107 protein-coding genes and 2 pseudogenes (2 of these 109 cut by a window edge) are annotated in these 114,776 nt (G+C 67.2%); 55 read left to right on the forward strand and 54 right to left on the reverse strand.

Going from position 1 to position 114,776, the window contains the following annotated elements; translation table 11 throughout:
- A protein-coding gene (locus SLQ33_RS23560; RefSeq protein ID WP_319456304.1) for an O-antigen ligase family protein crosses the window boundary here: on the forward strand, window positions 1-580 show its end. 857 nt of this gene lie to the left of the window's left edge; the window shows 580 of its 1,437 coding nt (coding positions 858-1,437); its start codon lies off the left edge, out of view; its stop codon occupies window positions 578-580.
- A 211-nt stretch (window positions 581-791) separates the two neighbouring features.
- On the opposite strand, the gene SLQ33_RS23565 is transcribed toward SLQ33_RS23560, so the two are convergent.
- From SLQ33_RS23565 to SLQ33_RS23590, 6 genes are all read right to left on the reverse strand, one after another.
- Window positions 792-2,276: a sugar transferase gene (locus tag SLQ33_RS23565; protein ID WP_319456305.1), complete on the reverse strand. Its 1,485-nt coding sequence runs from the start codon at window positions 2,274-2,276 to the stop codon at window positions 792-794.
- Between the two features lie 120 nt (window positions 2,277-2,396).
- The gene (locus tag SLQ33_RS23570; RefSeq protein ID WP_319456306.1) at window positions 2,397-2,924 is read right to left on the reverse strand and encodes a YdcF family protein; all 528 of its coding nucleotides are present in this window, start codon (window positions 2,922-2,924) and stop codon (window positions 2,397-2,399) included.
- Window positions 2,925-2,958: 34 nt separating this feature from the next.
- A complete protein-coding gene (locus tag SLQ33_RS23575) occupies window positions 2,959-3,843 on the reverse strand; it encodes a sialate O-acetylesterase (protein ID WP_319456307.1) in 885 nt (294 codons plus the stop codon).
- Window positions 3,830-5,068, reverse strand: a complete 1,239-nt coding sequence (locus SLQ33_RS23580; protein ID WP_319456308.1) for a lipase family protein — start codon at window positions 5,066-5,068, stop codon at window positions 3,830-3,832. The genes SLQ33_RS23575 and SLQ33_RS23580 overlap by 14 nt, the downstream gene beginning before the upstream one ends.
- Window positions 5,068-6,327: an acyltransferase gene (locus SLQ33_RS23585; RefSeq protein ID WP_319456309.1), complete on the reverse strand. Its 1,260-nt coding sequence runs from the start codon at window positions 6,325-6,327 to the stop codon at window positions 5,068-5,070. Before SLQ33_RS23585 ends, SLQ33_RS23580 begins: the two co-directional genes overlap by 1 nt.
- A complete protein-coding gene (locus SLQ33_RS23590) occupies window positions 6,324-7,604 on the reverse strand; it encodes a lipase family protein (protein WP_319456310.1) in 1,281 nt (426 codons plus the stop codon). The genes SLQ33_RS23585 and SLQ33_RS23590 overlap by 4 nt, the downstream gene beginning before the upstream one ends.
- Before the next feature lie 514 nt (window positions 7,605-8,118).
- Here SLQ33_RS23590 and SLQ33_RS33645 point away from each other — a divergent pair.
- Window positions 8,119-8,853: pseudogene (locus tag SLQ33_RS33645) on the forward strand (beta-galactosidase); the annotation flags it as partial.
- A 643-nt stretch (window positions 8,854-9,496) separates the two neighbouring features.
- On the opposite strand, the gene SLQ33_RS23595 reads toward SLQ33_RS33645, so the two are convergent.
- The 6 genes from SLQ33_RS23595 to SLQ33_RS23620 form a co-directional block, all read right to left on the reverse strand.
- Window positions 9,497-10,681: a glycosyltransferase family 4 protein gene (locus SLQ33_RS23595; RefSeq protein WP_319456311.1), complete on the reverse strand. Its 1,185-nt coding sequence runs from the start codon at window positions 10,679-10,681 to the stop codon at window positions 9,497-9,499.
- On the reverse strand, window positions 10,678-11,889 hold the full coding sequence (locus tag SLQ33_RS23600; RefSeq protein ID WP_319456312.1) for a hypothetical protein: 1,212 nt from the start codon (window positions 11,887-11,889) through the stop codon (window positions 10,678-10,680). Before SLQ33_RS23600 ends, SLQ33_RS23595 begins: the two co-directional genes overlap by 4 nt.
- The gene (locus tag SLQ33_RS23605; RefSeq protein ID WP_319456313.1) at window positions 11,882-13,015 is read right to left on the reverse strand and encodes a glycosyltransferase; all 1,134 of its coding nucleotides are present in this window, start codon (window positions 13,013-13,015) and stop codon (window positions 11,882-11,884) included. Before SLQ33_RS23605 ends, SLQ33_RS23600 begins: the two co-directional genes overlap by 8 nt.
- A complete protein-coding gene (locus tag SLQ33_RS23610) occupies window positions 13,015-13,692 on the reverse strand; it encodes an acyltransferase (protein ID WP_319456314.1) in 678 nt (225 codons plus the stop codon). Before SLQ33_RS23610 ends, SLQ33_RS23605 begins: the two co-directional genes overlap by 1 nt.
- Before the next feature lie 84 nt (window positions 13,693-13,776).
- Window positions 13,777-14,937 carry a glycosyltransferase gene (locus SLQ33_RS23615; RefSeq protein WP_319456315.1) on the reverse strand — a complete coding sequence of 387 codons (1,161 nt, stop codon included), beginning with the start codon at window positions 14,935-14,937 and terminating at the stop codon, window positions 13,777-13,779.
- A gap of 160 nt (window positions 14,938-15,097) precedes the next feature.
- Window positions 15,098-15,784 (reverse strand): acyltransferase, encoded by a 687-nt coding sequence (locus SLQ33_RS23620; RefSeq protein ID WP_319456316.1) that lies wholly within the window; start codon window positions 15,782-15,784, stop codon window positions 15,098-15,100.
- Between the two features lie 175 nt (window positions 15,785-15,959).
- Here SLQ33_RS23620 and SLQ33_RS23625 point away from each other — a divergent pair, with 175 nt between their 5' ends.
- From SLQ33_RS23625 to SLQ33_RS23660, 8 genes are all read left to right on the forward strand, one after another.
- The gene (locus SLQ33_RS23625) at window positions 15,960-17,597 is read left to right on the forward strand and encodes an acyl-CoA carboxylase subunit beta (RefSeq protein WP_319456317.1); all 1,638 of its coding nucleotides are present in this window, start codon (window positions 15,960-15,962) and stop codon (window positions 17,595-17,597) included.
- A 76-nt stretch (window positions 17,598-17,673) separates the two neighbouring features.
- The gene (locus tag SLQ33_RS23630; protein ID WP_319456318.1) at window positions 17,674-17,955 is read left to right on the forward strand and encodes an acyl-CoA carboxylase epsilon subunit; all 282 of its coding nucleotides are present in this window, start codon (window positions 17,674-17,676) and stop codon (window positions 17,953-17,955) included.
- 28 nt (window positions 17,956-17,983) lie between these two features.
- Complete coding sequence (locus tag SLQ33_RS23635; protein WP_319456319.1) at window positions 17,984-18,622, forward strand: Maf family nucleotide pyrophosphatase; 639 nt, start codon at window positions 17,984-17,986, stop codon at window positions 18,620-18,622.
- A gap of 233 nt (window positions 18,623-18,855) precedes the next feature.
- Complete coding sequence (gene gmd / locus SLQ33_RS23640) at window positions 18,856-19,878, forward strand: GDP-mannose 4,6-dehydratase (protein ID WP_319456320.1); 1,023 nt, start codon at window positions 18,856-18,858, stop codon at window positions 19,876-19,878.
- A gap of 5 nt (window positions 19,879-19,883) precedes the next feature.
- Window positions 19,884-20,855: a GDP-L-fucose synthase gene (locus tag SLQ33_RS23645; RefSeq protein ID WP_319456568.1), complete on the forward strand. Its 972-nt coding sequence runs from the start codon at window positions 19,884-19,886 to the stop codon at window positions 20,853-20,855.
- Between the two features lie 31 nt (window positions 20,856-20,886).
- Window positions 20,887-21,774 (forward strand): sulfurtransferase, encoded by an 888-nt coding sequence (locus SLQ33_RS23650; protein WP_319456321.1) that lies wholly within the window; start codon window positions 20,887-20,889, stop codon window positions 21,772-21,774.
- Window positions 21,771-22,181, forward strand: a complete 411-nt coding sequence (locus SLQ33_RS23655) for a SufE family protein (RefSeq protein ID WP_319456322.1) — start codon at window positions 21,771-21,773, stop codon at window positions 22,179-22,181. Before SLQ33_RS23650 ends, SLQ33_RS23655 begins: the two co-directional genes overlap by 4 nt.
- Window positions 22,182-22,299: 118 nt before the next feature.
- Entirely contained in the window at window positions 22,300-24,096 is a 1,797-nt protein-coding gene (locus SLQ33_RS23660) for an acetyl/propionyl/methylcrotonyl-CoA carboxylase subunit alpha (RefSeq protein ID WP_319456323.1), read from the forward strand.
- Window positions 24,097-24,188: 92 nt separating this feature from the next.
- Here the strand turns inward: SLQ33_RS23660 and SLQ33_RS23665 are convergent, their stop codons facing one another.
- Window positions 24,189-24,872: an SDR family oxidoreductase gene (locus tag SLQ33_RS23665; protein WP_319456324.1), complete on the reverse strand. Its 684-nt coding sequence runs from the start codon at window positions 24,870-24,872 to the stop codon at window positions 24,189-24,191.
- A 30-nt stretch (window positions 24,873-24,902) separates the two neighbouring features.
- Here SLQ33_RS23665 and SLQ33_RS23670 point away from each other — a divergent pair, with 30 nt between their 5' ends.
- Together SLQ33_RS23670 and SLQ33_RS23675 are read left to right on the forward strand one after the other, a co-directional pair.
- Window positions 24,903-25,235 (forward strand): hypothetical protein, encoded by a 333-nt coding sequence (locus tag SLQ33_RS23670; RefSeq protein ID WP_319456325.1) that lies wholly within the window; start codon window positions 24,903-24,905, stop codon window positions 25,233-25,235.
- Entirely contained in the window at window positions 25,232-26,218 is a 987-nt protein-coding gene (locus tag SLQ33_RS23675) for a malate dehydrogenase (RefSeq protein ID WP_319456326.1), read from the forward strand. The genes SLQ33_RS23670 and SLQ33_RS23675 overlap by 4 nt, the downstream gene beginning before the upstream one ends.
- A gap of 42 nt (window positions 26,219-26,260) precedes the next feature.
- On the opposite strand, the gene SLQ33_RS23680 is transcribed toward SLQ33_RS23675, so the two are convergent.
- Together SLQ33_RS23680 and SLQ33_RS23685 are read right to left on the reverse strand one after the other, a co-directional pair.
- Entirely contained in the window at window positions 26,261-26,566 is a 306-nt protein-coding gene (locus SLQ33_RS23680; RefSeq protein ID WP_319456327.1) for a hypothetical protein, read from the reverse strand.
- 90 nt (window positions 26,567-26,656) lie between these two features.
- A complete protein-coding gene (locus SLQ33_RS23685; protein WP_319456328.1) occupies window positions 26,657-27,193 on the reverse strand; it encodes an NTP transferase domain-containing protein in 537 nt (178 codons plus the stop codon).
- A gap of 33 nt (window positions 27,194-27,226) precedes the next feature.
- Here SLQ33_RS23685 and SLQ33_RS23690 point away from each other — a divergent pair, with 33 nt between their 5' ends.
- The 5 genes from SLQ33_RS23690 (at window position 27,227) to SLQ33_RS23710 (ending at window position 31,461) form a co-directional block, all read left to right on the forward strand.
- Window positions 27,227-29,140: a solute carrier family 23 protein gene (locus tag SLQ33_RS23690; RefSeq protein WP_319456329.1), complete on the forward strand. Its 1,914-nt coding sequence runs from the start codon at window positions 27,227-27,229 to the stop codon at window positions 29,138-29,140.
- Entirely contained in the window at window positions 29,141-29,665 is a 525-nt protein-coding gene (gene uraD, locus SLQ33_RS23695; protein ID WP_319456330.1) for a 2-oxo-4-hydroxy-4-carboxy-5-ureidoimidazoline decarboxylase, read from the forward strand.
- Entirely contained in the window at window positions 29,662-29,982 is a 321-nt protein-coding gene (gene uraH, locus SLQ33_RS23700; RefSeq protein WP_319456331.1) for a hydroxyisourate hydrolase, read from the forward strand. The genes uraD and uraH overlap by 4 nt, the downstream gene beginning before the upstream one ends.
- A gap of 3 nt (window positions 29,983-29,985) precedes the next feature.
- The gene (pucL, locus tag SLQ33_RS23705) at window positions 29,986-30,885 is read left to right on the forward strand and encodes a factor-independent urate hydroxylase (protein ID WP_319456332.1); all 900 of its coding nucleotides are present in this window, start codon (window positions 29,986-29,988) and stop codon (window positions 30,883-30,885) included.
- A 168-nt stretch (window positions 30,886-31,053) separates the two neighbouring features.
- On the forward strand, window positions 31,054-31,461 hold the full coding sequence (locus tag SLQ33_RS23710) for an STAS domain-containing protein (RefSeq protein WP_319456333.1): 408 nt from the start codon (window positions 31,054-31,056) through the stop codon (window positions 31,459-31,461).
- On the opposite strand, the gene SLQ33_RS23715 is transcribed toward SLQ33_RS23710, so the two are convergent.
- Both SLQ33_RS23715 and SLQ33_RS23720 read right to left on the reverse strand, forming a co-directional pair.
- The gene (locus tag SLQ33_RS23715) at window positions 31,432-32,157 is read right to left on the reverse strand and encodes an RNA polymerase sigma factor SigF (protein WP_413467757.1); all 726 of its coding nucleotides are present in this window, start codon (window positions 32,155-32,157) and stop codon (window positions 31,432-31,434) included. The genes SLQ33_RS23710 and SLQ33_RS23715 overlap by 30 nt on opposite strands.
- A 62-nt stretch (window positions 32,158-32,219) precedes the next feature.
- Window positions 32,220-32,678, reverse strand: coding sequence for an ATP-binding protein (locus SLQ33_RS23720; RefSeq protein ID WP_413467752.1), 459 nt, complete (start codon window positions 32,676-32,678; stop codon window positions 32,220-32,222).
- A gap of 412 nt (window positions 32,679-33,090) precedes the next feature.
- Here SLQ33_RS23720 and SLQ33_RS23725 point away from each other — a divergent pair, with 412 nt between their 5' ends.
- Complete coding sequence (locus SLQ33_RS23725) at window positions 33,091-33,333, forward strand: CsbD family protein (RefSeq protein WP_319456336.1); 243 nt, start codon at window positions 33,091-33,093, stop codon at window positions 33,331-33,333.
- A 57-nt stretch (window positions 33,334-33,390) separates the two neighbouring features.
- On the opposite strand, the gene SLQ33_RS23730 is transcribed toward SLQ33_RS23725, so the two are convergent.
- The 4 genes from SLQ33_RS23730 to SLQ33_RS23745 form a co-directional block, all read right to left on the reverse strand.
- Window positions 33,391-33,771 (reverse strand): hypothetical protein, encoded by a 381-nt coding sequence (locus SLQ33_RS23730; RefSeq protein ID WP_319456337.1) that lies wholly within the window; start codon window positions 33,769-33,771, stop codon window positions 33,391-33,393.
- A 64-nt stretch (window positions 33,772-33,835) separates the two neighbouring features.
- Window positions 33,836-34,537, reverse strand: a complete 702-nt coding sequence (locus tag SLQ33_RS23735) for a PAS and ANTAR domain-containing protein (RefSeq protein ID WP_319456338.1) — start codon at window positions 34,535-34,537, stop codon at window positions 33,836-33,838.
- 17 nt (window positions 34,538-34,554) lie between these two features.
- Entirely contained in the window at window positions 34,555-34,866 is a 312-nt protein-coding gene (locus tag SLQ33_RS23740) for a metalloregulator ArsR/SmtB family transcription factor (RefSeq protein ID WP_319456569.1), read from the reverse strand.
- Between the two features lie 11 nt (window positions 34,867-34,877).
- Window positions 34,878-35,303, reverse strand: coding sequence for an SRPBCC domain-containing protein (locus tag SLQ33_RS23745; RefSeq protein ID WP_319456339.1), 426 nt, complete (start codon window positions 35,301-35,303; stop codon window positions 34,878-34,880).
- Window positions 35,304-35,448: 145 nt separating this feature from the next.
- Here SLQ33_RS23745 and SLQ33_RS23750 point away from each other — a divergent pair, with 145 nt between their 5' ends.
- Both SLQ33_RS23750 and SLQ33_RS23755 read left to right on the forward strand, forming a co-directional pair.
- Window positions 35,449-36,282, forward strand: coding sequence for an FAD binding domain-containing protein (locus SLQ33_RS23750; RefSeq protein WP_319456340.1), 834 nt, complete (start codon window positions 35,449-35,451; stop codon window positions 36,280-36,282).
- Complete coding sequence (locus tag SLQ33_RS23755; RefSeq protein WP_319456341.1) at window positions 36,279-38,873, forward strand: molybdopterin-dependent oxidoreductase; 2,595 nt, start codon at window positions 36,279-36,281, stop codon at window positions 38,871-38,873. Before SLQ33_RS23750 ends, SLQ33_RS23755 begins: the two co-directional genes overlap by 4 nt.
- Window positions 38,874-38,949: 76 nt before the next feature.
- Here the strand turns inward: SLQ33_RS23755 and SLQ33_RS23760 are convergent, their stop codons facing one another.
- Complete coding sequence (locus SLQ33_RS23760) at window positions 38,950-39,819, reverse strand: endonuclease domain-containing protein (protein WP_319456342.1); 870 nt, start codon at window positions 39,817-39,819, stop codon at window positions 38,950-38,952.
- A 146-nt stretch (window positions 39,820-39,965) separates the two neighbouring features.
- On the opposite strand from SLQ33_RS23760, the gene SLQ33_RS23765 reads away from it, so the two are divergent.
- A complete protein-coding gene (locus SLQ33_RS23765; RefSeq protein ID WP_413467756.1) occupies window positions 39,966-40,514 on the forward strand; it encodes a restriction endonuclease in 549 nt (182 codons plus the stop codon).
- Here the strand turns inward: SLQ33_RS23765 and lat are convergent.
- Window positions 40,507-41,835: an L-lysine 6-transaminase gene (gene lat, locus SLQ33_RS23770; RefSeq protein ID WP_319456344.1), complete on the reverse strand. Its 1,329-nt coding sequence runs from the start codon at window positions 41,833-41,835 to the stop codon at window positions 40,507-40,509. The two genes, SLQ33_RS23765 and lat, sit on opposite strands and share 8 nt — an antisense overlap.
- A gap of 52 nt (window positions 41,836-41,887) precedes the next feature.
- A complete protein-coding gene (locus SLQ33_RS23775; RefSeq protein ID WP_319456345.1) occupies window positions 41,888-42,346 on the reverse strand; it encodes an Lrp/AsnC family transcriptional regulator in 459 nt (152 codons plus the stop codon).
- Between the two features lie 30 nt (window positions 42,347-42,376).
- Between SLQ33_RS23775 and SLQ33_RS23780 the strand changes: the two genes are divergently transcribed.
- Both SLQ33_RS23780 and SLQ33_RS23785 read left to right on the forward strand, forming a co-directional pair.
- Complete coding sequence (locus tag SLQ33_RS23780) at window positions 42,377-43,594, forward strand: VOC family protein (RefSeq protein WP_319456346.1); 1,218 nt, start codon at window positions 42,377-42,379, stop codon at window positions 43,592-43,594.
- Window positions 43,591-45,132: an aldehyde dehydrogenase family protein gene (locus tag SLQ33_RS23785; protein ID WP_413467751.1), complete on the forward strand. Its 1,542-nt coding sequence runs from the start codon at window positions 43,591-43,593 to the stop codon at window positions 45,130-45,132. The genes SLQ33_RS23780 and SLQ33_RS23785 overlap by 4 nt, the downstream gene beginning before the upstream one ends.
- On the opposite strand, the gene SLQ33_RS23790 is transcribed toward SLQ33_RS23785, so the two are convergent.
- Genes SLQ33_RS23790 through SLQ33_RS23825 form a run of 8 tightly spaced genes read right to left on the reverse strand, consistent with a single transcriptional unit; the run spans window position 45,034 to window position 55,247 of the window.
- Complete coding sequence (locus SLQ33_RS23790; RefSeq protein WP_319456347.1) at window positions 45,034-46,254, reverse strand: CoA transferase; 1,221 nt, start codon at window positions 46,252-46,254, stop codon at window positions 45,034-45,036. The two genes, SLQ33_RS23785 and SLQ33_RS23790, sit on opposite strands and share 99 nt — an antisense overlap.
- Window positions 46,247-47,167 carry an SDR family NAD(P)-dependent oxidoreductase gene (locus SLQ33_RS23795; protein WP_319456348.1) on the reverse strand — a complete coding sequence of 307 codons (921 nt, stop codon included), beginning with the start codon at window positions 47,165-47,167 and terminating at the stop codon, window positions 46,247-46,249. Before SLQ33_RS23795 ends, SLQ33_RS23790 begins: the two co-directional genes overlap by 8 nt.
- 1 nt (window position 47,168) lies before the next feature.
- Window positions 47,169-47,999: a TauD/TfdA family dioxygenase gene (locus tag SLQ33_RS23800; RefSeq protein ID WP_319456349.1), complete on the reverse strand. Its 831-nt coding sequence runs from the start codon at window positions 47,997-47,999 to the stop codon at window positions 47,169-47,171.
- Window positions 47,996-49,843: an NAD(P)/FAD-dependent oxidoreductase gene (locus SLQ33_RS23805; RefSeq protein WP_319456350.1), complete on the reverse strand. Its 1,848-nt coding sequence runs from the start codon at window positions 49,841-49,843 to the stop codon at window positions 47,996-47,998. Before SLQ33_RS23805 ends, SLQ33_RS23800 begins: the two co-directional genes overlap by 4 nt.
- 8 nt (window positions 49,844-49,851) lie before the next feature.
- Window positions 49,852-51,225: an aromatic ring-hydroxylating dioxygenase subunit alpha gene (locus tag SLQ33_RS23810; protein WP_319456351.1), complete on the reverse strand. Its 1,374-nt coding sequence runs from the start codon at window positions 51,223-51,225 to the stop codon at window positions 49,852-49,854.
- Window positions 51,226-51,239: 14 nt separating this feature from the next.
- Window positions 51,240-52,097: an SDR family NAD(P)-dependent oxidoreductase gene (locus SLQ33_RS23815; protein WP_319456352.1), complete on the reverse strand. Its 858-nt coding sequence runs from the start codon at window positions 52,095-52,097 to the stop codon at window positions 51,240-51,242.
- Entirely contained in the window at window positions 52,098-53,519 is a 1,422-nt protein-coding gene (locus tag SLQ33_RS23820; protein ID WP_319456353.1) for an aldehyde dehydrogenase family protein, read from the reverse strand.
- A 24-nt stretch (window positions 53,520-53,543) separates the two neighbouring features.
- Window positions 53,544-55,247 carry a thiamine pyrophosphate-binding protein gene (locus tag SLQ33_RS23825; RefSeq protein ID WP_319456354.1) on the reverse strand — a complete coding sequence of 568 codons (1,704 nt, stop codon included), beginning with the start codon at window positions 55,245-55,247 and terminating at the stop codon, window positions 53,544-53,546.
- Between the two features lie 195 nt (window positions 55,248-55,442).
- On the opposite strand from SLQ33_RS23825, the gene SLQ33_RS23830 reads away from it, so the two are divergent.
- Genes SLQ33_RS23830 through SLQ33_RS23850 form a run of 5 tightly spaced genes read left to right on the forward strand, consistent with a single transcriptional unit; the run spans window position 55,443 to window position 61,700 of the window.
- Window positions 55,443-57,050, forward strand: a complete 1,608-nt coding sequence (locus SLQ33_RS23830; protein WP_319456355.1) for an SMP-30/gluconolactonase/LRE family protein — start codon at window positions 55,443-55,445, stop codon at window positions 57,048-57,050.
- Window positions 57,047-57,793: a GntR family transcriptional regulator gene (locus tag SLQ33_RS23835; protein WP_319456356.1), complete on the forward strand. Its 747-nt coding sequence runs from the start codon at window positions 57,047-57,049 to the stop codon at window positions 57,791-57,793. Before SLQ33_RS23830 ends, SLQ33_RS23835 begins: the two co-directional genes overlap by 4 nt.
- 15 nt (window positions 57,794-57,808) lie before the next feature.
- Window positions 57,809-59,437: an AMP-binding protein gene (locus tag SLQ33_RS23840; RefSeq protein ID WP_319456571.1), complete on the forward strand. Its 1,629-nt coding sequence runs from the start codon at window positions 57,809-57,811 to the stop codon at window positions 59,435-59,437.
- 5 nt (window positions 59,438-59,442) lie between these two features.
- Complete coding sequence (locus tag SLQ33_RS23845) at window positions 59,443-60,228, forward strand: SDR family oxidoreductase (protein ID WP_319456572.1); 786 nt, start codon at window positions 59,443-59,445, stop codon at window positions 60,226-60,228.
- On the forward strand, window positions 60,225-61,700 hold the full coding sequence (locus SLQ33_RS23850; RefSeq protein ID WP_319456357.1) for a long-chain fatty acid--CoA ligase: 1,476 nt from the start codon (window positions 60,225-60,227) through the stop codon (window positions 61,698-61,700). The genes SLQ33_RS23845 and SLQ33_RS23850 overlap by 4 nt, the downstream gene beginning before the upstream one ends.
- A 3-nt stretch (window positions 61,701-61,703) precedes the next feature.
- Here the strand turns inward: SLQ33_RS23850 and SLQ33_RS23855 are convergent, their stop codons facing one another.
- Complete coding sequence (locus SLQ33_RS23855; RefSeq protein WP_319456358.1) at window positions 61,704-62,003, reverse strand: DUF732 domain-containing protein; 300 nt, start codon at window positions 62,001-62,003, stop codon at window positions 61,704-61,706.
- Between the two features lie 128 nt (window positions 62,004-62,131).
- Entirely contained in the window at window positions 62,132-62,722 is a 591-nt protein-coding gene (locus tag SLQ33_RS23860) for a TetR/AcrR family transcriptional regulator (RefSeq protein WP_319456359.1), read from the reverse strand.
- Window positions 62,723-62,821: 99 nt separating this feature from the next.
- Between SLQ33_RS23860 and SLQ33_RS23865 the strand changes: the two genes are divergently transcribed.
- From SLQ33_RS23865 to SLQ33_RS23890, 6 genes are all read left to right on the forward strand, one after another.
- Window positions 62,822-64,084: a sulfotransferase gene (locus tag SLQ33_RS23865; RefSeq protein ID WP_319456360.1), complete on the forward strand. Its 1,263-nt coding sequence runs from the start codon at window positions 62,822-62,824 to the stop codon at window positions 64,082-64,084.
- Window positions 64,081-65,247 carry a DUF1214 domain-containing protein gene (locus tag SLQ33_RS23870; RefSeq protein ID WP_319456361.1) on the forward strand — a complete coding sequence of 389 codons (1,167 nt, stop codon included), beginning with the start codon at window positions 64,081-64,083 and terminating at the stop codon, window positions 65,245-65,247. Before SLQ33_RS23865 ends, SLQ33_RS23870 begins: the two co-directional genes overlap by 4 nt.
- A gap of 72 nt (window positions 65,248-65,319) precedes the next feature.
- The gene (locus tag SLQ33_RS23875; protein ID WP_319456362.1) at window positions 65,320-66,123 is read left to right on the forward strand and encodes an SDR family NAD(P)-dependent oxidoreductase; all 804 of its coding nucleotides are present in this window, start codon (window positions 65,320-65,322) and stop codon (window positions 66,121-66,123) included.
- A gap of 142 nt (window positions 66,124-66,265) precedes the next feature.
- Window positions 66,266-67,006 (forward strand): SDR family oxidoreductase, encoded by a 741-nt coding sequence (locus SLQ33_RS23880; protein ID WP_319456363.1) that lies wholly within the window; start codon window positions 66,266-66,268, stop codon window positions 67,004-67,006.
- Window positions 67,007-67,189: 183 nt separating this feature from the next.
- Window positions 67,190-68,110, forward strand: a complete 921-nt coding sequence (locus SLQ33_RS23885; protein WP_413467750.1) for an AraC family transcriptional regulator — start codon at window positions 67,190-67,192, stop codon at window positions 68,108-68,110.
- Between the two features lie 129 nt (window positions 68,111-68,239).
- Window positions 68,240-69,163 carry a serine hydrolase gene (locus SLQ33_RS23890; RefSeq protein WP_319456364.1) on the forward strand — a complete coding sequence of 308 codons (924 nt, stop codon included), beginning with the start codon at window positions 68,240-68,242 and terminating at the stop codon, window positions 69,161-69,163.
- A gap of 282 nt (window positions 69,164-69,445) precedes the next feature.
- On the opposite strand, the gene SLQ33_RS23895 is transcribed toward SLQ33_RS23890, so the two are convergent.
- Complete coding sequence (locus SLQ33_RS23895; RefSeq protein WP_319456365.1) at window positions 69,446-70,222, reverse strand: hypothetical protein; 777 nt, start codon at window positions 70,220-70,222, stop codon at window positions 69,446-69,448.
- Between the two features lie 340 nt (window positions 70,223-70,562).
- Between SLQ33_RS23895 and SLQ33_RS23900 the strand changes: the two genes are divergently transcribed.
- The 6 genes from SLQ33_RS23900 to nei2 all read left to right on the forward strand — a co-directional run bounded on the left by SLQ33_RS23900 (window position 70,563) and on the right by nei2 (window position 79,067).
- Entirely contained in the window at window positions 70,563-71,186 is a 624-nt protein-coding gene (locus tag SLQ33_RS23900) for a TetR/AcrR family transcriptional regulator (protein ID WP_319456366.1), read from the forward strand.
- Window positions 71,187-71,292: 106 nt separating this feature from the next.
- The gene (locus tag SLQ33_RS23905) at window positions 71,293-75,789 is read left to right on the forward strand and encodes an ATP-dependent helicase (RefSeq protein ID WP_319456574.1); all 4,497 of its coding nucleotides are present in this window, start codon (window positions 71,293-71,295) and stop codon (window positions 75,787-75,789) included.
- 49 nt (window positions 75,790-75,838) lie between these two features.
- Window positions 75,839-76,330: a DUF2834 domain-containing protein gene (locus tag SLQ33_RS23910; RefSeq protein ID WP_319456367.1), complete on the forward strand. Its 492-nt coding sequence runs from the start codon at window positions 75,839-75,841 to the stop codon at window positions 76,328-76,330.
- A 9-nt stretch (window positions 76,331-76,339) separates the two neighbouring features.
- The gene (locus SLQ33_RS23915) at window positions 76,340-77,320 is read left to right on the forward strand and encodes a nitronate monooxygenase (RefSeq protein ID WP_319456368.1); all 981 of its coding nucleotides are present in this window, start codon (window positions 76,340-76,342) and stop codon (window positions 77,318-77,320) included.
- 18 nt (window positions 77,321-77,338) lie between these two features.
- On the forward strand, window positions 77,339-78,274 hold the full coding sequence (locus SLQ33_RS23920) for an SDR family NAD(P)-dependent oxidoreductase (protein ID WP_319456369.1): 936 nt from the start codon (window positions 77,339-77,341) through the stop codon (window positions 78,272-78,274).
- A 34-nt stretch (window positions 78,275-78,308) separates the two neighbouring features.
- Window positions 78,309-79,067 (forward strand): endonuclease VIII Nei2, encoded by a 759-nt coding sequence (gene nei2 / locus SLQ33_RS23925; protein WP_319456370.1) that lies wholly within the window; start codon window positions 78,309-78,311, stop codon window positions 79,065-79,067.
- Here nei2 and SLQ33_RS23930 read toward each other — a convergent pair.
- Window positions 79,064-80,218 carry a fatty acid desaturase family protein gene (locus SLQ33_RS23930; protein ID WP_413467749.1) on the reverse strand — a complete coding sequence of 385 codons (1,155 nt, stop codon included), beginning with the start codon at window positions 80,216-80,218 and terminating at the stop codon, window positions 79,064-79,066. The two genes, nei2 and SLQ33_RS23930, sit on opposite strands and share 4 nt — an antisense overlap.
- Window positions 80,219-80,244: 26 nt before the next feature.
- Window positions 80,245-81,318 (reverse strand): ferredoxin reductase, encoded by a 1,074-nt coding sequence (locus SLQ33_RS23935; protein ID WP_319456371.1) that lies wholly within the window; start codon window positions 81,316-81,318, stop codon window positions 80,245-80,247.
- A 70-nt stretch (window positions 81,319-81,388) separates the two neighbouring features.
- Here SLQ33_RS23935 and SLQ33_RS23940 point away from each other — a divergent pair, with 70 nt between their 5' ends.
- Together SLQ33_RS23940 and SLQ33_RS23945 are read left to right on the forward strand one after the other, a co-directional pair.
- Window positions 81,389-82,072: a TetR family transcriptional regulator gene (locus SLQ33_RS23940; protein ID WP_319456372.1), complete on the forward strand. Its 684-nt coding sequence runs from the start codon at window positions 81,389-81,391 to the stop codon at window positions 82,070-82,072.
- Window positions 82,073-82,097: 25 nt separating this feature from the next.
- Window positions 82,098-82,880 (forward strand): enoyl-CoA hydratase/isomerase family protein, encoded by a 783-nt coding sequence (locus SLQ33_RS23945; RefSeq protein ID WP_319456373.1) that lies wholly within the window; start codon window positions 82,098-82,100, stop codon window positions 82,878-82,880.
- On the opposite strand, the gene SLQ33_RS23950 is transcribed toward SLQ33_RS23945, so the two are convergent.
- Complete coding sequence (locus tag SLQ33_RS23950) at window positions 82,877-83,647, reverse strand: SDR family oxidoreductase (RefSeq protein ID WP_319456374.1); 771 nt, start codon at window positions 83,645-83,647, stop codon at window positions 82,877-82,879. The two genes, SLQ33_RS23945 and SLQ33_RS23950, sit on opposite strands and share 4 nt — an antisense overlap.
- A 48-nt stretch (window positions 83,648-83,695) precedes the next feature.
- On the opposite strand from SLQ33_RS23950, the gene SLQ33_RS23955 reads away from it, so the two are divergent.
- Window positions 83,696-84,061: a hypothetical protein gene (locus SLQ33_RS23955; RefSeq protein WP_319456375.1), complete on the forward strand. Its 366-nt coding sequence runs from the start codon at window positions 83,696-83,698 to the stop codon at window positions 84,059-84,061.
- On the opposite strand, the gene SLQ33_RS23960 is transcribed toward SLQ33_RS23955, so the two are convergent.
- Genes SLQ33_RS23960 through SLQ33_RS23970 form a run of 3 tightly spaced genes read right to left on the reverse strand, consistent with a single transcriptional unit; the run spans window position 84,058 to window position 85,557 of the window.
- Window positions 84,058-84,954, reverse strand: coding sequence for an NAD(P)H-binding protein (locus tag SLQ33_RS23960; RefSeq protein ID WP_319456376.1), 897 nt, complete (start codon window positions 84,952-84,954; stop codon window positions 84,058-84,060). The two genes, SLQ33_RS23955 and SLQ33_RS23960, sit on opposite strands and share 4 nt — an antisense overlap.
- Window positions 84,955-84,956: 2 nt before the next feature.
- A complete protein-coding gene (locus SLQ33_RS23965; protein WP_319456377.1) occupies window positions 84,957-85,337 on the reverse strand; it encodes a DUF1330 domain-containing protein in 381 nt (126 codons plus the stop codon).
- Between the two features lie 55 nt (window positions 85,338-85,392).
- Complete coding sequence (locus tag SLQ33_RS23970) at window positions 85,393-85,557, reverse strand: hypothetical protein (RefSeq protein ID WP_319456378.1); 165 nt, start codon at window positions 85,555-85,557, stop codon at window positions 85,393-85,395.
- 471 nt (window positions 85,558-86,028) lie between these two features.
- Between SLQ33_RS23970 and SLQ33_RS23975 the strand changes: the two genes are divergently transcribed.
- Complete coding sequence (locus SLQ33_RS23975; RefSeq protein ID WP_319456379.1) at window positions 86,029-93,690, forward strand: cadherin-like domain-containing protein; 7,662 nt, start codon at window positions 86,029-86,031, stop codon at window positions 93,688-93,690.
- A gap of 38 nt (window positions 93,691-93,728) precedes the next feature.
- Here the strand turns inward: SLQ33_RS23975 and SLQ33_RS23980 are convergent, their stop codons facing one another.
- From SLQ33_RS23980 to SLQ33_RS23990, 3 genes are read right to left on the reverse strand one after another with little or no spacing between them, the layout of a single operon-like run.
- Window positions 93,729-94,601 carry a pseudouridine synthase gene (locus tag SLQ33_RS23980; protein WP_319456380.1) on the reverse strand — a complete coding sequence of 291 codons (873 nt, stop codon included), beginning with the start codon at window positions 94,599-94,601 and terminating at the stop codon, window positions 93,729-93,731.
- Window positions 94,598-96,343, reverse strand: a complete 1,746-nt coding sequence (locus SLQ33_RS23985) for a glycerol-3-phosphate dehydrogenase/oxidase (RefSeq protein ID WP_319456381.1) — start codon at window positions 96,341-96,343, stop codon at window positions 94,598-94,600. Before SLQ33_RS23985 ends, SLQ33_RS23980 begins: the two co-directional genes overlap by 4 nt.
- Window positions 96,344-96,401: 58 nt before the next feature.
- Entirely contained in the window at window positions 96,402-97,817 is a 1,416-nt protein-coding gene (locus SLQ33_RS23990; RefSeq protein ID WP_319456382.1) for an NAD(P)H-quinone dehydrogenase, read from the reverse strand.
- Window positions 97,818-97,927: 110 nt separating this feature from the next.
- Between SLQ33_RS23990 and SLQ33_RS23995 the strand changes: the two genes are divergently transcribed.
- Window positions 97,928-98,401 carry a gamma-glutamylcyclotransferase gene (locus SLQ33_RS23995; RefSeq protein ID WP_319456383.1) on the forward strand — a complete coding sequence of 158 codons (474 nt, stop codon included), beginning with the start codon at window positions 97,928-97,930 and terminating at the stop codon, window positions 98,399-98,401.
- Between the two features lie 56 nt (window positions 98,402-98,457).
- Here SLQ33_RS23995 and SLQ33_RS24000 read toward each other — a convergent pair whose 3' ends face one another.
- Both SLQ33_RS24000 and SLQ33_RS24005 read right to left on the reverse strand, forming a co-directional pair.
- Window positions 98,458-99,627, reverse strand: coding sequence for an amidohydrolase (locus tag SLQ33_RS24000; RefSeq protein ID WP_319456384.1), 1,170 nt, complete (start codon window positions 99,625-99,627; stop codon window positions 98,458-98,460).
- Window positions 99,624-100,805, reverse strand: coding sequence for a M20 family metallopeptidase (locus tag SLQ33_RS24005; RefSeq protein WP_319456385.1), 1,182 nt, complete (start codon window positions 100,803-100,805; stop codon window positions 99,624-99,626). Before SLQ33_RS24005 ends, SLQ33_RS24000 begins: the two co-directional genes overlap by 4 nt.
- Before the next feature lie 114 nt (window positions 100,806-100,919).
- Between SLQ33_RS24005 and SLQ33_RS24010 the strand changes: the two genes are divergently transcribed.
- On the forward strand, window positions 100,920-101,714 hold the full coding sequence (locus SLQ33_RS24010) for a purine-nucleoside phosphorylase (RefSeq protein WP_319456386.1): 795 nt from the start codon (window positions 100,920-100,922) through the stop codon (window positions 101,712-101,714).
- Here SLQ33_RS24010 and SLQ33_RS24015 read toward each other — a convergent pair.
- Window positions 101,660-102,772 (reverse strand): AbrB family transcriptional regulator, encoded by a 1,113-nt coding sequence (locus SLQ33_RS24015; RefSeq protein WP_319456387.1) that lies wholly within the window; start codon window positions 102,770-102,772, stop codon window positions 101,660-101,662. The genes SLQ33_RS24010 and SLQ33_RS24015 overlap by 55 nt on opposite strands.
- Window positions 102,773-102,848: 76 nt before the next feature.
- Between SLQ33_RS24015 and SLQ33_RS24020 the strand changes: the two genes are divergently transcribed.
- Entirely contained in the window at window positions 102,849-103,310 is a 462-nt protein-coding gene (locus SLQ33_RS24020) for a MarR family winged helix-turn-helix transcriptional regulator (protein WP_319456388.1), read from the forward strand.
- A 4-nt stretch (window positions 103,311-103,314) separates the two neighbouring features.
- Window positions 103,315-104,835 carry a phospho-sugar mutase gene (locus tag SLQ33_RS24025; RefSeq protein WP_319456389.1) on the forward strand — a complete coding sequence of 507 codons (1,521 nt, stop codon included), beginning with the start codon at window positions 103,315-103,317 and terminating at the stop codon, window positions 104,833-104,835.
- 21 nt (window positions 104,836-104,856) lie between these two features.
- Here the strand turns inward: SLQ33_RS24025 and SLQ33_RS24030 are convergent, their stop codons facing one another.
- Both SLQ33_RS24030 and upp read right to left on the reverse strand, forming a co-directional pair.
- Window positions 104,857-105,297 carry a hypothetical protein gene (locus SLQ33_RS24030; RefSeq protein ID WP_319456390.1) on the reverse strand — a complete coding sequence of 147 codons (441 nt, stop codon included), beginning with the start codon at window positions 105,295-105,297 and terminating at the stop codon, window positions 104,857-104,859.
- A gap of 105 nt (window positions 105,298-105,402) precedes the next feature.
- A complete protein-coding gene (gene upp / locus SLQ33_RS24035; RefSeq protein WP_319456391.1) occupies window positions 105,403-106,026 on the reverse strand; it encodes a uracil phosphoribosyltransferase in 624 nt (207 codons plus the stop codon).
- Window positions 106,027-106,075: 49 nt separating this feature from the next.
- On the opposite strand from upp, the gene SLQ33_RS24040 reads away from it, so the two are divergent.
- Both SLQ33_RS24040 and SLQ33_RS24045 read left to right on the forward strand, forming a co-directional pair.
- Entirely contained in the window at window positions 106,076-106,378 is a 303-nt protein-coding gene (locus SLQ33_RS24040; protein WP_319456392.1) for a hypothetical protein, read from the forward strand.
- A 1-nt stretch (window position 106,379) separates the two neighbouring features.
- Window positions 106,380-107,459: a C40 family peptidase gene (locus SLQ33_RS24045; protein WP_319456393.1), complete on the forward strand. Its 1,080-nt coding sequence runs from the start codon at window positions 106,380-106,382 to the stop codon at window positions 107,457-107,459.
- 19 nt (window positions 107,460-107,478) lie between these two features.
- Here SLQ33_RS24045 and SLQ33_RS24050 read toward each other — a convergent pair whose 3' ends face one another.
- From SLQ33_RS24050 to SLQ33_RS24065, 4 genes are all read right to left on the reverse strand, one after another.
- Window positions 107,479-108,312 (reverse strand): CHAP domain-containing protein, encoded by an 834-nt coding sequence (locus tag SLQ33_RS24050; RefSeq protein WP_319456394.1) that lies wholly within the window; start codon window positions 108,310-108,312, stop codon window positions 107,479-107,481.
- A gap of 204 nt (window positions 108,313-108,516) precedes the next feature.
- The gene (locus SLQ33_RS24055) at window positions 108,517-108,720 is read right to left on the reverse strand and encodes a hypothetical protein (protein WP_319456395.1); all 204 of its coding nucleotides are present in this window, start codon (window positions 108,718-108,720) and stop codon (window positions 108,517-108,519) included.
- Window positions 108,721-108,726: 6 nt separating this feature from the next.
- A complete protein-coding gene (locus tag SLQ33_RS24060; RefSeq protein WP_319456396.1) occupies window positions 108,727-108,888 on the reverse strand; it encodes a DUF6307 family protein in 162 nt (53 codons plus the stop codon).
- A 67-nt stretch (window positions 108,889-108,955) separates the two neighbouring features.
- Window positions 108,956-110,086, reverse strand: coding sequence for a N(5)-(carboxyethyl)ornithine synthase (locus tag SLQ33_RS24065; protein WP_319456397.1), 1,131 nt, complete (start codon window positions 110,084-110,086; stop codon window positions 108,956-108,958).
- A 404-nt stretch (window positions 110,087-110,490) separates the two neighbouring features.
- Between SLQ33_RS24065 and SLQ33_RS24070 the strand changes: the two genes are divergently transcribed.
- From SLQ33_RS24070 to SLQ33_RS24085, 4 genes and pseudogenes are all read left to right on the forward strand, one after another.
- Window positions 110,491-110,625 (forward strand): hypothetical protein, encoded by a 135-nt coding sequence (locus SLQ33_RS24070; protein ID WP_319456398.1) that lies wholly within the window; start codon window positions 110,491-110,493, stop codon window positions 110,623-110,625.
- Between the two features lie 358 nt (window positions 110,626-110,983).
- A pseudogene (locus SLQ33_RS24075) lies at window positions 110,984-111,163 on the forward strand (hypothetical protein); the annotation flags it as partial.
- A gap of 68 nt (window positions 111,164-111,231) precedes the next feature.
- The gene (locus SLQ33_RS24080) at window positions 111,232-112,722 is read left to right on the forward strand and encodes an amino acid permease (protein WP_319456400.1); all 1,491 of its coding nucleotides are present in this window, start codon (window positions 111,232-111,234) and stop codon (window positions 112,720-112,722) included.
- Window positions 112,723-112,782: 60 nt separating this feature from the next.
- Window positions 112,783-114,054, forward strand: a complete 1,272-nt coding sequence (locus SLQ33_RS24085) for a primosomal protein (RefSeq protein ID WP_319456401.1) — start codon at window positions 112,783-112,785, stop codon at window positions 114,052-114,054.
- A gap of 30 nt (window positions 114,055-114,084) precedes the next feature.
- Here SLQ33_RS24085 and SLQ33_RS24090 read toward each other — a convergent pair whose 3' ends face one another.
- Window positions 114,085-114,432: an extradiol dioxygenase gene (locus SLQ33_RS24090; RefSeq protein WP_319456402.1), complete on the reverse strand. Its 348-nt coding sequence runs from the start codon at window positions 114,430-114,432 to the stop codon at window positions 114,085-114,087.
- Window positions 114,433-114,486: 54 nt separating this feature from the next.
- Between SLQ33_RS24090 and SLQ33_RS24095 the strand changes: the two genes are divergently transcribed.
- Window positions 114,487-114,776 carry the start of an alpha/beta hydrolase gene (locus tag SLQ33_RS24095; protein ID WP_319456403.1) on the forward strand. 547 nt of this gene lie beyond the right edge of the window, so only the first 290 of its 837 coding nucleotides appear in the window; the start codon lies at window positions 114,487-114,489; the stop codon falls past the right edge of the window.

Below are 114,776 nucleotides of genomic sequence, written 5' to 3' on the forward strand. Positions count from 1 at the left end.
GCGGGGGCGCGATCGTGCGGCGACGATCGGCGTCAGCGTGGTCATCGCGACGGCGGCCTTGCTGGCCGATCCCATCCGTGAGCGGCTGGCCACGGCCTTCGCGGGCCGAGACGTCGGTTCGATCGCACGCGCCGACGCCTTACGGGCCTTTCCCGGTCAAATGGCGAGCCATTGGCCATTCGGTTGGGGTTGGGGTCGACCAGAGTTCCTCGATCCACAGTATTCGTACGTCTTCAATCTTCCTTCCAATGCGCCATTGATCACGTTCTATCGTGGCGGCATCCTGCCCTTCATCGCCTTCATGGCGGTCGTACTCATCAGTATCGTCCTTTCCTACCGAGCGATGCGCTCCGATTCACTGCCGCTCGCCATGTATGGGGGAATATTCATCGGGCTCAATGTGATCCAATTCAACCTGGATCACAACGTCTCTGACGTGCCGCAGAATGTGCTTCTGTGGTCGATATTCCTAGCGTTCATCTTGTACGTGGATGACGTACGAAAGGAACGGGCGCGAGATAAGGCGGCGCAGCGCGAGTCACCATCGGAACTCGAGGTGCTCCCGGCACCAACCGGCTAGTCGATTCGCAACGCTTTGCCGCGCTAGCGGGCTGTCAGTGCGACGGGACGTTAAACATTCCCGAGAAATGTCCGATCCCGGTGGCCCCGCATTTGCTGTGTCCCTCGTTGCGACGATGACAATGGCGAATGGGTATCGAACCGAGTGGCACCGGATAGCAGACCGCAATTTGCGGCGCCCGACTGAACTTCCGAAACGCGACCGAAGTCGCTCAGTAAGCCCCGGTACCGGTCGCGACGGTGCGAATGGTCTTGGCGGCGATCAGCAGATCGTTGGTGATCGACCAGTTCTCTACGTACGAGAGGTCGAGCCGCACCGAGTCCTCCCACGACAGGTCGGAGCGTCCGCTGACCTGCCAGAGCCCAGTGATACCCGGAAGCACCAACAGCCGGCGGCGGACCTGATCGTTGTAGGTGTCGACCTCGCGTCGCAGCGGGGGCCGAGGGCCGACGACGCTCATGTCGCGCCGCAACACGTTGAAGAACTGCGGGAGCTCGTCGACGCTGTACTTGCGCAGAAGCTTTCCGACCGCCGTGATCCGCGGGTCTGCCTTGATCTTGAAGAGCACGCCGCCGACGGCCTCGTTGACGTGCACCAGGCTGTCGACCTGCTTGTCCGCGCCATCGACCATGGTGCGGAACTTGATCATCTGGAACGGCTCGCCGTCGAGTCCGATGCGCTCGGAGCGGTAGAACACCGGGCCCTTGCTGGTCAGCTTGATGGCGATGGCGGCCACGATCATCACCGGAAGCGCACCCAGCAGCACGGAGATCGACACGAAGTAGTCGAACGCCAGCTTCTGTATCTTCTTGGTACCGCTGTACTGAGGCTTCTCGACGTGGATGAGGGGCAGCCCTGCGACGGGGCGCATGGTCAGGCGTGGTCCGGCGACGTCTACGACGCCTGGCGTGACCACTAGGTCCACCCCCAGTTTGTGCAAGTCCCACGACAGTTCGCGGACGCCTTCGGGCCCGAGGTGGTCCGTGGTGGTCAACGCGACGGTGTCGGCATTGGTCTTGAGGATGGCGTCGTGGACCTTGCCCTCGTCACCGAGCACCGGAAGCGTGCCGACGCCAGGAATGTCGATGGTGCCACCGGAACTGCGGCCGGTCAGACACACGCCGACCACCGAGTACCCGTAGCCCCAACCCCGCGTCAGGGACTGAACCAGGCTGCGCACCGCACGCGCGTCGCCGACGGCGAGCACCGATACCACGCAGCGCCCACGGCGACGCTGACGCACCAGTGAGTACCGCGCGAGGTTGCGGCCAATGAGGAGGAAGGCCAGGCCCAGTGGGAACGCGACGGCGAGGTAGCCACGCGCGTACTCGGGCCGGAAGATCATCAGGAGGACGGCGACCACGCCGATGCAGGCCAGTGTCGAGGACACCACCCGCCGGTATTCCTCGACGCCCGCTCCCACGATGCGGGGTGACCGGGTACGGTACGCGGCGAGCAAAGCCAGCCAGATCGCCGCGACGAACACCGACAGAATCGAGAAGTAGATCGATGCTGGATCGAGCGCGGTGATGGGCCTGCCGAGGCGAACCATCTGTGCACACGCAAGCGCAGCGAACACGACGATGATGTCTGTGACGATGAGAGCTCGAATGTACCTGCGTTGCCACCGGGGGCCGTCAGTCGCGTGGACCGCACTCAACGGCGTCTTCGCGGGAGCGAAAACTTCTTCTGCCACCGACACTAGTCGCCACACCTCCTGTTTGCTGGCAGCTTACGTTCATTAGCCCGCCCCCGTGCTGCGTAACACTATGACACTGTTTGCCAGCGGACGCCACACATTCAGGAGACACGCAGGTCACGAACATTCGCCCAGAGCTAACGCTTTCGCGAGTCCCCCCCATTGGTATGCGTAAATGAACTCCCAACCGAGGAGTGAATATTGATAGCGCCGTGGCACTGCGGCCATCACGGTCGCGCCAGGTTCATCGGAGAAACATTGACGAAATATTAGGCGCGCCCTTGGTAAGTGGTAGCGCCAGCTGACCACGATGATCTTGTTCCAGGATCGCTGGTCGGCGAGCTGGCGCATCAGGGCCGCCTCGCCGCGGGTGGTCATGGGTTCGGGCCTGCGACATATGACTTCGACGTGTGCCGTCGGTGCACATACCCGTTTCATGACGGGATCGCCATCCCAGTAGGGATTCGAGATCACGACGGTGGGCGCCCAACCCTGCTGCGCCAAGCTAATTCCATAGTCTTCACGACCATCGTGTTCACCACCCAAGACGATGATTGCGTCCGCCTTCTGCAACGGATCCTGTGTTGCGTTGGTGAACATCAGGTAGCCACCGATGCCCATGTCGACGAGCAGGATCGTCACCACGGCGACGAGTGCTTCGAACGCCGTCAGGATGCGTCTAACCGGTCGCATACTCCGCCAGTTCGCGTCCACACATGGCGTGGAAGGCTGCCCACATGGCGCTGCCCATCGCACGCTGGCCGGCGGCGTTGTAGTGCCGGTCGGCTCCGCCGTTGATACAGCCCCGCTCCCCCGGCACGAACGCGGTTCGCGCACGGCGATTCGGAGTATCGACGTGAATGGCGTCGACGACCGAATAATCCTTGCGACTGAGTTCGATCTCCTCGGGAACCATTTGACCGAGTAGGAACGGAACCCGGGCGCCATATCGCGCGCGCAAATCGTCAATGACGAAATCCAGCTTGGTCTGATACACCGAACCGGACGTCAGCGGAACGTCACTTTCGCCCTGGTGCCACAGCACCGCAGCCACTTTGCTGTCAGGGTGCTGGGAGAGGGCGTCGTCGATGGCGCGCACGCCGTTCCGGTAGAGGTTGATCTTGGTCTTGGTGTCGGCGGGATCCCAGGTGTGGCCGTTCTTGGGCGCGAATGCCGTGTCCCCGCGCGCGCCGGGGATCAGCAGGACGCACCGCCCCGTCTCCTCGGCCAGAAACTTCGCGAACGTCATCCCGAACCCCACGCCTTTTCCGGGGAGCTCGTGTAGCAGTGGGTCGACGGCGGCGATGACCGTGCCCTTGGATCGTCCGCACATCGCGTACTGGTGTACTCGCGGGTGCGGCTCGTCGAGCCCGTCGGGGTCGAGGCCGATTCCCATGCCGAAGGCATTCGATTGGCCAAGGATCGGCACCACCAGATAACCGGCTTCCGGCGGCGTCACGGCCGTACCCCGAGGGGCGAGCGCACGCTTCACCACGCCCTTCGCCACGAAGGCCGTTCTGCGCCACAACGGTGCGTCGCCGTCGGGATCCCTACGGGCAATCATTGGTAGCCGGCTTTCCCGCGAATCGGTCTGCCACCCACTGGAATTGGTGGGTGACGTCGACGTCACCGTGTCCACTGTGCGGCTGCAGATCCCAATCCACGGTCCCGCCGAGCGCGCACGCCCGAGCGATCGCATCCGTCGTCCACTGCGCATCGATGTAGGTGTCCTCGCCACCGTAGACCACCGAGAGCGGAGCCGACAGTCGACGTTGCGGGACCGCCCACTTGGCCAACAGTTGGCGCAGTCGGGCAGCAGCGGCGGGGTTGGCCGGTTCGATGTCCTGTGCGGTCACCAGCTTGAGCGCGTTATCCCTGTCGTGGGCGTCGTTGCCCGCGCAAGACAACATCATGTCCCAGTATTTGGCCGCCGGGCCGCGCCGGAAGTCGTCGCGGTCGAGGTCTGGATGAAGGCGCGCCAGGGACTCCACGATTGCCAGGAAGGCCGGCCGCTGCTCCTCGGTGAGCGTGTCCGCCTGCGCCTTGTCCACGATGCGAGTCACATCGGCCGCGGGCGAATAAGCCACGGCGCCAACCAGATCCAGCTCCGGGGCGTACGGCGTGGCTTGTTCGTCGGCCGCCCAGGCCGCACCGCCGCCCTGCGATCCGCCGAAGGCGAGCCAGCGCGTCGACGTGCCGCCGAACGTATGCCGAAGCGCTCGAACGGCGTCGATCATGTTGAGCCCGGCGGTCTTGGCGTCGGTGTAGGGATGGATCCCGCCCTCACCGAGGCCCTGGTAGTCGGTCAACGCAACGGCGTATCCACTCTTGACGAGGCCGACCACGGGCTCCGAAAGGCCGAGCAACGAGTCGGAGCGGGACGGACCGCACTCCTCGTCGATGCCGGTGGTGCCATGGCCGAAGGAGACGATCGGCCACCCACCCGACGGAGGTTGCCCGACCGGCGTGAAGACGGAGCCGGACACCACCGTCTCCGCTCCGGAGTCACCGTTGGTGGAGCGGTACACCACCCGCGCCGCCTGCAGCTCGTGGGCGTTGATCGTCGTGCGGAGCGCGGGCATCGTCGTCGCGCTGACCAAGGTGCCCGGGCCGGAGCCACTGAGGTCCGCGGTCTCGATCGGGACGGGTTGCGCGGTCTGCACGTCGCCCCGCAACAACTCGATCACCTTGTTCGCGATGCGCTCTCCAACCGGTAGCGACAGCGCGATCGCCGCGACGGCGACCACGGTGACGACGGCAATCGCCAGCGCAGGCAAGCCCTTTCGCATCAGGCCCACCGATGGCGGTACCGCCTCGCGACGTTCATCACCGGTTTCTCCACGCCGTAATAGGTGACCGTCGAGATGAGCATCGTGACAACAAGCACGACGACGACGTTATACAACATTCCCGTCAACGTGTCGCCGGCCAGCACGCCCCAGCGTGCCAGCAGGAGCATCACCGGGAAGTGCCACAGGTAGGCCGACAGCGACACCTTGCCGACATACAGCATCGGCGGCAGGTCCAACCAGCGCGCAATCGCCGAATCCGCTCCCCGGGCCAGGGGCGCGACGAGGACGAGGATCAGCAGCGCACACAGCACCCCCAACGCGCTCGTCGCGTAGGCGCTGTGCAACGCGGTCAGCCCGGCGGCCACCACCATCACCGGCAGCAACGCGAGCACGCTGTACAACCGCACGCGACCGCTCAGCCGCTCCTTCACGGCGTTCTGCTCCATGGCGACGATGACGACCGCGGCGAGCATACCCACGGCGAAGTTGTCGGCATTGGTCAGGAAGCTGCGCGAGAACACGGCCGCCCAGTTGTCGCCCCACTCGAGCAGGGTGGGGTCGGTGATGCCGGTCGCGGCGTTCACCAGCGGAACGAACGCGCGGCCGACTAGGGCGAGCACCACGAGGGCCATCGCACCGAGGACGGCGATGTTGAACGGACGCAGCCCAGTTCGGCGGCGCACCACGAACAGCAGCGCCGCGAGCATCGGCAGCACCGCGTAGAACGCGTACTCCAGTGTCAGGGACCACGACGGGTTCAGCCCGGTCTGGATGTACTGAGGTAGGTAGGTCTGCACCAACGTGAGGTTGGCAAGCAGCTGCCAGGGGTCGGTGATCATGCCGGTGCCGTCTTCGGTGCCCAGCGGCTGGTACGCGGGATTCTGGATGTATGCGACCTGGAACACGAAGTTGACCAGTAGGAAGATGACGAGGTAACCGGGCAGGATCCGCGCGATTCGATGCAATGCGAAGTTCTTCGTGCTTGGCAGCGTCGCCGTCGAGCGGGCTTCGGTGAGGTTGCGCACGTAGGGGAGGAACAGCAGGAAGCCGCTGAGCACGTAGAAGAAGACGAGCGAGAGGCCGACCAGACCGACCTTGGTGGCAGCTGCCGTATGCGGGGAGTAGTGCCCGGTGACGTGCGCGACGGCCACTCCGAGACACGACAGGCCGCGCGCCCCGTCGAGGCCGATGATGCGGCCGCGGGTGCGGATGTCGTTGGCGGACGGGTGGTTCGCCTGCGCAGGCTTCGAAGTCATCCGCCCTCCTCGACGGTGACTTCGGGCTCTTCCGCGGCGGGCTCTTCCTCAGGGGCAGGCGGCGGCGGAGTGATGAACGACGGGCAGCTGTTCGGCGCGGGTTCGCCCCTGAACCGGTCACCGAGCCAGCCGATCACCGGGCCGATGTCGACGTCGGAGTGTCCCTTGTCCGGCTGCAGGTCGATGCGGATGACGTCACCCAGCTCGCATGCGCGTTGCAGGGCCGCGTCCGTCCACGACGGCGGAATCAGCGCATCCTGGCCTCCGTAGATGACCAGCGCGGGCGTGGTGAGGGGCCGGCGGGGCAGGCTGGCCTCGGCCAGGCGTCCGCGCAGCGCGTCCGTCGCTTCGACACTCGATGGCCGCAGGTCGTCCGGCGTGATCTGGTCGACCAGTTGCGCGCGCTCGTCGGCCTTCGCGTAGTCGCACTGCAGCAGTTCGTCCCAGGAGCTCTGGACGATTCCGCGGCGGTAGTCGTCGAGGTTGATGTCCGGGTACTCGTTCTTCAGCGCCTCGAGCACGGCTGAATAGGCGGGCTGCTGGTCCTTGGTGAGCGTGCCGCCCGCCGCCGCGTCCGCGAATCCGGTGATGTCGAGCGGCGCGGACACGCTGACGGAGCCGACCAGCGTGAGCCCGGCACCGTAGTCGGCGCTGAGCTCGTTGGCCGCCCATGCGCCCTGCCCTCCCTGCGACACCCCGAAGGACGCCCACCGGTCCGAGGTGTCGGCGACCAGCTTGCGCGCGGCGCGCACCGAATCGACGAGGTTGTAGCCCTCGGTGGTCGCATCGAGATACGGGTGATAGGTCCGGTCGTTGCCCAGGCCCTGATAGTCCGACATGGCCACCACGTAGCCGGAGTTGACGAGGCCCAGGATCGTGGCCGACAGGTTCAGCAGCGTCGGCGACGAGGACGGCGCGCAATCGGCCCGCACGCCCGTGGTGGGATGCCCGTACGCGATGATCGGCCACCCACCCTCGGGCGGGGCGCCCCGTGGTGCAAAGACGGTTCCGGTGACCTCCGTCAGCTCGTTCGTCACGCCCGACGTCGAGGTGTAGGTCACCTTCGCCGCGACCGACGTGACCGCCTCGAGCCGACGATCGAGGGTCGGCATGGTGGTGGCGGCGACCAACGTGCCCGGGCCGGACCCGCCGAAGTCGCCTGGCAGGCTCATTCCCGCATCGGGCGACGAGGCGGATTCGGTGGGCGGCTCGCCGCACGCCGACGAGACGACGACGGTGGCGAGGATCGCGCAGAGCAGCGCCCCGGCTCGAGTCATCGGTTCGCGCCGCCGACCATCGAGCGCTTCACGTCCACCGTCGAGTCCTTCATCAACACCCTTCAGTTCCGTAGCTGTTCCACCGCCAGCAACACTGTTGACCTCAGCGCACGCGCACACGGACGTCAGTCTCCAATGGGCGGGATGTGCCGCGGAACTGCGCGAAGCTCAGTCCAGGCCATCACGGCGACATAGTACGGCACTGATAGTTACCACGACGATCACGCCATGCCCCACCCGACGGACGACACCAGCAAACCATCGATCCGACACGCCTAGCCACTTCCCAGGGAAATCTCGTTGTGTCCGCGAGACTAACGGCACCGTGCGCCAAATCAGACGTCGGCGACTTCGCCGTACCTTCAGGACCACTGCGATCGCCGTCGTGGTGGGTGTCGTGTGCACGACCGCGATCAGTTCGGAGTTGCTCCGTCCGGCACCGCGCACCGTCACCGTCACCGTCGCCGCGACCATCGACGCGGCACCGACCACGACGGCCATCGCCGACTCCGACGTGTACGGGCTGCCCCAGGCCGACGTCGACCGGTCCATGGACGCCATCCGCGCGCTGGGGGTGAAGTCGGTGCGGCTGCTGATCCCGTGGGCGGGCATCGAGCCCGTGCAGAACCAACTGGACTGGAGCAGCGTCGACAAGACCGTCAACTCCGCTGCCACCCGCGGATTGGCAGTGGTCGCCGTGATCAACTCCACGCCGACGTGGGCGGTCGCCACCGGTGGGCAGTACCTCAGCGGACGACCCGCCTCACCCGCCACATACGGCGAATTCGTCGCGAAGACCGCGACGCGCTACGTCGGCAAGATCAGCGCGATCGAGATCTGGAACGAGCCCAACGCGGTGACGTTCTACACGCCCAAACCCGACCCCGCGGGATACGTCGATCTACTCAAGGCCGCATACCCGCGGATCAAGGCGGTCGACCCGTCGATCGTGGTGCTCGGCGGCTCGATGGGGGCGATCGTCGACTACGGCGACTACGCCATCAACCCGATCTCGTTCCTCACCAAGATGTATGCGGCCGGGGCCAAGGCGTACTTCGACGCGTTGGCGTACCACCCGTACCAGTACACGTTGAAGTTCTCCGACGGCATGACGGTGGCGAACTCGCCGATGCTGCAGTTGATGGAACTCCGAAAGGTGATGATCGCCAACGGCGATGAAGGCAAGAAGATCTGGTCGACGGAGTACGGTGAGCCCGCCTCGACGGCAGGCGAGGCACAGCAGCAGGCCTACGTCGCCGACATCCTCACCAAGTGGCAGGAACTTCCGTACACCGGACCGATGTACGTCTACACCACACGGGATCGCGTCACCGGCGGCTTCACCCCCGACGACACGTTCGGCGTCTACCGCAGGGACTGGACACCCAAGCCCCTGCAGCAGGTGGTGCAGTCCGGCGCCACCGGGCAGCTCGCGAAATCACCCGAATATCAGCGCTTCTCGGTGCTCACCGACCCAGCGCTCGGTTCCGTGCTCAGTCCGGTCTACAAGGCGACTGCACAGAACTGGGCGCAGGTCCGAACGGTCAGCACCGTCTTCGAGACGCCGTCGGGCTTGCTCACCTCGCCCAACCCGGTCGCCGAACGGGCGCGCTGTTACGGGTCGGTGCCGAAGGGGTCGTTCGCCGGCGGATACCAGGACTTCGATCATCCGTACGGGCTGCGCATCTGGTACTCGCCCACCACCGGCGCACACGCCGCCGGGGGTGGCATCACGGCCGCCTGGAAGCCGGAACTGGGGTTGGCCGTCACCGACGAGATCCCCGGAATCGGTGGCACCCGAGTCGATTTCGAGCACGGCACCATCACGTATTCGGCTGGCCAGGCAAATGTCACGTACGGCGAGCACGCTCCCGGTCCGCAGAACCCGACGGCTACGAGTTCGTGTGTCGCGAGTCCCGGGAATCAGAATCCCGGGGGTGGCTATCCGGGAGCTGACCCCGGATTAGCGAGTCCACTGGCTTCCTTACTCGCCCTTCTTGCCAATATTCTGAGTTTGCCTGGAAGATTGCTCGCCCCGCAGTGACGGCCGCGTCGCGATCGGTGAGCAGTCGACGGCATTCCGCGACGAACGCGTCGTCCCCGTCGAAGACCGGCAAGTCGAACACCTGACCAAGGGAGCCCACGGCGACGCTGGTGCCCACCACCGGCAGCCCGATGCGCGCGGCGTCGAGGATCTTCACGCGCACCCCGCCACCCGTCACGATCGGTGCGATCATCGCGCGGCAGCTCCCGAGGAACGCGTGCAGGTCGTCGACGAAGCCGAGATCGCGCACCCCGTCGGGATGGCTGGGTTCGGGTGCCCCCGATTTCCTGGCGCCGATCACACAGAGTTCCGCGCCGGGGATGCCCGCGGAGATCGCCGGCCACAGCGCCAGCGCGCGCAGGTAGGCCTCCTGATTAGGCGGCCAGTCCCGCGTGCCCATCAGTACCAGCCGCGGTCCCGACGCGGCGATGTCGACTTGGTCGGCGGGCGGAAGGGTCAACCCCAGCCAACGGGCGCTGGCCACTCCGCGCGCACGGTAGGCCGCGGCCTCCTCGGCGTCGAAGGTCCCGACGGCGTCGGCCGCCAGCGCCACGCGCAGCTCGTCGCGCACCAGTCGGGCCGCCTCCACGCGACCCAACAGGCCACGGGTGGCCCCCCACACCAGGGCCTCGCTGACATGGGTGTTGACGATCAGCGCTCGTTTACCGAAATGCGAACTGCGCAAGAATGATTCGGCCATGTAGCTGTGCTCGGCGACAAACGTGTCCGCGTCGCTGGATTCGATGGCCGCGACGAGCGCATCGCTGTCGAATCGGACGTGAACCAGACTGCGGCGCCGCCTGACCGCGGCCAGCGCCAGCGCCAGCGGACGGACGGCAGGCTTGGCCACCCGCGTCAGCGGGAGCCCGCCTGGCACGAAATCGGCTACCACCGAACCGCTTTCCGCGGACAGGCAGATGACCGACACGTCGAAGCTCTCGGCGGCCACGCCGATGAGCAGCCGCGACATCTCCACGTCGCCGCCGTGCTCGAGGACGGGATCCTTCGAAAGGAGGAAGCAGACCTTGGTCACTCGGTCGCCACCGGCTTCGGCTTCGGCTTCGGCTTCCAGTACAGCACCCCCGCGAACACGATCAGCAAGATGGCGTCGGTGGCGGTGGTGGCGATGGCGGCACCGACGGCCCCGAGGCCGAGCTTCACCAGCACCGTCAGGATGGCGAACTTGACCGGGATCAACGCGATGGTGGTGCCGAACCGGATGGCGTCGCGGCGCTGTGCGTACAGCACCACCTGGAAGATGCAGATGACCGTGCGCAGCACCGCCCAGCCGGCCATGATCACCATGGCCTGCGCCATCTGGGCCGGAACGGGCGTCATCAGCATCACGACACCGGTGATCAGCACCAGCGCCCCGACGATCCCGCTGATCAACAGGGTGTTGCGCAGCTTCGGACCGGCCGCGAGGTCGCCGCCGCTCTTGCGCAGCGGCTCGTGGAACGTCATCGCGTACGACTGCCCGACCGCCGCCAGCGCGCTGGTGAGCATCAGCGGGATGTTGTAGTAGCCGACCACGGTGCTGTTGGTCAGCCAACCGAGCAACAGCACGTCGGCCTGCAGGTACGCGACGGTGCCGCCCATCTCGCCGATGAGGATGGCCATCTGGCGCACCGGCCCCGGCATGGCCGGCCGGTGCCCGCGCACCACGTTGCCCGCGAGCACCAGGATCACCAGGTACGGCGTGCAGTACAGCAGGCTCGCGACCTGCAGGGTGGGGTGGGACGTGCCGAACAGATAGGCGCACGTCAGCACGACGCTGCTGGTCTGCCTGATGGCGTCCCAGCGCCACACGACGTCGGGATGACCCTCCCTGGCCGAGCGGCTCTTGAGCGAGTTGAACACGATCTCGCCGCCCGCGACTGCCAGTCCGAACCACACGAAGTAGCTCACGGACGTCAACGCGGCACCGGCGACCATGAACACCGCACCCATCAGGAAGCGGCTCACGCGCTCGGCGGCGAACTCCTCGTCCGTCTCGCGTATCGCACGCACGCTCCACGGATTGTCCAGCGGGGCGCTGAGCATGGTGGCCAGTGCGAGGCCGAGCACGTAGAGGCCGTAGTCCGCGATGCCGAGCCGGGCGATCAGCGCAAGGGTGAGCAGCAGCCCGAGGCCGCGGCTGCCGTACATGAAGAACACGCCGACGAGCGTCTTGACTAGATTGCGCTTGCCGTCCGGGGTGGCGGCTTCTGGGGAGTTCTCCGGGGTCGTGACCTCAGCCACGCGTGACCTCGAGCAGGTCGCCCCACGCGGCGACGAAGGCCTCTGCGGTGCGCGGTGTGGAGCGGTCCTGGCGCGCCTTCTCCACGGCCTCGCCCAACTCCGTCAGCCGGGCCTCATCGGTGAGCAGTGCCTCGACGGCGGTAGCCAATTCCCTTGCCACGGTGGCAGATTCGGCTGGCCCCTCACTCGCGTTGACCCGCACGACCAACGCGCCGACCTGCTCGTCGAGCTCCGCGAGCGCGCCGTAGTCGGTGGTCACCACCGGGGTGCGGTAGGCCATCGAGTGCGCCACCACACCAGACGCGGCGAAGCTGTCGGCGTAGAAGTGCCGCTTCCCGTAGGGCACGACGATCGCGCGCACCGACTCGAAGAACGCATCCTCGTCCGGACCGTCGACCGCCCCGAGTATGTCGATGCCGTCGGCCTTCGGCAGCGCTTCGGTCCCGCGACCCGCCACGCGGATGGCGATGTCGGCGGGCAGGAGTTGGCGGAGCCGCTCGATCTGCTCGAATCCCTTGCCGCGGTAGACGTGTCCGAAGAACCCGATGGCATTGGGGCGGTCCTGAGTGGGCTTGATCAGCGGCCGACTTCTGACCAGGTGCGGAATGTAGCGGGTCGTCGTGGAGGGGAAGGTCCGCTCGATCGAGCGCCTGCCCGTCTCGGTGAGCGCGAAGAGCATGCGGTCGCCGTAGATGGCGCGCTCGAGGGCGCGGCTGACGGGCCGCAACGGGTAGTGGATGCCGTGGTTGAGCAGCCGCGAACGCGCGACGAACCGGGTGCGGGCGGGCATCCAGACGCCTTGCGGTGGATCGTGCACTGTGCCGGTCACCGGGACGTCCTTCAGCCGGGCGGTCGACCAGAACGGCGCCAGTGCGGCGGTGGACAACTCGGCGTGTACGAGCACCCGGCCCGGCTTGCCCTCCGCGACGTGCGCGGCGACGGCCCTGCGGTAGCGCCGAAGGTCCGCCAGGGTCTCGTCGCCCGGCCCGCCCGTACGCACCTCGACCACCTCGCCGAAGTGCGGCCGGACCCCCTCGACGAAGTCCTCGGCGTAGTCCCCCACCGCGGTCTTGCCATTCGCAGGTCCGACGAACACCAGCCGGTAGTCCCGCAGCGAGGCAGGCATCAGCAGAACAGCGGGCGGTACCCGCCTCGGTACTTCAAGGCTTCCGGATCACGCTTGCCGATGACCTTGGCGGGCACGCCACCGACGATCTCGCATTCGCCAATGTCCTTGTTCACCACCGCTTGTGCGGCGACGACCGCACCGCGGCGAATGAGGGCCGGCAACACCATCGCGCGGCTGGCGATCCAGGCGTAGTCCTCGACCACGGTCGGAATGGGCACCGGGAGGAAGTCCGGGTGGTTGACGTCGTGGCCGCCGCCGATGATCTGAACGTCGCTGGCGATCGTCACGTCGTTGCCGATCCATAGCCCGGCCCTTGCGTCGAGCAGGCAGCGGGCCCCGATCGAGGTGTTGTCGCCGACGGTCAGGAACTCGATGTCCAGGATCGACGTGCCGAGCATGATGCAGGAGTTCTTGCCGATGGTGGCGCCGAACGCGCGCAGGAATCCCTGCCGGATGAAGTGGAAGGGGATGTGCGTGAAGATCAGGTTGTACAGCACCTGACCGATGCGGTTGCGCGCCTTGCGGCCCAACCCCATGCTCTGCATCCGGTAGTTGGCCACCCTGCCGTCGGGGAGCAGGTCGTACGACGGTTCCGGAGGCAACTTCAGGCCCGGAGCGGCCGCCACCTTCCTGGCCACGTCCTCCGGGTCCGCCTTCGCGGGTTCGAGGTTCACCGTTTGGCTCCTGTTTCGGTCAGTTTGGATCCGGAGTAGTTGGTCACGGCTCTAAGTGGGTGAGCGTACCTCGGTGGCAGTTGCTCACCCGGTGCGCGCCACGAGGTCTCCCACGGCGGCGTGCAACCGCTCCGAGAAGACCTCTTGGCTGAACTGCTGAACGTGGTTGCGCACCTTGTCGGCGTCGAACTTCATCGACTCGAAGCGGTCGACGGCGCCGCCGACGGCGTGGGCGGTCGGTTCCTCGAAGTACATTCCGCTGACGTCCTCGTGGATGGTGTCGAGGAACCCGCCGAACCGCAGGGCGATCGCCGGCCGACCCCAGACCCCGGCCTCCAGTGGGGTGAGGCCGTAGTCCTCGTAGCTTGCGGCGATGATCGCCTTGCAGTTCTTGTACAGCCACGCCAGCGCCCCATCCGACAGGTCGGACAGCATCATGACGTTGTCGGTCTTCATCGCGTGAAGCCGGTGAGCCTGCGGGCCGCGCCCGACGACCACCAGTCGCCGGTCGGCCCCGGCGAATGCGCGGACGATCGCATCGACGTTCTTGTAGGGCAGCAACCGCGAGACGACGAGATAGAAGCTGCCGTCCTTGTCGTCCGCGGCGGGGCCGAGCCAGTCGAGCACGTCGGCGATGGGTTCGACGTCGTCGGCCGCCACCGTCGACACCGGCGGGAACACCACCTGTGCGTCGATGCCGTAAGCGTCGGCGATTCGACCCTTGATCTGAGTGGAATTCGCCAAATAGAGGTCACCGCTGCTGGCAGCCTTGCGATCCCATGCCTTTAGGTAGCCAGACGTAGCCCGAAGACCCATTCGTGCGACGGCGCCTGCGTTGTCACCGAGGTATGCCTCGGACTGGTAGAGCCAGCGCGCAGGTGAATGGCAATAGACCAGTTTCCGGCCGCTCGTCCGGAATCCGTGGGCCCAACCGCTACTGCTCGTCAGCACGACATCGGCGTCGACGAATATCGACTGCGCGAGCAACGGGAAAATGGGAAGTGCGGCCCGATGGTGTTTGCGCAGCGCGCGCACTTTGTTGATCGCCGGCACGCGAACGTCCAAATCCCGAAATTCGGGAAATGTCGCATCCGGGTCATAGAGCATCGTGTAGATCGGCGCGTCGGGAAATGCCTTGCTCATATTGAGCACGGTCTTCTCGGCGCCGCCGAGTTGCGTCAAGTAATCGTGCGCAATGGCTATACGCGGGCCGTTCGGGCTGATCAGCGGGCGCTCTGGGGACACGGTGGAGGGACCTCGTTGGCTGGGGCTTGGGGCATCGCATCGACACCTACGTCGCGGGCCTTACTGTACACGCGAGTGCTGGATCAGTCCTATTGTCCGCGCGGCGTGGCAAACACCCACGGAGCAGTCCGCCGCTCCTGCCGGGCCGCTCGAATCAAGATCAGAAGAGGGGCACGCGGAACTTGCCGCTGTATTGCAGCGCGTCGGGGTTGCGCTGCCCGATGACCTTCGCGGGGACGCCGCCGACGATCGCCAGCGGGGGCACCTCCTTGTTGACCACGGCGTGAGCGGCCACCACGGCGCCCCGTCCGAGCAGGCTCGGCAGGATCATCGCCCGGCTGCCGATCCACACGTGGTGGTCGATGACGATGGGGTCGGGCGGATTTGGCGCAGGGGGGAAGTCGGGGTGGTTGATGTCGTGACCACCGGCGATGATGTGCGTGTCGCTGGCGATGATCACGTCGTCTCCGATGGCGATGCCCGCCCTTGCGTCGAGCAAGCACCGAAAACCGATCGAGACGCGCTCGCCGATGACGAGGTACGGGATCGACCAGACGTTCGTGCCCCGGTTGATGGCCGAGTCCTTGCCGATCGACGCACCGAACAACCGCAGGTAGGCCTGCCGGACGAAATGGAACGGAATGTAGGTGATCAGGTTGTTGTACAACCACGCGGCGTACAAGTCGCGAACTCGGTGAAACACCGTATCGCCCGCAAGTTGGTAATCGACGATGTGACCTTCGTCATCAAGCACCCACTCCATCCGCGGAGGGACTCGAACCTTCGGGTTGATCTCACGCTTGCGCGCGATGACCTCTGGGTCTGACGCTTGCGGTTCGATGAACATGCGCATTTGCTCCTGTCACGAATTCGCGACCACCATAACGTTCTTCGGCGCGTGATTCGCGACGGTTGCCAGCAACCGTCGCGCGTTGCGACGCGAGGAGCGTCCGCGGGCCCGGCCAAATTTTTCTAAGGGCTGCTTAAGAGGGGGGCCGGTCCTGTCGCTACGATCGACCACCATGACGAGCGTTACCGACCCCTCGCTGCCTGCCACGTCGAACGAGATCGACATCCACACCACGGCAGGCAAGCTGGCCGACCTCCGCAAGCGCGCCGAACAGGCACTGCACCCGGTCGGTGAGGGTGCCGTCGAGAAGACCCACGCCAAGGGCAAGCTCACGGCGCGCGAGCGCATCCTCGCGCTGCTCGACGAGGGCTCCTTCGTCGAGCTCGACGCGCTGGCCAAGCACCGCAGCACCAACTTCGGCCTCGAGGCGAACCGCCCGGTTGGCGACGGCGTCGTCACCGGATACGGCACCGTCGACGGCCGCGACGTCTGCGTGTTCAGCCAGGACGCCACCGTGTTCGGCGGCAGCCTCGGCGAGGTGTACGGCGAGAAGATCGTCAAGGTGCAGGAGCTGGCCATCAAGACCGGTCGCCCGCTGATCGGCATCAACGACGGCGCCGGCGCCCGCATCCAGGAGGGCGTCGTCTCGCTCGGCCTCTACAGCAAGATCTTCCGCAACAACATCCTCGCGTCGGGCGTCATCCCGCAGATCTCGTTGATCATGGGCGCCGCGGCCGGCGGCCACGTCTACTCCCCCGCGCTCACCGACTTCGTCATCATGGTCGACCAGACCAGCCAGATGTTCATCACCGGACCCGACGTCATCAAGACCGTCACGGGCGAGGACGTCACCATGGAGGAGCTCGGCGGCGCGCACACCCACATGGCCAAGTCGGGCACCGTGCACTACGTCGCCTCCGGCGAGCAGGACGCGCTGGACTACGTCCGCGACCTGCTGAGCTACCTGCCGCCCAACAACTACGCCGACCCGCCGCGCTACCCCGCGCCGCCGCATCCCGGCGCCATCGAGGACAACCTCACCGACGAGGACCTCGAACTCGACACGTTGATCCCCGATTCGCCGAACCAGCCGTACGACATGCACGAGGTGATCACCCGCATCCTCGACGACGACGAGTTCCTCGAGGTTCAGGCCGGGTACGCGGGCAACATCCTCGTCGGGTTCGGCCGGATCGACGGGCGGCCGGTCGGCATCGTCGCCAACCAGCCCACCCAGTTCGCGGGTTGCCTGGACATCAACGCCTCCGAAAAGGCCGCCCGGTTCGTGCGGACCTGCGACTGCTTCAACATCCCCATCGTCATGCTGGTCGACGTGCCAGGCTTCCTGCCTGGCACTGACCAGGAGTACAACGGCATCATCCGGCGCGGCGCCAAGCTGCTGTACGCCTACGGCGAGGCCACCGTGGCCAAGATCACCGTCATCACCCGCAAGGCCTACGGCGGCGCCTACTGCGTGATGGGCTCCAAGGACATGGGGTGCGACGTGAACGTCGCGTGGCCGACGGCCCAGATCGCCGTGATGGGCGCCTCGGGTGCGGTCGGCTTCGTCTACCGCGGTCAGCTGAAGAAGGCCGCCGCCGACGGCGAGGACGTCGACGCGCTGCGGCTGGAGCTCCAGCAGGACTACGAGGACACTCTGGTCAATCCGTACGTCGCCGCCGAGCGCGGGTACGTCGACGCGGTCATCCCGCCGTCGCACACCCGCGGCTACATCGCCACCGCGCTGCGGCTGCTGGAGCGCAAGGTGGTTCAGGTGCCGCCGAAGAAGCACGGCAACATCCCGCTGTAAGACCCCCCAGCGATTTCGGCGCGTTTTCGCCCGCTGAGCGTCCGTATCCGCGCCGAAATCACCGAAGGAGCCGCACATGCCACAGCACGTCGACATCACCGAGGTCAGCGATCCCAGGGACATGACCATCGACGATCCCGCCGCGACGTCGCCACCCCAGCTTCGGGTGCTGAAGGGCAAGCCCACCGACGACGAGGTGGCTGCCCTGATCGCCGTTCTCGCCGCCGCGGGCGGGGGGCCGTCGGAGCCGGGTCCGCAGGAGCTCAATCCGTGGGGCCATCCGGTCGACAAGCTGCGCTACTCGGTGTTCAGCTGGCAGCGCGTGACGCTCGTCGAAAGAACCCACATGCGGCGATGATGAGCCGCGTGCGCGAAGAAAATCGTTCATGACCCGAGTGGTGCTTGGGTCCGCGTCGCCGGGCCGTCGAAAGGTGTTGCGCGGGGCGGGTATCGATCCCCTGGTCGTCGTCTCCGGCGTCGACGAGGACGCGATCGTCGCCGCCCTAGCGAACTCCGGTCCCGGTGAGCTCACCACCGCCTTGGCGGCCGCCAAGGCTAGGGCCGTCGTCAGCGTGCTCGACCCGGACGTCACGGCCGACTGCGTGGTGATCGGCTGCGATTCGATGCTGTTCTACGACGGAACGCTGCGCGGTAAGCCCGAATCGGAGTCGGCCGCATTGCAGGACTGGCGGCAGATGGCGGGCGGCTCGGGCGACCTGTACACCGGACATTGCGTCATTCGCTTGCGCGACAACGCAATCGAGTGCGAACTGGCCGAGCATTCCCGCACCACCGTGCACTTCGGAAACCCACCCCCGGACGAGTTGGCGGCGTACGCCCGCACCGGCGAGCCGACGGCGGTGGCGGGCGGCTTCACGCTCGACGGACTCGGCGGCTGGTTCGTCGACGGCGTCACGGGTGACCCGTCGGCCGTGATCGGCATCGGGCTGCCGCTGATGCGGACGCTCTTCGAGCGTGCGGGACTCTCGATCTCGGCGTTGTGGGCGGCCAACCCGGTGGCCTGAGCGGCCGACGACCCGCAGGGCAAACTAGCGCACCAAATCGATTTGTGTTCTGTGGCCACTCGTCCACCTCGCGTTTGCCGGGATGTACGAGTGACCTTGCCCACGCTCATCGCCCTCGAACAGGCAAAACACCCCCTCGTCGCGACAATTGCTTCCCATGCTGACATTATTTGCCATAATCCCACCAGGTGGAAATTTGGCAAACCACATCAAGCAGCGCAGGAGTCGCGTCCATGAAGAAGGCATTGATCACGGGCATCACCGGCCAGGATGGCTCGTACCTGGCCGAACTGCTGCTGGCCAAGGGGTATGAGGTCCACGGGCTGATCCGCAGGTCGTCGACGTTCAACACCACTCGGATCGATCATCTGTACGTCGACCCGCACGAACCCGGCGCACGCTTCTTCCTGCACTACGGCGATCTGTCGGACGGTGCGCGGCTGGTCACGCTGATCGCCCGCATCAATCCCGACGAGGTGTACAACCTCGCGGCCCAGTCGCACGTGCGGGTCAGCTTCGACGAGCCCGAGCACACCGCCGACACCACGGGGTCGGGCACCACCCGGCTGCTGGAGGCCCTGCGCATCGCGAACGTCGACGCGCGGTTCTACCAAGCGTCGAGCTCGGAGATGTTCGGCGCGTCGCCGCCGCCCCAGGACGAGAACACCCCGTTCTACCCCCGCTCCCCGTACGGCGCCGCGAAGGTGTACTCGTACTGGATCACTCGCAACTACCGGGAGGCGTACGGGATGTTCGCCTGCAACGGCATCCTGTTCAACCACGAGTCGCCTAGGCGCGGCGAGACCTTCGTGACCCGCAAGATCACCCGCGCCGCTGCGCGCATCAAGGCCGGCGTCGAGCAGCACGTGTACCTGGGCAACCTCGACGCCATCCGCGACTGGGGCTACGCGCCGGAGTACGTCGAGGGCATGTGGCGCATGATGCAGGCCGACGAGCCCGACGACTTCGTGCTGGCCACCGGCGGCGACTACACGGTGCGCGACTTCCTCGAGGCCGCGTTCACCCACGCAGGACTCGACTGGCGCGAGCACGTGCGCTTCGACGACCGCTACCTGCGGCCCACCGAGGTCGACGCGCTAGTGGGCGATGCGACCAAGGCCGACGTCGTGCTGGGTTGGCGCCCACGGGTGCAAACGCCGGAGCTCGCCAGGATCATGGTCGAGGCGGACATCGCCGCGCTCGAGTGCCAGGGCAAGCCCTGGATCGACACGCCGCTAGTGGAGTCGTGGGGTTGACCACCATGGAGACCGTCGACTTCACGCCGGGCGCGCTCGATCGCGCCGTGCCGACGTTCGTCGCCGGGCACCGCGGCATGGTGGGCTCGGCGATCCTTCGCAAGCTGGACGACGAGGGCTTCTCTTGTCTGTTGGCGCGTCCGCGAAGTGAGCTCGACCTGACCGATCGTCGCGCGGTGTTCGAGTTCTTCGGTGCGACGCGGCCAGAAGTCGTGGTGCTGGCGGCCGCCCGAGTGGGCGGCATCCTGGCCAACAGCACCCGTCCGGTCGACTTCATCTCCGAGAACCTGCAGATCCAGGTCAACGTGCTGGACGCGGCCCTGCACACGGGCGTGCGCAGGCTGCTGTTCCTTGGCTCGTCGTGCATCTACCCGAAGTTCGCGCCCCAGCCGATCACCGAGGACGCGCTGCTGACCGGTCCGTTGGAGCCCACCAACGACGCGTACGCCATCGCCAAGATCGCGGGCATCCTCCACGTCCAGGCAGTCCGTCGCCAGTACGGATTGCCGTGGATCTCGGCGATGCCGACCAACCTCTACGGCCCCGGCGACAACTTCTCGCCGATGTCCAGTCACGTGGTGCCCGCGCTGATCCGTAGGTACGACGAGGCACAGTCGGACGGCAGTCCCTTCGTCACCAACTGGGGCAGCGGTAATCCCCAGCGCGAGCTGCTCCACGTCGACGACCTGGCGAGCGCGTGCCTGCATCTGCTCGAGCACTTCGACGGGCCGCAGCAGGTCAACGTCGGCACCGGGGCGGACCACACCATCGCCGACATCGCCGACGTCGTCGCGACGGCCATCGGCTACTCCGGCGAAACACGCTGGGACACAACGAAACCGGACGGAACACCGCGCAAGCTGCTCGATGTCAGCACGTTGACCGACAGCGGTTGGCGGCCGAGCATCTCCCTGATTCAAGGCATCGTCGAGACGGTCTCCTGGTACCGGTCGAACCAGGCGTCATTGCGGAGCTAGCGCATCCGCGGCATGCCAGTAGGCTTTCAGTGTGCCTTTGCCCACAGACCCAGACCGCGCCCTTGCCGCCTACGCCCACCCAGAGCGGCTCGTCACCGCCGACTGGCTGGCCGGCAACCTCGGCCGTAAGGGCCTGGCGATCGTCGAGTCGGACGAGGACGTGCTGCTGTACGACACGGGCCACATCCCTGGTGCGGTGAAGATCGATTGGCACACCGACCTGAATGACCCCCACGTCCGCGACTACATCGACGGCGCCGAGTTCGCGAACCTGATGGACCGCAAGGGCATCGCCCGCGACGACACCGTCGTCATCTACGGCGACAAGAGCAACTGGTGGGCGGCCTACGCCCTGTGGGTGTTCACCCTGTTCGGCCACCCCGACGTTCGGCTGCTGGACGGCGGGCGTGACCTGTGGGTCTCCAACAGCCGCGACACCACCCTTGAAGTGCCGTCGAAGGCCACCACCGGCTATCCGGTCGTCGAGCGCAACGACGCCCCGATCCGCGCCTTCAAGGCCGACGTGCTCACGATCCTGGGCAAGGAACCGCTGATCGACGTGCGGTCACCGCTCGAGTACACCGGCGAGCGCACCCACATGCCGGACTATCCCGAAGAGGGGGCGCTGCGGGGTGGCCACATCCCGACCGCCAAGTCGATTCCGTGGGCCAAGGCCGCCGAGGACAGCGGACGCTTCCGCAGCCGAGCCGAGCTCGACGAGCTCTACGGGTACCTCACCCCCGACGACAAGACGGTGGTGTACTGCCGCATCGGCGAGCGGTCCAGCCACACCTGGTTCGTGCTGACCCATCTGCTGGGCCTGCCTGGCGTGCGCAACTACGACGGCTCGTGGACGGAGTGGGGCAACGCGGTGCGGGTACCTGTCGCCGTCGGAGAAGAGCCTGGCGACGCGCCATGACGATGACTGGCGCGCTGGCCGAGGTGGTGTCGGACTTCGCCGAGATGCAGGGCCAGGACAAGCTGGCGCTGCTGCTGGAGTTCGCAGGCGAACTTCCGCCGCTGCCCGCCGATCTCGAAGAGGCGGCCATGGAGCCGGTGCCGGAGTGTCAGTCGCCGCTGTTCCTGCACGTCGACGCCGATGATCGCGAGCACGTCAGGTTGTACTTCAGCGCGCCCCCGGAGGCGCCGACGACGCGTGGGTTCGCCGCGATCCTGGCGACCGGGCTCGACGACCATTCGGCCGAGGAGATCCTCGCCGTGCCCGACGACTTCTACTCCGAACTCGGGTTGGCCGCCCTGATCAGCCCGCTCCGACTAAGGGGTATGGCGGCCATGCTGGCCCGCATCAAGCGGCACCTGCGCTGAGCCGCTCACCCTTACCCGCCGGTAACCAGCACCGGCTCGCCGGGCTGGTGTCGCGCCGCCTAAACTGCCCCAGATACATTCTTAAAGACGTTTCTTAGACATGCCACCAGGAGGCGCAGTGCCCAGTCACGCCAGCTCGAGGATCTCGAAGGTGCTCGTGGCCAACCGCGGGGAGATCGCCGTCCGGGTGATCCGGGCAGCCAAGGACGCCGGGCTGGCCAGTGTGGCCGTCTACGCCGAGCCGGACGCCGACGCGCCGCACGTTCGGCTCGCCGACGAGGCCTTCGCCCTTGGTGGCCAGACCTCCGCCGAGTCGTACCTGGTGTTCGCGAAGATTCTCGCGGCCGCCGAGAAGTCCGGTGCCAACGCCATCCACCCCGGCTACGGGTTCCTCAGTGAGAACGCCGACTTCGCGCAGGCCGTCATCGACGCCGGGCTGATCTGGATCGGCCCGAGCCCGCAGTCGATCCGCGACCTCGGCGACAAGGTCACCGCCCGCCACATCGCCGCCAAGGCGAAGGCGCCGTTGGTGCCCGGCACGGCCGAACCGGTGAAGGATGCCGACGAGATCGTCGCCTTCGCCAAGGAATTCGGCGTTCCGATCGCCATCAAGGCGGCGTTCGGCGGCGGCGGCCGCGGCATGAAGGTCGCCCGCACCATCGAGGAGATCCCCGAACTGTTCGACTCCGCGACTCGCGAGGCCGTCTCGGCGTTCGGTCGCGGCGAGTGCTTCGTCGAGCGCTACCTGGACAAGCCGCGCCACGTCGAAGCGCAGGTCATCGCCGACACGCACGGCAACGTCGTCGTCGCGGGCACCCGCGACTGCTCGCTGCAGCGCCGCTTCCAGAAGCTGGTGGAAGAAGCGCCTGCCCCCTTCTTGACCGACGCGCAGCGCAAGGAGATCCACGAGTCCGCCAAGCGCATCTGCAAGGAAGCCGGTTACTACGGTGCGGGCACCGTCGAGTACCTGGTCGGTCAGGACGGCCTGATCTCGTTCCTCGAGGTGAACACCCGGCTTCAGGTGGAGCACCCGGTCACCGAGGAGACCGCGGGCATCGACCTGGTGCTGCAGCAGTTCAAGATCGCCAACGGCGACGCCCTTGACATCACCGAGGACCCGACGCCTCGCGGCCATTCCTTCGAATTCCGCATCAACGGTGAGGACGCGGGCCGCGGCTTCCTGCCCGCCCCCGGCCCGGTGTCCAAGTTCGAGCCGCCGACGGGCCCGGGCGTGCGCCTGGATTCCGGCGTCGAGACCGGTTCGGTCATCGGTGGCCAGTTCGACTCCATGCTGGCCAAGCTGATCGTCACCGGCGCTACCCGCGACGAGGCGTTGGCCCGGTCGCGCCGTGCGCTGGCCGAGTTCAACGTCGAGGGCCTCGCGACGGTCATCCCGTTCCACCGCGCCGTGGTGGCCGACCCGGCGTTCATCGGCGACGGCGACGGCTTCGACGTCCACACCCGCTGGATCGAGACCGAGTGGGACAACACCGTCGAACCGTTCACCGGTGGTGACCCGATCGACGAGGACACCGCGCCACGGCAGACGGTGGTCGTCGAGATCGGCGGACGCCGCGTCGAGGTCTCGCTGCCCGGCGACCTCGCCATCGGCGGCGGTGGCGGAGGGGCCGCTGCGGGCGCCATCCGCAAGAAGCCGAAGGCCCGCAAGCGTGGCGCCGCGGCCGGTGCGGCAGCGTCCGGCGACTCGGTGACCGCGCCCATGCAGGGCACCGTCGTCAAGGTGGCCGTCGAGGAGGGCCAGACCGTCGCGGCCGGTGACCTCGTCGTCGTGCTCGAGGCCATGAAGATGGAGAACCCGGTCACCGCCCACAAGGACGGCACCATCACCGGACTCGCCGTCGAGGCGGGCGCCGCAGTTACCCAGGGCACCGTCGTCTGCGAGATCAAGGACTAGCCGCCCCGGCCCCAACCACCTCGCCGACACTGCGGGGAGATCGCGATTCCGCTTGGATTCGCGATCTCCCAGCAGTTTCGGCGCGTGGGCGTTCAGTCGGTGACCACCAGGCTGGTCTGCGCCAGCGTGGTTCCGAAGTAGGTGGCGTCGGGATCGACGACGACGGTCTTGTCGGGTGCCTTGCCACGCGCGAGCTCGGCGAAGGACAGTTGCTCCGGTCCGCCTATGTCCTCGACGCCGTTGGTGGGCCTGCCGACGGCGACCCGGATCACTGCCGCCGCAACGTCATCCGTGGGGATCGGCTGGATCAGCGCGTCCGGCACGCGGACGGTGTCGCCGTCGGTCATCGACCCGACAATGGCGTCGGTGAACTCGACGAACTGCGTGGCCCGCACGATCGAATAGGGCAGGCCCGACGTCGTGACGAGCCGCTCCTGGGCAACCTTGGCCCGCATGTAGCCGCTGTCGGGTAGGCCGTCGACACCGACGATCGAGAGGACCACGTAGTGGCCCACTCCGGCGACCTTGGCCGCGGCGGTCAGGTTGTTCGTCGACGTCGTGAAGAACTCCAGCACCGCATCGTCGGAGAACGACGGCGAATTGGTCACGTCGATCAACACGTCGGCACCGGCGAGGGCGTCGCCGATGCCGTCCCCGGTGAGCACATCGGCGCCGGTCGAGCGTGACGCGGCGACGACCTGGTGTCCCCACGCGGTGAGCATTGCGCCAACCTTGGTTCCGATGAGACCGCTGGCCCCCATGATGGTCAGTTTCATGGTGTCCAAGCATATGGAACGCTTGGGCGCGTGGAACCAGTCGAGATCAACAACGGTCAGTGGTATCTACGAGCGCTGCGCTACGACGATCGCGTCGACGACCGTCCCGCGCTCGCCGACCTCGGGGAAACCGACCTCGACTACATTCACGACGCCGAGGACGGCTGGGCGGACGACACCAGCTACACCTGGGCGGTCTGCGAACCGTCCACCGGCGAACTGCTCGCCGAGATCACCCTCGACCCGACGACAGCGTACATGCACAGCAGGGCGCGACCCGGCCACCAGGACGCGGCGGCCATGGCCGAGGACACCGTCCGGCGCTACGCCTCGGAGGTGCTCAACATTCGGGTCCACACGTGACCTCGCCGAAGGTCGTCACCGTCACGGGAGCGGCGGGCCAAATCGGCTATGCGGCGCTGTTCCGCATCGGCGCGGGCGCGCTGCTCGGCCGCGGCGTTCCGGTGACGCTGCGGCTGCTCGAGCTTCCTTCGGCGGTGCGCGCTGCCGAGGGCGTCGTGATGGAGCTCGTCGACAGCGCCTTCGAGCTGCTCGCCGGCGTCGAGATCCACGACGACCCCGTGCGTGCGTTCGACGGCGTCGACGTCGCGCTGCTGATCGGTGCCAAGCCGCGCGGCAAGGGCATGGAGCGCGCCGACCTCCTCGCGGCCAACGCGGCGATCTTCGCCGATGCGGGCCGCGCACTGAACGCAGGCGCGTCCGACGACGTGCGGATCGCGGTCGTCGGCAACCCGGCGAACACCAACGCGCTCGTCGCGTCTGCGCACGCACCGGACATCCCTGCCGAGCGGTTCACCGCGCTGACGCGGCTCGACCACAACCGTGCCGTGGCCGCGCTCGCGGCCCACGCCGGCGTGCACGTGGCCGACGTGTCGAAGGTGACGGTGTGGGGAAACCACTCCCCGACCATGTACCCCGACATCTTCCACGCCGACGTCGCCGGGCGCCCTGGGGCCGAGTACGCGGCCGACACCGACTGGCTGACAACCGATTTCATTCCCACCGTAGCCAAGCGCGGCACCGCGATCATCGAGGCGCGGGGCACGTCCTCGGCGGCCTCGGCGGCCAACGCCGCGATCGACCACGTGCGGGACTGGGTCGACGGGACGGACGTCGACGACTGGACGTCGGTCGCCCTGCCGTCACCCGGGGTTTACGGCATTCCCGAGGGCGTGGTGGCCTCGCTACCCGTGCGCGCGGTCGGCGGAGCGTGGCAGGTGGTCGAGGGGCTCGACGTCAACGAGTTCTCACGTGCTCGCATCGACGCGTCGGTGGCCGAGCTCGCCGACGAGCGCGAGGCGGTGGCCGCGCTCGGCTTGCTCTAGGTTGATCACCATGTCGCACTGACACTTTCGGGTGTTCGCCGGTTAGCACCCCAAGAATCGGCAGGTTGCGTTGGTGTCCTCGCCTGCGACCAAGCGCCAGTTGCCGCCGCGGCCGCCGTCTTCAACTTTGAGTCCAACGATCTGAGGTGGATATCCGCGCACGGGTGCGTAGAAGTTGTGGCAGACGTTCCAGTCCCAGTCGACTTCTACGAAACCTCCGGGGACTGGCTGGCCCGGACACCAGGTACCCGACGTGGGTTCTGCTTGGGCGATGCCGGCGCCCAGCCCGAATGAGGCCAGACCCATCCCGCCCGACACCAGTGCCGCTACTGCGATTCGTCGCATCATGTTGATTCACCTCTGTGGTCGATGATCGTGATTGGTGACAAGAGTGTTCACCCGACCGCTTGGGAAATTCTTGATAGTCCAAAACTGGAGCTAGGGCACGTCGACGTCCACACCCGTCGCGAGATCGCCGCACTCGACGGCCACCACGTCGGTGCGGCCCGCGAGGAAGCTCCGCGCGCCCTCGTCGCCCGCCAGCGTGGCCTCGAGCTCTGCCCAGTGCCGTCGCGCAATCACGACCGGATGACCGGGCCGGCCGTCGTAGGTTGCCCGGGCCAGCCCCGAAGTCGCCGCTGCGCCGACCACCCGAGCGACCACGTCGGCGCCGACGTCGGGCGTGTCCACGAGGTGCAGCACCGCCAGCTCCGCGTCGGAGATCGCGGCCAGCCCCGCCCGGATCGATGCGCTCATGCCGTCGGCCCAGTCCCGCGCCACCACCGCGCGGGCGGGCGCAGGCACGTCGACCACGGCCGCACCGAGCACCACGACGACGTCGTCACAGGACCCACTCAACGCGTCGACCGCCGTGCGCAGCCACTCCCCTTGTCCGGCAAGCACTTTCGGCATTCCAAAACGCGTGCCAGCGCCAGCGGCCAGCAGTACGCCTGCGACGATCGACGCTCTCGACATGCGGATATTCTCGTCCTGAACGATTCTGGGCACATGTCTGCCCCCGAAACGGCGTCCGTAGCCAGCAAGTCGAAACGCGTGCATCCCGTCGACGAGTTACTACCGATCCCCAAGTTAGCAACATACGGCTTCCAGCACGTCGTCGCCTTCTACGCGGGCGCCGTGCTGGTGCCGATCCTCATCGCCGGGGCCATCGACCTACCGCAGGACCAACTGGTCAAGCTCATCACCGCCGACCTCTTCACGTGCGGCATCGCCTCGATCATCCAGGCGGTCGGGTTCTGGAAGATCGGCGTGCGGCTTCCACTGCTGCAGGGCGTGACGTTCGCCGGCGTGTCGCCGATCATCGCGATCGGGCTGGCGCATGGCGGCGGCGCACCGAGCCTGCTCTACGTCTATGGCGCGGTGATCGTCGCGGGTGTCTTCACGTTCCTGATCGCCCCGATCTTCATCAAGCTGCTGCGGTTCTTCCCGCCCGTCGTGACGGGCACGCTCATCACGATCATCGGGCTGTGTCTGGTACCGGTGGGCGCACTGGACGCCGTCACCAATCCGCATACACACCAGACGGATCCGTCCAACGCGCGCTGGCTGCTCTACGCGTTGGGCACCATTGCCGTCATCGTCGCGATCCAGCGGCTGTTCCGCGGGTTCATGGCCACCATCGCCGTGCTGCTTGGCCTCGTCATCGGCTGCGCGGTGGCATTCGCGTTGGGCGACATGAACTTCGACAAGGTCGGACAGGCCTCCGCATTCGGGTTCACCCAGCCGTTCCTGTTCGGCATGCCCAAGTTCGACTTCGCGGCGTGCCTCACGATGATCATCGTGCTGTTGATCACCGCGGTGGAGTCGACCGGAAGCACCATGGCCACCGGCGAGATCGTCGGCAAGCGCATCAAGGCCTCCGACATCGGCAACGTGCTACGCGCCGACGGCCTGGCCACCGCGATCGGCGGCGTCTTCAACTCGTTCCCGTACACCGCGTTCTCGGAGAACGTCGGGCTGGTGCGGCTCACCGGCGTCAAGAGCCGCTGGGTGGTGGCCGCCGCGGGCGTCATCATGATCCTGCTCGGGTTCCTGCCGAAGGTCGCCGCGGTGGTGTCGTCGATCCCGAATCCCGTACTGGGCGGTGCGGCGTTGACGCTGTTCGCCACCGTGGCCGTCGTCGGCATCCAGACGCTGGGCAAAGTGGACTTCACCGACCACCGCAACCTGATCATCGTCACCACCAGCATCGCGCTGGCCCTGTGGGTGACGTCGTATCCCGACGTCGCCAAGGCGGTGCCGTCCGGCGTCGACCTGCTGTTCGGTAGCGGCATCAGCATCGGCGCGATCACGGCGATCCTGCTCAATGTGGTGTTCTTCCACCTCGGTTCGAGGGGCCCGCGCGTGGCCGGCGGTGGATCCATCACACTCGACGAGGTGAACTCCATGACGAAGGAGCGCTTCACCGAGGTCTTTGGCCACGTCGTGCAGGACGTGCCGTGGGCGGTCGAGCGGGCGTTTGAGCAGCGTCCGTTCGCCGACACCAAGGCACTGCGCGAGGCGTTCCAGGACGCCGTGCTCACCGGGTCCTCCGAGCAGCAGGCGGAGTTGCTCAACGCGTTCCACGACCTGGGCGCCGAGGACGAGACCGGGCACGCCCTCGCCGTCGACCACGTAGCACTGTCGAATCTCGACGAGGACGACCACAACGACGTCGTCGAGCTGGCGACGGCCTACCGGGAGCACTTCGGGTTCCCGTTGATCATCTGCGCGAAGGAGACCGAACGGTTCGACCGGGTGCTGCGCAACGGGTGGTCGCGCATGGACAACTCGACCGCGGCGGAGAAGGCGTTCGCGCTCATCGAGATCGCGAAGATCGCCAACTACCGGTTCACCGACTTGGTCGCCGACGCCAACCCCATCGCCGCGGCGCGATTCGGCCGGCTCAACGAGTTGCAGTAGATGCCCGTTCCCGCACTGGGCCTCGACGGGTTCAATCGCAGTAGCGAGCGGCAGCGCATGCACCTGCTGTTCGGGGTCTGCTCATCGCCGATCTGGGCGCGCCGCGTGCTGGCTGGCGGACCGTTCGCCGAGGTCGACGCGCTGCTGGACCGCGCCGACCGGGTACTCGCCGAACTGTCCGACGCCGAGCTCGACGTCGCGCTGGACGGTCATCCCCGCATCGGCGGCAAGGTCGACAACGCGTCGTCGGCGCGCGAGCAGGCCGGCGTGGCGACCGCGGCCGACGAAGTGCGAGCGGAGTTGGCCGCACGCAACCGCGAGTACGAGGACCGATTTGGATACGTGTACCTGGTCTGCGCCAGCGGACGGTCCGCCGAGGAACTACTGGCCATCCTGACCGAGCGATTGGGCAACGATCCCGAGACCGAACGCCGGGTCATGCGCAACGAATTGGCCAAGATCAACCGGTTGCGCCTCGAACGCCTACTGAGCGAGCCACCAAGCGAGGCAGGATCGGGCACATGAGCATCTCGACCCACGTCCTCGACGCCGCGACCGGCCTGCCCGCCGCCGGTGTGCCCGTCACGCTGCTGGACGCCGACGACACCGTGCTGGACCGCGAAGTCACCGACGCCGACGGCCGCGTCGGTCGCCTTGGCGACGAATCCGCGCCCGGCGTATACCGGCTTCGGTTCGACACCGGGGCCTACTTCCGGGAGCGGGGAGTCGCGACGTTCTACCCGGAGGTCTCGATCACGTTCGAAATCACCGACGCCGCAGCCAAATACCACGTTCCGCTGCTGCTGTCGCCGTACGCGTATTCCACCTATCGAGGGAGCTGACCCGTGTCGGACATCATCCTTGGCAAGAACCAGTACGGCAAGGCCGAGAACCGGGTGGTGCGGATCTACCGCGACACCCCCCGGCACGAGATCCACGACGTCAACGTATCCACCTGTCTGCGTGGGGATTTCAGCGCGGCGCACCTCACCGGCGACCAGTCCGACGTGTTGCCCACCGACACCCAGAAGCAGACGGCCTACGCGTACGCGAAGGAGAAGGGCCTGACGTCCATCGAGGAGTACGGCCTGGCTCTGGCGCGGCACTTCGTGCACGACGTCGAACCCGTACAGGGCGCGCGCATCGAGCTCGACGAATATGCCTGGGAGCGCGCGGTTGTCGACGGCTCCGAGCACGACCACACCTTCATCCGCAAGGGCCAGGAAGTGCGCACCGCCGCGGTCACCGTCGATGGCGACGGCGAGTGGGTCGTCGGAGGGCTCAAGGACCTCGTCATCCTGAAGTCGACGGGCTCGGAGTTCGCGGGTTTCCTGAGCGACCCGTACACGATCCTCGAGCCGACCCACGACCGGGTGATGGCGACGTCGCTGGTGGCGCAGTGGCGTTTCACGACCACGGACACCGACTGGGACGAGGTGTACACGGGGGTGAAGACCCAACTGGTGAAGCAGTTCGCCGTCGTTCAGTCCCTTGCCCTGCAGCAGACGCTGTACCACATGGGCAAGGCCGTACTGGAGCAGTTCCCGCAGCTCGCGGAGGTCAGGCTGTCGGCACCCAACAAGCACCACTTCGTCTACGACTTGTCCCCGTTCGGGTTGGAGAATGCCGGCGAGGTGTTCCACGCCGACGACCGGCCGTACGGGCTCATCCAGGCCACCGTGACCCGCAGCGACGCCCCTCCCGCGGGCCTGGCCTGGGAGCTGCAGCAGGGCTGGCTGGCCTGAGCGCCCGTCACCTTGGCGGTTGGTCGATGCCGGTGAAAGCGCGTAGGGTTGCACTCAGGTTGAGTCACCAGCCGTTTGGAAGCGTCATTGCGGCTTTGAGACGCAGGGCCCATCACATTTTGACGTGAACCACAGGACGAATCTCCGATTTCGACTGATGGAGTCACAATGTCTACCGCTCATCGCACTATTCCCAGTTCATCGAGATCCGCCGCCCACTTCGCGACTCGGTGGCTCCCGCCGTCGACGGCGATCGTCACGGCGCACGGCGAAGTGGACGCCGCCAACGCGGACGAGCTCTTCGCCTATGCAGCAAGCCACTCCGGACGGATGACCCAGTTGGTGCTGGATCTCACCGGCGTCGAATTCTTTGGCACGGCGGGCTTTTCGGCGCTGCACACGCTCAACGCGCGCTGTGCGGCCGACGCAGTCGAGTGGGTCTTGGTGCCCAGCCCGGCCGTCAACCGGCTGCTGTTCATCTGCGATCCGGAGTCCGCGTTGCCGGTGCAGCCCACCATCGAGGTCGCGCTCGGCGAGCCGCCTCGGCTACTCCAGCTGGTCGCGGAGTTGCGCTAGCGACTTCGCCAGCAGCCGGGAGACGTGCATCTGGGAGATGCCGACGCGTTCGGCGATCTGGGTCTGCGTCATCGACTCGAAGAACCTGAGCAGCAACACGGTTCGTTCGCGTTCGGGAAGGCTGGCGAGCAGCGGGCGTAGCGCCTCGCGGTTCTCGATTTGGTCGAGGTTCGCGTCGAGGTCACCGAGCGTATCGGCGATCGCGGGCGCCTCCTCGGTGCCGCTGCTGCTGCCTCCGTCGATGGACAGCGTGTTGTAGGAGCTGCCCGCGATGAGGCCCTCGACGATCTCTTCGCGGTCCATCTCGAGTTCCTTGGCCAGCTCCGACGGCGTTGGTGCGCGGCCGAGCCGCTGCGACAGCTCCGCGGTGGCGGTACCGAGCCGCAGGTGCAGCTCCTTGAGCCGCCGCGGCACCTTGACCGACCAGCTGTTGTCGCGGAAGTGCCTGCGAACCTCGCCCATGATGGTCGGCACCGCGAACGACACGAAGTCCGAGCCAGCATCGACGTCGAACCGGATCACGGCGTTCACGAGTCCGACGCGGGCCACCTGCACGAGGTCGTCACGCGCTTCGCCGCGGCCGTCGAACCGCCGCGCGATGTGATCGGCCAGCGGCAGGCAACGCTCCACGATGCGGTCGCGCTGGCGCTGGAACTCGGGCGCGCCCTCGGGCACTTCCCGAAGCGTCTGGAACATCTCGACGACATCGGCGTATTCAGAGTTCGATCGCGCAGACGAACCCTTGGCTGACTTCGGGCTCACCGCAGCGAGCCCACTCGTCTCGTCGTCATGGAAATACCGAACACGCCGCCCTCGCCGGGCTCCTGACCGTCCTGGAAGGTGGTCACCTCGTCGGTCAGCGAACTCAGCACGTGCCAGCTGAAGCTTCCCGGGGCCATGATGTCGGACGTCGTACACGTGGTCGACGCCTTGATCTTGAGATCGTGCTCCGACGGTTGGACGGCCACCACCAACGTCGCGTCGTCCGCGGCCGAGCGGATCAGCCGGGTGCACGCCTCGTCGACGGCGAGCCGGAGATCGGCAACCGAATCCATGTCGAGGTCTTCGAAGGTGGCCACCGCGGCGATCAGCGTGCGCAGCACGGCCAGGTTCTCCAACTTGGCAGCAACCCGGAACTCGACCTCGTTCTCCACGCGTCCTCCTGGTGATCCCCAGGCGACATTACTCCCGGTGGAATCCCAGCTAACCACGGACATTCCGTTCACTAGCGGCTCCAGACGGGTGATTGGTGTCGACGGTCGTCGCGCAGGACTCGTCGATGGCGCCGGTGGGCGGGAGACTGCCGGATGTCCGGCTAGGACGCACTGTGCGCAAGTGACAAACCTCCTCTTGGTCGTGGCAAGAGTGCCCAAACCGCCCGGGTTCGAAACCGCTGCCCATGACGGTCGGCGCGGCCACTTGGCGTTGCCCGTGGGCGGCCCCCGAGTGACGCATCAAAATCATTGATGATCAACGTGATTGAGCCAACTTCGCCATGTGCGTTTGGCATCGGGAGCAGCCGGGAACGCCATTGTTGCGTGTGGACAACGATCCCACGCGGCCCCAAGCGGGCCGTCGAGCTCCAGAATCGGGCTCACGACGAACCATCCAACGATCGAAGGGTTCATCATGACCGACAAGGACACTGGTCCGGAAGCAGCCGTCAAGGGCGTCGTCGATGACGTCAAGGGCAAGGCCAAGGAGGCCGTCGGCACCGTGCTGGGCAATGACGACCTCAAGCACGAGGGTCAGGCTCAGCAGGACAAGGCCGACGCCGAGCGTGACGTGGCCAAGAAGGAGGCCGAGGCCGAGGCCTCCCGTGCCGCCGCGTCGGCCGCGGAGACGCGCGAAGAGGCGCATCGCCGCGCATAACCCCCGATGACGATGGCCCGGCCGGATCGCTCCGGTCGGGCCTTCGCTCGTCGGGGCTCAGCTGGCAAACCCGGCGATGGGAATCAGGCTCATCGTCATCACGACGAGCATCAGCGTCATCAGAAACCAGCCCGCACCCTGCCAGGCCCACCACGTCTGCTCGCTGCGCCACGTTTGATACGTCCGCACGAACGCGCGCAGTCCACCGACCAGCAGGATCGCCGGTGCGCCCAGCGCCAACAGGGTGCGCTGCGGTGCACCGCACGACACGGTGTCGGCAGTGGCGCCGCCGCACGTACTGACCCAAAAGGCGGCGGTGACCAGGAAGGCGACGGCCGCGACGGTGACGCCTGCAGCGAACCGAACAGCGTGCCGGACGTTCGCGTCGTCGGGCCGGAAATCGCTGAGATGTCGGAGGTCATGGGGATTTCGATACACCGCGCACCTGTCCACGTTCTGGGTGTCTGAGTGTTCCCCTTCGCCGACAAGCGCAAACGCGCGGTCAGGGGATGCGAAGGTGCGCGGTCAGCAGCAGCCGGTCGTATTCGGACCGCGGCGGAAGGACGTCTTCGTACTGCAGTCCGAGGAAGTCCTCGACCACTTGTTCCGCCAGCAACCGGAGCTTGACGTTGGACTCCTGCGACCGCCACTTCAGCAACTCGAAGGCCGACTCTCCGGTGATCCGGTAGATCAGCATCAACATGCCCTTGGCCTGTTCGATACCGCTCCTGGCCTCGGCGATCTCCGCGACGGCCTCGGTGACGCTTTCCTCGCGGGCCTCGGTAATCGACGGGGTGACGTCGACGTAGAAGCCGTCGGTGCCGATCACGACGCCGGCGTCGTCGACCATCTGGTCACCGACGACGACCACGTAGTGGACGTCCCCACGGGTGTCGATGATGCGGTGGCGGGTGCTGAAGGCGCCCGCGGTGCGCTTGATCTCGTCGAGCGTCGCCGCGACCTGGCCGTAGTCGTCGGGATGCTTGTGTGACAGCACCAGGCGGGTAGTCGGCGATACCGTCCCCGGCTCGTAGCCGTGCATCCGCTCGACCTGGGGCGACCACTCCCAGCGCTCGTCGGCGAAGTAGAACCGGAACCAGCCGACGCGCTGGAGCTCGTCTTCGGCGAGGGCGTGTTCGACGGCCGCCGTGCGTTGCGCGCCGTCCGGAGTCTGCCCCTCGTACTCGGAGGGCTCATCCGTCATGACAAGCACATTAGCCTTCAATCTGGCCGCTCCGCGATCGACTTGATGGCCTCGAGCCGCTGGTCCCAGCGTCGGCCGATGGCGTCGAGCTGGTCGGCCAGCGCGCTGAGCCGCGCACCCAACGCCCGATAGCGCAGCTCGCGGCCGGCCCTGACGGACTCGACGAGGCCGGCCTCGGACAACACGGCCAGATGCTTGGCGATGGCCTGCCTGCTGACGGGCAGCCGTGCGGCCAATGCGCTGGCCGAGAGGTCGGAGCGGCCGAGCTCGGACAGGATGCGCCAGCGGGTCTCGTCGGCGAGCACCGAGCACACCGCTGGCACGTCCATCCCGTCATCGCTCACGAGGCTTCGACGAACTCCACGAGCTCGCCCAGTTCGGCCTTCCAGCCACCGGTGTTGTCGTCGTGCGCGGACTGTGGCTCGGGAAGCTCGTCGAACCCGGTCTCCAGCAACGTCAGCCGGGTGCCGTCGGCGAGCTCGATGAGGTCGAACCGGACGACGGTCGAATTGCCCGGTACCGGATCGACGTCGGCATCGCGGGCCCACCGGTAGACGAGGGTCTTGGGCTTGTCGACGTGTTCGACCACGACGCGGTGGCGGCCGTGCTGCGTCCAGCCGAAGTAGCCGGTCCCGCCCGGGGTGGCGTCGAATTCGCAGGAGTCGCCGAACCATTGGGCGACGAGGTCGGCTTCGGTGAGCGCCGCCCACACCTTCTCGGGCGTGGCCTTGATGTCGATGCTTCGGGTGATGTCGAGTGTTGCCATGATCGGCTCCTGTCGGGGGTCGTGGTCTTGATGTGCAACTCCACGATTGCACATCGTCGTCGGTTTATGCAACCCCCGAGTTGCAGATGATTCGGGGCACGCGTTCCGCCATGCACGCGGCGCGGGCCTTGACTACCGTCAACAGGTGGACCTGAACACGGTGGAGGCGGTCGTCACGCCACGCACCAGGGCCGAACTGTGGCCGCTGGGGGCAGGCGACGCGGTGCTGGCCGGTGGCACGTGGTTGTTCTCCGAACCGCAACCCCACCTGCGCCGCCTGGTGGACCTCACGTCGCTCGGCTGGCCACCGATCACGCTGAGCGACAACGGCATCGAGCTCGCCGCGACGTGCCCGCTGGCTCAGGTCTCGGAACTGTCGACGACGCTGCCCGCGGCCAGGCCGCAGTGGCAGGCCGCACCCCTGTTCCACCAGTGCTGCACCGCACTGCTGGCCTCGTTCAAGATCTGGCGCACCGCGACGGTCGGCGGCAACGTCTGCCTGTCGTTCACCGCCGGGTCGATGATCTCGTTGGCCTCGGCGCTGGGCGGCGAGCTCGAGGTATGGCGATCGGACGGCGACGACTACCGCGTGCCGATCACCGACTTCGTCACCGGTGCGGGTACCAACGTGCTGGCCGCCGACGACGTGCTCCGGTCGATTCACCTTCCCGCCGCGCCACTGCGCGCGCGCACCGCGTACCGCAAGCTGGCTCCCTCCCCGCTGGGCCGCTCCGGAATCGTGGTGATCGCGCGGCGCGACACCCCTGGCGACGGAGGCGGATTCACGTTGTCGATCACGGCGGCCACGGTGCGGCCCGCGGTGTTCACGTTTGCGTCCGTCCCCGACGCCGACGCCGTCAGGGCGGCGCATGCGAGCATCCCTGACGACGCGTGGACCGACGATCCGCACGGCGACCCGGACTGGCGTCGCGCGATGGCGCTGTTGCTCGCCGAGCAGGTGCGGGCGGAGTTGTCGTGATCGTCAACGGTCAACCCGTGGCGGGCCAACCGCGAGCCGGGCAGTGCCTGCGCACCTTCCTTCGCGAGCACGGTCGCTTCGACGTCAAGAAGGGTTGCGACGCAGGCGATTGCGGCGCGTGCTCGGTCCTGGTCGACGGCGCCGCCGTGCACTCGTGCGTGTACCCCGCGTACCGCGCGGCGGATCGGGAGGTCACGACGGTTGCCGGGCTGGGCACACCCGACGACCTGCATCCGATGCAACGCCGCTTCGTCGAGGCGGCGGGGTTCCAGTGCGGCTTCTGCACGGCGGGCATGGTGACCACGACGTCGGCATTGACTCCCGCCCAGCTTGACGATCTCCCCCAGCAGCTCAAGGGCAATCTGTGCCGCTGCACGGGCTACCGAGCGATCACCGACGCCCTCGGCGGTGCGGTCAACACCAAGAAGGCCGGTGTTGCGGGCGACTCGGTCGGCGCCCCCGCCGGAATCCGCGTCGTCACCGGCACTGAGCAGTACACGATGGACCACGCCCCCGCCGGACTGTTGCACATGGCCGTGCTGCGCAGCCCGGTGCCACACGCGAAGATCGCGTCGCTCGACACCGCTGCGGCGCAACGCATTCCGGGTGTGCACCTGGTGCTCACCCACCACGACAGCCCACCCGTCGCCTTCTCGACGGCGCGGCACGACAGCAGGCTCGACGACCCCGACGACTCATACGTGCTCGACGACACCGTCCGGTTCGTGGGGCAGCGCGTCGCCGCGGTCGTAGCCGACGACATGGCCGCTGCGGAAGCGGCATGCCGGGCCATCCGGGTGGAGTACACGCCGCTGCCCGCCGTCTTCGACCCCGACGTCGCACGCTCTGCCGGCGCCCCACTGGTCCACGGCGACAAGGGCGCGGACGCGCGCATCTCCGACACCAGCCGCAACATCGTCGCCGAATTACACGGGGGCGTAGGCGATCTCGATGCCGGTATCGCGGCGGCCGAAGCGTCGGGGGGCGCGGTGATCCGCGGTCGGTGGAGTACGCAACGCGTGCAACATGCTCACCTGGAGACGCACGGCTGCACGGGCTGGCGAGACGAGCGGGGCCGCTTGGTGATCCGCACGAGTTCGCAGGTGCCGTTCCTGGTGCGCGACGAGTTGTGCCACGTGTTCGGCCTCGACCGCGAGCAGGTGCACGTGTTCACCCGACGGGTGGGCGGCGGCTTCGGTGGGAAGCAGGAGATGCTCACCGAGGACCTCGTCGCGTTGGCGGTGCTGCGGTTGGGCCGACCGGTGCGCTACGACTTCACCCGGTCCGACGAGTTCGTCGCCGCGCCGTGTCGCCACCCGTTCCGCGTCGACGCGACCGTCGCGGCAGGAACGGACGGCGTGCTGACCGCGTTGGCCGTCGACGTGCTGACCGACGCGGGGGCCTACGGCAACCACAGCCCGGGCGTGATGTTCCACGGCTGCGGCGAATCGGTGTCGGTGTACCGGTGTCCGAACAAGCGGGTCGACGCACAAGCCGTGTACACCAACAACATTCCGTCGGGCGCGTTCCGCGGCTACGGCCTCGGTCAGGTCATCTTCGCCGTCGAGTCGGCGCTCGACGAATTGGCGCTGGAGCTCGGCATCGACCCGTTCGAATTGCGCCGCCGCAACGTCGTCGTGCCTGGTGACGCGTTCACGGATTCGCACGTGGCCGACGACGATCTGACGTTCGGCAGCTACGGCCTCGACCAATGCCTCGACCTCGCAGAGCATGCGTTGGCGGTGGGCAACGGCGTGGCGGCGCCGGACGGGCCGCAGTGGCGCGTCGGAGAGGGCATGGCGGTCGCCATGATCGCCACCATCCCCCCACGCGGCCACTACGCCGACGCGTCGGTCTCACTCGACACCGACGGCGGGTACACGCTGTCGGTCGGCACTGCGGAATTCGGCAACGGCACGTCGACGGTGCACGCGCAGCTGGTTGCCACCGAGCTGAACGTGCCCATGGACCGCGTCCACTTGCGCCAATCCGATACCGACGCAACGGAGTACGACACGGGTGCCTTCGGCTCGGCGGGCACCGTCGTCGCCGGGCTTGCGGTGCAGGCGGCCTGCCGAGACCTGCGGGACCAGTTGGCGGCAGGCGGCTCGGCGCCGCTGGTCGGCCGTGGCCGTCACGACGGAACACCCCGATCGGTGGCGTTCAACGTGCAGGCCTTCCGCGTGGCGGTCGACGTCGAGACCGGCGAGGTGCGGATCCTGCAGTCGGTCCAAACGGCGGACGCGGGCGTGGTGATGAACCCCGAGCAGTGCCGCGGCCAGGTCGAGGGTGGTGTCGCCCAGGCGATCGGCTCGGCGCTGTACGAGGAGATGCTGGTGGGCCCCGACGGGGCCGTCACCACCAAGGACCTGCGCAACTACCACATTCCACAGCTCGCCGACGTTCCGCCGACCGAGGTGTACTTCGCCGACACCTACGACGCGCTGGGGCCGCATGGCGCCAAGTCGATGAGCGAGTCGCCGTACAACCCGGTCGCCCCTGCCCTGGCCAATGCGATCGCCCGGGCGTGCGGCGCACGGATGCGTCAGCTCCCGATGACGCCCGCCCGAGTGTGGCGCGCCCTCCAGTAATCTCTCCGCCGAAAGTACGGTTGTTGTACGCAAACTGCGAGTAACCCCGCGAACAACCGTACTTTCGATGAGCTTGTCAGTCGGGAAAACCTCTCTCCCGCAGGGCTAATCGCACGCGTGCTACCACCTTGGCTCGCTGATAGCGCAATTGCTTGGAGCTCACCCGCACGATCTTCCACCCCTTTGCCGCAAGGAATTCCAGGCGTTCGATGTCGTTGGAGTAGTCGTCGGGGTTCGTGAAGTGTTGTTCGCCGTCATACTCCGCGCCAACCTTCCAGTCGGGCCAACCCATGTCGATCCGCCTGACCACCCGGCCCCTCTGGTTGGTCACCGGGATCTGCGTCACGGGGCGCGGTAGCCCAGACTGCACGAGGAGGAGTCGCAGTCGTGTCTCTTGCGGCGATTCGGCACCGGCGTCGACCAGATCCAGCGCAGCCCACAACCGTCGTATGCCCCTGGCGCCGGGATGGCTTCGGGCAATGTCCTCGACCGAAGCCGGGGTGCCCCCGGTCGCATTGAGCAGCGCGTCGATACGGATCACCGCGGTCTCCAACGGTAGCCGCCGACCGAGGTCGTAAGCCGTTCTTGCGGCAGTGGTGCACTCGATCCCGTCGATCGAGCAGACCTCGTCGGCCCGTATCTCGTCGCTCCGCACGAGGATGCCGGGCGCGGCCACCTTGCGGGAGTGGGCGAGTTCAACTGGGGCATCGACTGGTATCCACCGACTGCCAAGCAGCGCCGCCGCCGAGTGGCCGACCACCGTCGCCGTCCGCCCCGACCACAGCCATGCGGCATACGCCCAGTCGAGCGCCGTCAGCTCGACTCCATTGCGGACGTACACGTTGCGGTACAGCTTCGTGTACCGCCGGCTCAGGTCGCGGCGTGTGAGCCGTCCTGCAGCCAGCACCTCCGTCGCGACGACGAGTTGCGATGAGCACTGGCGCACCAAGCAATCGTCACCCGAGCGAGACTGCTGCCTTAGCACCAATTCGGCGGCCGGCGAAAGTACGGTTGTTGTACGCAAACCTCGAGTAAGGCCGTAAACATCCGTACTTTCGGCGAGGAAATTCGGTGTCGGTGCGACGGCATAACATTCGGGCCGTGTGGAGGGTCTATGCCGTGGTCGCCGTCACGGCGGGAGTGGGCGCGCACCTTCTCGGCCTGAGCCTCCCCTACAGCGTCGCGGTCGCCGTGCTCGCGCCCGCGCTACCGGCCTTCCTGCTGGGCCTGCTCCGCGGCGCCGGCACCCCCGGTGCTGGCGAACAGGCGGCCAGCGACCAGATGTCCGGGATCGAGTTCGAGGACCACGTCGCACGCATCGCTCGCGCCAGTGGCGCACCGGTCATGATGACGCCGGTGACGGGCGACTTCGGAGTCGACCTCGTCGTCGGACGGCGACCGGATCGGCTAGCGATCCAATGCAAGCGTCAGTCCCGACCGGTCGGCGCGGGTGCGGTGCAGGAGGTGGTGGCCGGCGCGGCGATGCACGACTGTGCGCACACCATGGTGGTGACGAATCACGACTTCACGCCCGCCGCACGCAAACTCGCTGAGCAACACGGATGCGTTCTGGTCGGCGGTGAAGACCTGACTCGGCTCGGCTCGATGATCCGACGGCTGGTGACGCCCCGCGTCAGCTGAGCGCGGTGCGCACGGCGTCCACTGCGGCGTCGAGCTCCTGCCGTGACGCAGTGAGCGCAGGCCGGAACCGAACGCTGTCGGGCCCGCTGGCCAGCATGATCACGTGCTGGTCCCACAGCCGGCGCACCAGCGCGTCACGCTGCTCGGCGGTCGGCATGCTGAAGGCGCACATCAACCCACGCCCGCGCGGGTCGAGCACCAGCGTCGGGAACTCGGCGGCCAGCTCCTGGAGCCGGTTGAGCAGGTAGCGGCCCGCGTCGGCGGCGTGCGCCAGCAGTCCGTCGGACTCGATGACTTCGAGGATGCGCCGGGAGCGGACCATGTCGGTCAGGTTTCCGCCCCAGGTGGAGTTGATGCGCGAGCTCACCGCGAAGACGTTGTCGGCGACCTCGTCGACGCGTCCGCCGGCCATCACGCCGCACACCTGAGTCTTCTTGCCGAACGCGACGACGTCTGGCGTCACGCCCAATTGCTGGTAGGCCCAAGGGGTTCCGGTCATGCCGCAACCGGTCTGTACTTCGTCGAAGATTAGCAGCGCGTCGAACTCGTCGCACAGCTCGCGCATCGCGGCGAAGTACTCTCCGCGGATGTGCCTATCCCCACCTTCACCCTGGATGGGCTCGGCGAGGAAGCAGGCGACGTCGTGGGGGTGCGCCTCGAAGACCGCCCGCGCCTGCCGCAGCGACTCGGCCTCGAGCGCGTCCATGTCGGCGCCGGGGCGCAGGTAGGGCGCGTCGATGCGTGGCCAGTCGAACTTGGGGAAGCGCGCCACCTTGTTGGGGTCGGTATTGGTCAGCGACAGCGTGTACCCGCTGCGGCCGTGGAAAGCGCCGCGCAAGTGCAGCACCTTGGTGCCCAGCGCGGCATCGATCCCGCGGGACTCGTTGAGCCGGCTCTTCCAGTCGAACGCGACCTTGAGCGCGTTCTCCACCGCGAGCGCGCCACCGTCGACGAAGAACAGGTGCGGCAGCGCCGGGTCGCCGAGCACCCGGGAGAAGGTGTCGACGAAGCGCGCCATCGGCACGCTGTAGACGTCGGAGTTGCTCGGCTTGTTGACGGCCGCCGCCGCGAGTTCGGCACGGAAGTCGGGATCGCCGGCCAGCGCCGGGTGGTTCATGCCCAGCGCGGACGACGCGAAGAACGTGAACATGTCGAGGTACCGCTCGCCGGTGCGGGCGTCGACCAGGTATGAGCCCACGGAGCGCTCGACGTCGAGCACGAAGTCGAGGCCGTCGGCCAGGATGCTGCGGCGCAGCACCTCGTGCACGTCGTCGGGACCGAGGGCGGGGTCGGCTACGCGAGGCCGGAGGACAGCGGTCATACCGCCATCCTAACGTATTATTTACGGTCTATCGACACATACACAGGAACAATTACGGTATGAAGTCGCGTCCATCGTAAAAAGTCTGTAAGATTATGGTGCTTCGGGTGCGGACGTTAGCTGTCGTCCGGATCTGCTGCAGAAGCTCTTCAAGCGCTCTGCCCGAGCGAACACGTACCAGCAGGACGTAGCTCTCGTCCCCCGCCACCGAGTGACACGACTCGATGGCATCGATGTGTTCGAGCCGGGCGGGAGCATCATCGGGTTGAGACGGATCGAGAGGGGTGATGGCGACGAACGCCGACAGCATGTTTCCTACTGCCTCCGGATTGATCTTGGCCCGGTACCCCGTCACCACCCCGCGCGATTCGAGCTTGCGCACCCGCGACTGGACGGCCGATACCGACAGGCCGACGCTCGTTGCGAGCTGGGCCAGCGTCGCCCGCCCGTCGGCCACCAACGCGCGGGCCAGGGCCCGGTCGATGTCGTCGAGTTCGTCGGCATCCGTCATGGCCGGAGACTATCGCGGACGAGCGATCCGATGAGCGCGCACGTCCAAACCTGGGAGCTGCGCGCCAGATTCGCCGCCGCGCTGTCAGCGATGTACGGCGCCGAGGTGCCTGCCTACAACACCTTGGTCGACGTCAGCACCGACGTGAACCGCAACTGCGCCTCCACCGACCGGCTTGGCTCGCTGGGGCGGGTCACCGCCGAGCGGCACGGCGCGATCCGCGTTGGCAACGTGCGGGAACTCGCCGACGTGGCCACCCTCTACTCGGCGTTCGGCATGTACCCGGTGGGCTACTACGACCTACGCGAGGCTGCCTCTCCCGTGCCAGTCGTGTGCACGGCATTCCGGCCCATCGACGCAATCGAGTTGGACCGCAATCCATTCCGCGTCTTCACCTCGATGCTGGCCACCGCCGACGCGCGGTTCTTCGACGCCGACCTGCGCGTCAGGGTGGAACGCTTCCTTGCCGCCCGACACCTGTTCGACCCCGAGCTCATCGCCGACGCGCGCCGCATCGCCGCCGCGGGCGGCGCCCCTGCCGCCGAGGCCGATGACTTCGTCACGCGTGCGACGGCGGCGTTCAGACTGTCCCGGGACCCGATCGACACCAGCTGGTACACCGAGCTGTCCCAGGTCTCCGCGGTGGCCGCCGACATCGCCGGAGTGCGGACTACCCACATCAACCACCTCACCCCGCGGGTGCTCGACATCGACGAGTTGTACCGGCGGATGGTGGCCAAGGGCGTCGTCATGCTCGGCACCATTGAGGGCCCGCCGCAGACGAATGGGCCCGACGTGCTGTTGCGGCAGACGTCGTTTCGAGCATTGGCCGAACCGCGGCGGTTCCGCGATCCCGAGGGCACCGTCACCGAGGGCAGCCTGCGGGTGCGGTTCGGCGAGGTCGAGGCCCGCGGCGTGGCCCTGACCCGGGCCGGCCGGGAGCGCTACGACGCGGCCATGGCCCATGAGGACCCGGCCGCCGTGTGGGATCGGTACTTCCCCGCCACCGACGCCGAGCTCGCGGCGCAGGGACTGGCCTACTACCGCGGCGGTGACCCTGCCAAACCCGTTGTGTACGAGGACTTCCTGCCTGCGTCGGCGGCTGGGATCTTCCGGTCCAACCTCGATCACGACGCCGACGCGGTCGACGCGCCACACGGATCCGACTACAGCCTCGACTGGATGGCGGGCGCGATCGGCCACTACATCCACGACCCTTACGACCTCTACGAGAAAGCGGCATCATGACCAGCATGAAGACCACCCCGTTGCCCACGGCCGACGACCTGCGTGACCGGGTGCGCGCTGCGTTACAGGCCATTGGCGCTCATGTGGAGCTCGGCGAGCCGGGCGCAGCGGGCGTGCCTGCGAGCACGCCGATCACCGGTGACGTGCTGTTCAGCGTCACCGAGACCACCCCGGCGGAGACCGAGGCGGCCATCGCCGACGCTGCGGCGGCGTTCGCCACGTGGCGGACCACGCCGGCACCGGTGCGCGGCGCCCTGGTGGCGCGGCTCGGCGAACTTCTCATCGAGCACAAGGCCGATCTCGGCACGCTCGTCACGGTCGAGGCGGGCAAGATCACCTCCGAGGCACTCGGTGAGGTGCAGGAGATGATCGACATCTGCCAGTTCGCCGTCGGCCTGTCGCGTCAGCTGTACGGAAAGACCATTGCCTCCGAACGGCCGGGCCACCGGCTCATGGAGACGTGGCACCCGCTGGGCGTGGTCGGCGTGATCACCGCCTTCAACTTCCCGGTCGCGGTGTGGGCGTGGAACACCGCCATCGCGCTCGTCTGCGGCGACACCGTCGTGTGGAAGCCCTCGGAGCTCACCCCGCTCACCGCGATCGCCTGCCAGGCGCTGATCGAACGGGCCGCCGACGATGTTGGCGCGCCCAAGACCGTCAGCCGACTGATCCAGGGCGGCCGCGAGCTCGGCGAGCAGCTCGTCGATGACCCGCGCGTGGCGCTGGTGTCGGCGACCGGTTCGGTGCGGATGGGCCAGCAGGTCGGCCCCCGCGTCGCGCAGCGGTTCGGCAAGGCGCTGCTCGAACTCGGCGGCAACAACGCGGCGATCGTGACGCCGTCGGCCGACCTCGACCTCGCGGTGCGCGGCATCGTGTTCTCCGCGGCGGGCACTGCAGGCCAGCGCTGCACCACGATGCGCCGGGTGATCGCGCACCGCTCGGTGGTGGACACCTTGGTGGAGCGGATCGTCGCGGCGTACCGCAGCCTGCCCGTCGGAGACCCCGCAGCCGACGGCACCCTGATCGGACCGCTGATCCACGAGCGTTCCTACCGCGACATGGTCGGGGCACTCGAGCTGGCCAAGGCCGACGGCGGTGACGTCGTCGGTGGCGACCACGTGGACCTCGGCGAAGGCTCCTACTACGTCCGCCCCGCCGTGGTCCGGATGCCCGCGCAGACGGCGGTGGTGCACGACGAGACGTTCGCACCGATCCTCTACGTGCTCACCTACGACGACCTCGACGAGGCCATCGCACTGAACAACGCCGTCCCGCAGGGGCTTTCGTCGGCGATCTTCACCACCGACATGCGCGAAGCCGAGCGATTCATGGCGGCCGACGGGTCGGATTGTGGCATCGCCAACGTCAACATCGGCACGTCGGGTGCGGAGATCGGTGGCGCGTTCGGCGGCGAGAAGCAGACCGGTGGCGGCCGCGAATCAGGGTCCGATTCGTGGAAGGCCTACATGCGGCGCGCCACCAACACCGTCAACTACAGCTCCGAGCTCCCGCTCGCTCAGGGAGTCCACTTCGGCTAGCACCTCGGCGGTGTCGGCACCCAACTCGGGGGCGAAACCCCTGACCCGACCCGGCGTGCGCGAGAACCACGTCGGCACACCGGGAATTCGCACCGCCCCATACTTGGTCTGCACCGTCTCGAACAGGCCGACGGCGTTGAGGTGCGGATCGTCGAACAGGGCGTCGGGCGTCTGGATGGGCGCGGCGGGAATCTCGAGCTCGCGGAACAGCTCCAGCCACTCGCCGGTGGTGCGTTCCAACAGCGTCTGGGCGATCAGGCCGTAGACCACGTCGATCTGCTTTGCCCTACGCTCCAACGTCGCGTAAAGCTCGCTGTTCCAGGCGGGTTGGACGGCCGCGATGAATGCGTTCCAGTGCTTGTCGTTATAGATCAGCGCCGCGATGGAGCCGTCCTTCGTCTGGTACGGCCTGCGGTTCGGCGCGACGGTACGCGGGTACACGGCCGGCCCCAATGGCGGATCGAACATGGCGCCGTTGGCGTGCTCGACGAGCATGAAGGACGCCATGGTCTCGAACATGGCGACCTCGACCTCCTGTCCCTCGCCGGTGCGTTCCCGGTGGAACAGCGCCATCATCGTCGCGTAGAGCGCGGTCAGCCCGGCGACCTTGTCCGCCATGATCGTTCCGACGTAGTTGGCCTCACCGGTGAGTTGCTCCTGCACCGCGGGCAGGCCGCACTCGGCCTGGATGGTGTCGTCGTAGGCAGGCCGGTCGGCCTCAGGACCGCGGCGGCCGTAGCCATAGCAGTTGGTGTAGACGATGTTCGGGTTGATGGCAGCCACGTCGTCGTAGCCGAAGCCGAGCTTCGCGACGGCCTTGGCCCGCATCGAGTGAATGAAGACGTCGGCCCGCTCGATGAGCGCGCGCAGTGCGTCAGCGCCCGCTTCGGTGCGCAGATCCAGTACGACGCTGCGCTTTCCCCGGTTGACGTTGACGAACACACCACTCATCCCCGGCGCCGGGCCGACCGAGATGAAGCGGGTGTTGTCGCCGTCCGGCGGTTCGACCTTGACGACGTCAGCGCCCATGTCAGCCATGATTTGCGTGCAGTACGGGCCCATCACCATCGCGGTGAGGTCCACCACGCGCACCCCGTGCAGCGGGCCGTTCGGTTCAGCCATGGCCGGCGCCCATCCCGAAGCTGTACCGGATGTGGTCGGCGTGTCCGTCGGGGACGGGCGGAAACACCAGCGGCGCAGTGTCGTCGCGGATCGCGTCGAGGTGTTCGCCGACGTCTTCGATCGACCAGGACGGCTGGTACACCCCCGGCGTCTCGGCGATGAACGCCCGCGCGATGCGGCCCGCGATGGCCACGAACAGCTCGCCGGTTACCGAGCACGTCTCATGGGCCAGCCAGCCGACCGCAGGCGCCACCAGGTCGGACCCCATCGGCGGATAGGACGAGATATCGAGTCCCTCGGCCATTCTCGTCACCGCGCCGGGGACGATCGCGTTGCATCGCACGCCCTCGGCGGCGCCCTCGAGCGCCACCACGTTGGTGAGCCCGATGATGCCAGCCTTGGCCGCGGCATAGTTGGCCACTCCCTGGTTGCCGTACAGCCCGCCGATCGACGACGTCAGCACGATGCGGCCGTAGCCTGCGTCGCACATGAGTGGAAAGGCCGGGCGCACGACGTGGAATGCGCCACGCAGGTGCACGTCGAGCACCGCGTCGAAGTCCTCGTAGGACATGTCCTTGAGCGAGCCGCGGCGCACGTTGCCCGCGTTGTGGATCAGCACGTCGATGCGGCCGTAGTGCTCCAACGCCGCGTCGACGATCGCGCGGCCACCCTCGGCGGTGGCCACCGAGTCGGTGTTGGCGACGGCATTGCCTCCGGCAGTGCGGATCTCATCCACCACTGCAGCGGCTGGTCCGTCGTCGGCGCCGTCTCCGGTGAGGCTGCCACCCACGTCGTTGACGACGACCTTCGCACCCCGGCCCGCCAGCAGAAGCGCGTACTCGCGGCCAAGGCCGCGCCCGCCGCCAGTAACCACGGCGACGCGCCCGTCGAAGCTCAGGTCAATTGGGGACATGTCAGGCGAACGGCTCCTCACCGGCGAGCTTGGTGCGCTGCAGCAGCCGCCCCGAAGTGGGGTCGTACGGCGTCGCCCGATGCATGGTGCCGGTGTTGTCCCAAATCACCAGGTCCCCCACCGACCACTTGTGCCGGTAGACGAACCGAGGCTGGGTGGCCCAATCACGAAGCCGCACCAGCAGTTCCGCACTCTTGCGGTAGTCCACGTCGATGACGTGGCGCGCCGTAGCGCCGAGCACCAGCGACTTGCGGCCCGAACGGTGCGTCCACACCAGCGGCAGCTCCCGGTCACCGATCGCCTGCATCTGCTTCAGCGTGCGGATGTCGGGCTCGGGCTGGTAGTAGAACAGCGTGTTCCACGCCGAGTGCATCACCCGCAGCGACTCGAGCTCGGCCTTGTCCTCATCGGACAGCGAGTCGTAGGCCGCGTACGTGCTGCAGAACTCGGTGTCACCTTCGTCCTCATTGCCCAGCGCGACGCTCTGCAGCAGCGACGCCAGGATCGGCACCTCGTTCATGGTGCCGTCGAGGTGCCAGTACAGCGACCCTTTGAGGTAGTCGGCTTGCTTGTTGACGTCCTCGTCCAACGACACCTTGTACAGCTTCTCGCCACTGTTCTCCGGAGCGAACGTGCCGAGGGTCTCGGTGAACGCGACCTGTTCCTCGTCGGTGAACCCGAGCTTCGGAAACACCAACACGCCACGGGTTTCGAGCAGCTCCCGGATGGTCGCGGCATGTTCGCCCGACAGCAGCACGGACTTCTCCGCGATGACCTCGGTGCCGATCTCGGGCGCGATGTCCCTGGTTGCCAGTGTCGTCACAGAAGTCACTTGCTTAGCTCCAGTCCGTCGAGGTCGCCCTTGTCGCGCCAAGCCGCCAGCAGGTCGTCAAACTCGTAGAAGCCCGGCGAATAGAAGTCGCCAAGGAAGGAGCCGTTGCCTTCACCACCGCCGCGGCCCTCATTGTTGTAATAACCAGGGGTGCATGATAATTCGAAAGCCGAATTGTCGATCGAAAGCTCCCGGACGGTGTTCACCCAGTTGTCCTGACCTGCTTGGCTCGGCTCGACGGTCGTCACACCTCGGGCCTGTGCCTCAGCGATGATGTACGCAATGTGCTTGGCTTGTTGCTCGAACATCGCCGTGGTGTTGGCCGAGACGCCGCCCTGGATGAAGCCCATGAAGAACTCGTTCGGGAAGCCGCGGCTCGTCATTCCGTGCATGGTCTTGTAATTGTCCTGCCAGTAGTCGAAGAGCGAGAGCCCGTCGCGGCCGACGATCTGGTCGATCGCGTACCGGCGGCTGAGCTCCGTCGAGATCTCGAAGCCACTGGCGAAGATGATGCAGTCGACATCGTATTCCACTCCGTCGGCGACGATTCCCTTCTCGGTCAACCGTTCCACCCCCTTGGACGCGGACACGTCGACGAGCGTGACGTTCGAGCGGTTGAAGGTGGCGAGGTACTGCTCACTGGAACACGGCCGCTTGCACATGAACCGGTAGTAGGGTTTGAGCGCCTCGGCGGTGTCTGGGTCGTCGACAATCTTGCCGACGTGGCGGCGCAGCCGCTCCATGATCTTGTAGTCTTCCTCTTCCCGGAACGCCATGATCTGCTCGATGGTCACCGATGCGGGGTCGTCGACGCCCGCGATGCGGGCAGTCAGGTTGCGGCCGAGCTCAGTCCAGAAGTCGCACACCAGATCCGGCTCACCGAACACGACGCCGACGAACGGCGACCAGTTGTGGAAGTTGCGCTTGCGCTCCTCCTGCCAGCCCGGCTGCAGTGAGGCGGCCCAGTCGGCATCGGTCAGAGGGTTGGTGCGCGCGTCCACCGAAGACGGCGTCCGCTGGAATACGAAGAGTTGCTGGGCATCGCGGCCGAGGTGCGGTACCAACTGAATTCCGGTGGCGCCGGTGCCGACGAGTGCGACGCGCTTGTCCGCCAGCTTGTGCAGGCCGCCATCCGCATCACCGCCGGTGTAGTCGTAGTCCCAGCGCGCGGAGTGGAACACGTGCCCCTTGTAGTCCTTGATCCCTGGGATTCCTGGCAGCTTGGGGCGGTTGTATGAGCCTTGTGCCATGACGACGAACCGCGCCCGGATGTCGTCGTCGCGGTCGGTGGTGATTCGCCAGCGCTCACTCGCGTCGTCCCAACGTAATTCACGCACCTGGGTCGAGAACAGCGCGCCGTCGTACAGGCCGAAGTGCTTGCCGATGTTGCGGCAATGCTGGAAGATCTCGGCTCCGTCTGCGAACTTCTTCGACGGCATGAAGTCCAGCTCTTCGAGCAGCGGGATGTAGCAGTAAGCGTCGTTGTCGCACTGGATTCCGGGGAAGCGGTTCCAGTACCACACCCCACCGAAGTCGCCGGCCATCTCGATGACGCGGATACCTTCGACGCCGGCCTTCTTGAGATACGCGCCGGCCAGCAGTCCGGCGAAGCCGCCGCCGAGAATGACGACATCGGCGTCTTCGACGATCGGGCCGCGCTCGGTCACCGTCGTGTAGGGATCGACCTCGTAGAATTCGGCGAAATCGCCTTCGAGCTCCAAATACTGCGAACCGCCTTCGGGCCGCAGCCGCTTGGCGCGTTCGGCGGCGTACTTCTCCTGCAACGCCGGGATGTCCACGTCCTCCGGGGTATCCGTCGGCCCGCAGGCATTCTCGATCGTCATAGTGCTCCTCAAAGCTCCGTGGGGGCGCCAGTACCCATGTACTTCGCCAATTGGGTGTGAAGGTTGACCGTGCTGCGCTCGCGGTACGGGTTGGGTTTGGTGCCTGGGAAGCCGAGTGACTTCATGCCTTGCTGCACGGCCGCCATATTCGAGAAGTCCTGCGGCAGCACTGAAAGCCAGTTTGGATCGCCCACCGGGGTGTAGACCCACTCCGTCTCGGGCTCTTGACCTTTGGGATAGAGCTCGAACACCGCCACCTCGAAGATGCACTTGTTGGGGTCATAGCTCGGGTCGGGCCGCGCGCTGTAGCAGAGCGCGCTGGTCAGCCCCTGGCCGACCTGGAAGTTGGGGAAGATCTGCCATGCCGTGCCGCTCTGGCCGAGGATGTCGGCGGGGATGGTCGGCCAGACGACCCCGCGCGACGCGTCGTCGTTGCGGGCCGACGTCAGCCAGTGTTGAAGTACCTCGTCGGCGGGCGTGCCCTCGGGGAGCTCGTCGACGAGCCGCTTGGCCGCGTTGACGAGCGTGTTGGTGGTGGTGGCGTTGGTCTCTTCCATTGTGTAGATCTGCATTTCGGCCGTCGAGATGCGCGGATCGCCGGTACCGAGGCGGATCTTGGACTTGGTCTCGTCCATCCCCTTCGGCGCGTCGTAGCCGATGTTGCTGTGCTTGCCCTGCGCCTTGGCCCAGCCCTTGAACTCGCCGAATTTGTTGAACTCGGGATGGGTGGTGAAGACGTGGTAGGTCTCGTTGAAGGCCTCCATCGCGACTTTCCAGTTGCAGTCGAAGTTCAACCACTTGCGCCATTTGAAGCGCATGTTCTCCAAGCCGAACGGATCGAGGATCTTGGCCGCGGGAAAGAGGTAGTCCGCCAACGGTTCACAATCGGGATCCATGTTGATGAACACCCAGCCGCCCCAGGTGTCGACCCGAACAGGACGCAGGTGGGTGTTCTCCGGCGTCAGTGCGCCCTTCCAGTCGTCCTGCTCACGGATGTGGGTGCATGCACCGTCCAGCCCGTACGTCCAGCCGTGGAATCCGCACACGAACGACTTGCGCGCCTTGCCGCGCGCGTTCTTGGCGCCAGCCGCCGTGTCGACGAGCTTGCGGCCACGGTGCATGCAGACGTTGTGGTGGGCAGCGAACTCGTTCGGCCCGGTGCGCACGACGATGATCGAGTCGTCGAGGATGTCGTACGTCAGGTAGCTGCCGACTTCGGAGATGTCCTCGACACGGCCGGCCTGCTGCCACACCTTGCGCCACAACCGATCCCGCTCGTTGCGTGCGTACTCCTCGGAGATGTATGCCTCGACGCCGATGGTCACCGGGTCGGCCAGTTCCTCGGCGGGCTCGGCCTCGGGGCGATTGTCGATATCGGTCATCTCACACAGTCCTTTCAGAGCCGGCTGATGCTGCTGCGGAAGGAATCGTCTTTGAGGAACAACGAGGTGTTGTCGGCCCCAAGGTGCGTCCACTTGAGGTTCAGCCCGCCGTCGACGAGAAGCGTCTGGCCCGTGACGTATCCGGACAGGTCCGACAGCAGGAACAGGATGGCGCCGGCCTGCTCCTCTGGGGTGCCTCGTCTACCCATCGCGATCGCCGTGCGGTCGCGGTCGGGGTCCTCGTCGACGTAGGTGGCCGACGCCGCGGTCTCGGTGACCCCGGGTGCCACCGCGTTGACCCGAATACCCGAGTCGGCCAGCTCGACGGCCATGGTCCGCGTCATCGCGACGACGGCGGCCTTCGCCGTGCCGTAGGCGATGTGGAATGGCGCCGTGTTCATCCCGCTGATCGACGAGACGGACACGATCGACCCGGGCAGTCCGTCGGCGACCAGCTTCGAGGCGACGGCCTGGCTGGTGAAGAACGCCGTCTCGAGGTTGGCGGCGAACAATGCCCGCCAGTCCTCCCGGGTCACCCGCGTCGACGGCATCCAGGTGTCCGGCGCCGCCCCTCCCGCAACGTTCACCAGCCCGTAGAGCCGGGCCTCGGTGGCCGCCGAAGTCCGCTCCACCTGCTGCATGACGGTGGCAATCCCATCGTCGGTCGACGCGTCGGCCGCCACCGTGATCACCGGAAGGCCTTGCTCGGCAAGGGGTCCCACGTGCTCGTCGAGGTTCTCCTGGCGTCGGCTGACCGCGATGACGGTGGCTCCGGCCCGCGCGGCCATCGCCGTGACCGTCGTGCCGATGCCTCCGCCACCGGCGCCGGAGACGATGACGATGCGACCCGCGAGGTCGAGCAGGTCTCCCATCTACTCTCCGTAGCCCAGGATCGACTTCGTTTCGAGGTACTCGTGGAAGCCGATATCGCCCCACTCGCGACCGTTGCCACTCTTCTTGTAGCCCCCGAACGCGGAACTGAAGTCGAAGGCGTGGTTGATCGCCACCCAACCCGCGCGTATCCGGCTCGCCACAGCGCGCGCGGTGTCGATGTCCTCGCCGGACACGTAACCCGCCAGTCCGTACTCGGTGTCATTGGCGATCGCGACGGCGTCGTCGAGGTCGTCGTAACCGATGATCACGAGGACGGGACCGAAGACCTCCTCGCGGGCGATCGTCATGTCATTGGTGACGTCGGCGAACACCGTCGGCTTGACGTAGTACCCGGTTTCCAGCCCGTCGGGCCTTCCCGTACCGCCGGCCGCCAGGGTGGCACCCTCGTCGATGCCCTTCTGGATCAGCGCCTGGATCTTCTCGTACTGAGTGCCCGAAACCACCGGTCCCACAGTCGATCCGCTGTTCGGATCACCGATGTCGACACCGGCGGCGGCCGCAGCTGCGATTTCCTTGGCCTCCTCCATGCGGGCGGCGGGCACCAGCATCCGCGACGGTGCGCTGCACGTCTGTCCGGAGTTGCCGAACATCGTCACCACGCCCGAGCTCACGCTCTTGGCGAACACGGCGTCGTCGAGCACGATGTTCGGGCTCTTGCCGCCGAGTTCCTGGGCGACTCGCTTCACGGTCGGGGCGGCGTTGCGGGCCACCTCGATGCCGGCGCGCGTCGACCCGGTGAACGACACCATGTCGATATCGGGGTGACTGGCCAGCGCCACCCCGACGCCGGGCCCGTCACCTTGGATCAGGTTGAAGACACCCGCGGGAACGCCTGCCGTGTGCAGGATCTCGGCGAAGATCTGCGCCGAGAACGGCGCCACCTCGGACGGCTTGAGCACCGACGTGCAGCCGGTGGCCAGCGCCGGGAAGACCTTGACCGCGATCTGGTTGAGCGGCCAGTTCCATGGCGTGATCAGGCCGCAGACGCCGATCGGCTCCTTGACGATCGTGGTGGCGCCGCGATGCTCGACGAACGGGAACGACTTCAACGACTCGATGGCCGTCGTGAGGTGACCGAACAGCAGCCCCACCTGGGGCCCCGATGCCAGACCTGCGGGCGCGCCCATCTCCTCGGTGACGGCCTCAGCGAGCTCCGCTGCCCTACTCTGCGCCTCGGCGAGGATCGCGTTCAGTACTTCGAGCCGCTCCTCCACAGTCGTCACCGACCACGTTGCGAACGCGCGCCGGGCGGCCTTCACCGCCTTGTCCACGTCGGCGGCCGAGCCGATCGAGATATGGCCGGCCACCTGCTCGGTGGCGGGATTCTCGATGTCGGCCGTCCGCGGCTCGACCGGGTCCACCCATTGGCCGTCGATGTAGAACTTGAGGTAGCTACGCATTTTCGCTCCTAGCGTCGCGGTGCATCATTGGGTGCCTTCTGCGTACCACGTTCGGAACTCGTCGTAGCTCGGCATCTCCTCCGAGTTGACCTTGGGGTCGATTGGCACGTGGATGACGGTGACCTTTCCACTCGCGTAGGCCCGTTCGATCGCCGGCCCGAGTTCCTCGGGTTTGTCGACGTACTCCCCGCGACACCCGAAGCCCTCGGCGATCTTGTCGAATCGCACGTCCTTGCTCCAGTGCACGCCCGTCTCCAGGGAGCCCTGGCCGAAGGTCCGCTTGTAGACGCCGACCTCGAGGCCCCACTGGTTGTCGACGCCGACCACGCACACCAGCGGAAGGTTCAGTCGTGCAGCGGTTTCCAGTTCGGCGATGGCGAACATGAACGACGAGTCGCTGGTCAGCAGCATCACCGGCTTCTTGCGGCCGTCGGCCACCGACGCGCCGACCGCATACGGCAGGCCCGTCCCGATGTGCCCGAAGTTCTGGTTCCACACCACGTCGTGGGGCTTGGCCTGCGAGTAGGTCCACTGGAAGATCACCGTGGCGCCGCCGTCGCGGACCATGATGCCGTCCTCGGGGAACGCCTTGGTGGCCTCGACGACGAACCGCGCCGTGTGCAAAGGCGTTCCGCCGGGGGCATTCTCGGCGAGCTCGGCGATCCGGGCCGCGTCGTCGGAGATCCACCCCGCGAGTTCGGGGGTGGCCGCTCGAGGTGAGTCCTTCAGCGCGTCGACGAGCTGCGGCACGATCGCGCGCAGGTCGCCGACGAGCGGCACGTCGATGCGTCGGTTGACGCCAATGGCGGTGGGGTCGAGTTCGATGCTGATCCACTTGCGGTTGGCCTCATTCGCCAGCCAGTGCCTGCCCTTGCCGTAGTGCACCGGTTCACCGAGTTCGGTGCCGATCGCGACGACGAGGTCGGACTTGACCACCGCGTCGACCGCCGACGGCGAGAAACCGTAGGGGAAGGTGCGGTCCTCGAGACCCTTGATGAACGACGTTCCACCGGAGGTCTGAACCACCGGGCAGTTCACCAGCTTCGCCAACGCCTCGACGGATTCGCCTGCCCGGTTGGTGTGTACGGCGTGCCCGACGAGCAGGATCGGCTGCTCGGCCTTGCGGATGAGTTCGGTTGCGCGCTCGATCATCTGCGCGCTGGCGCCCTGGTTCACCAGCCGGTAGGCCTCGGGCGGCAGCGGCTCGGGAACGTCGAGTTCCTCGAGGATGACGTGTGACGGGTACTCGATGTAGGCCGGGCCGGGGGTGCCGGTCTGTGCAATGCGAAGGGCGTTGCGCACGATCTCGTCGGTCTGGTCGGCGTACTCGATGCTCGCCGAGTACTTCACCGACGGCGCCAGCAGCGGCGCCTGGGAGACGAACTGGATGCGACCGCGGCGGACGCGCTGCTCGGTGATGCGGGCGCGCTGGCCGCCCAGGAAGATCACCGGCGAGTTCTCCACCTTGGCGCACATGATGGCACCGGCGAGGTTCGCCAACCCCGGGCCCAGCGTGCCGATCGCCAGCCCGGGCTTACCGGTCATGCGCGACACGGCCTCGGCCATGAAGCCGGCGTTCTCCTCGTGGTGCGGCGCCACGACGGTCCAGCCCCGCTCCTCGGCGGCGTGGAACATGTGGACGAAGTTCGGGTCGGGGATGCCGAACAGCGTGTTGATGCCCTCAGCCTCGAACAGCTGCAGGATTCGCTCGTAAACCTTGACGGCCACTGGGGACTTTCTCCAATTTCTCTCTTGTCGCGATCACTCGCGCCGATGCTCGCCAGTCCGCAATTGTCCGGACAAGATAGTGATGTGCACCATTTGGAGAGCATGATTCTCCACCGGCTAGCTGCGCGTCAAGGGCCGACGGAGATTCGTTCGAACTTATTGTCTGGACTAATCGGAGTTGCTATCGTGCCAGCGATGACTACCGGCACGTACCAGAGCCGCTACGCCGCTACCCAGCAGCCGGAGGTGGCCGACGGCTGGCAACTCGAACGCCTCACCGCGCCAAGCCGGCTGTTCGGGGCCAACGGCCTGCGTACCGGCCCCGACGGCCGCATCTACATCGCACAGGTCACCGGCAGCCAGATCAGTGCGCTCGACGTCGACACCGGCGTCGTCGAGACCATCAGCGCCAAGGGCGGCGACATCATCGCCCCCGATGACGTCGCCTTCGACTCCCGCGGCAACCTCGTCGCGACGGAGGTCATGGACGGACGCGTCAGCCTGCGCGATACGACGGGCAGCACCCGGGTGCTGCGCGACGACGTCCCGTCGGCCAACGGCATCACGTTCCACCGGGACCGGCTGTTCATCGGCGAGTGCCGCGAGGGCGGGCGGCTCATGGAGTTCGACTTGGGCGGAGGGCCGCCGCGCATTCTGGCCGAGAACCTGCCGTCGCCCAATGCGATGGAGGTCGGACCAGACGGGTTGCTCTACTTCCCCGTGATGGGCGCCAACGAGATCTGGCGCATCGACCCCGACGGCGGCGTCCCGGAGACCGTCGCCACCGGACTCGGGGTCCCCGACTCGGTCAAGTTCGACGCCGAGGGGTTCATCGTCTCCACCCAGGTGGCCAGCGGTCAGGTGCTTCGCATCGATCCCCGTACCGGTGAGCAGCGGGTGATGGCCCAGTTGAATCCCGGACTGGACAACTGCACCTTCGTCGACGGACGGCTGTTCGTCTCGAACTTCACCGGCGAGATCACGGAGATCGTCGGTGTCGGTGCCACGCGCACGACGCTGCCCGGCGCGCTGAACTGGCCGCTGGACCTCGCGGTCGGCCACGATGGCCGGCTGTACGTGGCAGATGGCACCTACTTCTACGCGGTGGCGCAGGACGGTGCGCTGGAGACCGTCGGCATGCTGTTCTCGCCCGGCTATCCGGGCTTCCTGCGCGGACTGGTGCCGTCGGGGCCTGGCGAGTTCGTGGTCACCACCTCCGGCGGGCAGATCGGCCGCTACCGGCCGGGTCCCGACGAAACCGATTTCCTGGCAGACGGTTTCGACCAGCTGTACGGAGTCGCCATCGCGCCAAGCGGCATCGTCGCCGCCGAACAGGGCACCGGGCGGGTGGTGTGCGTGGACGCCAGCGGCCACGTCGACGTGCTCGCCACCGGCCTCGCCGACCCGGTCGGAGTGACCGTCACCCCCGACGGCGACGTGCTGGTCGCGGAATCCGGTGCGGGTCGGGTGGTTCGGGTGACGCCGTCGGGTGTCGAGCCCGTCGTCGACGGGTTGGGCCGCCCGCAGGGCATCCTGGCCACCGGCGGGGCGCTGTTCATCGTCGACGCCGGCGAGAAGGCCGTCATCGCCTTCGATCCGGCCACCGGCGCGCGCACCACGCTCGCGTCTGGGCTGCCCGTGGGCCCGCCGCCCGGCGTGGTGCCCAAGCCGCTGAAGGGCATGCCGCCGTTCTCCGGACCGCAGGGTCCATTCGCGGGCATCGCCGCGGGTCCCGATGGCACGCTGTACGTATCGGCCGACGGCGAGGGCAGCGTGCTCTCATTGCGACGGGATCGCACATGACGGCAGAGCTGGGGACCCCCGCGGATCATCGCTACCTGCAGGTGGCGCGCATCCTGCGCAAGGACATCGTCGACGGGGTCTATCCGGTCGGCACCCAGCTGCCCACCGAGCACGAGTTGTGCGAGCGTTTCGGCGTCAGCCGCTACACCGTCCGGGAGGCCCTGCGCAGGCTGCGCGACGACAACCTCGTCTCGTCGCGGCCGCGTGCGGGCACCATGGTGATCGCTCGTGCGGCGTCCAATTCCTATGCGCAGGAAGTGATGTCGATCAACGACCTGCTGGCATTCGCGGCGGGGGCGAAGTTCGACATCGAGTACAACGCCATGGCGACCCTCGACGAGGCGACGGCGGCGCACACCGGGCTGCCCGTCGGCTCGGAGTGGCTCGTCGTGCGGGGCAGCAGACGGGCGGACGGCACGCCGGAACCGATCTGTCACACCGAGTACTACGTCAACCGGGCCTTCGCTGCGGTCGGGCGGCTGTTGCAACGCCACAACGGACCGATCTTCCCGCTCATCGAGGATCTGTTCGGGGTCAGCGTCGTCGAGGTCCATCAGGAGATCGCGGCCGTCGTCGCCTCCACGAAGCTGGCGGCCGAGTTGAAGGTCGATGCGGGCAGCGCCGCGCTCGAGATGCGGCGCACCTACACGACTTCGGACGGGGAGATCGCCCAGGTCACCATCAACACCCATCCATCGTCCCGGTTCCGGTACTCGATGACCATGCGACGCGTGAAGGCTTAGGTGGACGTGGCGACCATGACCCGCGACGGCAGCGACCGGAAATCGGTTGGCGGACTGTCTATCCGGTGGAACGACGACCGTGCCGCCGAGGCGTACGCGAAGGGCCACTGGGTGCACACCACGCTGGCCGATGCACTGCGCGACGCCGCGCGAATCGCACCCGCGCGCGTGCTCGTGGTCGATGGCGACGTCCGGTTGGACTGCCGCGAGTTGCACAGCCGGGCGCAAGCGTTGGCCGCGGCTCTGAGCGACCGCATGCCCGTCGGCAGCGTGGTGTCGTTCATGCTGCCCAACTGGCACGAGGCCGCCGTCGTCTACCTCGGGGCGACGCTGGCCGGGATGGTGGTCAACCCCATTCTTCCGTCGCTGCGCGACCATGAGCTGCGCTTCATCCTCGATGACGTCGACAGCCGAATGATCTTCGTGCCCGCGGAATTCCGCGGCCACGACTACGCCGCGATGCTGAGCCGCGTCACCGACGCGCTCGACGCGCCGCCGGAAGTCGTGGTGGTGCGCGCAGCGCCCGGCCCGCACACCGCCTACGCCGAGCTGTTCGTGGGCGGCCCGGAAGCGCCCGTCGCGACGCTCGACCCGGACGCCGTCCGGATGATCATGTACACGTCGGGCACCACCGGCAGGCCCAAGGGCGTACTCCACACGCACAATTCGATCCACGCCCTCATCCGGCAACTCGGCGCGCACTGGCGCATCGACCCCGGCGACACCTTCCTGGTGCCCTCGCCCATCGCCCACATCGGCGGCTCGATCTACGCCTTCGAGCTGCCGCTGCTGCTCGGAACGACGGCGGTCCTCATGGAGACCTGGAACGCCGATGAAGCGGTCGCGCTCATGCGGACGCACGGCTGCACCCACATGGCAGGGGCCACCCCTTTCCTGCAGCAGCTGCTGGCCGCCGCCGAAAGTGCACAGACCCGGCTGCCTCAGCTCAAGGTGTTCATCTGCGGGGGTGCGTCGGTCCCGCCGTCGCTGATCCGAAGGGCCGCAGGCTACTTCGAGCGGGCAGCAGTCAGCAGGGTCTATGGATCCACCGAGGTGCCCGTGACGACGGTCGGTGCGCTCGACGACGCCGAGGCCGCGGCCGACACCGACGGACGGCCGGGAATCGCCGACGTCTGGCTGGTCGCACGTGACCCCGGAGGCATGGGCGGGCAGACCGGGGAGATCCACGCAAGAGGCGCACAGATGCTCGTCGGCTACCTGCACCCCGAGGACGAGGCCGAATCGTTCGACTGCGACGGCTACTTCTGCACCGGCGACATCGGCACCTGGGCCGGTGACGCGCTGGTGGTCACCGGCCGGGCCAAGGACATCATCATCCGCAACGGGGAGAACATCTCGCCCAAGGAGGTCGAGGACATCCTCATCGGCCACCCCGACATCGCCGAGGTGGCAGTGGTGGGGCTTCCCGATGCCCGCACGGGCGAGCGGGCGTGTGCGGTGGTCGTTCCGGTTGCAGAACCCGGCCCGGACGTCGCCGCGCTGCGCGAGTTCCTCGAAAGGCATGGCGTCGCGAAGTTCAAGGTGCCCGAGCGCGTGGCTATCTGGGAGGCGCTGCCCAAGAACGACGCGGGAAAAGTGTTGAAGCATCGGATCAGAGCGGCGCTTACGACCGAAGGTGGATGAGTGAGATGCAGGTAGCGATCGTCACGGGCGCCAGCAGCGGCATCGGCTTCGGCACCGCCGTCAAGCTTGCCGAGGCGGGGATGGCGGTGCTGGGCACCGGACGCGACGAAGCTCGGCTCGCCGAATTCGCCAAGGCCGCAACGGACGCCGGGGTCGCCCCGGACCGGCTGGCCACCCTCTCCGTCGACCTCGTCGCCGACGACGGCCCTGCGCGCGTCGTCGACGCTGCGGTGCAACGATGGGGCCGCATCGACTTCCTGGTCAACAACGCGGGCGTCGGCAGCCCCAAGCCGCTGCACGAGACCGACGACGAATCCCTCGACTACTTCCTGGGTTTGATGCTGCGCGCCCCATTCCGGTTGGCGCGCGACGTGATTCCACACATGCAGTCGGGCTCGGCGATCATCAACGTCACGTCGACCTTCGCCGTTGTCGGCGGATTGCGCGGCGGCGCGTACTCCGCAGCCAAGGGCGGGCTGACGGCGCTGACCACCCACATCGCCTGCCAGTACGGGCCGCAGGGCATCCGCTGCAACGCGGTGGCGCCCGGCGTGACCATCACCCCGATGGTCGAGCATCGGCTGGAGGACGAACGGTTCCGCAAGATCAACACCGAGATGACGCCGTATCCGCGCCTCGGCCGCGTCGAGGACCTGGCGAGCACGATCGCGTTCCTGTGTTCTGACGGAGGCAGTTTCATCAACGGACAGACCATCGTCGTGGACGGCGGCTGGACGTCGACGAAGTATCTGTCGGACTTCGCGTTGTCGTCGGAGTGGGTCGCCCGGTGAACCTGTTCGCCCTGCTCGACCAGACGGCGGCCCGGCACGGCGACCGCGGTGCGATCTACCTCGGGACGAAGCAGCTGCACACCTGGGCCGAACTGCGCGACCGCGCCCTGCGGCTGGCGGCTTCGATCCGCAGTGGGTATCCGGCCGGTACGCGGATCGCAGTCGCGAGCGAGAACCGCCCGGAGCTTGTAGAACTCATGTTCGCGGCGTGGGCGGCGGAGTGCGTCGTCGTCCCCATCAACTTCAAACTGCACGCGCTCGAGATGGTGCAGATCCTCGACGATTCCGGTGCGGCGATGGTTTTCGCGTCGCCCAAGATCGCGGCGGGACTCAGCTCGCACACCGCGACGCCCATCGAGGTCATCTCCGACGACGCGTATCAGATCAGGCTATCGGGCGAGCTCGCAGACGTGCCCCGCAACACCGACCCCGCCGCGCTGGCATGGCTGTTCTACACCAGCGGGACCACCGGAAAGTCCAAGGGCGCCATGCTGTCCCATCGCAACCTGATGGCGATGACGGTGTCGCACCTCGCCGACTTCGACGATCCCGACGAGAACTGCAGCCTGGTGCATGGCGCGCCGATGTCGCACGGCTCCGGGATGTACATCATCCCGTACGTGCTGCGCGGCGCACGCCAGGTGATTCCGGAGTCGGCGGCGTTCGAGCCCGACGAGTTCCTCGACCTGTGCGCACACCATCCCGGTTGCAGCAGCTTCCTGGCTCCGACCATGGTGCAACGCCTCGTGCAGACCGGTCGGCCGTGCCCCGACAACCTGCGCACCATCGTCTATGGCGGTGGCCCGATGTACGTCGACAGCCTGAAGAAGGCGATGGCGGCCTTCGGCCCGATCTTCGTGCAGCTGTACGGGCAGGGCGAGGCGCCGATGACGATCACGGGTCTGCGGCGGGCCGACCACCTGGATGCCGATGACGCGACCCTTGGGTCAGTCGGGTACGCGCGGTCCGGGGTTGACGTCGCAGTCCTTGGGGCCGACGGCAATCCAGCTGCCGTCGACGAAGTCGGCGAGATCGCCTGCCGCGGTGACGTCGTCATGTCGGGCTACTGGAACAACCCCGACGCGACGACCGCCACGCTGCAGGACGGCTGGTTGCGGACCGGCGACATGGGGTCGTTCGACGGTCGCGGCTTCCTGACGTTGCGTGACCGCAGCAAGGACGTCGTCATCAGTGGCGGAAGCAACATCTACCCTCGCGAAGTCGAGGAGGCGCTGATCACCCACCCCGACGTCGCCGAGGCATGCGTGGTCGGCGCGCCCGACGAGGAGTGGGGCGAGGTGGTCGTGGCGTTCATCGTGGGCACGGCCGCCGAGGCCGAGCTCGACGCGCATCTGTTGGAGCGCATCGCGCGGTTCAAGCGCCCGAAGCGCTACCTGTACATCGACGAGTTGCCGAAGAACAGCTACGGCAAGGTGCTCAAACGCGAACTGCGGGACCGGCTTTCGCAGTAGGGCTCACGGGCAGTACGCCGCCTCCGCGGCCGCAACCAAGGTGACCGCTTGAGCGGGCTGGAGCCCGGGTTTTGCCCGGATGATTGCTTGTGCGATCGACAATTTCGAGTTTCCACCGTGCATCTGCCGGCAGATGTTGTGGCCGATCCGAATCATGTCGCTGTCGCCGACGGGGCACGTGAGAGGTCCCTGGCCGCAGCCCAGACCGTTGGCGTTCAGCAGTTCGAGAAAATGATCGTCGCTCGCATCCGCGGCCGCAGGACCAGCGGCCAGCAACGCGGCCGCCGCAGCGGTCGCGATCACGATGAGGGCTCGACGCACGAGACCAACCATAGGTCACGTCGGGTGTCTCGATCGCCCTCGTGCAACATTTCACGATTGGTTGGGGTTCGCCACGGCGCTCGGCGGAGTCAGGTTCGCAGGATTGCGGGCTAGGCGAATGCGGGGGCTATCCACCGTCGCAAGTACGCCCGCAGTTCGGCGCCCGACCGTGGCGACTCGGGTGGCGCCACGACCATCGACTGGATGATGCGGAGCAGGAATTCGGCGAGTTCGTCGACGGTCTGGTCGTCGTAACCGAGGGCCGCCCAGTCGATATGGGCCTGCTGGAGGAACTCTCGACAACGCGCGATCTCGCTGGAAGCCAGCATCGTGCGACTGAACGTGTGGGAGCGGTCGTTGGCCAGCAGCAGCGCCAACTGCGGCTCACGGGGAAGTCGTTCGATGGCGTACGCCACCACCTCCACCAGCTGAGCCGTGACGTCGAGGTCCGCGATGATGCTCTTCGCGTCCGCGACGAAACCTTGGAGGCTCAGCTCGGCAACGGCCGCGAACAACTCCTCGGTGCTGGAGAAGTAGTTGTAGACGGTTCTGCGGGCAATGCCGAGCGCGTCGGCGACGTCGGACACCGTGGTCTGCGCCGCGCCGGGGCTGTCCATGATCCGCAGCGTGGCGTCGACGATCCGCTTACGGGCTTCGTCGTCATCGGCAGGCGGCGCGCCTGCCCAGCCCTTTCGTCCCATCGACTCTTGACTCCAGAACTAGAAGGTGAGCAGAATGCACACATATTACATCAGTGAGCATTCTGTGCAATCGAGACGGCGCGGAGGAGACGGTCAACGATGACACACGTCAAGGACAAGACCGGGATCGCAGCGGCCAGGTGGGCCCCTCCGCAACGACCCCGCTGGGTCCGGTTGTTGAACCAGGTGGGCTCCAACCTCGGCGAAGCGTCTGCGCTCGTCGCGCTGGACGAGGCCTCGCTGCTGGCCACGGCGCAGCATTTGACGGGTCTGGACGACTTCGGCGACGACGCATGGCGGGAACCCTTCGGCCTCCTGCTGGCCGACGTCGAGAATGAAGCCAAACTGAATCTCACCGGGCGGCTGCTCACCCGGTACGACCTGCTGCGTTCACTCATGTTTCGGCTCCGCATGACCGAGGCGGAGAAGCGACACCCCGAAATCCTCGACGAGCAGATCACGGAGCCAATCTTCATCACCGGCCTGGGCCGCACGGGGACCAGCATCCTGCACGAATCGATGGCTCAGGACCCGCGACTGCGCGCTCCTTTGGGCTGGGAGTTGCGCTACCCGGGGCTGGAACCGGGCGACGACGACAAGCGCGTCGCGATGACCGCCGCCGAGGTCGACCTGTGGCTGGAGGTCATCCCCGAGTTCGCCCCGATCCACGAGATCTCCATCGACGGCCCCGACGAGGACTCCGTGGGCCTTCAGCACGAGTTCGCCTCCCAGGTGTGGGGCGGGACGAACCGAGTGCCGAACTTCGATATGTGGATGGCGACCAAGGGCTGGACTCAAGCCTTCGCGTTCGAGCGACGGCTGTTGCGGCACTTGCAGTTCGGCAAGCCGGGTCGGTGGATTCTCAAGGGGATCTACGCCGCCTGCCTACCGAACCTGTTCGCCGAGTTCCCCGATGCCAGAGTCGTCATGACGCACCGCGATCCGCTGAAGGTGTTGGCGTCGATGGCGAACATGTTGAGCACGTTGCGCTGGCAACGCTCCGATGCCGTGGACTACGACGAGATCGTCGCACCCCTGGGTTTCGGCATCCCGTTCCTCCTCGACATGGTGGTCGAACAACGCAAGACCGGCGTCGTCCCCAACGATCGCTTCGTCGACGTCGGCTTCGCCGACCTGATGGCCGACCACATGGGCACGCTCGGCCGAGTCTACGAAGAACTCGACATGGACCTCACCGACGAGGCTGCCACCAGTATCGGCGCGTATCTCGACGCCAAGCCGCGCGGGCGACACGGCGCACACGCCTACAGCGTCGACACCCTGGGCCTCGATCCCATCGACATGCGCACGAAGTTCGCGAACTACATGAGCCACTTCAACGTCCCCGAGGAGCACCAGTGACCGAGACCCCCGAACTCGATGCCGCGTGGGAGTCGTACTCCGACCGGGTGAAGGCCGCGGGACAGAGCATCGCCGGGTTCACCGACGATCCGCGCCTGAGGGCCGAGGGTTACCGCTATGTCGGGCGGCTGAGCAACCTGGCTCATCAGATCTATCTGGAGTTCGGGGACCCGTTGGTGCCCATGCTGTTTCGTTACGGCGATGACGTCACCCCGTTCGGCGCGACCAACACCGACAACAACTACTGCCGCACCATGGTCGATCCCGCAGGCACCTACCGGATCACCGGCGACATCTCCGGCGTGAAGGAACTACTCGTCTCCATCCATGACGGCGAGATGGTGCTCGGCAAGGTCGCCGTACTGGCCGAGGTGTCCCTCGGCGACCTCAAGGTCGACGAGGACGGCAGACTCGAATTGATCGTTGGCGGTCCCGAGGTGCCCGGAAACTGGATTCCGTTGACCGACGAGGCCGTCTACGTCAACGTCCGCCAGTTCGTCGCCGACTGGGAACGAGACCCGATCGCCGTGCTGACCATCGAGCGACTCGACAGCGAACACGCGGCATCAAACGTCACCCCGTCGTCCATCGCCTCCGCCCTCGACCGGGCCGCCACCTGGGTCGAGGCCAGTGTGGCCTTCTGGAACATGTTCTCCGACGGCATCAAGGCGATGACGCCGATCAACGAGTTCAGCGCACCGCATCGTCCCGCAGGCGGGGCGGTCAACATGGTGCACGGCGCGTGCCAGTGGAACCTGGCATCCGATCAAGCGCTGGTGGTCGAGTTCGACGAGCCGACCGCGACGTACTGGTCGATCCAGACCTACATGCTGCACTGGCTGCAACCGCTGGACTTCGCCAACCGCGTCACGAGTCTCAACGACGGCCAAGTGCGCGTCGACGACGACGGCAAGGTCCGGGTCGTGATCTCATCCGCCGACCCGGGGGTGCAGAACTGGCTCGATACCTCGGGGCTGGACGAAGGACTGTGCTCCTACCGCTGGGTGAGAGCAAGCACCGAACCGACGCCGACGGCCACGCTGGTGAACATCGCGGACGTGCGAGCCCACCTTCCCGAGCCCACCCCGGCGTTTGGCCCTCAGGATCGGAACGCACAGCTCGCATCCCGCCGTCGCGGCGTCGCACGGCGATTTCGGCGTTGACACCTCCCATGCTCAGCTTCGTGGTTGCGCGGTCTGACTCACCGGTGGCGCTCGCACGGTAAGAATGGCGTCGTGAACATCGAGGGCAGCGTCGCCATCGTGACTGGCGCCGGATCGGGTATCGGACGTTCGCTCGCGACCGCGTTCGCCGCGGCAGGCGCGTCGGTCGTCGTCGGGGACCTCAACGGACCCGGCGCCGACGAGACCGTGGACCTGATCCGATCCACGGGAGGAGCCGCCGTCGGCGCGGTCGCGGATGCGAGCACCACCGACGGCATCGGCGCATTGATCGCGCGGGCCAATACCGACTTCGGTCCCGTCGACGTGTTCGTCGCCAACGCGGGCATCATCGGCGCACCGGGACTTGGCGACGACGAGGCCGACTGGGACCGCATCATCGACATCAACTTGCGCGCCCACGTCCGGGCGGCCAAGGCCCTGGTGCCGGACTGGGTGGCGCGTGGTCGCGGGTACTTCGTGAGCGTCGCCTCTGCCGCGGGATTGCTCACGCAGCTCGGTGCGGCCGGCTACTCGGTGACCAAACACGCCGCGGTCGGCTTTGCCGAGTGGTTGTCGATCACCTATGGCGACAAGGGAATCGGCGTGTCTTGTGTGTGCCCGATGGGTGTCGACACTCCCCTGTTGACGGGCATCACCGGGTCGGCCGATCCGCTCGCGCGGATGGCCGCCGCCGCGGTCGCGAACGCTGGTGAGGTGGTGAGCCCGGATCGGGTGGCCGAGTTGACGGTCGAGGCCGTCGAGTCGGGCCAGTTCCTGGTGCTGCCGCACCCCGTGGTGCTGGACATGCACCGCCAGAAGGGCGCCGACTACGAGCGCTGGCTGGCAGGGATGCGCAGGTACCAGGGCAGCCTCTGATCCACTTGTGCCAGTTGCGTTTCAGAAGTAGCCAGACTCTTCGAGTTTCTTCGGAAACACGTCACCAAATCAAGACGATCACGAAGCAATCTCAGACGGCACAGCGTTGTTCGCGAGCGCAGCGCTCGTTAGCTTTTCGTACATGACAACAGTGCTCATCACCGGCTGCTCATCCGGCTACGGCCTCACCACTGCGCAGAGGTTCCTCGACGAAGGGTGGAACGTCGTCGCCACCATGCGGACTCCAAACGAGGATGTGTTTCCGACATCCGACCGGTTGACGGTGCTCGCGCTGGACGTGACCAAGCCGGACAGCATCGCGAACGCGATCCGGTCGAGCGGGCCGATCGATGTCCTTGTCAACAATGCGGGCATCGGCGGTATCGGCGCGTTCGAAGCCACGCCCATGGAAACCACGCGCGAGCTGTTCGACACCAACACATTCGGCGTCATGGCGATGACTCAGGCCGTTGTTCCGCAGATGCGGTCGCGCCGCTCTGGCGTCATCGTCAACGTCACCTCCAGCGCCACGCTGGCGGCGATGCCGCTGGCCGCCGTCTACACCGCGAGCAAGTCCGCGATCGAGGGGTTCTCCGGGTCGCTGGCTCTGGAATTGGGATTCTTCGGCGTGCGGGTAAAGCTCGTCGAGCCGGGTTACGGACCGTCGACAGCGTTCACCAGCAATGGTGCCGAACGCATGAGTCGGATCCCCGATGACTACCTGCCCTTCGCAGCGCCCATCATGGATGCGTTTGGCCAGCCCGGCGAGGTGACCACCCCGGGCGATGTCGCCGAAGTCGTCTACAAGGCCGCCACTGACACCTCGGACCGGCTCAGGTTTCCCGCAGGTCCCGATGCCGTGGCGTTGGCACAGTCGACCTGAGCAGGCCGCATAGTCATTGGTTTCGCAGCATCGGCTCGCGGTTCCCGCTCTTGCCCAGGCATCTTCGCCGGGGCTCGGTCCTGGCCGATACCTAGGACCCACAATCACGGCCAGCACCTGGTCCGAAGCGCCACCTGCGACAACTGCCGCGCAGTCGGTGCGCGCCGCGTTAGCGTCTCCGGCATGGGCGACGCGGAACCGATGGAGGAACTGATGTCGCTGCTGCGTCCGGAGGCGGTGCTCGCCAAGGTGATCACCGGCGGCGGGCAGTGGAGCATCCGCAAGCCTCGCTATGGTGACCCAGCGTTCTGCCTGATGCTGGAGGGCTCGTGCGTGCTCGATGCCGACGGGCTCGATGCCATCGAACTTCGCCGCGGTGACTTCCTGCTGCTCCCGGAGACGCCCGAGTTCACCCTGAGCGGCAGCCCGGACGTCGCCCCGATCTTCACGCCCCTCGACCACTCCCGCGACACCCACCACGGCTGCACATTGGAGCCGGTCACCATGCGCATGCTCGGCGGATACTTCCGGTTCGACCCGGCCAGCGCGGCCCTACTGGTGGCTTTGCTTCCGCCGGTCATCCTCGTGCAGAGCGGCCAACCGGGAGCGGCCAGGTTGGGCCGACTCGTCGAACTCATCGCCGAGGAAGCAGACGACGACGGCCCGAGCCGCGACATGATCCTGAAACGCCTCGTCGAAGTGCTGTTGATCGAAGCGGTGCGGGTCCCCGCCGCACCGGAGCTGGGCAGCTGGGGCAGGGGCCTGATCGCCGGGCTGGCGGATCCGGTGCTCGCTCCCGCGCTACGTGAGCTGCACGCCGACGTCGCACGTGGCTGGACTGTCGAACACCTCGCCAGCGTCGCCGCGGTGTCCCGCGCGGTGTTCGCTCAAAGATTCACCCGCACAGTGGGTTTCCCGCCGATGCAGTATCTGCTGGAATGGCGCGTGGCTCTAGCGAAGGAGCTACTGAGGACCGAGCGTCCTGCGGTCGCGCAGCTGGCTCAACGCGTCGGCTACCAGTCCGCGACCGCCTTCACGACTGCGTTCACGCGAGTGGCGGGATGCTCGCCCACCGAGTACGCCCGCGCATCATCGGGGCGCTGACTACGAACGGTGGTTGGCAGGCTTCGGCCTCACCCCCATGCCATCTGGGCCAGCCGATTACGCTCGAGTAGCGGGTGGGCGCAGTGTTGACCCCGCTCCCCTGGTTCAGGATCTGTTTGGAGGAGACTCATGCATCGACGGCGGCTGCCGAATCGGGCGATGACGAGTATGGCGATCGTCTGTGTGGCGCTGCTCGTCAACGGTTGTGAGGCGCAGGTCTGGGGTTCGCCGCCGACCGCTCAGAGCACTCCGCAGGCAACAGTCGTCACCCCGCAGGCCTCGCCTCCCGTGCTGCCCGCAGCCCCGCCGACGGCACCATTCGACGGACTCGACGCCCGCGTCCGTCAAGCCACCGCCGACGCGGCCAAGTCTGGGGCCGTCATCGAGACCGTTGTGCTGGACCGCAACACCGGCCAGCTCGTCTCCAACGGGGCCAACAAGCCCTTCCCGATCGCGTCCGTGGTGAAGCTGTTCATCGCCGACGACCTGCTGCTGCAGGTCTCGGAGGGCAACACGCAACTAACCGCTGCCGACCGCAATTCGCTCGACGTCATGCTGCGTTCCTCAGATGACAGCGCGGCCCAGACCTTCTGGAACCGCAGCGGCGGTAACGCCGTCATCGCCCGCATCAAGGCGCGGTACGGGTTGGCGGGCACGACGGCGCCCTACAACGCGCACTGGGACGTTACGCAAAGCACCGCAAGCGATCTGGTCCGTTACTACGACATGCTGCTGAACGGGAGCGGCGGGCTGCCGCCCGAACAGGCCAACGTGATCATCAACGATCTCGGGCAATCCACGCCGACGGGAATCGACGGATACCCGCAGCGGTTCGGCATCCCCGAGGGCCTCTATGCCGAGCCGGTGGCGGTCAAGCAGGGCTGGTTCTGCTGCTGGAACGGCGCCAACCAATTGCACGTGTCCACCGGCGTGATCGGACCCGATCACCGCTACGTGATGGTGATCAGCTCGTTGGAACCCGGCGACGCAGCCGCCGCCCGCGACACCGTCACTCAAGCCGTCAAGACGATGTTCCCGGGCGGCAAGATCTAACGCCGCTGGATGACTAGTTCATCGGTGACCCCTCCGCCGTCCGCACCTGTCGATAGCGTCTCCGGACTTCGATCGTGTGGCTTCTCAAGTGTTGTGTCCAGTTCGCCCTAGCGATCCCCCACACGGCGCTTCGTCACGTGACAAGTCGCGCTATCGCCGCCCGACTATGCAGACTAAACCTGCTCCGCAGCAACGGAATTCGTGCCTCATAGGTGGATAGTAGTCGTTGTCCATGAACTTGGTCTGCAGCGATGCGTTCGAAAGGAGGTCAGGCCGTAGTCTTCAGACGACGCAGCCCTCGAGTGCGTCGTCGGCCGTGACGCCGTACTGGGCGCAATCGATCGCTGACCCCACGTCGAGAACCGTCCAGCGGGAACCGTCCCGACGGAACAGGACTCCGGACGACTGCACCGTGCCCTCGGTCGATCCCAGTGCAAACGGCGGCGAGCACTGGATGTGCCCGAAGCCGGTGGGGTACGCCACTCGCCTGTAGTCAGGACTGGTCTTTAGCGCTGCCAGCAGCGCCTCCCCGGTCGCCGCCGCGCACACGTCGACATTCTCGGGAGCCGCGGGGGATGCATCGGAGGTCACACCCTGGCGGCTGACGAACATGCCGTGGCCAGTTCTGTCGTTGGTGAAACGCGTTCCCACCGAGCTGGGCTCGACGGTCCACCCCTGGAGGTTAAACACCTGACCATAGGTGAGGACCAGATCGTATTTCGATTGGGCATAGCCGGTGGATTGCATGTTGGAGGTATTCCACTGCAACCCTCCTCCCTCGGCCTCGATCCACACCGCGTTGGCGGGATACTTGGTGGGATCGTCCGGGTCGCAGGCAGACGGCCCGCCGCACCCGATCGGCGCATTCGCGAAGCTGCCACTGCACAGGACTCGGCCGGGCTCGACGATGCACCGGACCGTGCGCGACTCGGTCGTCACGAACTCCTGATCAAAGGGCTTGTCAGGTCTGGGCTCTGCGGACGCAGTTGATGTGACGGCCAGTGCCGCCACCGGATTCACCACCACCACCGACGCCAGCAGCCTGATCAACAGTTTCATGACGAACCCCCCGGGACTCTGAATTGCACCCCGTCAACGAGCACCACAGCATATAGCAGCTTCTGTTCATATCGACCCTCGCTGCGACTATCAAGGGCTGCCGATTCGGATGCGACTCTAGGGCCGTCAAGCGCCAGGTCCGAGCAACCCGACGCTGACCCGACGCGACGCCGCTCGCAAGGTCACGAAATCTCACTTCCATGTCCAATTGGACATCGGGTGGACATTTCACTTGAGAATTGGACATAAAACTTGAGAAGCCACACTTCTCGCGGGCTACGTGCGAGCGCGACGCGCACACCCTCGGGGCTGTTAGACACGTGCCAATTACCATGTCCGCATGGCCGACGTGCGCAGGCGACTCTCTCCCGACGACCGGCGCAATGAACTACTCGCGCTCGGCGCCGAGGTGTTCGGCCAGCGCCCCTACGACGAAGTGCGCATCGACGAGATCGCCGAGCGGGCCGGCGTCTCCCGCGCGCTGATGTATCACTACTTCCCCGACAAGCGGGCGTTCTTCATTGCGGTGGTGCGGGCCGAGGGCGAGAAGCTGTTCGAAGCCACCAACACCCCGCCGGAGCCGGGGCTGAGCCTGTACGAGCAGCTGCGCGCGGGCGTGCTCGCGTACGTGCACTACGACGAGGCTCACCCGCACGGCGCATGGGCGGCGTACATGGGGATGGGCCGCACCGACCCGGTGCTGCGTGGCGTGGAAGACGTCGACAGTGACCGTCAGGCCAATCGGATCATGGACAGGCTCGTCGAAGCCATGGGTGAACCGCTGGACTCCAAGCTGGAGCGCGACCTGCGCGTCGTCGTCTACGGCTGGGTGGCCTACACCTTCGAGCTCTGCCGCCAGCGCATTCTCGACTCCTCGATCGACGCCGGATACGTCGCCGATTCCTGCGCGCACGCGCTGCTCGACGCCGTCGCCCGCATCCCCGGCCTGCCCACCCTCGAGTGACTTCGGCGCGGTTTCGCCCGCTCAGCGACTGTTGGCGCGCCGAAATCGCAGGGTTGTCAGTGGGTGGGGGCACGATGGCTGAGTGGCCCGCAAGTCCGTCGACCCCATGGCGCAGTTCAGCGCACTGACGCGCGAGTGGTTCACGGGTACCTTCGCCGCGCCCACCGCGGCGCAGGCCGAGGCGTGGGCCGCCATCGCGGCAGGTGACCACACCTTGGTCGTCGCGCCCACGGGGTCCGGCAAGACGCTCGCAGCGTTCCTGTGGGCCATCGACCGGCTGGCCGCCGCCGAGCCAAAGGCGCCGACGGCGGGGACGCGGGTGCTCTACGTCTCGCCACTGAAGGCGCTGGCGGTCGACGTCGAACGCAACTTGTCGACGCCGTTGACGGGGATCACGCGCGTGGCCGAGCGGCTGGGGCAACCAGCGCCCCGCATCAGCGTCGGCGTCCGGTCGGGTGACACCCTGCCCGCCCAACGTCGGCAACTGATCAGCAAGCCGCCCGACATCCTGATCACCACGCCGGAGTCGCTCTTCCTGATGCTGACGTCGGCCGCCCGCGAGTCGCTTGCCGCGGTGCAGACCGTCATCGTCGACGAGGTACACGCCGTTGCGGGCACCAAGCGCGGCGCGCATCTGGCGTTGTCGTTGGAGCGGCTCGACCAGATGCTGGAGAAGCCCGCGCAACGGATCGGGCTCTCGGCGACGGTCCGCCCGCCGGAGGAGGTCGCCCGCTTCCTCTCTGGCGCGGCGCGCACCACCATCGTCTCGCCCATGGCCGCGAAGACCTTCGATCTGTCGGTTCAGGTGCCCGTGCCCGACATGGCCAACTTGGTGAACAACACCATCTGGCCGGACGTCGAGGAGCGCATCGTCGACCTGATCGAGGCGCACGAGAGCACCATCGTCTTCGCCAATTCGCGCAGGCTCGCCGAGCGACTCACGTCGCGGCTCAACGAGATTCACGCCGAACGCTCCGGCCTCGAGTTGCCCAAGGAGCGCAATTCGCAGGTGGGCGGCGGTTCGCCTGCGCACATCATGGGCAGCGGCCAGGCGTTCGGCGCACATCCGCTGCTGGCCCGCGCCCATCACGGCTCGGTCAGCAAGGAACAGCGGGCGGAGGTCGAGGACGAGCTCAAGACCGGGCGGTTGAAGGCCGTCGTCGCGACCTCCAGCCTAGAACTCGGCATCGACATGGGCGCCGTCGACCTCGTCATCCAGGTCGAAGCGCCGCCATCGGTGGCCAGCGGGCTGCAACGGGTCGGTCGAGCCGGCCATCAGGTCGGCGAGGTCTCCCGAGGCGTGCTGTTCCCGAAGCACCGCACCGATCTCATCGACTGCGCGGTCACCGTGCAGCGCATGCTCTCCGGTGACATCGAAACCATGAAGGTGCCCGCCAACCCGCTCGACGTGCTGGCCCAGCACACGGTCGCGGCCTCCGCACTGGAACCCCTCGACGCCGACCGATGGTTCGACGCAGTGCGGCGCAGCGCACCCTTTGCGACGTTGCCGCGTAGCGCCTTCGAGGCCACACTGGACCTCCTGTCGGGCAAGTACCCGTCCACCGAGTTCGCCGAACTACGACCCCGGTTGGTGTACGACCGCGACGCAGGCACGCTCACCGCGCGACCGGGCGCGCAACGGCTCGCCGTCACCTCGGGCGGCGCCATCCCGGATCGCGGCATGTTCACCGTCTACCTGGCGTCGTCGGCGGACACCGAGAAGCCCTCTCGCGTAGGTGAACTCGATGAGGAGATGGTTTACGAGTCCCGGCCCGGCGACGTCATCTCACTCGGCGCCACCAGCTGGCGCATCACCGAGATCACCCACGATCGCGTGCTGGTGCTGCCCGCGCCGGGCGAACCCGCCCGATTGCCGTTCTGGCGCGGCGACGGCGTCGGTCGCCCGGCCGAGCTCGGGGCGGCCATCGGCGCGTTCACCGGCAAGCTCGCCGCCATGGCACGCACGGAGTTCGACGAGCGTTGCCGCACCATGGGTTTCAACGACTACGCCGTCGACAACCTGTGGCAGCTGCTCGACGAACAGAAGCAGGCCACCGGCGCCGTGCCCACCGACACCACGTTCGTCGTCGAGCGCTTCCGTGACGAACTCGGCGACTGGCGGGTGATCCTGCACTCCCCCTACGGCCTTCGCGTGCACGGGCCCCTGGCCCTGGCGGTCGGCCGCAGGCTGCGCGAGCGCTACGGCATCGACGAGAAGCCAACGGCCTCCGACGACGGCATCATCGTGCGGCTGCCCGATACCGAGGAGGCTGCGCCGGGCGCGGAGCTGTTCGTCTTCGACGCCGACGAGCTCGAGCCCATCGTCACCGACGAGGTCGGCGGATCGGCCTTGTTCGCGTCCCGGTTCCGGGAGTGCGCCGCCCGCGCGCTGCTGCTACCCCGCCGCCATCCCGGCAAGCGGTCGCCGCTCTGGCACCAGCGCCAGCGCGCGGCGCAGCTGCTCGACATCGCGCGCAAGTACCCCGCCTTCCCCATCGTGCTCGAGACGGTGCGGGAGTGCCTACAGGACGTGTACGACGTGCCGACGCTGACCGAAGTCATGAAAAGGGTTGCCCAGCGGCGTATTCGGGTGCTCGAGGTCGAGACGTCGACGCCGTCGCCGTTCGCCGCGTCGCTGTTGTTCGGCTACGTCGGGGCCTTCATGTACGAGGGCGACAGCCCGTTGGCGGAGCGGCGCGCGGCGGCACTCTCGCTCGACAGCGTGCTGCTCGCCGAACTGCTCGGCCGCGTCGAACTGCGCGAACTACTCGAGCCCGCCGTCATCGAGTCGACCGTCGCGCAGTTGCAGCACCTCGCACCGGACCGGATGGCCCGTGACGCCGAGGGCGTCGCCGACCTGCTGCGGCTGCTCGGCCCGCTGACCGAGGCCGAGCTGACTGCCAGGTCTACTGCGGAGGACGTCGGCGCCTGGCTGGACGGGCTACGCACGTCGCGTCGCGCGCTGACCGTGACATTCGCCGGGCAGGCGTGGTGGGTGGCCGTCGAGGACGTAGGCCTGTTGCGCGATGGCGTGGGCATCGCAGTGCCCGTTGGCATCTCGGCGAGCTTCACCGGCACGGTCTCCGATCCGCTGGGCGAGCTGGTCGGCCGGTACGCCCGCACGCGCGGCCCCTTCACCACGCGGGACGCGGCCGACCGCTTCGGGCTGGGGCTGCGGGTCGCGGGTGACGTGTTGGCCCGGATGGCGGTCGACGGGAAACTGGTGCGCGGCGAGTTCGCGGCGGCGTCCGATTCCGAACAGTGGTGTGACGCAGACGTACTCAAGATCCTGCGCCGCCGCTCGCTGGCCGCGCTGCGGGCGCAGGTCGAGCCCGTCAGCACCACCGCGTACGCGCGCTTCCTTCCGGAGTGGCAACACGTCGGCGCGGCCAAGACGTCGGGCGTCGACGGGTTGATCGCGGTCATCGATCAGCTTGCGGGCGTGCCGATTCCGGCGTCGGCCGTCGAGCCGCTGGTGTTCGGCCAGCGCATCAGGGACTACCAGCCGGCGATGCTCGACGAACTACTCGCCGCCGGTGAGGTCACGTGGTCTGGAGCCGGGCAGCTCGGTACCGGAGACGGATGGATTGCCTTCCACTCCGCCGACACGGCGGCGTTGACGTTGACACCCGCGACCGAACTCGAGTTCACCGACACCCACCGCGAGCTGCTGGCCGCGCTCGAGCACGGCGGCGGCTACTTCTTCCGTCAACTGACCGGCGGCACCTCGTCCGATGCCGAGGTGAAAGCGGCCCTGTGGGAACTGATCTGGGCGGGCTGGGTCACCGGCGACACGTTCGGGCCGGTCCGCGCACAGCTTGCCGGGACGGGACGACGAGGCGGCGCGCACCGTCAACGCCAACGGCCGCCGCGGCTGTCCCGCTACAGCGTGAGCCACGCCCAGACCCGATCCAGCGATCCGACGGTGGCGGGCCGCTGGTCGGCGCTGCCACCCGCCGAGCCGGACTCGACCATCCGGGCGCACTTCTCGGCCGAGCTTCTGATGAACCGCTACGGCGTACTGACCAAGGGTTCGGCCGAGGGGGTGCCGGGCGGCTTCGCGATGCTCTACAAGGTGCTGAAGGCGTTCGAGGAAGCGGGCCGCTGCCAACGCGGTTACTTCGTGGAGTCGTTGGGCGGCGCACAGTTCGCGGTGGCGTCGACGGTCGATCGGCTGCGCGCCCACTCGGACGGAGTCGACGCGCAGCGCCGCGAGTACAAGGCCGTCACCCTGGCCGCGGCCGACCCCGCCAATCCCTATGGCACGACGTTGCCGTGGCCGACCGACACCGAGGAGTCCGGGCACCGACCGGGGCGCAAGGCGGGCGCGCTGGTGGTGCTCGTCGACGGCGAACTGACGTGGTTCCTCGAACGTGGCGGCCGGTCGTTGTTGTCGTTCACCTCGGACTCCGAGGCCCACGCGAGCGCCGCAGCCGCGTTGGCCGAGTTGGTGTCGAGCAGGCGCCTGCAGTCGATGTTGGTCGAACGGGTCAACGGAGTGCCGGTGCTCGAGCCGGCCCCCGACGCCGACCGGGCGTCCGTGCTCGATGCCCTGATCGGCAGCGGGTTCTCACGCACGCCGCGCGGCCTACGGCTCCGCTAACTTTGGCAAAAATGACAAAACTTTGTGTCCGGCTGGCCATACTGGCCGCATGGTGTCCCTCATCGTCCACTTGGTTCTCGGCATCGCCGTCATCGCCTGGATCGTCCGGGCCAACCCGCAAGTCTTCGCCCGCCCGGCCGACGGTCCCGCTTTCTCCACGCTGGAGCTCGTCTACTACGTGGTCGGGGTCGCGTCGATCGGCCTCGGCTACTACTTCAACCACCAGTTCGTCGACGTGTACGCCGTGCCCGGCGGCAACCCCATCTGGGGACCGGGCAGCTGGCAGGAGTTCATCGCGCTGGGTTACGCCAACCCGGCCGCCGCCTCGGCCAGCCAGGACTACACCATCATCAACGTCATCCTGCTGCCGCTGTTCACCATCGTCGACGGTCATCGCCGCGGCATCCGTCGGCCCTGGCTGTTCTTCGTAGCCAGCCTCTTCACCAGCTGCGCATTCGCCTACGCGTTCTACTTCGCGGTCATCGAGCGTCAGCACCGGCACCAGAAGGCGGCCAAGGGACTGGACACGGTGCCCGCTTAGGGTGGGCCCATGGCCTTGCGCACGGCACTGACGGCGCTCCTCGGCATCGAGCATCCGATCGTGCTGGCGCCCATGGGCGGCGTCGCGGGCGGTGCACTGACCGGCGCGGTCTCCGAAGCCGGCGGCCTCGGCATGATCGGCGCCGGTGGCGGTGAACGAGATTGGCTCGACCGCGAGTGCAGCGTGGCCCGCGAACGCACCGAAAAGCCTTGGGGCATCGGACTGTTGTCGTGGGCCATCGATCGAGCTGCGCTCGACTGGACGATCGCGCAGCGGCCGGCCGCCATCATGCTGTCGTTCGGCGATCCGACTCCGTTCGCCGCGGCCGTCCGCGAGGCGGGCATCCCCCTGATGGTCCAGGTGACCACGCTCGAGGACGCGAAGCGGGCGTTCGAGCTGGGCGCCGACGTCGTAGTGGCCCAGGGCGCAGAGGCGGGCGGCCACGGGGAGGGCCGAGGCACGCTGCCGTTCGTGCCCGCGGTGGTCGACGTCGCGGCGGGTACGCCGGTACTGGCGGCGGGCGGAATCGCCGATGGGCGTGGGCTCGCCGCCGCGCTGATGCTCGGCGCCGCAGGCGTGCTCATCGGCACCCGGTTCGAGGCGACGACGGAAGCCCTGCTCGGAGCGGAGGAGCTCAAGGCGATCGTCGCTGCGACCGCCGCGGACACCACTCGCGACCGGGTGCTCGACATCGTCGTGGACTCGGAGTGGCCTGCTCGGTTCACCGCGCGGACGCTGCGCAACCGATTCACCGACACCTGGCATGACAACGAGGACGGATTGAGATTCGACCCCGCCGCCAAGGCCGAGTTCCGCCAAGGCGTCTCCCGTGGCGATCTCGACTACGTGCCCGTCTGGGCCGGTGAGTCCGTCGACCTGATCACCGAGTTGGACACCGCCTCCGCGGTCGTCGCACGTCTCGTTGACGAGGCCGCCCTGGCCATTTCCACAGCACATCTACAGCTGGCAGCGGGAACACCGCCCTCCTGACCTGCGTTGCACGCGGTTGTGAGCGAAACCCCCGTCACCACCCCGTTCGGATTCCACTCGACCGCCGCGGAAGTGATCGCCGGCGTCGACCTGTCGGGCAAGCGCGCCATCGTCACCGGGGGCGCCTCGGGTATCGGCATCGAAACCGCCCGCGCGCTGGCGAGTGCCGGCGCCGAGGTGACGCTGGCGGTGCGCGACACCGCGGCTGGCGAGCGGGTCGCCGCCGACATCGGGGGCACAGTGTCCGTCGCACGGCTGGACCTGTCCGACCTGTTCAGCGTCGACGACTTCGTCGCCGCGTGGCGTGGCCCCCTGGACATCCTTGTCAACAACGCCGGAGTGATGGCCGTCCAGGATCTGGTGATCGCGCCGAGCGGGCACGAACTGCAGTTCGCCACTAACCATCTCGGGCACTTCGCCCTGACCATTTGTCTGCACGAGGCGCTTGCGGCGGCGGACGGTGCACGCATCGTGTCGGTCAGCTCGAGCGGACATCTGCGGTCGCCAGTCATCTTCGACGACATCGACTTCACGTTCCGCGAGTACGACCCGTTCGCGGCCTACGGCCAGTCCAAGACCGCGAACGTGCTGTTCGCGGTCGAGGCCACCCGACGCTGGGCCCGCGACGGCATCGTCGCCAACGCGCTGATGCCCGGCGGCATCCTGACCGCGCTGCAGCGTCACCTCGGCGAGCAGTACCAGGCCGGCGCCGACGAGCGGTTCCGTCGTGCGGGCAGCCGGCTCAAGACGGTTGAGCAGGGTGCCGCCACGTCGGTGCTACTCGCCGCTTCGCCGCTCGTGGACGGCGTCGGCGGCCGCTACTTCGAGGACTGCAACGAGGCGACTGTCGTGGACCACCGCGACGAGTTCGGCATCTCCGGAGTCGCACCGTATGCGCTCGATCCGGCGAATGCCGAACGGCTGTGGGACGTTTCGCTGAAACTGATCGGCTAACGCGGCATCGGGGGCACACGGGTAGCGTTGATCCATGCCCGAAGGCGACACGGTCTACCGCACCGCGGCCAAGCTGCGGGATGCATTGGCGGGAAAGACCTTGACCCGGTGCGACGTTCGGGTGCCGAAGTTCGCGACCGTGGACCTGACCGGTTGCGTCGTCGACGAGGTGCTCAGCCGGGGCAAGCACCTGTTCATCCGGGTCGGCGACGCCAGCATCCACTCGCACCTGAAGATGGATGGCGCGTGGCTGGTCGACGGTCAGCTCCGGCGAGTGCCTGCTCACAAGATCCGGATCGTCCTCGAAGCGGGTGACACGCGGGCCGCGGGCGTCGACCTCGGCGTGCTCGAGATCCTGGAGCGCGCCGATGACATGGACGCCGTCGCGCACCTGGGACCCGACTTGCTCGACGACGAGTGGGAGCCCCGGATCGCGGCGGCGAACCTGTCCGCCGACCCCGACCGGCCGTTGGCCGAGACGCTGCTGGACCAACGGGTGATGGCAGGCGTCGGCAATGTCTACGCCAACGAGCTGTGCTTCGTCACCGGGCATCTGCCCACCGCACCGGTGAGCCAGGTCAAGGACCCGCTGCGGATGGTGCAGCGGGCCCGGGACATGCTGTGGCTCAACCGGTCCCGGGTCAATCGCACCACCACCGGAGACACCAGACCCGGCCGCGACCTATGGGTCTACGGCCGGGCCGGGCGCGAGTGTCGGCGGTGCGGGACGACGATCGAGTCAGCTCGAACTGGCGACCGAATCTCGTTCTGGTGCCCCGTCGACCAGACCTAAATCTTGGGCTTGCGGCCCAGCCTGATGATCTTGCTGACGACGGTGGCGAACTGCTTGGGCAGCGGGCCCTTGTTGTAGGGCAGGCCGTACCGCTCGCAGATCTCCTGGACCTCTTCGGCAATCTCCGCGTGGCGGTGTGCGGGCAGGTCCGGGAACAGGTGGTGCTCGATCTGGAACGACAGGTTGCCGCTCATGATGTGAAAGAGCTTGCCGCCGGTCAGGTTTGCCGATCCGAGCAGCTGGCGGAAGTACCACTGGCCGCGGGACTCGTTGGCCGTCTCCTCGACGGAGAACTCCTGGACGCCCTCCGGGAAGTGCCCGCAGAAGATGATCGCGTACGACCAGACGTTGCGGATCAGGTTGGCGGTCATGTTGCCGGTGAACACGAACGGCGCGAACGGACCGGCCAGCAGCGGGAACGCCACGTAGTCCTTCAGCGTCTGGCGCTTCACCTTGTTCCAGATGCCCGCAAGGATCTCGCGCTTGTCGGCGATGCTGATCTCGCCGGAGCGGATGCGCTCGGTCTCGAGCTCGTGCAGCGCGACGCCGTACTGGAACATCACCATCAGCACGAACGCGTAGACCAGGTTGCCGCGGTAGTAGGGCACCCAACGCTGGTCCTCGCTCATGCGCAGGATGCCGTAGCCCACGTCGCGGTCCATGCCGACGATGTTGGTGTAGGTGTGGTGCATGTAGTTGTGCGAGTGCCGCCACTGGTCGCTGGGGCAGGCCGAGTCCCATTCGAAGTTGCGGCCCGTCAGCGCGGGATCGCCCATCCAGTCGTACTGGCCGTGCATGACGTTGTGGCCGATCTCCATGTTGTCGAGGATCTTCGACACCGCGAGCATCGCAGTTCCGGCCAGCCAGGCCGGCGGGAGGATGCCGGCGAATAGCATCGCGCGGCCACCCACTTCGAGGGCGCGCTGGGCCTTGATGACGCGCCGGATGTAGGTCGCGTCGCGCTCACCGAGGTCGGCGAGCACGCGCTCCCTGATGGCGTCGAGTTCACGGCCGAACGCGTCGGCCTGCTCGGGGGTCATGGTGACGGTCTTGCCGCCGACGACCTTGGTGAGTGTGGGTGCAGCGGTGGGCTTCTCGTCGACGACGTCTTCGGTGGTCTCGTCGATGGGGCGTTCGAGCATGGTGGTCATGGTGGACTCCTTCTCGGTGGGGTTGGTTAGAGCGAAAGGGCGACGTCGCCCACGGGCGCGGTGACGCAGATCTGCACGTCCTCCGCCTCGGTCGTGGACACGGCGCCGGTGATCAGGTTCTTCACCGCGCCGCTGGTCTTGCGGCGGGTACAGGTGTGGCAGATGCCCATCCGGCATCCGCTCTGTGGTGTGAGGCCCGCGGCCTCGGCCTGCTCGAGCAGCGAGCGTCCGTCGTCGGTGACGTCGACGCCGCTTTCGGCGAAGCTGACCCGTCCGCCCGACGCCTCGGTCGGCACGTCGAAGACGGGCGGGACGAAGCTCTCGGACAGCGCGACGGGGCACTGCTCGCGCACCGCGTCGACCAGGGCTTGCGGACCACAGACGAACACCGCGTCGGGGGTCGGCATCGCCGCATCGAGGTGTGCGGCGTCGAACTTGCCGGTGAGGTCGCCGACGCCGTCGCGGGTGTAGCCGTGCAGCACGGTGACGCCAGACATGGCAGCGAGCTCGTCGGCGTAGCTCGCCTCCCGGGGGTTGCGCACGTAGTGCACGAAGGCGAGCTCACCGTCGTACTGCTCGTCGATCAGCGTGCGCAGCATCGCCATTACGGGCGTGATGCCGCTGCCGCCCGAGACGAGCAGGATCCGTCGCGGCCGCTCGGCGGGGAGCACGAAGTCGCCTCCACCGACGGTCAGTCCGACGACCAGGCCCGGCTGGGCGTGGCGGTAGAGGTGCTGCGACACCCGGCCTCCGTCGTGGACACCGATTGTCAGTTCGATCAGCCGGTCGCCTTCGGCGTTGGCGGGCGAGTAACAGCGGGTGTGCCTGCGGCCGTCGACCTCGACGGTGAGGTTGACGTGCTGACCGGCGCGCAATGCGGGTCCGGCAGTGAACACCGCGTTCGGTTCCAGCGTCAGCGTGACGCTGCGCGGGGTGTCGCGGCGGACCGCGACGACCTTGGCGCGGGCGTCGCCGGAGGTCCAGGTCGGCTCGACGAGCTCGGTGTATCGGTCGACGCCGTGGGGACCCGTGAGCAGGTCGACGAGGGAGGAGCGCAGCACTCGATCGCGGAGGCGCGGCTTCAAAGTTTGAGTGAACATGTGTACACCGTGCGCCGTCCGACCTGGATCCGTCAACGGTTTCGGGGCTGGCTGTGGTAGGTTTCACACAGTGAACAGTCGTACGCCTAGTTCACGAACGTCGCGATCCGGACGCTCGGGGCACTCGCGTTCCCGAGACACCCTGTCCAGGGAGGAACGCAAGGAGGCGACGCGCCGGGCGATCGTCGCCGCCGCGCTGCGGCTCCTCGAGGAGCGCAGCTTCAGCGCGCTGAGCCTGCGCGAGGTGACCCGCGAGGCCGGCATCGTGCCCGCGGCGTTCTACCGACACTTCGAGTCGATGGAAGCGCTGGGGCTGGTACTCATCGACGAGTCCTTCCGCGCACTGCGGGACATGCTGCGCAGCGCGCGCGCCAGCAAGCTCGACCCCAACCGGGTCATCGAGTCGACGGTCGACATCCTCATCGCGGGAGTGACCGAGCGTCGCGAGCACTGGCGGTTCATCGGCCGCGAACGATCCAGCGGAGTGACCGTGCTGAGGTACGCCATCCGCACCGAGATCCGCTTGATCACATCGGAACTGGCGATCGACCTGGCCCGCTTCCCCGGGCTGAACACCTGGAGCGCCGAGGACCTCAACATCCTCTCCAGTCTGTACGTGAACGCGATGATCTCCATCGCCGAGGCCATCGAGGATGCCGGCGATCCCGCCGCGCTCGACGAGATCAAGACCACCGCCGTGAAACAACTACGGATGATCGCCGTCGGGATCACCGGATGGCACAGTAGCGACTAGCTCTTGGCGTTTAGTGTGAGTCGCTATGCCGCATCTCGAACTGACCCGCCCGCGACCCGACGTCGCGGTGATCACGCTCAACCGGCCGGAGAAGCTCAACGCGCTGAACTACGGCCTGGTCGAGGAGTTGCACCACACCCTCGAGGAGCTCAACGCCGACAACGAGTGCCGGGTCGTGGTGCTCACGGGCGCGGGCCGCGGGTTCTGCTCGGGGCTGGACCTTAGCGATCCGTTCCCCGACGAAGCCACCCGCGGACTGGAGTTCCCCCGTTCGGGCCTGCGGTGGCAGGAGCGCATCGCCGACCTGACCACCCGACTGATCCGCATGCGCCAGCCCGTGATCGCCGCCGTCAACGGACCGGCCTACGGTGGCGGCTTCGCGCTGGCGATGGCCTGCGACATTCGGATCGCGGCGCAGTCGGCACGGTTCTGCACCCAGTTCATCAAGTTGGGCATCGGCGGCTGCGACATCGGCGTCAGCTACACGCTGCCCCGCATCGTCGGTGCCGGCCAGGCGTTCGACCTCATCCTCACTGCGCGCACGGTCGAGGCCGCCGAGGCATTGCAAATCGGCCTGGTGTCGCGACTGTCCGACGGATCGGTGCTCGACGACGCGCTGAGTATCGCCGAAACCCTGTGTGGCTATGGCAAGTTCGGGGTGGAGTCGACCAAGCAGGTGTTGTGGGCCAACCTCGAGGCATCGAGCCTGGAGGCCGCGCTGCACGTGGAGAACCGCAGCCAGATCCTGGCGTCGACCGGCGGTGGGATCGGTGCGGCGACGGAAGCCTTCGCCACCCGCAAGAACTAGCGGGGCGTCCCGCCGCCGTCGACGATGATGACCTGGCCGGTGATGTAACTTCCTGCGCCCGAACACAACAGCAGTGCGGGTGCGACCATCTCGTCGGGTGTGGCGAGGCGCTTCATCAGCGTCGCGCCGGCCATCCCGGCGACCACCTCGGGCGGGTTGCCGCGCATCATGTCGGTGTCCACGGGTCCCGGCGCCAACGCGTTCACCCGAATACCGAAGGCGGTGTAGTCGGCGGCCATCGATCGGGTGAAGGACAGCATCGCCGCCTTGGCCGCCGAGTACATCGACGTAAAGCCCGCGAACATGAACGCACCGACCGACGCCATGTTCAGTACCGCGGCCGCGGGGCTGGCCTTCAGATGCGGCAGCGCGTGTTGCACCAGGAACACCGGGCCGCGCAGATTCACCTCGAATGACTTGGTCCACGCCTCGACGGTCATCTCCCCCAGCGGCTGGGCGAGCGCATTGGCGGCGTTGTTGACCACCACGTCGACGCCGCCGAACTCGGCGACCGTGCGCTGCACCAGGACGCCGAGCTCGTCGACGTTGCCCGCGTGCGCGGGCACGCCGATCGCCTGCCCGCCGAGGTCGCGCAGATGTTTGGCCGCCTGCTCGCAGGCGTCGGCCTTGCGACTGGCGACCACGACGCGCGCGCCGGCGAGCACGAAACCTTCCGCCAGTGCCAGCCCGATGCCGCGGGTACCACCCGTCACGATGACGGTGCGGTCGGTCATGTCGAAGAGTCGGTCGAACGATGTGCGGTCCACGTCGTCAGTACAACACGCTGCAATTCGCTGCGGCGCTAGGGTTCAACCATGAAGCGTGAGACGCCACGATCGAACTCGATACTGGCCGCGGTCGCAGTGGCCCGAGTCGGCGTGGGCGCCGCGATGATCCTTGCGCCGGGCCGATTCTTCCGGGCCGGTTCGGGTACCGAGACGCTGCTGATGAAGACCATCGGCATCCGCGATGTGGTGCTCGGGTCTGGTGCGTGCCACGCGTGGGCGGGCGGCACCCCGACCGAGCTCCGACGGTGGGCCACCATCGGACTGCTCAGCGACGGCGCCGACTTCGCCCTTGGGCTGCGCAGCAAGCCGCTCGTCGGTACCAGGAGCGCGTTCATCGCCGCGCTCTCCCCGATACCGTTCCTGGCCGCCGAGCTCTTCGGGTTGACGCGCTAGGAGTAGAGCTCCGGGTGGGCTGCGACGTACTGCTCGACGGACTGCGCGGGACGGCCGGTGATGCGTTCGACGTCGTCGGTGGCCCGGTTGTAGCGATCCTCGCGGTGCAGCCGGGCCATGGTCGAGATGTGTTGCGCCACATGCTCGGGAAGCCCGACTGCCGCCAACGTCTCCCCGAGCTTGTCACCGGTCAGGTCCTCGGCCCCGATCGGCCGTCCCAGCGCGCGGCCGAACTGTTCGGCGAGCTCGGCGACGTCGAGCACCTCCGGTCCGGTCAACTCATAGACGTGGCCCAACCGACCCTGCGGCTCTCGCAACAGCGTGGCCACCGCGTGGGCGACGTCGGGCGCCGCAATCGGTGAGGTGCGCCCGTCGCCGAACGGCAGGGCCAGCACTCCGCGCTCACGCACCGACGCCGCGCCCAGCGCCGTGAACAACGGGTTGTCGAGGAACACCGTGGGCCGCACGTGCACCACCGGGAGGCCCGACCAATTCAGGATGCGTTCGGCCAACCAGTGCAGCCGCTGATGATGCGACTCCTCGGTGCTCGTCAACGTCATCTGCGAGACCGTCATCTGCGACATGTTCACGAGTACTTCGAGCGCGCCCACCTCCTTGCCCACCGCGGCCACGACGGCCGCCGCTTCGAGGTAGTCGGCAGCCACGCTCATGTTGAAGAACATCCGCGTGACGCCGTTGATCGCGGCGGCCACGTCCAGGGGCGAGGTCAGATCACCGACGACGACGTCGGCGCCGAGCTCACGAAGGCGGTCGGCGCGCTCGTCGTCGCGGCGCACCATCGCCCGCACCGGGAGGCCGTCCGCGCGCAACTCCTCGACGACGGATCGGCTGACGCTGCCGACCCCGCCACCCGCGCCGGTGATCAAGAACATGATCAGTCGGCCATGCTCCACGTCGAGGTGGCGATGAGGTCGCCGTGGTCGAGCGCGGCGAGGCGATGCTCGTGGACCTTCAGGTAGTCCGCGTCGGTCACCATGTCGATGAAGGCCTGCGGCGAGGGGTATTCGACGATCAGGATGGCGTCCCAGCCCGGCCGTTCCCCGTCGCCGATGACGATCGTCGGTGCCTCACCCGCATAGCGCACCGTCCCACCGACCCGCTGCACGTGCGGTACCACGTCCTGCGCGTACTGCAGGTAGCGCTCCCGACCGCCGTCCAGCTTGAACGTCAGCAGGTTGACCATCACCACCGGCTGGTCGGCCGGTCGGGCGGCTAGCGCGGCGAACTGTGCGGGTGTCGGTTCCAGGGTGCTCATGGCGTTAGACGCATCCGCTCACGGAGACCGAACCCCAGTCGTGTCCACAATCGCGTCACGTTGACTCCTCGGATTCGCGGATCACCGTCCGGCCGACGATCGCGTCACCTCGATTGTCCAGTGGAGGCCAGGAACGGTGTCGGGCATTCGACGATTCGACGGTGGTGGTCAACGACTTCGGCAACAACTCCTCGAGAAACAACATTTGCTGCAGGGACACGTAATTGACGGTTACGAACAAACTTGCGAACTCGCCCTTCGGCACCAAACCCCGGTCCCTTACACCAATACTTGCATATGGCTAACTACTGGTCACAACAACCGTCGGGGTGCATCGCCCCTCGCTCACCACGGGCCGGATACGCTCCCTTTCGGCCGCGCCCAATCGCTCGATTGACGCACGCGCATAAAACTGCAGATACAGGCGTCGAGCGCACTAGGTAGCCGTTGACCACCCATCGCCGCTGCTCCAACATCACGCACGTCAACGACCGGCGTATGACTCCACGCAACAAAGTCCTTGCGTTCGCCAGCAAATCCCAAACAGTTGGTCAGCCGCCCGGCGATCGATGAAAAGCCCGATGACGGGAAACCTTCAGAAGTGCTCACGTTCAACGGAGCAGGCGCTCTATAGTTTGCTATACGCCAGGGGAACGTCGTCGCCGACGATGTGGCGGGCAGGGGAATCGCCATGGCCGTCCGACCGAACCGTCAGCTCCGTAGCAGCACCAGTCGCCACCGCAAGGTGGCTGGGACGTGCCAGCCGCAGGCCGTGTTCCCGACCTTCACGCTGACCCAGGCTCCGAAACTGGGGGGCGCTGGTGGTGGTTATGCACGGTTCGTCGGTCGGGTCGGCGCGCTGGCGGTGGCACTGGGTGTCGGCGCTGCGATCGCCAGCGGATTCGGCATGCCGGTCGCCCACGCCGATGACACGGGCCAGGGCTCACCCGTCAACGACCAGCCCGAAACCAAGCCCGACGGCAAACCCGGCTCATCGACCACCGAGGAGCCGGGTCCCGTCGCCACCGTCACTGCGCAGACCGTGGTATCCGAACCCAAGAATGATCCGGACGACCCCAATCCCGCACCAGGACCGAATGACCCGCCCAATACCGGCATGAACTTCAGCAGTTCGGGCGGCTACCAGAAGGACGAGCATCGGTCGGCGGATGGCGCAGAGACCAACATCACCACTACAGGCGCCGACTCTCCAATCGAGCAGACTTCCACCGACTATCAGATCCCCGCCGGCGAGGTCGAACGACCACCCGCCCATCCCGTCACGCCGTCCGATCCGGTGACACCGACCAATCCCGAACTGGCGCCAGCGCCCCAGCCTCGTCCGTCGGATGGCCATGTCGTGCCATCGAAGAAGGCCCGCGTCACGGACCTCAGCAGTGCGCGGCAACTTACCATCCAGAACAGCGAGAGCTCGAGCGCGCAGACGACTACCTTGACCACGTTCGGTGCCACGCAGGCCGGCGGACAGCCATCAACCGCTCCGGGGTTCGCCTCCGTCCAGAACCTTGCGGCCGCCACCGCGACGCCGGGCGAGCAAGCCCTGGCCAGCCTGCCCGCCCGATCGGTCGACGTCTTGACAACGTTCGTGGCAGCACTGCTTTCGCCGTTCCTCACGCCTGGCCCGTCGACTCCGGCACCGCCCCCGATGCTCTTCGCCGTACTCGCGTTCGTTCGCCAAGAGCTTGGGCGGAGCTTCTTCAATCGGACCCCCAACGCGGTCGACAACTCGGCCACGACCAACGAGGACACGTCTGCGACGATCAACGTTCTGGGCAACGACACCGACGCCGACTTTGACGCCCTGACGGTCACCGACTTCACCCAGCCCGCCCACGGGACCGTGGTGAAGAACTCCAGCGGCACCCTTACCTACACCCCAGATGCCGACTTCAACGGCACCGATACCTTCAGCTACACCGTCACCGACGACGAGGCGAGGCCCCACTTCCATGGTTTGGGCGGGATCTACGACATCGGGCACGAGGACACGGCGACCGTCACCGTCACCGTCACCCCGGTCAACGACGCTCCGGTGGCCGACGACGAGGCCTACACCGTCGCCGAGGACACCCTGCTGAACATCGCCACACCCGGCGTGCTGGCCGGCGACACCGATGCCGACGGGGACCCGCTCGCTGTCACGGGTGCCACCGACCCGGCCAACGGAAGCGTCACCGTCAACCCCAACGGATCGTTCACCTATACGCCCGACGAAAACTTCAACGGCGTGGACACCTTCGACTACACCGTCTCCGACGGCACCCTCACCGACGCCGGCACCGTGACGATCACGGTCACCGCCGTACCGGATGCTCCTGTCGCAGGCGATGATTCATACGAAACCGAAGAGGACACGCCACTCACCGTCACGGCCCCCGGCGTGCTGGCCGACGACACCGACGGCGACGGGGACCCGCTGTCCGTTACCGGTGCCACCGACCCGTCCAACGGCAGCGTCACCGTCAACCCCAACGGATCGTTCATCTACACGCCCGACGCGAACTTCAACGGCGTGGACACCTTCGACTACACCGTCTCCGACGGCACCCTCACCGACACCGGCACCGTCACCATCAACGTCACCCCCACCAACGATCCCCCGACCGCGGTCGACGACGGTCCGTTCGCGGTGGCCGAGGACGGCTCCCGCATCTTGACCGCGGTCGAACTGCTCGGCAACGACGCCGACCCCGACTTCCCCAGCGGCGACATCCTGCACGTCGCCACCGTCACCGCCGGACCCAACACCCACGGTTCGGTGGTGCTCAACGGTGACGGCAGCGTCACCTACGCCCCGGCAACCAACTACGCTGGCCCGGCCAGCTTCACCTACACCGCCGCGGATGCCGCCAATGCTGAATCCGGCTCGGCCACCGTCACATTGAACGTCATCAACAGCAATGATGCGCCGACCGCGGTCGACGACGGCCCGTTCACGGTGGCCGAGGACGGCTCCCGGATCCTGACCGCCGCCGAACTGGTCGGCAACGACACCGACCCCGACCTGGCCAACACCCCCGCCGACGTGCTGCACGTCGCCTCGGTGGCGGCCACCGCCGACACCCACGGCTCGGCGGTGCTCAACGGCGATGGCACCGTCACCTACACGCCGGCCACCAACTACGCCGGCCCCGCCAGCTTCACCTACACCGCCGCCGATGCCGCCAATGCTGAATCCGGCTCGGCCACAGTCACATTGAACGTCGTCAATTCCAATGATGCGCCGACCGCGGTTGATGACGGCACCTTCGACGTCAACGAAGACGGCTCACGGACCTTCTCCGCAACCCAACTGGTCGGCAACGACACCGACCCCGACTTCCCCAGCGGCGACATCCTGCACGTCGCCACCGTCACCGCCGGACCCAACACCCACGGTTCGGTGGTGCTCAACGGTGACGGCAGCGTCACCTACACCCCGGCAACCAACTACGCTGGCCCGGCCAGCTTCACCTACACCGCCGCGGATGCCGCCAATGCTGAATCCGGCTCGGCCACCGTCACATTGAACGTCATCAACAGCAATGATGCGCCGACCGCGGTCGACGACGGCCCGTTCACGGTGGCCGAGGACGGCTCCCGGATCCTGACCGCCGCCGAACTGGTCGGCAACGACACCGACCCCGACCTGGCCAACACCCCCGCCGACGTGCTGCACGTCGCCTCGGTGGCGGCCACCGCCGACACCCACGGCTCGGCGGTGCTCAACGGCGATGGCACCGTCACCTACACGCCGGCCACCAACTACGCCGGCCCCGCCAGCTTCACCTACACCGCCGCCGATGCCGCCAATGCTGAATCCGGCTCGGCCACAGTCACATTGAACGTCGTCAATTCCAATGATGCGCCGACCGCGGTTGATGACGGCACCTTCGACGTCAACGAAGACGGCTCACGGACCTTCTCCGCAACCCAACTGGTCGGCAACGACACCGACCCCGATCTAGCCAACACCCCCGCCGACGTGCTGCACGTCGCGTCGGTCACCGCCGGACCCGACACCCACGGCAGTGTGGTGCTCAACGGGGATGGCACGGTCACCTACACCCCGGCCACCAACTACGCCGGCCCGGCCTCGTTCACTTACACCGTCGCCGACACCGCGGGCACCCCCAGTGCCAACACCGCCACCGTCAGCCTGAGCGTCATCAATTCCAACGACGCCCCGACCGCCGTCGACGACGGCACCTACGACGTCAACGAAGACGGCTCACGGACCTTCTCCGCAACCCAACTGGTCGGCAACGACACCGACCCCGACCTGGCCAACACCCCCGCCGACGTGCTGCACGTCGCGTCGGTCACCGCCGGACCCGACACCCACGGCAGTGTGGTGCTCAACGGGGACGGCACCGTCACCTACACACCGGCCACCAACTACGCCGGCCCCGCCAGCTTCAACTACACCGTCGCCGATGCCGCGGGCACCCAATCCGCCAACAGCGCAGTGGTTTCGCTCACCGTCATCAACAGCAATGACGCACCGACCGCGGTTGATGACGGGCCGTATGCAGTGGCCGAGGACGGCTCCCGGATCCTGACCGCCGCCGAACTGGTCGGCAACGACACCGACCCCGACTTCCCCAGCGGCGACACCCTGCAAGTCGCCTCGGTCACCGCCGGACCCAACACCCACGGCAGTGTGGTGCTCAACGGGGATGGCACCGTCACCTACACCCCGGCCACCAACTACGCCGGCCCGGCCTCGTTCACCTACACCGTCGCCGACGCCGCGGGCACCCAATCCGCCAACAGCGCAGTGGTTTCCCTGACCGTCGTCAACTCCAATGACGCGCCGACCGCCGTCGACGACGGCACCTTCGACGTCAACGAAGACGGCTCCCGCACCTTCTCCGCAACCCAACTGGTCGGCAACGACACCGACCCCGACCTCGCCAACACCCCTGCCGACGTGCTGCACGTCGCCTCCGTGGCCGCCACCGCCGACACCCACGGCAGTGTGGTGCTCAACGGGGATGGCACCGTCACCTACACCCCGGCCACCAACTACGCCGGCCCCGCGTCGTTCACCTACATCGTCGCCGACGCCGCGGGCACCCAATCCGCCAACACCGCACTGGTTTCCCTGACCGTCGTCAACTCCAATGACGCGCCGACCGCCGTCGACGACGGCCCCTTCGACGTCAACGAAGACGGCTCCCGCACCTTCTCCGCAACCCAACTGGTCGGCAACGACACCGACCCCGACCTCGCCAACCCAACACCGGATGTGTTGCACGTCGCCTCCGTGGCCCCCACCGCCGACACCCACGGCAGTGTGGTGCTCAACGGCGACGGCACGGTCACCTACACCCCGGCCACCAACTACGCCGGCCCCGCTTCGTTCACCTACACCGTCGCCGACGCCGCGGGCACCCAATCCGCCAACACCGCACTGGTTTCCCTGACCGTCGTCAACTCCAATGACGCGCCGACCGCCGTCGACGACGGCCCCTTCGACGTCAACGAAGACGGCTCCCGCACCTTCTCCGCAACCCAACTGGTCGGCAACGACACCGACCCCGACCTCGCCAACACCCCCGCCGACGTGCTGCACGTCGCCTCCGTCACCGGTGGACCCGACACCCACGGCAGTGTGGTGCTCAACGGCGACGGCACGGTCACCTACACCCCGACCACCAACTACGCCGGCCCCGCTTCGTTCACCTACACCGTCGCCGACGCCGCCAATGCTGAATCCGCCACCACCGCCACCGTGACCATCGACGTCATCAATTCCAATGACGCGCCGACCGCCGTGGACGACGGCCCCTACGACGTCGACGAAGACGGCTCGCGCACCTTCTCCGCGGCGCAGCTGGTCGGCAACGACACCGACCCGGATCTGGCCAACCCGGTGCCCGACGTGCTGCACGTCGCCTCGGTCAACACCACCGCCGACACCCACGGCACCGTCGTACTCAACGGCGACGGCTCGGTCACCTACACCCCGACCACCAACTACGCCGGCCCCGCCACCTTCACCTACACCGTCGCCGACGCCGCAGGCACCGAATCTGCCACCACCGCAGTGGTTTCGCTCACCGTGGTCAATAGCAACGACGCGCCGACCGCGGTGGATGACGGCGTCTTCGACGTCAACGAGGACGGCTCCCGCACCTTCTCCGCAGCGCAGCTGGTCGGCAACGACACCGACCCCGACCTGGCCAACCCGGTGCCCGACGTGCTGCACGTCGCCTCCGTCACCGCCGGGCCCGACACCCACGGCTCGGTCGTGCTCAACGGCGACGGCACCGTCACCTACACCCCCACCACCAACTACGCCGGCCCCGCCTCCTTCACCTACACCGTCGCCGACACCGCAGGCACCGAATCCGCCACCACCGCACTGGTTTCGCTCACCGTCACCGACGTCGAAGACCCGGTGGTGGCCATCGACGACACCGCCTCCGGCGCCGAGGGCACCGGCTTCGGCGGCGGCAACGTGCTGACCAACGACCGCGCCGCCAACGTCGACGGCGCCGACGAAACCCTCACCGTCACCACCACCGGCGTGCTGCCCACCACCGCCGGCGGCACCGTCAGCATGAACTTCAACGGCGCCTACATCTACACCCCCCCGAACGCCAACTTCTTCGGCACCGACACGTTTATGTACACGGTCAGCGACGGCACTTCCACCGATGTCGGACTGGTCACCATCACCGTCACCGATGTGGAGGACCCCGTCGCCGCGGTCAACGACACCGCCGCCGGCAACGAGGGCACCCCGATCACCGGCAACGTGCTGACCAACGACATCGCCGCCAACGTCGACGGCCCCGGCGAAGCCCTCACCGTCACCACCACCGGCGCCGCGCTACCCACCACCGCTGGCGGCACCGTCAACATGGCCGCCAACGGCACCTACACCTACACCGCGCCCAACCCGAACTTCTTCGGCACCGACACGTTCAACTACACCGTCACCGACGGCACCTCCAACAGCACCGGACTGGTCACCATCACCGTCACCGATGTGGAGGACCCCGTCGCCGCGGTCATCGACACCAACTCCACCCCCGAGGGAATCCCGGTGAACGGGAACGTGCTGACCAACGACATCGCCGCCAACGTCGACGGCCCCGGCGAAGCCCTCACCGTCACCACCACCGGTACCGCGCTACCCACCACCGCCGGCGGCACAGTCAACATGGCCGCCAACGGCACCTACACCTACACCGCGCCCAACCCGAACTTCTTCGGCACCGACACCTTCAACTACACCGTCACCGACGGCACCTCCAACAGCACCGGACTGGTCACCATCACCGTGGCCAATGACAATGCCGATGACCACGAAATCTCAACAGTGATCAACGTCGGACATGGCGCGCCCAACGACATCGTCTTGGCGAGCGACGGGAAGGGATACATCGCCAACCCCGACGGCACTGTCTCGGTGATCAACACCGCGACCAACGCCGTGATCGACACGAACACGTCCACCGGCGCAATCGATCCCATCGCCCTTCCCGCCAATCAGATTCCACAGGCGGTGGCGGTCAATGCAACTGGTAGCCGCCTCTATGTGGCTAGTAAGGATGCGACCACTGGTGCGGGCACACTGCGGGTCTACCGAACCGACACCTATGCGCCGGTGACCACAATTGCCGTCGGAGACAACCCGGTAGACATCGCAGTAGATGGCAACAGGATCTACGTGGCGAACAACCCGGCGGTTGGTACCGGCTCGGTGACGGTGATCAACGCGACTACCAACGCGAATCCCGCTTTGGACACATACAACAACATTGGTGCGATCACCACCAACATCAACAAGCCGGTCTCGCTAGCGATCGGCGACAACAACGGCGGGCGGCTGTATGTCGTGAACTCCGACGCTCCGGCCGGATCCACGTCGGGAATTTCGGCCTACGGCACTGGAGGTAACCAAGCCAACCTCCCCGCAGCGGCCGGCACTGCCAACATCACCGTCGGTGAATTCAACGCAATTGCGATCGACACCGCAACTGACCGTGCATACGTGACTTTTTCCGATGGTTCATTTGGCGGTGTGTTCGTCGTGGCTTTGGACAACAGCCTGGCAGGGACTGATATCGTCGCGTCGAACGGGACAGCCGGCGCCCGGAGAGCGATCGCTGTCAAGGGCAACCGAGCCTACCTCACCAGCAGCAACGGGAATGTGGCCGTCTTTGACACCACCACCAACCAATTTATCGATACCAGCCCAGCCGCCGGCACCAACCCGATCTCCCTCCCTGTCGGTGTTATTCCGACAGCCGTGGTGATAAATACAGCCGGCACGAGGGCTTACGTCACAGGCAGCGACGGCAAGGTTTACGTGATCAACATCGTTCCTGCGATTTGACCGCGCGGCGGGGATAAGTGGCGCCGTGGACGGCTAGCTCAACCAGCCAACGATGCCAACGTGCGTTCGCTGGTGAATACGCGGAGCTTCCGTCTGACGGGATCCTCGAACTCGAGACTTTGCGCCAACAGTTGCAGCGGCTGCGTGAAGTCGTCGGGCGCCACGTCAAGCACGTTGGGATACAACGAATCGTTGACGATCGGCAGGCCCAGCGACGCCATGTGCACCCGCAGCTGGTGGGTGCGCCCGGTACGGGGCGTCAAGCGGTAGAGGCCGTCACCGAGGTGTTCGATCAGCGTCTCCGCGTTCGGCTCGCCGGCCTCCTCGAACGCCTGTAAGCGGCTGCGCTCCTTGATGATCCGGCTGCGCAGCGTCAGTGGAAACTCCAGCGCTGGGTCGACACCCGCCCGCGCCAGATACGTCTTGTGCACCTCGCCCCGCGCGAACATCGTCTGATACGCCCCCCGCAGTTCACGCCGCATCGTGAACAACAGCACCCCCGCCGTCAGCCGATCGAGCCGGTGCGCGGGGCTGAGTTCGGGGAGCTCGAGCGAGCGCCGCAGCCGCACCAATGCCGTCTGCGCGACGTGCCCGCCACGCGGCATGGTGGCCAGGAAGTGCGGCTTGTCCACCACGACGATGTCGTCGTCGCGGTACAGGATCGGGACGTCGAACGGGACGGGCACCTCGTCGGGCAGGTCACGGTAGAGGTAGACATACGAGTTCGGTTGCAACACAGTCGAAGCCGTGACGACGCTGCCGTCGGCGGCGACTACCTCGCCGTTGAGCACCTTGCTAGCGGCGGCCTCGCCGAACCGATCCGCCAGCTCCACCAACACTGCGCCGCCCCGCAACCGCACCCGCGCCGGACCGACACCGTCGCGGTCGGGCAGCGGCGCGGTCCGGTTCAATTGAGTGGTACTGGTTCGAGGATCTCGGCGCGGGCTTCTGGAGCCGCCGCGCGCAATGCGTCGGCGGACTCGTCGTCGGGTTGGGCCTGCGACTGCACCTCCGCCTCGACCCGGGCGATGTACGTCGACACCTCGCGGTCGATGTCCTCGGCACTCCAACCCAGAACCGGCGCAACGACTTCCGCGACCTCACGCGCGCAATCGACGCCACGATGCGGATACTCGATGGCGACCCGCATCCGTCGCGCCAGGATGTCCTCGAGGTGCAGCGCACCCTCGGCCGCCGCGGCGTACCACGCCTCGACCTTCAGGTAGACCGGCGCCGTCGTGATCGGGGTCAGCAGTTCCGGCCTGCCCTCGGCCATCTCCAACACCTCACCGATGAGGGACCCGTAACGATCCAACAGATGGCGGACCCGGTAGGGGTGCAAGCCGTAGTGGGCGCCGACGTGCTCGGTCTGGTTGATCAGCGCGAAGTATCCGTCGGCGCCCATCAGCGGCACCTTCTCGGTGATCGACGGCGCGACCCGGGTCGGGACGTACTCCGCGGCCGCGTCGATGGCGTCCTCGCCCATCACTCGGTAGGTGGTGTACTTGCCGCCCGCGATCGCGACCAATCCCGGGGCTGGGACGGCGACGGCGTGCTCGCGCGACAGCTTGGAGGTCTCCTCGCTCTCCCCTGCCAGCAGCGGCCGCAGCCCGGCGTACACCCCGTCGATGTCGTCATGCGTCAGCGGGGTGGCCAGCACGGTGTTGACGGTTTCGAGGATGTAGTCGATGTCGGCCTTCGTCGCCGCCGGATGCGCCAGGTCGAGGTTCCAGTCGGTGTCGGTGGTGCCGATGATCCAGTGCGTGCCCCAAGGGATGACGAACAGCACCGACTTCTCGGTGCGCAGGATGATCGCCACCTCGCTGACGACACGATCACGCGGCACCACGATGTGCACGCCCTTGGACGCGCGCACCCGAAACCGGCCACGCTGCTTGGACAGCGCCTGAATCTCGTCGGTCCACACGCCGGTGGCGTTGACCACGACGTGCCCGTGCACCTCGGTCACTTCCCCGTTCTCGGAGTCACGGACCTTCACGCCAGTCACGCGATCGCCCTCGCGCAGCAGGGCGACGACCTGGGTCGACGTGCGGACGACCGCGCCGTAGTGCGCCGCGGTGCGCGCGACGGTCATCGTGTGCCGCGCGTCGTCGACGACGGTGTCGTAGTACCGGATACCGCCGATCAGCGAACTGCGCTTGAGCCCAGGCGCCAGGCGCAGTGCACCCGCCTTGAAGAAATGCTTCTGCGCGGGAACCGATTTCGCGCCGCCGAGCTGGTCGTAGAGGAAGATGCCCGCCGCGACGTAGGGCCGTTCCCACCAGCGCTTGGTCAGCGGGAACAGGAACGGCAACGGCTTGACCAGATGCGGCGCCAGCGTCGTCAGCGACAACTCGCGTTCGTGCAGCGCCTCGCGCACCAGCCCGAACTCCAGCTGTTCGAGGTAGCGCAGCCCGCCGTGGAACATCTTCGACGACCGGCTCGACGTGCCCGACGCGTAGTCGCGAGCCTCGACGAGGGCGACCTTGAGCCCGCGGGTGGCCGCGTCGAGCGCCGCGCCGGCACCGACGACGCCACCGCCGATGACGACGACGTCGAACTGCTCGCTGCCCAGTCGCTCCCAGGCGGCCGCCCGCTGCGCAGGGCCGAGCAGGGTCTGCCCGTTGCCCGGACCGGGGATCGGGTCACTCACGCCAAGGACTCCTCGGGTTACTCGTCGGTAGCCGCTGCCCCTGCGAGCCTAACCGTCCTCAGTCCAGATCGTCGTGCGCCATCAACCGACGAGCCGCCTCGACGGTCGAGCCCGACAGCGACGGGTACACCGACAGCGTCTGAGCCAAATCGGTCACCGAGATGTTGTTCTGCACCGCGAGCGCGATCGGCAAGATCAACTCCGACGCGATCGGAGCGACCACCACGCCGCCGATGACGACGCCCGTGGCGGGGCGGCAGAAGATCTTGACGAAGCCGCGCCGCAGCAGCGACATCTTGGCCCTGGCGTTGGTGGTCAGCGGCAGCATCAGCGTGCGCGCGGGCACCGAGCCGTCGTCGATCTTGGTCTGCGGCACGCCGACGGCGGCGATCTCGGGTCGGGTGAACACCGCGGCGGCGACGGTGCGCAGCCGGATGGGTGATACCCCTTCGCCAAGCGCGTGGTACATCGCGATGCGGCCCTGCATGGCGGCCACCGACGCCAGCAGAAGCAAGCCGGTGCAGTCCCCCGCGGCGTAGATACCCGCCGCGGTGGTACGCGAAACCCGGTCCACCGGAAGGTAATTCCCCGGCCCGAGTTCGATGCCAACCTTCTCCAGCCCCAGTCCGGACGTGTTGGGCACCGAGCCGACCGTCATCAGCGCGTGGCTGCCGTCGACGACGCGACCGTCGGCAATCGTCACCCGGACCCCGTCGGCGGTACGGGTCACCGAATCGGCCCGCGCGTTCTTGACCAGCGACACGCCACGCTCGGTGAATGCCTCCTCGAGCACCGCGGCGGCGTCGGAGTCCTCGTGCGGGAGGATCTGGTCGCGGCTGGCCACCACGGTGACCTTGACCCCGAGCTCGGTATAGGCGTTGCAGAACTCCGCGCCCGTCACACCGGATCCGACGATGATCAGATGCTCGGGCAACTCGGTGAGGTCGTACAGCTGGCGCCAGTTCAGGATGCGCTCGCCGTCGGGCACCGCGGATGGCAGCACGCGTGGGCTCGCGCCGGTGGCGATCAGCACGACGTCGGCCTTCAACACGCCGACCTTGCCGTCGAAGGTGGTGACCTTCACCCGGTGGTGCGCCATGCCGGGCACGTCGTCGACCAGTTCGCCGCGGCCCTGCACGACGCTGACGCCCTCGCGCAGCAGCTGGCTGCCGATATCGGCCGACTGCGACCTGGCCAGCGTCTTCACCCGGTTGTTGATCTGCGTCAGCGAGATCTTGGCGTCCTCGATGGCGATGTCGAAGCCGAGGCCGTCGGCGCGCCGCAGTTCGGTGCGCACGCCCGACGACGCGATCAGCGTCTTGGACGGCACGCAGTCGAACAGCACGCACGCGCCACCGATGCCGTCGGAGTCGACGACGGTGACTTGTGCGACGTCCGGTCCGCGGCCTGCCGCGACCAACGCGGCCTCGTAGCCTGCGGGACCGCCGCCGATGATCACGATGCGGGTAACCACGTCCATAACTTAGCGGTCGTGCCATTCCCCGTCGCTTCACTCGCCCGGGTGACCGACCTAACCCGTTGGTTGCCCGCCTGGTCACGAGGCGAGGCCTTACGCTTGCCCCCGTGCCGATCTACGCCGCCTACGGATCGAACATGCATCCGGAGCAGATGTTGCAGCGTGCACCCCATTCGCCGATGGCGGGGACGGGGTGGATCCACGGCTGGCGACTCACGTTCGGTGGCGAGGACATCGGCTGGGAGGGCGCCCTGGCCACTCTGGTCGAGGACCCGGACTCGAAGGTGTTCGTCGTGCTCTACGACATGACCGAGGGCGACGAGGCCAACCTCGACCGCTGGGAGGGTTCGGAGCTCGGCATCCACACGAAGATCCGGTGCCGCGTGCACCGCGAGTCGTCGGACACCGACACCGATCCGGTGCTGGCGTGGCTGTACGTCATCGATGCGTGGGAGGGCGGCATCCCGTCGGCGCGCTATCTCGGTGTGATGGCCGACGCCGCCGAAATCGCCGGTGCCCCAGCCGAATACGTGCACGACCTTCGGACGCGGCCGGCGAGCAACATCGGACCGGGAACCTAGCGATTTGGGCGCGCTTTTGCCCTACTGAGGGGCGAAAAGCGCGCCGAAATCGCGAGTCAGAGCCCCGCGGAGTGCTCGACCGCGTTCACCAATACCCGCACCCCCACCGCCAACGCGCGCTCGTCGAGGTCGAACGTCGGCTGGTGCAAATCCAGCTGGGGGCCGTGGCCAGACCACACGCCAAGGCGTGCCATGGCGCCGGGGACCTCTTCGAGGTACCAGGAGAAGTCCTCGCCGCCGCCCGACTGGTACGTGTCCGTCAGCACGTCGGCGCCCACCGCCTCGATGGCGTGGGTGAGGATGCGCGTCGAGACCTCCTCGTTGACCACCGGCGGCACCCCGCGGCGGTACTGCACGCTGTACTCCACGCTCAGCGGCGCCAACAGCGACGCGACGATCTCGCCGACAAGGTCCTCCATGCCGACCCAGGCTTCCCGGCTGGCGGTCCTAATGGTGCCCGCCAGCGTGCCGGCCTGAGGAATGGCATTTGCGGCAACGCCCGCGTTGACCGCACCCCACACCATGACGGTGCTCATGCGCGGGTCGACCCGCCGCGACAACACCCCGGGTACCCCGGTGATCAACGTGCCCAGCGCGTACACCAGGTCACCGGTCAGATGTGGTCGCGAGGTGTGCCCACCGGGCGAGAGCATCGTGATCTCCACCTGGTCGGCCGCCGACGTGATCGGGCCCGCCTTGATGGCCACCTTGCCGACCTCGAGCCGCGGATCGCAGTGCAACGCGAAGATGCGCGACACCCCGGTCAGCGCGCCCGCGGCCACCGCGTCGATCGCGCCGCCGGGCATGAGTTCTTCCGCGGGCTGGAAGATCAGGCGCACGCCGACGGGCAGTTCAGGTACGGATGCCAACGCCAGGGCCGCGCCGAGCAGCACCGCGGTGTGGCCGTCGTGCCCGCAGGCGTGCGCCACGTTGGGCACCACCGACGCGTACGGCGCGCCAGTGCGCTCGGCCATCGGGAGGGCGTCCATGTCCGCCCGCAGCGCCACTCGCGGCCCGTGCTCGGGACCGATGTCGCAGGTCAGCCCCGTCCCACCGGGCAGCACCTTGGGGTTCAGCCCGGCGTCGGCCAGGTGCGACGCGACGAACTGGGTGGTCGCGAACTCCTGCCGACCCAACTCCGGATGCGCGTGGATGTGCCTGCGCCAGGCCACTAGCTCGTCGTGGTGTGCGCCCAGCCATGCCTCGGTGTACTCGTGCAGGCTCATGACGCCACCCGGCGTGCGTGCAGGTCCAGCACGCGCTTACGTTCGGCGGGTGTCTCGGCCAGGCTGACCACCGTGCGGGCCAGCATGATCGCCCCTTCGACGACGGCCTTGTCGGCGCTGGGCCCGGCGGCTGCGGCGGCGAATCCGGGCTGGTGCACCGACGCCCCGTTCGCGTCGATCCCGACGATCGGATGGATGCCAGGCATGACCTGCGTGACGTTGCCCATGTCGGTGCTGCCAAGCGGCAGCAGCGCCTCCACGTCGACGCCGACGGGCGTGCGGCCCATTCGCACCAGCTCGCTGCGGAACGTCTCGGCGAGCCACGTGTCGGGGTTCAGTTCGTGGTAGGCCGGTTCGGTTTCGGCAACGGTGTAGTCGCAGCCCGTCGCGATCGCACCTGCGAGGAAGCAGTTGGCCATCCGGTCCTCGAGGGTGCGCAGCGATTCGGCGTCGTTGGCGCGCATCGTGTACTCCATCCGCGCGTGCCCGGGGATGACGTTGGTGGCCTGTCCGCCGTCGGTGACGATGCCGTGCGCCATGTGCCCCGGTTCCATCTGTTGGCGCAGCAGGCCGATGGCCACCTGCGCGACGGTGATGGCGTCGGCGGCGTTGAGCCCCAGATACGGCGCGACGGCGGCGTGCGCTTCGCGACCGGTGTAGCTGACCGCCACCTGGGATAGCGCCAATGAGCGCGCGCGGGCGATGTCGAGCGGCCCCGCGTGCAGCATCACCGTGGCGGCCACGTCGTCGAACGCACCTGCGTTGAGTAGCAACACCTTTCCGCCGCCGGCTTCCTCGGCGGGGGTACCGAGCAGCACGACGGTGAGGCCGAGTTCGTCGGCGACGTCGGCCAACGCCAGCGCCGTCCCCACCGCCGACGCCGCGATGATGTTGTGCCCGCAGGCGTGTCCGATGCCGGGCAATGCGTCGTACTCGGCGCAGATCCCGATGACCAGAGGTCCGCTGCCGTATGTGGCCCGGAATGCGGTGTCCAATCCGCCGGGGGCTGCGGCGATCTCGAAACCGCGTTCGGCGACCAGCGCTTGCGTCTTTGCGCAGCTGCGGTGTTCGTCGAAGGCCAGTTCCGGCTCGGCGTGTATCGAGTGGGAAAGCTCGATCAAGTCGCCGCGCCTGCGCATCACCGCTTCCTCGACGGTCGCGGACGCGGTTACGGACATCTTCGAAGTATCTCACCCGGCCGATGTTGCGTTGAGATAGCGCTGGTGGTCATCGTCACTCGCACTACGTCGCACTGGTTACTCACTCAACGCCCCGACGTAGGCTGCTTGCTCGTGACCGATCCGCAGGACCTCGCCGACGAAGCCGCCTTGGCACTGCGCGAACGCACCGGCATCGACCGGTTCGACGTGGCCGTCGTGCTCGGGTCGGGCTGGGCGCCTGCCGTCGCCGAACTCGGCACCCCCGCCCACGTCGTCGCGATGGCCGACCTTCCTGGGTTCACGCCGCCCACGGCGGCCGGTCACGGCGGACAGGTGCTGGTACTCCCAGTCGGCGACAAGCAGGTCCTGGTGCTCGTCGGCCGCATCCACGCCTACGAAGGCCACGACCTGCTTCACGTCGTGCACCCCGTGCGCACCGCGTGCGCGGCAGGCGTGCGGACGGTGGTGCTGACCAACGCGGCGGGCGGGTTGCGCGACGACTTCACCGTCGGCCAGCCCGTGCTGATCGCCGACCACCTCAACCTGACGGCGCGCTCGCCGCTGGTTGGGGCGCAGTTCGTCGACCTGGTCGACGCGTACTCGCCACGGCTGAGGTCGCTGGCCCGCGACGTCGACGCCAACCTGGACGAAGGCGTCTACGCGGGACTGCCCGGACCGCACTATGAGACGCCCGCCGAGATCCGGATGCTGCGCACGCTGGGCGCCGACCTGGTCGGCATGTCGACCGTGCACGAGACCATCGCGGCCCGCGCCGCGGGGGCCGAGGTGATGGGCGTGTCGCTGGTGACGAATCTGGCGGCGGGCATGACGGGCCAGCCGCTGAGTCACGCCGAGGTGCTGGAGGCGGGCCGTCAGTCGGCGACGCGGATGGGTTCCCTGCTGGCCGAGGTGCTGGCGCGGCTGTAGGCCCTGCGCCTGCCGACGCGAACGGTGAGCGCCGCGAACCCGCGGGCCATCAGTGGCGCGGCGAACAGCATCAGCAGCACCCGCACCACCTGCGCGGCGATGATGAACGTGACGTTCGACCCGGTCTCGACGGCGGTGGCGAGCACCGCGTAGATGCCGCCGGGGCTGGTCGCGAGGTAGCCCTCGAGCGGGCTGAGCCCCGCGACGTGGGCCAGCAGCACGCCGAGGCCCGCGCATGCGACGTTCAGGAAGACGATGAGCCCGAGTGCGGCGGGCAGGGCCCGCCCGATGGCACGCACCGACTCGCGGGTGAACGCGACGCCCGCTTGCCAGCCGATCACCGCGTAGCCCAGTTGCACCAGCACCATGGGCACCCACAGTCCGAACGAGAAACCGGTCAGCTCGAGCGCGATCGTGATGGCCATCGGACCCAGCAGACCGGCGCCAGGCAACCGGATCAGCCGCCCGCCGGTGGCGCCGACGAGCACGATGACGGCCAGCATCGCGACGCTGAGATACCAAGGAGCGGAACCGTTTTGCACGGTCACCGGTGCGTTGGAGGTCTTCTCGGCGTGGTACACGAGGGTGACGACCACGGGCATCGACGCGGTGATGAGCGCGACCCTCAGATACTGAACCACGGCGACGGTGCGGTCGTCTCCGCCGAGTTCGCGGGCGATGGCGACCAGGCCGGAGGCGCCACCCGCCACCAGTGCCAGCGCTCCCGTCAGCGGGGTGACGTCGCGGTGCATGCCGAGCAGTGCGCCCGCCAGGATGCTGAGCACCAGTGTCGAGACGGCGACGGCGAGCACGATGGGCCAGTCCGATCCCAGCGCCGACAGCGCGTCGCGGTGCACCATCGTGCCGATGTACACACCCAGCACGCCCTGCGCGGCGACGCCCGCCTTGCGCGGCATCCCGGACGGGGCCCACGAGAGCAGGGCGAGCGCGATGCCCACGATCAAGGCCGCGAACAGCGCCGCCGACGGGACGCCGAGCCAGGTCAGTGGGACGGTGACGGCGACCGTGATCACCACCAGCAGCGTCCACTTCCACATAAAGACAAGTATGCGCTTGTTAAAACACGCGCGCAAACTGGCACTAATCTGGCAAGTACCAAGGTATAACTTGGTAATGCGTTCAACCACCGCGAATGCCACCGAACTGCGGGAGTCGATCATGGCCGTGACCCGCCAGCTTCGCCGACACCGCAGCGACAACGGACTCACCCTCAGTCAGCAGCAAGTGCTCGGCGAGGTCAGTCGCGCCGGCGTGACCACCCCGGCCGAGCTCGCCGCACGTATGTACGTGCGCGTGCAGTCCCTGACCGACGGCATCAACCACCTCGAGGCGCGGGGACTGATCGCGCGCAGACCCGACGCCGACGACCGACGTCGCCAGCTCATCGAGATCACGGCCGAGGGCAGTGCACTGCTCGAGGCCGACCGCGCCGAACGCGACCAGTGGCTCGACGCGGCGATGCGCGAACATCTCACCGACCTCGAGTTCGACCTGCTGATGCTCGTCGCACCGGTGCTCCGCAAACTGGCCGATGAGCGCCTGCGAGAAGAGCGGACGACCCAGCCCGCACAATGAGCACATGACGGATACTCCCCTGACGTTCGGCACCGCAGGCCTGCGCGGACCGATGCGCGACGGGCCAGGTGGCATGAACGTCGACACCGTGACGAGGGCGACGTGGGCGGTCGCGAAGGTGCTGCGGGACAAGTGCCTGGGCGGCTCGACCGTCGTCGTCGGGCGCGACGCCCGTCACCAGTCCGATGACTTCGCGATGGCCGCCGCCGAAGTGTTTGCCGCCGAGGGCTTCTCGGTTGTCCTGCTCCCCGATCCGGTCCCGACGCCCGTCGTCGCGTTCGCGGTGCGTCATACGCGCGCGGCGGCCGGTGTGCAGATCACCGCGTCGCACAACCCGCCCGGCGACAACGGGTACAAGGTGTACTTCGACGGCGGTCTGCAGATCGTCCCGCCGACCGACCGCGACATCGAGTCGGCGATGGGCGCCGCCCCCGCCACGATCGACCGCGTGCGGGTGTCGCCAACCGGCGTCGAGCTCGTTGAGCAGTACATCGGCCGTGCCGCGTCGGTGCGTCTGACCACGGAGGACGTGCGGGTGGCGTTGACGCCGATGCACGGAGTCGGCGGCGAGGTCGCCGTGCAGGCCCTGCGCGAAGCCGGCATCACCGACGTCCACGTGGTCGAGGAGCAGTTCGCCCCCGACCCTGACTTCCCCACCGTCGACTTCCCCAACCCGGAGGAGCCCGGCGCGACGGACCTGCTGCTGTCGCTGGCCGCGTACTCCGACGTCGACGTCGCGATCGCGTTGGATCCCGATGCGGACCGGTGCGCGATGGGCGTTCCGACCGAGGACGGCTGGCGCATGCTCACCGGTGACGAAACCGGTTGGCTGCTTGGCGATTACATCCTGTCGCAGCTCGATCGGGACGTGGCCGAGAGCGCTCTGGTGGCCAGCACCGTCGTTTCGTCGCGGATGTTGGCCGCCATCGCGGCCAGTCACGGCGCCCAACACGTCGAGACGCTGACCGGGTTCAAGTGGCTCGCGCGGGCCGATGCAGGCCGCCCGGGCCAGACGCTGGTGTACGCCTACGAGGAGGCCATCGGGCACTGCGTCGATCCGTCGGCGGTGCGCGACAAGGACGGCATCAGCGCGGCGGTACTGGCATGTGATCTGGTGGCCGCGTTGAGGCGCGACGGGCGCACGGTCTCCGACGCGCTGGACGAACTCGCCCGCAGGCACGGGGTGCACGTGACGGCGGCGGCGTCGACGCCCGCCGACGCCGCGGTGATGGACCGGCTGCGGGCGTCACCGCCGGCCCGATTGGCCGGGTTCGACGTCACCGTCGACGACCTCTTGACTCGCCGCGGGCAACCCCGTACCGATGCGGTGATCCTGACCGGGGGCGACGACGAGACGTCCGTCCGGGTGGTCGTCAGACCGTCGGGCACCGAGCCGAAGGTGAAGTCCTACTTCGAGGTTCGCTGCGCGCCGACTGAGGACCTGGCCGAAGCTAGGGCAAGGGCGGAACGCCTGCTGATCGAATTGGCAACGGAAACAAGCGAATCGGCCGCGACCACTGGGTGATCGCGGCCGATTCGAGGTGTTCTACTTCTTCACCACCTGCGTCTGTCCCGGGATGGTGTTCTTCGGTGGGTTCTTCGGCGAGCTCTGCCCGTCCGGCGACAGTTCGGGCGTACCACCGACCTTCGGCGGGCCACTGGCCTTCGGCGGGGGGTTGGTGGGCTCCTCGTGGGACGACAGATCGCCGTTCCACTCTCCGTTGACCCACACGTCGCAGTGGATGACTCCGGAGATGAGGCCCTCGTAGCAGCACTTCTCGAAGGTGTTGCCGCCGGCGTCCGACTCGCTCGAGTAGTCGCCGCCGGCCTCTCTGCACTCCTTGTGCGCTGCGGACTCCGCGCCGTTGACGGGCTGGGCGTATGCCGCGGGTGCGAGCAGCGCCATTCCGCCGATCGCGATGGCTCCGGCGCCGAGAACGGTCGCGGTGAGTCGGCGCCAGGTGGTGGTGTTGGTGGTAGTGGTCATGTCGGGCTCCTGTGGTTGGTCGCGGCCCTTGTGTGCCGCGTTCAACGACTAGGAGCGACCAGCCGACACGATTCCCACAGTTTTTTCGAAGTCTGTTTCTAGCCGCTAACGCGGGCCGAACTGCCGGTCCCCCGCGTCGCCGAGTCCCGGCACGATGTAGGCGACGTCGTTGAGTCCGTCGTCGACGGCGGCGGTGAACAGCCGTAGGTTCGGCGCCACCCGTTCGACCGCGGCGATGCCCTCCGGCGCGCAGACCACGCACAGGGCGGTGATGTCGACGGCGCCCCGGTTCAGTAGCAGGCCGATGGTGTGCGCCATCGACCCGCCGGTGGCGAGCATCGGGTCGAGCACCATGACGGGCTGAGTGCTGAGGTCGTCGGGCAGTGACTCCAAATACTGTGTGGGCAGGGCGGTCTCCTCGTCGCGGGCGATGCCGACGAACCCGACTTGTGCCTCGGGGATCAGCGCGTGCGCCTGGTCGACCATGCCGAGTCCCGCCCGCAGTACCGGCACCAGCAGCGGAGGGGTGGCCAGTCGGGCGCCGGTCGTTTCGGCGAGCGGGGTCCGAACGGGAACCGGTACGGACGCGACGTCGCGGGTGGCCTCGTACACCAGCATCAGGGTGAGGTCGCGCAACGCGGCGCGGAAGCCGGCGTTGTCGGTCCGCTCGTCGCGAAGGGTGGTCAGCCGCGCCGCGGCAAGGGGGTGATCGACAACGCGAACGTCCATGCGCAGAAACTTAGTGGAACCGAAGCGGGCCGGCGGCCGTCCTAACCGCATGCTCGCCGATACCGCCGCCATCCACGCCTTCGGCGCCGCCCAGGCCCGTCACGCCGCCGACCTCGAGGCGATCACCGGTCACCTCGTCGGAGTTGGCGCTGCGCTCGCACCTGACGCGCTCGGCCCGGTGGGTGCGCGATTCCTCGAGGCGTTGTCCGAGGCCGTGGCCCGGGAGGTGCGCGTGGTCAGGACGCTCGGCGAACGGGTCGCTGCGGCGGCAGGCACCGCTCGCGTCACGGCCGAGGCCTACGTCGCCACCGAGCGCGGCGCGGGCCACGCGATGTCCGAGCTCGGGGTGTGAGGTGCCCGCCGGGTTGGTGACGGCGCTGACGGCGCCCATCAGGGAGGTCGCAGCCAGCGTGGGGGTCGGCTGGTCCACGGGGAGCGATCCCGCGACCGCGCTGGCCGACGTGCGCGAGCGCCTCGCCGTGGTGTCCGAGGCCGCCTCCGGATCCTGGCGTGACGCGAGTTCCCGGTGGACCGGCCCGGCCGCCGACGAGGCCCGTGAGTTCAGCACGACGACGGTGGCAGCGATCGAGTCACTCGCAGTGCGGGCGGAACACCTCGGTGCCGTGGTGTCCACGGCGGCCGAGGCGGTGGCCAGGGCGCGGGCCCGGCTCCAGACGATCCTCGACGACTTCGAGGCGTATGCGGCCACCGTCGACCTCGATGCGCCTGGCGCCGAGGATGCGCTGGTGGCGGAGGCCCGCCGAGCGCTGGACGAAGCCATCGCGGTGGTCGACGAACTGCGGGCCGAACTCGACGGGCACGCGGTCGCGGTGGCAGAGCCGCCCTCCCCGGTGACGTGGCCCGCGTCAGGTGCCAGCGGCCTAGGTAGCCCGGTCGGATCGCCGATGGGTTCGGGGCTAGGTGGCGGGCTGGGGTCGGGATTCGGTGCACCCTCGGCTGCGGGCACGTCCGACTTCGGGTCCGGGCTAGGCACGGTTGAATCGGCGAGGCCGCTGGGGGATCCGGCGATGTTCGGCAGCGGAGTCGCGATCGCACTGCCCGACGGCTCGACGGCGACCGCTCCGAACGCCGTCGCGGCGGACGCAGTGCGAAACGCACTGACACAGCTCGGCGTTCCGTACGACTGGGGTGGCACCACGCCCGGTGTCGGGCTCGACTGCAGCGGCCTGACCCAGTGGGCGTACCACGAAGCGGGACTGGACCTTCCGCGGCTCGCGCAGGAACAGGACACCGGCGCCGCGGTGGATCGGGGTTCACTACGCCCCGGTGACCTCGCCGTGTGGGACGGGCACGTCGCGATGATCGTCGGCAACGGCACGATGATCGAGGCCGGTGATCCCGTCAAGCTGTCGCCGATCCGAACCACGAACGCGGGGCAGGGTTTTCAGGGCTTCTGGCGGCCAACGGCGTGAGCGCGGCGGCGTTCGACATTCAGGGCAACAGGATGTACGACATTCCTGGGACGTCCTTGATGTCGCGACCATTGAAGATGCCCACGCCACCGAGGTACGCGTTGTTCATCTCGGTCACGTGGATCCATCGGCCATCGGGACGTTGGGAGACCGAATCGACCCACGCGACGTGGCCGATGCTGCTCGCACCGGCGACGCCGGGCTGGAACACGACGATCGAACGATCCTCGGGGTCGTCGACGACGGTCCAGCCCGCAGCGGCCGCCGAGTCACCCCATGACGTCGCATCACCACGCAGGGCCGGATACGATCCGCTGGCCTCGAACCACTTCTGCGCAGCACCCCAGGTGCACTGACCAGGCGCTCCTGGATTTACTCCCTGAGTCTGGCCCGTCGTGCGGCCCCCAGTACTGACGAGCACTGCCTCGCTAGCCGCGCTCGGGGGCGGCGTGCTGCATTCGGGGGCAGCGACTTTGAGGGTGCCGGTTTCGATGTCGTCGTCGGACACGAAGTGGCCGTCCGACGTTTGATACCAGAGATCGTTTCCCCGGCCCGCGACAGTGGAGCCGAAGAAGATGCCCGCCATGCCCGGCCCTCGCTTCGAACAGACCAATGTCAGCTCGTCGCCGGGTTCGTAGATTCCGTCCTGGCGCGCAGTCAGGCCGGCGTCGGACATGCGCTGGGTTTCGACTTCGACTGTGGCGCTCGTGTCGGCGAACGCCGAGGGGGCCGTAGCAATCGACGGCGTGCCCAGCGCGGTGGCGAGTGCAATGGCGACGAGCGCTCCCAGCGCGAGCGACCGCGGAGGTTCACCGGTGCGAAGGCAAGCAGGTACTCCAGAATCGAACGACACGAGTCCTCCCGCGTGTGGCCTATCCCCGACCCACAGTCACGGGTATATCAGACTCTGCACCGCCGCACAGCAAATAACCATTGATTCCCAGCACAGCAGCCACCCCCATCTGTACCGAAATCAACACCCGGCCGAAGCGGGCGACCCGGTCAAACTGTCGCCGATCCGAACCACCAACGCGGGCCAGGGTTTTCAGGGCTGCGGCTAACCCTTCGACCAGAAGCGGCGCTTGATGCCCTTCGGCTGGTCGCCCTTCACTTGGGCCCATTCACCGGTCCGATAGCCGAACGACTCCTTGGCGCCGATCCGGATCACGTCGAGCGTGCCGTCGCCGTGCTCGACATACGTGTCGCCGAACCGCATGTACTCGTCAGTTCCGCCGTCGGGCAGCGTCACGGTAACCGTCATGATCGCCTACCGCACGATCTCGGGGATGGAGTTGATGGTGTGCAGCACGTGGACGGCAAGCTCGCCTGCCGCCTTGTCCCCAAGCTTGGAGTGAGCCTTGATCGTGTCCGCGACGAGCTCGACACGGCGCTCGTAGGGGGTGGTACGGAGCAGAGTTGGCGTTGCCATGGGATTTCCCTTGATAGTCAAGCATGTTCATCCGCAAACGCAGCTGCTCGATACCTCGACAGTACCCCTAATTCGGTTGCCGCTGTTGAAACGTCAGGATGTCTGGGTTGCGCACTCGCCCGTCGAGGATCTCGACCGCGCGGCGCACCGTCTGGTCGGTCTCCCACGCATCGCGCCCTTCGAGCACGGTACGCAGATACGGGAGAAGCGCTTCGCTGATCTCCCAGGTCGCAGAGTTCCATAGGTAGGACGGGCTGTGGTCGACCGCGTAGTACGTGATGTTGGAGCCGACGGTGAACGTGGGGTCGTCGAACGACGTCGGGCGAGCCCAGCTGAAACCCATTGCCTCGTCACATGATACGTCGATGATGAGGCTGCCCGCGCGGAATTCGATGAGGTCGTCGTGGTTGAGGAACGTCAACGGCGCGTTGGGATCCTGCAGGACGCAGTTGACGACGACGTCGTGCTCGGCCAGGTACCCGGCGAGTGGCAGTTGTCCGTCTGAGGTGTTCACGAAGCTGGTCGACGACCCGTCGCCGGCGTCGACGTGCTCGAAGTTCATGATCTGGGCCGAGTGGATCGGTGAGGCCACCTCGGTCACTTCGCGATTGGTGAGGATGTCCACGTCGTGGATGCCGTGGGCACTCAGTGCCGTCACGGCTCCGCGCGCCGTGGCGCCGAACCCGATGACCGCGGCACGCAGCCTGCGTCCGTACATGCCCGTCGACCCGACGAGTTCGAGTGCGTGCAGTACCGAGCAGTAGCCGGCCATCTCGTTGTTCTTGTGGAACACATGGAGTTTGAACGAGCCGTCGGAACGCCACAGGTTCATCGCCTCGAAGGCGATCAGGCTCTGCTTGCGCTGGATGGCCTCCTCGGTCAGCGCTCGGTCCTGAACGCAGTGTGGCCAGCCCCATAGCACCTGTCCGTGGCGCAATTCGGCGAGATCCTTGGAGTCCGGCTTGAGCAACAGAATGACGTCGCACTCGGCGATCAACTCCTCGCGGGTGCGCATTCCGGCCACCAGCCCACACATCCGCACATCGGCCACGCCGAAGTCTTCGCCGTACCCGTGCTCTAGGTAGATCTTTGCGCGGAGGTCGGCATCGATGCGGTCGAGGTGGTCGGGGTGGATCGGTAGCCGGCGCTCGTTCTCCTTGCTCGTCCGATGGATGACGCCGAGCGTCAGCAGGCTCATGGCGCGACCACGAAAGTGAGCGCACCGAATCTCGGCGGTGCGGAATCTCGTTGGCCTACAACGTGGTTGGCGAACGATCTAACGAGCGATAAAGTTGTCAAAGGTGATCCCGACGTCCGGTGGTGGCGGAAGTGCCCGGCTCAAGCGGTTGCTCACGGAGCTCAGCGACGACAGCTGATTCGTTACGGGCTGGTCAGCCTCCCAACATCTCGACTCTACACCCCAGGTCAGACCGGGGACGGCGATACCTCACACGTCGAAAATCGTTGAGAATCAACCTGCTCCGAATTTCGTGCCAGGGCGCACGGCGCCGTTGCTTCGGATGGCGCCTCACACCACGGACTCAGCCGAGTAGAGTCGCCACCATCGGGACCAGCCAGGCCCCCAATATGCAAGGGCAGGCAATGGCAGACAAGTCACCTCGACAAAGCGCGAGCAAGAAGTCCGGAAAGTCGCTCAAGGAGAAACGCGCCGACAAGCGCGCGAAGTCGGACACCACCTCGGGCATCGAAACGCAGTTTCACGGCAAGAAGCGCTGATTCAAGCGACTTCAGCGCATCCCGCTGGCTTGTTCCGGGGTCGGTGCTCCAGAACCGGCCGGGGGCATCCGCACACACGCTCGCCGCGGGGCCGCGGCTAGCCCGTTCGATGGCGAGAGTTCCATCTAGAGCATGTCCGACGCGAGCCCGCCGAGGCCCGCAGTCGTCGAGGTAGCGGGACCGACGCGCGGTTTCACTGCCGTGATCTTGAAGTCCGGCCACGCCGAAGTATCGCTTCCCTGTGAATCGCTGCCATTTCTGTGCCTCAGCTGAGCACGTGGGTGTCTACTCGATGGCGCAAATCCTCATGTTCGGTTCGGAGCCGGCCGCGGCTCCTTGACAGTGCAAGGTGGCAGCGATGGCACGTATAGACCTTTTCGCCAAGATTCCACTCATCGGGATGTCCATGGTGTTCCTGGCGATGGCGATCGTCGCGGTCACCGCGTATCTGCACGTCGGGTGGTGGTCGATCATCGGTTATGCGATCGCCGCGGTGCTCATGGTGTCCGGATTCGCCTTGACGTTCAGGGACATCAACGACCCGACCAAACCGCCACCGGTGGTTCAGAAACCACAGAAACCCGAACCGTCGAACGGTGCGAACAAATGACCACCGAGCCCACGAAGACGGAATACGACAACTCCGCGCTGACGAGCGAGGACGAGGGCTACCACAAGGGCCTCAAACCGAGACAGCTCCAGATGATCGCCATCGGCGGCGCCATCGGCACCGGGTTGTTCCTCGGCGCAGGCGGCCGGCTGCACAGCGCCGGACCCGGCCTCTTCCTGGTCTACGCGTTCTGCGGTGTCTTCGTGTTCCTGATCCTGCGTGCGCTCGGCGAACTCGTGCTGCACCGGCCGTCGTCGGGCTCGTTCGTCTCCTACGCGCGCGAGTTCCTCGGCGAGAAGGCGGCGTACGTCGCCGGCTGGATGTACTTCCTCAACTGGGCGATGACCGCGATCGTCGACTCGACGGCGATCGCCACGTACTTCCACTTCTGGAAGCAGTTCGATGCCATACCGCAGTGGCTCATCGCGTTGATCGCGTTGGCGCTGGTGCTCGGCATGAACCTGATCTCCGTCAAGGTGTTCGGCGAACTCGAGTTCTGGGCAGCGCTGATCAAGGTCGTCGCGCTGGTGACATTCCTCGTCGCGGGCACGATCTTCCTCGCGGGCCGCTACACGATCCAGGGAGCGTCGACCGGCTTCAGCGTGATCGTCGACAATGGCGGACTCTTGCCGACGGGCCTCTTCCCGCTCGTCATCGTGACCTCTGGCGTGGTGTTCGCCTATGCCGCAGTCGAACTCGTCGGCACCGCAGCCGGCGAGACCGCCAACCCGGAGAAGATCATGCCGCGCGCGATCAACTCCGTCATCGCCCGCATCGCGCTCTTCTACGTGGGTTCCGTCTTCCTGCTCGGGCTGCTGCTCCCGTACACCATGTACAAGTCCGGCGAGAGCCCGTTCGTGACGTTCTTCTCGAAGATCGGCATCGAGGGTGCGGGCACCATCATGAACATCGTCGTACTGACGGCTGCCTTCTCGAGCCTGAACGCGGGGCTCTATTCGACGGGCCGGATCCTGCGGTCGATGGCGATGAACGGCAGTGCGCCGAAGTTCACCGGAGTGATGTCCAGTCGCGGAGTGCCGTACGGCGGCATCTGCCTCACCGCCGCCATCGGACTGTTCGGCGTGCTGCTCAATGGCGTCGTACCCGCGATGGCGTTCGAGATCGTGCTGAACATGGCCGCGCTCGGCATCATCGCCTCGTGGGGCACCATCGTCATCTGCCAGATCCAGCTCTACCGGTGGTCGGAGAAGGGCATCCTCCAGCGGCCATCGTTCCGGATGTGGGGCACCCCTTACACCGGTTACCTCACGCTGGCATTCCTGGCGGGGGTGGTCGTACTGATGGCCCTGGATCCCCCGATCGGCACGTGGACCGTGGCGTCGCTGGTGCTCATCATTCCGGCCTTGATCGTCGGCTGGTTCGTCGTGCGCGGACGCGTGCTGGAAGTGGCCAGGGAGCGCGAGGGCTTCACGGGGCAGTTCCCCGTGGTCGCGAACCGGCCGCCGCCGCGCGACAAGGATGACTGACTCGGTGACAATGCTGCGGCCGCCGAGGAGACCGCAGCATGCATCGTTAGGCTGTGCCGCATGGCTGCAGACATCGTGCCGGTACGCCTCGGGCTGACCAAGGGTGATCTCTACACATTGTGGGCACCGCTATGGCGGGACTCCGAGGACGAATGGCAAGGATTCCTCGGCAAGGACGAGGACCTCTACGCCTTCGAGTCGGTGGCCGACCTGGTGGCGTTCGTGCGGACGAGCACGGACAACGACCTCACCGACCACCCCGCGTGGGAGGCGCTGACCAGCGCGAACGCTCACACGCTCGACCCATCGGAGGAACGCCAGCACGATCTGGTCGGCGTCCCCGAGTTGGTCGTCGAGAAGCCGACAGAGGAGACGGTCGAGACGCTGCTGCAGGCGCTGGCCGTCGTCCAGGCCATCGGGTCGGTGTGCGACTTGGTCGCCGTCTCGAAGTTCTTCAACGGCAATCCCGTGCTTGGCTCACTCGGCGGCGGCATCGATGCGTTCGCCGGCCGGACGGGGCGCAAGCGTTGGTCCGAGATCGAGGCCGTCATCGGACGCGGCTGGGACGGCGTGATCGACTCCATCGACGAGATCGTCACCGTGCCCGACGTCGATGCGAAGGCGTCCGAGACGGCCGAGGCCGAACTGGCCGAGCCGGCGTCGGAACCCGAAGAGGACGAGGCCGAGGCGGCCGCCGACGACGTGGTGATCGACGATGTCGTCGACACCGACGAGGAGTCCACGGCGCTGGCCGCCGCGGCGGAGGAGCAGGTGCTCGGCAGCGACGAGGACTTCTGGGTGCACGTCGGCATCGACCCGATCCGCATCATGACCAGCGCCGGCACGTATTACACGCTGCGCTGCTACTTCAACGACGAGCCGCGCTTCCTCGGTCGCAACGGCCGCATCAGCGTCTTCACCTCCGAGCGTTCCCTGGCGCGGTACCTCGCCGACGAACACGAGAGCGACCTGTCGGGGTTCAGCACCTACGAGGACATCCGCACCGCCGCCACCGACGGCTCGCTGCAGATCAAGGTCATCGACGACAACGTGTACGTGCTGAGCGGAATCTCCGACGATCTCGGCGACGGCCCGGACGCCGTCGACCCCGGCCAACTGGAGCTGGCCGTCGAGTTGCTCAGGGACGTCAGCGAATACGCCGAGGACACCTCGGTCGAGGAGGCGCTGGACGTGGACCAGCCGCTCGGCAGGTTCGTCGGGCATGTGCTCTCGCCTGACAAGGTGGGCAAGCCGCCGGCGCCATACGCCAAGGCCGTCGAGCAGTGGGACCAGCTGGAGGCGTTCGTCGAGTCACGCTTCCGCCAGGAATAATTGGGCCTGCGCGCCAGGAGTGATTGACCGCTACAACTCCGTCGCCTTCGGGTGCCGCGGCTCGTAGAGGCCCAGCTGACCGCCGCCTGGAAGCTGGATACTGGTGAGCAGTCCCCAGCCCTGATCACTGACGGGGCCACAGTCGACGCCCTTGTTCGCCAGCTGCTCGATGGTCGCGTTCACGTCATCGCACATGAGGTACAGCTCATGCGATTCCGTGGATTCGGCGGGATGCACTGCTACCTCGGCTGGCGGCAGCTTGAAGATCAGCCAGCCGCCACCGGCGTCGACGTGCGGGTAGCCCAGCACGTCACGGAGGAAGATCCTGTCCGCGTCGGCATCGCGGCTGTACAGAATCACGTGAGCACCGGTGATCATCCGGTTAGGCTACGCGCGTGATGACTTTCCTCAGCGGCTCCGGTCTACCCATACATGACCATCACTGACGGCCTCATCTCTCGCACGCTCGACGTCCCGGGTGCGCGCCTGCGCTACGAAGTCCGCGGCGACGGACCCCTGCTCTTCCTCATCGGCTCGCCGATGGCCGCCTCCGACTTCGCACCGTTGGCGCACGCGCTCGCCGTCGACCACACCGTCGTCACGTACGACCCGCGTGGTCTGGCGGGCAGCACCATCGACGATCCGGACCAGGACTCGACGCCCGAACTCCGCGCCGACGACGTCGCCGCCATCTTCGACGCGGTCGGCACCGACACCGCCGA

It is taken from the genome of Mycobacterium sp. RTGN6 (assembly GCF_033804605.1).
Lineage (GTDB): Bacteria > Actinomycetota > Actinomycetes > Mycobacteriales > Mycobacteriaceae > Mycobacterium.

Bases quoted from the DNA above. Each gene is read 5' to 3' on its own strand.
- SLQ33_RS23575 (WP_319456307.1), bottom strand. From the start codon at position 3,843: ATGATTGCCCGTAGGGATCCCGACGGCGACGCACCGTTGTGGCGCAGA.
- SLQ33_RS23580 (WP_319456308.1), bottom strand. From the start codon at position 5,068: ATGCGAAAGGGCTTGCCTGCGCTGGCGATTGCCGTCGTCACCGTGGTC.
- SLQ33_RS23585 (WP_319456309.1), bottom strand. From the start codon at position 6,327: ATGACTTCGAAGCCTGCGCAGGCGAACCACCCGTCCGCCAACGACATC.
- SLQ33_RS23590 (WP_319456310.1), bottom strand. From the start codon at position 7,604: ATGACTCGAGCCGGGGCGCTGCTCTGCGCGATCCTCGCCACCGTCGTC.
- SLQ33_RS23605 (WP_319456313.1), bottom strand. From the start codon at position 13,015: ATGCCTGCCTCGCTGCGGGACTACCGGCTGGTGTTCGTCGGACCTGCG.
- SLQ33_RS23620 (WP_319456316.1), bottom strand. From the start codon at position 15,784: ATGTTCATCGAACCGCAAGCGTCAGACCCAGAGGTCATCGCGCGCAAG.
- SLQ33_RS23625 (WP_319456317.1), top strand. From the start codon at position 15,960: ATGACGAGCGTTACCGACCCCTCGCTGCCTGCCACGTCGAACGAGATC.
- SLQ33_RS23630 (WP_319456318.1), top strand. From the start codon at position 17,674: ATGCCACAGCACGTCGACATCACCGAGGTCAGCGATCCCAGGGACATG.
- SLQ33_RS23635 (WP_319456319.1), top strand. From the start codon at position 17,984: ATGACCCGAGTGGTGCTTGGGTCCGCGTCGCCGGGCCGTCGAAAGGTG.
- gmd (WP_319456320.1), top strand. From the start codon at position 18,856: ATGAAGAAGGCATTGATCACGGGCATCACCGGCCAGGATGGCTCGTAC.
- SLQ33_RS23645 (WP_319456568.1), top strand. From the start codon at position 19,884: ATGGAGACCGTCGACTTCACGCCGGGCGCGCTCGATCGCGCCGTGCCG.
- SLQ33_RS23655 (WP_319456322.1), top strand. From the start codon at position 21,771: ATGACGATGACTGGCGCGCTGGCCGAGGTGGTGTCGGACTTCGCCGAG.
- SLQ33_RS23665 (WP_319456324.1), bottom strand. From the start codon at position 24,872: ATGAAACTGACCATCATGGGGGCCAGCGGTCTCATCGGAACCAAGGTT.
- SLQ33_RS23680 (WP_319456327.1), bottom strand. From the start codon at position 26,566: ATGATGCGACGAATCGCAGTAGCGGCACTGGTGTCGGGCGGGATGGGT.
- SLQ33_RS23685 (WP_319456328.1), bottom strand. From the start codon at position 27,193: ATGTCGAGAGCGTCGATCGTCGCAGGCGTACTGCTGGCCGCTGGCGCT.
- SLQ33_RS23690 (WP_319456329.1), top strand. From the start codon at position 27,227: ATGTCTGCCCCCGAAACGGCGTCCGTAGCCAGCAAGTCGAAACGCGTG.
- uraD (WP_319456330.1), top strand. From the start codon at position 29,141: ATGCCCGTTCCCGCACTGGGCCTCGACGGGTTCAATCGCAGTAGCGAG.
- uraH (WP_319456331.1), top strand. From the start codon at position 29,662: ATGAGCATCTCGACCCACGTCCTCGACGCCGCGACCGGCCTGCCCGCC.
- SLQ33_RS23710 (WP_319456333.1), top strand. From the start codon at position 31,054: ATGTCTACCGCTCATCGCACTATTCCCAGTTCATCGAGATCCGCCGCC.
- SLQ33_RS23715 (WP_413467757.1), bottom strand. From the start codon at position 32,157: ATGTTCCAGACGCTTCGGGAAGTGCCCGAGGGCGCGCCCGAGTTCCAG.
- SLQ33_RS23720 (WP_413467752.1), bottom strand. From the start codon at position 32,678: ATGTCCGTGGTTAGCTGGGATTCCACCGGGAGTAATGTCGCCTGGGGA.
- SLQ33_RS23725 (WP_319456336.1), top strand. From the start codon at position 33,091: ATGACCGACAAGGACACTGGTCCGGAAGCAGCCGTCAAGGGCGTCGTC.
- SLQ33_RS23735 (WP_319456338.1), bottom strand. From the start codon at position 34,537: ATGACGGATGAGCCCTCCGAGTACGAGGGGCAGACTCCGGACGGCGCG.
- SLQ33_RS23740 (WP_319456569.1), bottom strand. From the start codon at position 34,866: ATGGACGTGCCAGCGGTGTGCTCGGTGCTCGCCGACGAGACCCGCTGG.
- SLQ33_RS23745 (WP_319456339.1), bottom strand. From the start codon at position 35,303: ATGGCAACACTCGACATCACCCGAAGCATCGACATCAAGGCCACGCCC.
- lat (WP_319456344.1), bottom strand. From the start codon at position 41,835: ATGACCGCTGTCCTCCGGCCTCGCGTAGCCGACCCCGCCCTCGGTCCC.
- SLQ33_RS23775 (WP_319456345.1), bottom strand. From the start codon at position 42,346: ATGACGGATGCCGACGAACTCGACGACATCGACCGGGCCCTGGCCCGC.
- SLQ33_RS23780 (WP_319456346.1), top strand. From the start codon at position 42,377: ATGAGCGCGCACGTCCAAACCTGGGAGCTGCGCGCCAGATTCGCCGCC.
- SLQ33_RS23785 (WP_413467751.1), top strand. From the start codon at position 43,591: ATGACCAGCATGAAGACCACCCCGTTGCCCACGGCCGACGACCTGCGT.
- SLQ33_RS23790 (WP_319456347.1), bottom strand. From the start codon at position 46,254: ATGGCTGAACCGAACGGCCCGCTGCACGGGGTGCGCGTGGTGGACCTC.
- SLQ33_RS23795 (WP_319456348.1), bottom strand. From the start codon at position 47,167: ATGTCCCCAATTGACCTGAGCTTCGACGGGCGCGTCGCCGTGGTTACT.
- SLQ33_RS23805 (WP_319456350.1), bottom strand. From the start codon at position 49,843: ATGACGATCGAGAATGCCTGCGGGCCGACGGATACCCCGGAGGACGTG.
- SLQ33_RS23810 (WP_319456351.1), bottom strand. From the start codon at position 51,225: ATGACCGATATCGACAATCGCCCCGAGGCCGAGCCCGCCGAGGAACTG.
- SLQ33_RS23815 (WP_319456352.1), bottom strand. From the start codon at position 52,097: ATGGGAGACCTGCTCGACCTCGCGGGTCGCATCGTCATCGTCTCCGGC.
- SLQ33_RS23820 (WP_319456353.1), bottom strand. From the start codon at position 53,519: ATGCGTAGCTACCTCAAGTTCTACATCGACGGCCAATGGGTGGACCCG.
- SLQ33_RS23830 (WP_319456355.1), top strand. From the start codon at position 55,443: ATGACTACCGGCACGTACCAGAGCCGCTACGCCGCTACCCAGCAGCCG.
- SLQ33_RS23835 (WP_319456356.1), top strand. From the start codon at position 57,047: ATGACGGCAGAGCTGGGGACCCCCGCGGATCATCGCTACCTGCAGGTG.
- SLQ33_RS23840 (WP_319456571.1), top strand. From the start codon at position 57,809: ATGACCCGCGACGGCAGCGACCGGAAATCGGTTGGCGGACTGTCTATC.
- SLQ33_RS23845 (WP_319456572.1), top strand. From the start codon at position 59,443: ATGCAGGTAGCGATCGTCACGGGCGCCAGCAGCGGCATCGGCTTCGGC.
- SLQ33_RS23860 (WP_319456359.1), bottom strand. From the start codon at position 62,722: ATGGGACGAAAGGGCTGGGCAGGCGCGCCGCCTGCCGATGACGACGAA.
- SLQ33_RS23865 (WP_319456360.1), top strand. From the start codon at position 62,822: ATGACACACGTCAAGGACAAGACCGGGATCGCAGCGGCCAGGTGGGCC.
- SLQ33_RS23880 (WP_319456363.1), top strand. From the start codon at position 66,266: ATGACAACAGTGCTCATCACCGGCTGCTCATCCGGCTACGGCCTCACC.
- SLQ33_RS23885 (WP_413467750.1), top strand. From the start codon at position 67,190: ATGGGCGACGCGGAACCGATGGAGGAACTGATGTCGCTGCTGCGTCCG.
- SLQ33_RS23890 (WP_319456364.1), top strand. From the start codon at position 68,240: ATGCATCGACGGCGGCTGCCGAATCGGGCGATGACGAGTATGGCGATC.
- SLQ33_RS23895 (WP_319456365.1), bottom strand. From the start codon at position 70,222: ATGAAACTGTTGATCAGGCTGCTGGCGTCGGTGGTGGTGGTGAATCCG.
- SLQ33_RS23900 (WP_319456366.1), top strand. From the start codon at position 70,563: ATGGCCGACGTGCGCAGGCGACTCTCTCCCGACGACCGGCGCAATGAA.
- SLQ33_RS23905 (WP_319456574.1), top strand. From the start codon at position 71,293: ATGGCGCAGTTCAGCGCACTGACGCGCGAGTGGTTCACGGGTACCTTC.
- SLQ33_RS23910 (WP_319456367.1), top strand. From the start codon at position 75,839: ATGGTGTCCCTCATCGTCCACTTGGTTCTCGGCATCGCCGTCATCGCC.
- SLQ33_RS23915 (WP_319456368.1), top strand. From the start codon at position 76,340: ATGGCCTTGCGCACGGCACTGACGGCGCTCCTCGGCATCGAGCATCCG.
- nei2 (WP_319456370.1), top strand. From the start codon at position 78,309: ATGCCCGAAGGCGACACGGTCTACCGCACCGCGGCCAAGCTGCGGGAT.
- SLQ33_RS23930 (WP_413467749.1), bottom strand. From the start codon at position 80,218: ATGACCACCATGCTCGAACGCCCCATCGACGAGACCACCGAAGACGTC.
- SLQ33_RS23935 (WP_319456371.1), bottom strand. From the start codon at position 81,318: ATGTTCACTCAAACTTTGAAGCCGCGCCTCCGCGATCGAGTGCTGCGC.
- SLQ33_RS23945 (WP_319456373.1), top strand. From the start codon at position 82,098: ATGCCGCATCTCGAACTGACCCGCCCGCGACCCGACGTCGCGGTGATC.
- SLQ33_RS23955 (WP_319456375.1), top strand. From the start codon at position 83,696: ATGAAGCGTGAGACGCCACGATCGAACTCGATACTGGCCGCGGTCGCA.
- SLQ33_RS23960 (WP_319456376.1), bottom strand. From the start codon at position 84,954: ATGTTCTTGATCACCGGCGCGGGTGGCGGGGTCGGCAGCGTCAGCCGA.
- SLQ33_RS23965 (WP_319456377.1), bottom strand. From the start codon at position 85,337: ATGAGCACCCTGGAACCGACACCCGCACAGTTCGCCGCGCTAGCCGCC.
- SLQ33_RS23975 (WP_319456379.1), top strand. From the start codon at position 86,029: ATGGCCGTCCGACCGAACCGTCAGCTCCGTAGCAGCACCAGTCGCCAC.
- SLQ33_RS24000 (WP_319456384.1), bottom strand. From the start codon at position 99,627: ATGAGCCTGCACGAGTACACCGAGGCATGGCTGGGCGCACACCACGAC.
- SLQ33_RS24005 (WP_319456385.1), bottom strand. From the start codon at position 100,805: ATGTCCGTAACCGCGTCCGCGACCGTCGAGGAAGCGGTGATGCGCAGG.
- SLQ33_RS24015 (WP_319456387.1), bottom strand. From the start codon at position 102,772: ATGTGGAAGTGGACGCTGCTGGTGGTGATCACGGTCGCCGTCACCGTC.
- SLQ33_RS24020 (WP_319456388.1), top strand. From the start codon at position 102,849: ATGCGTTCAACCACCGCGAATGCCACCGAACTGCGGGAGTCGATCATG.
- SLQ33_RS24025 (WP_319456389.1), top strand. From the start codon at position 103,315: ATGACGGATACTCCCCTGACGTTCGGCACCGCAGGCCTGCGCGGACCG.
- SLQ33_RS24030 (WP_319456390.1), bottom strand. From the start codon at position 105,297: ATGACCACTACCACCAACACCACCACCTGGCGCCGACTCACCGCGACC.
- upp (WP_319456391.1), bottom strand. From the start codon at position 106,026: ATGGACGTTCGCGTTGTCGATCACCCCCTTGCCGCGGCGCGGCTGACC.
- SLQ33_RS24040 (WP_319456392.1), top strand. From the start codon at position 106,076: ATGCTCGCCGATACCGCCGCCATCCACGCCTTCGGCGCCGCCCAGGCC.
- SLQ33_RS24055 (WP_319456395.1), bottom strand. From the start codon at position 108,720: ATGACGGTTACCGTGACGCTGCCCGACGGCGGAACTGACGAGTACATG.
- SLQ33_RS24060 (WP_319456396.1), bottom strand. From the start codon at position 108,888: ATGGCAACGCCAACTCTGCTCCGTACCACCCCCTACGAGCGCCGTGTC.
- SLQ33_RS24065 (WP_319456397.1), bottom strand. From the start codon at position 110,086: ATGAGCCTGCTGACGCTCGGCGTCATCCATCGGACGAGCAAGGAGAAC.
- SLQ33_RS24070 (WP_319456398.1), top strand. From the start codon at position 110,491: ATGGCAGACAAGTCACCTCGACAAAGCGCGAGCAAGAAGTCCGGAAAG.
- SLQ33_RS24080 (WP_319456400.1), top strand. From the start codon at position 111,232: ATGACCACCGAGCCCACGAAGACGGAATACGACAACTCCGCGCTGACG.
- SLQ33_RS24085 (WP_319456401.1), top strand. From the start codon at position 112,783: ATGGCTGCAGACATCGTGCCGGTACGCCTCGGGCTGACCAAGGGTGAT.
- SLQ33_RS24090 (WP_319456402.1), bottom strand. From the start codon at position 114,432: ATGATCACCGGTGCTCACGTGATTCTGTACAGCCGCGATGCCGACGCG.